Source organism: Pseudomonadales bacterium (assembly GCA_013215025.1).
In the GTDB taxonomy this organism is placed as follows: Bacteria; Pseudomonadota; Gammaproteobacteria; order Pseudomonadales; family DT-91; genus DT-91.
Genome location: JABSRR010000001.1, coordinates 1 through 81024 on the forward strand (window position 1 = coordinate 1; position 81024 = coordinate 81024).

An 81024-nucleotide genomic window follows, 5' to 3' on the forward strand; every position below is an offset into this window, starting at 1 on the left:
CTTGCACTATATTTAGCAAGCGTTTATCGAGATAAGTTCGGGTGTTGAGAGGCACTTTTTCAGCACCCATATATTCAGCTACCGCTTTTCCCCCAACTGATATTTGACGATATTTATAAAATGATCCGCTTGCTATGATTAACACAATTACAGTGCTGAGATAGAACACATTGCGCCAATTTATCAGGCTTAACCAATGACAATCAGGCGAGGCTTCACTGATGCAATGCGCAATAGTTGAGTAACCTCCAATCACAAAGCTGAGCTCAGGTACATTAATCGGCAACAGCAGCATGATCAAATTACTCAAAAATACTAAGCAAATCACGGCTAATATAAATAAATAGATCAAGCGCTTACTATTGCGCAGCGCTTGTTCTTGGTGTTGAAAAAAATTCATTACTGACGCATAGAAAGTTTAAAAACTAACTTTAGGCGCAGCTTTTATTTCAGCTTTATCCTCAAACTCTAATAGTTGTGCATCTTGGTTGTGACCAAAAAAAGAGGCTAGGAAATTTTGTGGAAAGGATTGTCGATAGGTATTGTAGCTCATAACTGAGTCATTATAAGCCTGGCGTGCAAAAGCCACTTTATTTTCAGTGCTGGATAACTCCTCTGTTAACTGCAGCATCTGCGTATCCGCTTTCAAGTCAGGGTATTGCTCTACTACCATGTTAAAGCGGCCTAGGGCAGCGGTTAACTTCGACTCAGCACGATTTAATTGGCCGATATCCGCTGCGCTGGTTGCCTCAGCCTGATTGAGCCCTGTGGCAGCAGCATTACGAGCAGCAATAACAGCTTCAAGAGTTTCTCGCTCGTGCTGCATATAAGCTTTTGCAGTTTCAACCAAATTGGGGATAAGGTCATAACGTCGCTTAAGCTGAACATCAATTTGTGAAAATGCATTAGCAAACTGATTTTTCAATGCCACCAAGCGGTTAAACATATTTATCAACATTACTGCGAAGATAATCAGTAAAATGAGTAAAACCCAACCCGTCGTGCTCATAAATTTCTCCTTTTTTAATCATCCTAACAAACCGAAAAATCTCTGACTAGAGACTTATCGCGTTCTTAGCTAAAATGCTTTCTCTTTGTTTACTCTATCTAAGGTTCACTCATGCCGACTATCACCAATAAACCCATTACCGAAATCGCCATTGGCGATACAGCAAGCTTTAGCAAAACCTGTACCGAGCAAGATGTGCAATTATTCGCCATCGTCTCTGGCGATGCCAATCCCGTTCATCTTGATGCAGATTTCGCGGCAAATACACAGTTTGGTCAGCAGATAGCTCACGGCATGTACACTGGTTCATTGGTATCGGCAGCACTTGCCATGGAATTACCAGGGCCAGGCACCATATATCTTGGACAAGAAATTAAATTTAAAGCGCCGGTATTTATTGGCGATACGATTACCGTCGAATTAACCGTTGAAGCTATTCGCGAAGACAAAGCGATTGTGACCTTGGCCTGTGACTGTAAAAATCAATCAGGCAAAACGGTTGCCAAAGGCACCGCAACAGTCATTGCACCGAACGAAAAAATAAGCTTAGAAGCCCCTAGCCTACCCAGCGTTAGTTTGACGTAAGTTACGCTTGACCGAGCACTCTTTATATCAGTGGCGTTTAACTCACCCCAAGCTTGACTGGCAATTGGGCGCTACGCCGATGGCTAGTGCCTATGATGACGTCTATTTTAGCCAGCAGAATGCACTGGCTGAAATAGACTATGTATTTATCGACGGCAATAATTTAAGCCAGCGATTTAAAACCGCACAACAACAAGGTGAGATATTTACCATTGCCGAGACCGGCTTCGGCACCGGGCTAAATTTTTTAAAAACCGCGCAACTTTGGCTCAACAGTCTGCAGACTTCGCAGTCAGCGCATCAATCACAGCTGCACTTTATCTCTGTAGAGGCGCACCCACTTAAACCAGAAGATCTGCAGCATGCGCTTAACTTTTGGCCCAGCCTTAATCCGCTCAGTCAGTCGCTAATCGACTTATATCCGATGCCTTTCAAAGGCTGGCATACGATCGACTTTGCGCCATTGGGTATTAATATTCAATTGAGTATCTTCTTTGGAGATGTAAAGGCGGCATTTAGCGAAATGCTGGTTAATCAGCACCCGTCAGTGCGTCGTCATGCCAAACAATCAGTTAATGCCTGGTATTTAGATGGCTTTGCACCTGCTAAAAATCCGGCCATGTGGTCAGACACGGTGTTTGAATTGATGGCCAAATTGAGTTCGCGCAACACCAGCTTTGCAACGTTTACAGCCGCAGGCTTTGTGAAGCGCGGGCTAAAAAAATACGGCTTTGAGGTGCGCAAGGCGCCTGGCTTTGGCAATAAACGCGAACGCTTAATCGGGCAGTTTTACGGCATACCAGAGATTTCCCCAGCATTAGCTGCATCCTCGCAGGCGAGTAAATTCGGTGACTTTTGGTCACACTACCAAACCGACGACGAAGCTATAATATCGCCAAAGCAAAGCAAGGTGGCGATTATAGGTGCCGGCATAGCAGGACTCAGCTGTGCTTTCCAGCTGGCTTGCTCAGGCTATCAAGTTACCGTCTACGAATCTAACGCAAAAGCCATGTCTGCTGCTTCTGGCAACCCTGAAGCGGTATTATTTCCAAAACTATCACCTCATCTAAGCGACTTTGCGCAGTTCAACCTCAACAGCTTGCAATATGCTATGCGCCATTACCAGCAACTTAATCAGTTGAGTCAGAAACATCACCACCAGCAACCAGCGCATTTTTGTGGCTTACTACAATGCATCGACGCAGACGATCAAAACCAGGCTAAGCACCTTGATCAGCTTTTTAACAAGCTCTGTCAATGGATACCAGCGGAGCAGGCGAGTAAAGTTGCTGGCACAACGCTGCATCATGATTGTTTGTATTACCCGAAGCTAGGCTATATTCGACCGGCCGAATTAGCAGCGCTTTACTTATCGCATGAGAATATTGTTTTACATACCAATACTACTGTGACCAAGCTCAGCGCATCTAACACGATTACAAAGCGTTGGCGGCTAACTTATACATCTGACAGCAGCGATCATACTGCCACCATAGCTAATGCTAATGCTTATAACAATGCAGATTCAGCTGTAAAGTTAGCGTTAGAGAAAGAGACAAAAAACGAGGCAGAAGCAGATATTGTGGTTATTTGTAACGCTGCAGCAGCGGTAGATCTATTGCCTGATCAAACACTAGACATCAAAACCATTCGCGGCCAGATTGACCAGTTAACTATTAATTCAGCTAGGCATCAGGCTCTACAAGCCGTGATCTGTCATCAGGGATATATCACCCCACCCCGTCAATCTACTGCTGTTACTCATCAATATCATTTTGGCGCCAGTTATGACTTAGCGAATGACTCAGCACAGATCTGCGAGCAGTCATCTAATTATAATATGGCAAAGCTGCGGCATTACTTACCCAGCTTTACAGCTGAAGCTATTGCAGAAAATAAACATCAGCTTGGGGAATCTGCGGCTCGTGTAGGCTTTCGCTGCACCAGCAAGGACTATATGCCAATCACTGGGCCAGTGCCCGATAGCTCATCGCTAGTTGAACAATTTGCGCTGTACCGCAAAAATGCAAAAGCGTTTATTCCAAATGCAATGAAAAACCAAACGGGTTTATTCATCAATATTGGCTTTGGCTCACGCGGATACACTAGTGCGCCATATTGTGCATGGATCATTGAACAATATATTCGTCAGTCTGTCATGCCGATTGAGCATAGGCTTCTGGCAAAACTACACCCTGCTCGGTTTGCAATTAAGCAACTAAAACGTAACCAGTGAAAGATATCCTGCCGCGACTAAACTATTATTTTGCTTTTTTGCATCTAGGCATAGCATATTCTTTTGCTCTACTGAGTTTTAGTAATCATGTTAGTGCTGACAATGCGTTTTCCAAGATATGGCATTTAACAGCTGATGATATTGTCGCTGAAATCAGTCTACCTAAACGTTGTTTTACTCAAGGATTTTTAATTCGGCATGACCAACTTTACCTATCTTGCGGCCGCTACGGTCAGTCAGCGGTATACCGATATGCTTTCCAGCAAGAAAAGCTTAGCCTAGAAGGCCGCTACACCCTGCCAGCCAAGTTATTTGCCGAGGGTATCGCCTTGCTGCAGCAGCAGCTAATGCTGTTAACATGGAAAAGTCAGTCAATCATTATGCTCGACAGCGATGTATTCAGCCCTACCGCAAATATCTTAACTGCACATGAAGAATTGTGGGGGTTAAGCGATGATGGTCGTAATGGTGTGCTGCTATCAGATGGTAGTCATCAAGTATTTCATTACCAACATGATCAACTTTATCCAATTTTATTGCCGGCTCAATCGTCTAAAAAAACGTTTGCAGCGTTTTCTTCAAAACCCTCAGCTGCACTCTCTGCTGCGACACGCGTTTATCAACTTTACTGGGATCGTAAACCCATTACAGCAGTCAATGAGCTGGAATATATTCACGATCAACTCTGGTTTAACCAGTGGCAAAGTCATTTTATTTATCGGGTAAGCTTAGATGCAAATAAGCAGCAACAGCAGGCAGAGAAAATTGACATCAGCGTATTAGTCGAGCGTCATCAAAAAGATGGTGTTGCTAACGGAATCGCTTTCGATCAGCGCAGTCAGCGGCTATGGCTGACTGGCAAAAACTGGGGTAAGGCGTATGCCATACCGATTGCGCGATTATCACGCTAAAGCAAATTAGTCGTTGGTTTTAATGCCGTAGCGAACAATCATCAGTGCTGGCGCAATTAAGAAATCTGCCAATAGGGCCATAAAAATACAGGCCGCTGTGAGCACACCGAACAAATCCATATTCTTCAGTTCTGATAATGTGAAGGTTAAAAAACCAAAGACTAATACAACCGTAGTTATCAACATCGCCTTGCCGGTAGAAAATAAAGTCTGCTCAATCGCAAGCAATGTATCGCCGTGTTTTTTATAAGCCGACTTAAAGCCATGCATAAAGTGCACAGTGTCATCCACACAAAGCCCCAGCGCAATCGATCCAATCAATACGGTGAAGACATCCAGCGGAATATCGACAATGGTCATAAAGCTCAATACCAGCAAAATAGGCAATAAATTCGGAATCATGCTGATTAAGCCGTCAATTGGGCTGCGCAATAAGGTTATCATCATGATACAGATTACGGCGAATGCGAAAAAATAGGATGTAGCAGCAGAGCTTATCATCGAGGTGAACATTTTTGAAAACACCGGAATTACACCTGTGATTTGAATCGGATAGTCGTCTAACATATCACCCATCGCATCAGCATAATGCTGTTCTAATTCCTTTTGCATTTGCGCAAATAAGATGGAGTCGCCCCAGGGCATAATAATGGTGACCCGAGTCTTACTGAATTCTTTATTAGTAAATTGAAATAAATCATCCGCTTGATCTAATTCAATCAACAGCAATTCTTGCGCGATTAATTCTCGATCATTGGGAACGCGATACTCATCCAGTGAATTATTATGCATCGCTTGGTGCGTTTCTTTAATCAAGGTTGTTAGGCCGCTTGCAGTAACAACGTCAACCCCATTTAATGTAGTCGTTTTTAAACTTTCAACCCAATCATCTAAACGTTGCAGAAAGGCTGGATCCAAAACACCTTGTTTTTCACCACTATCAATCATGATTTCAAACGGTAACGAGCCGGTAATCTCTCGCTCAATCGTTTGAACCGCCAGTTTAGTCGGAGTGTCGTCTGGGAACCATTCCAGTGCGTCTTGCGCAAAGCGAATTTGCGGCACGATGAGGCAGGCAGCGACCATAAGCGATACCGCAAAAGCGCTGATTTTCTTTGGGTGATTCGCCGCCAAAAATATACAGGCTTGGGTGAATTTATAAATCGGCGAATTTTGATTCATATGGGTAGGGTCAAAGTCTTCGGCACTTTGACCATCACCCAACTGCTTGTGCTTAATCGAAAATAATTTTAGCAATACCGGAATTAACAATATGGTTGTGGAAAAAGCCACCACCGAGCCTATGGCAGCAAATAAACCTAAACTAGCAACTGGACGAATTTCAGAGGTTGCAAAGGTTAACAAGCCCGCCGCTGTCGTTAAGGTGGTAAATAATACTGCCGTACCGGTATGCTCAAGCGCATGTAAAATTGCGCCTTCTTTACTGTCACCCGAGTCATACTGATGATAAAAAATCGACAGCAGATGCACCGAGTCACCTACACAGACAGCGAGCAAAAAGCTGGGTAAAATCGACGAGGTGATTTGCATCGGAAAGCCCATCCATACCATCAACGAGATACAGCTAACAATGCCAATAATCATCACCATAATCGGAATCAATACTCCGGAAACCCGTCTAAAAAGCGTCCAAAGAAACACCATCACCATCAGCAAGGCCACCGCCGTAAACTGACCAAAGTCTTTCTGCAACACGGTTCCCATATAGCTACCAATCGCTTGGGTACCGCCAACATGCAGACTATTTTCAGGAAACTGATCTTCCACTTCAGCGACAATCGCTAAAATATCATTGTAGGCCGCGTATATTTCCTCTTCAGAGAGATTCTCATAAACGGCCTCGCCATCTTCGAAGCCAGTTTGCACAAAGGGAATAAGCTTCACCATAACCGCCACGGCAGTTTCATCACGATTAATGAGTCGGTCATAATACACAGGCTTGGCTTGCACACGCTGCTTAATGATCGCGACTTCGGCAGCGTCAACCGGCATGGTTTCTAATAATTCTTCTGCAATCAGATCGTCACCTTCGCCATAAATACTGCGCACGTTCACCAATGACTCTACTTTCTGCAGCTTATCGAGCCGCTGCTCCAAGCGGCGATGTAACATTTCAAGCTTTTCTAAAAAAGCTAAACTAAACACGTCTACACCGGTGATGGCGACAACAAAAAATTCGTCACGGCCAAACTCTTGACGAAACGCATCATAACGAACAATTGGTTCAGCATTATCGTAGAGAAAACCCTCGGCACTGGTATCGACTGTCATGCGTGGCAAGGCTGACATTAAGATCAACATTTGTAGAATGATCAAGCTTAGGGCAGTTTTCGGGTAGCGTAGTAAGTATCGACCAAGATGAACAAACGGATTGGTTTGCGGCGACGATTGGGCAGCAGACATAGGAAAATCTTATTCTGAAAAAAGAAGGGAATGTATCAGCTTTTAACCCCAGCTAGGGTTAAGATTGATTAAGGTTGTCAAAAACGCATGCGCTTGATTGAGGCCCATAATGCATCATAAGCCAATGCCGCCGTCGAAGAGCCAGCAAATTCAGCCAATGGCTTTTGATGCTGCGCCATTTTTTCGGTACTTGATTGGTAGGGAATGCTGATCGGCAGCACAATCGTTTTCTTCTTCACGCAGAGCTGCTCATAAATCGACTTGTGCATCAGTTTCCTGCCATCCATCATAGTGAAAAATGCGCGCAACTTGGGTGTTTTCACAGCGTTTTTTGCGTGAATATCCTGCTTTACAAAATCATTCAGCTGTTCCAACATGCGAACCGACAACACAGTTGGAATCACAGGCACCAATACTAAGTCTGCTGCATGCATAAGTGATACGTTAGCTACAGTAAGCCCGGGCGCACAATCAACAAAGATATAGTCATAACTGGCTTGAAGCGGTTCGAGCATTTTCTTGATGACGCTATTGCTACCGCGTGCCTCCGCGGTTTTGACATCCAACAGCCGCATTGAAATATCCGAGGGTAATAGATCTAAGTGTTGATAATCAGTGGCTACAATTTTGGCACTTATTGACCGTTTGCTGACCGGCAGTGCAGCATCTTTCATCATGCCGTTAAGCCCACCTTTGAGCGCTGAATCATTGGCCAGAAAAAAACCCGCTGCGGCTTGATGATCCATATCCCAAAGTAAGGTTTTAAACCCCGCCTGCGCTGCTAAATAGGCCAGATTAACAGCAGAAGTCGTTTTCCCTACGCCGCCTTTGATATTGTATACCGCAATAACTTTCGCCATGAAACTAGTGCAAACCTTTGCTGTGTTGGTATTTTAGATTAGCCCAGCATAAGCGCTTTCAGCATGGCTTTCAAGCTTGGCTCAAGCCCAGCTATTAGCTTACGCGGTAAGCTACCACTCTTGTAAAAACTCGCGCTGCAAGGCAATAAATTGCTTCAGCGTCTGATTCAATTCTCTTATCTCAGGCGCATCAATCGAGCGATTAACGCTTAGCGCAATAAGCTGTGGGTTAGCCGCAGCTTTGCGCTGGCTCGGCGCCTGCTCGAACAGTTGCTGCTCTGCGTTAAGAAGTTGCTGCAGCCATGAGTCGGGCTGATCAATCAAGCTTTGAAGATTGGCAACGCAGGCATGTGAGCGTGACTCATGCTCGAGCGCCTGCACTAGCTCGGCCAACACCGTTGGCCTAATCTGAAGCTGACATGATTCAGCCAGCTCTTGAAGAAATCCCCGATAAGCTAAGAAACTCGCATATAAAGCTGCATTTAATAAGGCCTGATGTGACGCTCTAAAATCAAACGACTGCTGGTCAAGCTGATCAAGTTGCTTTAGTAGCAACTCACAGTGGTAGAGTTGCTGGTTAACCAGTGAGGCGATATTCGCACTCATACTTAAGCACTCTGTTTAGAGGCTGACTTTTTCTTCGCCGCAGGCTTCTTTTTTGCAGCAGGCTTCTTTTTTGCCGCCGCTTTTTTCTTTGGCTTTGGCAACTCTATTTGCCATTCACCTTGCTGATAAAAGGCGCGCCAGCCGGTTGGCTTGCCCTGCTTATCTTCACTCATCAGGTATTGCTCTTTGGTCTTGCGACTATAGCGCACCTGGGTAGCAATACCTTTATTGTCGACGGCGGGGCCATCGACTAAAAAGTGGTATTTAGGGTCAATCTCGTCGCGATGCGGCACTAATTCATGCACAAACGGGGCGCGCGTTTCTCGATTTTTGGGGAACTGGCTCGCCGCTAAAAACATACCTGAAGCACCGTCACGCAATATATAGCTGTCATCAACCTTCTGACAGGCTAGTTCTGGCATCGGCACTGGGTCCATTTTTGGCGGAGCTGCTTCGCCATTTTTAAGTAATTTTCGCGTGTTCTTACAACTTTCATTGGTGCAGCCAAAGTATTTACCAAAGCGTCCAGACTTAAGCTGCATATCACTGCCGCATTTATCACACTCTAGCACCGGGCCATCGTAGCCTTTAATCTTAAATTGGCCAGCCTCAACCTCAAAGCCGTCGCAGTCTGGGTTATTACCGCAGATATGCAACTTGCGGTGTTCATCGATTAGGTAGCTGTTCATGGATGCATTGCATTTAGGGCAGCGATGTTTTTTTAATAGCTGTAATGACTCCGCGTTTTCATCCGCATCTACATCAACTGCCTCATCACCAGGTATTAAATTAAGCGTACCTTTACAGCGCTCTTTGGGCGGCAGTGCATAACCCGAACAGCCCAAAAACACGCCTGTGCTGGCGGTTCTTACCTGCATTGGTCGACCGCATAAATGACATGCGATATCGGTCATCGTTGGATCATTCGGGCGCATGCCCTGCTCGTCTTCAGATTCGGCTTTTTGCAATAAACTCGAAAAGTTACGGTAAAAACTATCTAATTCTTGCTGCCAATCGCGATCACCTTCAGCAACCTCGTCGAGTGTGTCTTCCATTCTGGCGGTAAAGGCATAATCCATAAAGTCAGGGAAACTTTCAGACAGGCGCTCGGTGACGATCTCACCCATTTTCTCGGCATAAAAGCGACGGTTTTCTAAACGCACATAACCGCGATCTTGAATGGTTGAAATAATAGCGGCATAAGTTGACGGTCTACCAATGCCCTGTTTCTCTAGCTCTTTCACTAATGCAGCTTCAGAATACCGTGCCGTCGGTTTAGTAAAATGTTGGCTAGGATGTAATTGCGACAGCTGTAACACTTCACCTTGTCTTACATCAGGTAAGACTTGGTCATCGTCTTTTTTACTCGCCGGTGGCTGCACTCGGGTAAAGCCATCAAATTTCACAACACGCCCGCGCGTGCGCAATTCAAACTCACCTGCAGCCACCACGATCGAGGTCGAAAGGTATTGTGCATCGCTCATTTGACAGGCTAAGAACTGTCGCCAAATCAATTCGTATAAACGTTCAGCGTCGCGCTCCATGCCAGTAAGCTGGGTCGATTTAACCGAAACACTCGAGGGACGAATGGCTTCGTGAGCCTCTTGAGCATTCTCTTTCGCGCCGTAAACTCGTGGGCTGTCAGGCACATATTTAGCACCGAACTGCTGCCCAATATAATCGCGCGCATTTGCAACTGCTTCGGCAGACAAATTGGTTGAATCGGTCCGCATATAAGTGATGTAGCCAGCTTCGTATAAGCGTTGCGCCATCATCATGGTCTTCTTCACTGAGTAACCCAGACGTGTGCTGGCTGCCTGCTGTAAAGTGGATGTGATATAGGGGGCTGAAGGGCGAGATTTGGTTGGCTTATCTTCGCGTTTTACAATCGAGTAATCAGCGTTCTTTAAGCTTTCAAGCACCGTCTGCATCGCCGACTCATTGCCGGGCCGAAAGGCTTCACCTGCCTGTTTTTTTACTTCTAAGGCCAGCGGCTGCTGCTGTGCCGTTAGAGTGTCCGCTTTTAATTCCCAATATTCTTCGGGTATAAATGCGCGAATTTCTTTTTCTCGCTCTACCACGAGTTTTACCGCGACCGATTGTACTCGACCGGCAGAAAGACCGCGGGCAACTTTTGCCCATAAAAGTGGCGAGACCATAAAACCCACGACACGGTCTAAAAAGCGTCGCGCTTGCTGTGCGTTAACTAAGTCAATATCTAACTGGCCAGGTTGCTCAAAGGCACCCTGAATTGCTGACTTGGTGATTTCGTTAAATACTACTCGACGATAGCGCTGTTGATCACCGCCAATCGCCTCCTGCAAATGCCAGGCAATAGCCTCTCCTTCGCGATCTAAATCCGTTGCGAGATAAATGGTATCGGCATCTTTAGCCAGACGTTTTAGCTCAGCAACGACTTTCTCTTTACCGGGCAGGATTTGATAATTCGGCTTCCAGCCATGCTCTGGGTCAATACCCATTCGTTTAACCAGCTGCGCATGTGCTTTCTGGCGCTTGTATGCGGCTTTTTTCTCTGGCGCCATTTTACGGGTTTTAGCCGCCTCTGCCGCTCTGGCTTTGGCATCAACCGGGGCTTTTTGGCCGCCAGAAGTCGGCAAATCACGAATATGGCCAACGCTAGATTTGACCACGAAGTCGTTGCCTAAATATTTATTGATTGTTTTTGCTTTCGCAGGTGACTCGACAATAACCAGTGACTTACCCATAAAAACCTGTCTATAAAAAAATCAATGTGTCTGAGTTTTGCCCTTTTTTACGGTCAAAACCACGCTATCAGTTCTGTTTATTGGCTTTGAAATGCCTCAGGGCGTGAACTTATAGTGCTTAGTTTTTTTCAGGTCAAGCACTATTTTTTTTACTAGGCTTTGTAATCATGATGAAAACCGTCATTTTTTAACAGTAAAATCAACAACATAGAGCATTAAAAAATACACTCAAAAAAAATCAGGTTTTTTGTACTACAGCGATAAGTGTCAGAGCCGATTACAGTGAATGCTGAAAATATCGCCATTGCACGATCAGACAATCAGCGGCTTGACATCGAAGACACATATCCTATGTTTGAACGATTTGTCAAAACTGCCAAAGCACGGCAACATGGCCTCAGCCAAGACGCTTTTTAAGCGATGTTTTAAGCTATGTTTGAGGGTATAACTATGCAACATACATTTAAGCCTGAACAAACTAGTCATAGTGTAACAGCAGTTCTGCTGTTGTCCGTCTTGCTGAGCTTTTTAGCAGCCTGCGATACAACATCAAACAACAGCAGCCAAGTCGAACCGGGGTCTGCTTTAAAACCTGGCTTGGTTCTCTCAAATGAAGAGTTTGGTCTCCGCGATGACGGAAGCGGTGCTTTTAGAACGCATTGCCTAGAATCTCATAAAAGTTTTGATGACCCACTGCTATACCCTAATCAGCCAGGTGCCAGTCATTACCATGTGTTTTTTGGCAATCCGAGTGTTGATGCCTTCACTACTATCGATAATTTGCAGCAAATCGAAAGCAGTAGCTGCGATGGTATACGGCTAAACCGTTCAGCTTATTGGGTGCCAGCACTATATGATGCCTATGGCGAGCGCATACCTTATATAGAACCACTATTTTATTATAAAACTGGCTACCACCTTGCAGCCGAGACGATTCAAGCACCACCCGCTAATTTACGCATGATCGCTGGGCAAGCCATGCCGGATAGTTTGCAATCAACACAAGTCGTAAAATTTCGCTGTGCAAGCTGGACTTCAGAGCAAGTATGGTTTGATGCTGGCGACCCTTTAGACCATGTGGCTTATATCCCAGACTGCCCGCTTGATGATATAGTCGAAATGCGCATCGTCTTTCCACAATGCTGGGATGGCGAAAACCTAGACTCTGCAGACCACCAAGCGCATATGGCTTACCCAAGCGAAGCAACTGCGCCGCAAACGGGTACCGGCGAATGCCCAGATAGTCATCCCATTGCGATCCCGGAAATTTCATATAACTTCAGTATCTATGTCACTGAAGACACTGGAGCGTCCTCTGATTGGCGCTTATCGTCCGATATGAATCCTGCATTGCCGGGTGGACATAGTGCACACGCAGACTGGATAAATGGCTGGGACCAAGAAATTATGCAGGCAATTGTCGACAACTGCCTGCAAACCGCTTTTGAATGCGGCGTTGGCTTACTGGCTGATGGTACGCGCCTTAAGTCAGTCATTAGCGACTAAGTAAGCTGCTGACTGGCTTTGGCTACATGGCCTCTAGCTCATCCCAACGCTGATATAACGCCTCGAGTGCCTGCTGCTCAGAGCTTAACTGCGCAGTAATAGCACTGACTTGCTCATGTGCTTGCTCAAAAAAACCAGGCTCTGCCATTGTTGCCTCTAAAGTGGCAATTAATGCTTCTTTATCGGCAATCATATCAGGCATGGCATCCAGTTCGCGCTGCAGTTTATAGCTGAGTTTTTTTGTCGGCGAGGGATCGACACGCAAGGGCTCTGCCCTTGCTACATCTTGGCTAGAAGGCTCTGTTACTTGATTAGCAGCATGCTGCTCGGCATCAGCTAGGATCTCAGCTGGCTTTAGCCAGAGCTTACCATGCTGGCGCTGTAAGTCGTCAAAGCCACCAACGTAGTTAAAAAGCTCACCGGTGTCATCAATATATAAAGTTGAGGATACAATTTGATCAACAAACTCTCTGTCGTGAGAGGCTAGCAGCACCGTACCAGAGTATTCACACAGCAGCTCCTCAAGCAATTCAAGCGTTTCAATATCTAAATCATTGGTAGGCTCGTCAAGCACCAGCACATTCGCTTGCTTGGAAAATAATTTCGCCAGTAATAAACGATTTTTCTCACCGCCAGACAATGAGGATACTTTTGAACGAACCCGTTGAGGGGCAAATAAAAAGTCATTCAGATAGCTCATCACGTGCTTTTCTTTGCCATTAATCTCAACATAGTCACGGCCTTGGGCCAGGCTATCAAATACCGTATCGTCGTCATTAAGCTGTGCACGTAATTGGTCGAAGTATGCAACTTTTACATTACTGCCTTCGATAATAGTGCCTGTTGAGGGTTCAAGTTGAGCTAATATCAATTTAATCAAGGTTGATTTGCCGGCACCGTTTTTGCCGATTAAACCTATTCTGTCGCCGCGCTGAACCAATAAATTAAAAGGCTTGAGGATAGTTTTATCCTCATAAGCAAAGCTCACATCCGTCATTTCAACGATGCGCTTTCCGCTGCGCTCGCCGCTATCGATTTGCATGCTCACATTGCCTTTGACATCAATACGACTTTGGCGCTCTTGGCGCATTTTCTTTAACGCGCGCACTCTGCCTTCGTTGCGAGTTCTGCGCGCCTTAATACCCTGACGAATCCATTTCTCTTCGTCAGACAGGCGTTTATCAAACAGCGCATTTTGTTTAGCTTCGTCGGCTAAAAATTTTTCTTTGCCAAGTAAAAAGCTTTGGTAGTTACCGACAAAGGTCATAATTTTGCCGCGGTCTAACCACCATATCTGGTTAGCCATTTGATCTAAAAATCGTCGATCATGAGTAATTAACACCAAAGCACAGCTCTGCGCTAGCAGCTGCTTTTGCAGCCACTCAATGGCAGGAATATCTAAATGGTTGGTTGGCTCATCCAGCAACAATACATCTGGATTGTTTAACAAAGCACGAACAATTGAGACCCGTTTGCGCCAACCGCCGGATAAATCGGCCATCGCAGTATCGTGTTCGAGACCAAGATCAGCGACTGCACTAAAAATTCGACTTTGAATATCCCAGCCCTGCAGGCGATCAATTTCACTGCTGGCCTTATCTAAATCAGCCAGGCCTTGTGTATCTAGCTCGCCATGGGTCAGCTGTTCAAATCGTTGCAGCCACTCGCCTAATACGCCTAAGCCCTGAATCAAATAGTCGAATATGCTCAAGTTATTGGGCTCAGGCAGGGCCTGTTCTAAATACACCACCTGCACATCATTCTGAATCACAGCGGCACCTGCATCCAAGCTCTCGGTTCCGGCCAACACCCGCATTAAGGTAGATTTACCCATACCGTTCCGGCCAACCAGACCAATCCGCTGGCCTGCTTCAATGGCTAAATCTAAGTGGTCAAGTAGCGGGTTGTCGCCATAGGCGAGCTGCGCCTGGTCTAATCGGAGTAATGCCATAGGGGGGTATTCTTAAACTGCGCTGAATGTCGATTCAAAATCAAAAATAGGATGTGTTTTAGCCATAAAATAGCATGCATGGCAGACTAAATTAGCGTAATCTAGTTAATATAACATAGCTTGATAATAAGATATGTTCAGGGAGACACTTCTTATTCATTGATTTGAACAAAAGTGTTCATCAGCATGGTTTTTTTAGCCAAAGCGCTTGGTTTATTCAATGGAAATGAATAGAAATTTGCAGTTATCAGCGCGTGCATCGACCACACTTTTTAGGCCAAAATGTACGTCAAAACCTTCGCCAACAGCGATGCTATTATCTTGGTTATCGGTGGCTTGGTTATCGGTGGCTTTACTAGCACCGCTATTATCATTAACACCACTTTTATCTATCACTCTGCTGCTGAACGTAAGCAGCGCTTATGCAATCAGTACTGAAAACAACAGCAGCGCTGAATCGCGCGATAAACTATGGTACAGCTCGCGTTTTGCTAAGCAACGCGAGATTTATCAGTTAGCCAGCAAAGCCGTAAAGCAGGATCCGAATGTTGATTTAGCAACTTATTTATCGCAACTTGAAGGCTACCCGCTGCAGCCATATTTAGAATATCAATATTTGAGCCAGCGCTTCAGCACAGTTTCTGACCAAGCGATTCGCGATTTTTTACAGCGCTACCCTAAGCATTTGAGCAGTCAACGTCTGCGAGCAAATTGGCTGATGTATCTTGGCCGACAGTCACAGTGGCAGCGTTACCAAGCGTTTAAAACACCCGCCGATAATAGCTTAAGTCATCGCTGCTTTGAGATTCGCGCTAGTCTATCGGGCGCCAATGATGAACAGCGAGAGAGCATCCTCGCCAATCAAATTCGTCAACTCTGGTTACGTGGTGCCACACTCCCCTCTGCCTGTCGCCAGCTAGAGCAAACGTTCGAGAACAGCCGCTGGTTTAGCCAAGACATCATCTGGCAACGTTTCGAAATGGCATACCGGCAATATAATAATAGTCTGGCCAAGCGTTTACTTGAGTCATTATCAGCTGAGTCAAAAATGCTGGCAAATCGTTTGCTAGATGCGGAAAAATTTGTCGATTTCTGGCTTATCCAGCTTACTCAAGCAGATAATAATCGCGGCTCAAACCGCATCAGCAGTGCCAGCTATAAGCGGCTACTGAAAAAAATCGCCGCAGTTGACCATTTGTCTTTTGCCGGCCTGTTAGATCAAGACAGCGTGCCCTTACTAGCTAAAGATCGACAAGAGTTAAAAATATTAAGTGCTTGGTATTTCGCAAAGTTTGATGCTGCGACTGCACTGGATTGGATGGCCGAGCAAAAAGAATATAATAGCTTCGGCTTTCAAAAAAAGACCTTACGTTACACGCTTCAAGCGAAACGCTGGTTTGATTTTAAGCAGGCCTACGAGCGTGCTGATGCCAATCTGCGAAAAGAATCTGAATGGCGCTACTGGTATGCTAAGTCACTGTGGTGGCTCAGCCAAGATGAGGCAAAATATGGTTTATCCCAGCGTCAACAATGGCTGAACACCGCCGAACAGGAATTTTCAGCACTCTCTTACCGCCGCGGATTTTACGGCTTATTGGCCGCTCAATACGTGCATCGTGATCACAGCTTTAATCAATCGGTTGACTTAGCCAATTGGCCTATTGATGCAAATTTTGCCGACCGCTTCGCTGCGTCAATTGAGCTATTACTGCTGGATGACTATTCACAAGCCCTGCGTGAATGGGTCGCTGCCAGCAAAGGCCTCTCGCGTGATCAGTGGCGTCAAACTGCGGCCTTGGCCTACCAACTTGGCTGGCATGAGCGCATGTTGCGCGCGATCGTCAACGGAAGTTTTGGCGCAACCATTGCCGAACAATACCCCCTCGCCTTTATTGATAGCTTCAGTAAACAAGCAAGCACTACCGGTATCGATATCAGCTGGCTGCTCGCGATGTCTCGTCAAGAGAGTGGTTTTGCGCCGCTGATTCGTTCTAGCAAAGGCGCCACTGGCGTGATGCAGCTAATGCCAGCAACCGCGCAACAGCTATGTCGTGAGCTCGAGCTTGACTATGATTTTGCCAAGCTGAAAGATGCCGACTTCAATATTATGCTTGGTAGCTATTATGTTAAGCAGTTACTGGATCGTTATGAGCAAAACTATATTCTCGCTACAGCAGCCTATAATGCAGGTCCTCACCGAGTTGATGAATGGCTTTCGCTACGTGAAGTTGACGAAGATTGGGCGCATTGGGTAGCGACGATTCCTTATCGAGAAACGCGAAAGTATGTACAAAGCATCTTAGCTTTTAGTCATTACTATCAACAACGACTACCTGCATCGATGCAGCAAGACCTTAAGTTAACCTTGTTTTGGCATGAGCAAAAGCCTAGCAGCCCAGCGCTGTAAAAGTCTCGCGCCTAGCAAAGCGCGCTCACTCAGCAGGGCTAATGCATCACCTTTAGCTGATCCGCCAAATGTAAAACCTTGGCACCCGATTGCAGTGCATTCTGACCAAAAATCACCTCGCCATTAAGGCTATTCAAGCGCTTTAATGCCTGCCATACCGCTGCTTGTTTGCTACTGCTATTTGGCTCTATGGTCGGCATCACGCAGCGGCTGCAGGGCTTGACTAACTCTAATCTCAATTGCTCATTCGCTAATTGTTGCCAGTTATTTTCAGCGAATGCCTCAGGCTGATTCGCGCCCGCCGCCGCAACTACAATATTCGGTCGAAACCGCCGCATCGAAATCGGCAAGTCCAAGGCATGATTGAGCGCCTCTAAGGACGTTTGATAACACACAAGCGATGGAAAACCATCAGCAAAACCTAACGCTTGCGGCTTAGCTGTGTATCGCGAGTCAACATGCCGCGGAGTTAACACTTGGCTATATGAAATAAACAACAGCTTTACCCTGTGTTGCAGATAACGCGATAAATGATCAGCCAGAGGGTGCTGCTGCTGGTAAGCCTGAAAGGTGTCTGACCATACGCTAGTCTCTACAGCTGAAGATATATCGGTCTCTCCATGGGCCGCTAAAAAAATACTTTCACGGCTTGAAGAGCCAGGTGCCTCAGGTATGCTGACGTTAAATCCGGCACTCAAGTCAGACAGGTTGGTAGCAGAGACATGTACCTGACTTAAGATTGGGTATTGACGCTGAGTAATAAACTCTCCTGCCTCATTAACCAGCATATAGCGACGGTCATACATTGGCCCAAGATCATCAAACCGCATATGCGGCAGATCAATCCCGCCTAGTGATTTTACCGGATAAATACTCAATTGGCTGACGGTAACCTGCGCCAATTAGGCATCTCCCTGCTGCTCGGCGCGTTCAGCTTCAAGCATGAGCGCTTGAATAAACTGCAACACGGCCGCTTGGTCAAAAGGCCAAGCAAGCGTTAGCTGACTGAACGTTACCCCTAACACCGGAATTTGTTCACCAAACCTTGCAATCAACTGCTCTGCGGACTGATCTGACAGCTTATGATCAGGCGCCGCAATATCTAAGCGCTGCCAACTTAATTGAAAATCTGCCATAAGCGGCGTAATCAGCTGCTCAGCTTGATCGCACAGGTGACACCCGAGGGTCGAATATAATATAAACACTAAAACATGCCCTGATGTAAGGCCTCAACAAAGCCCTGACCGAGCTCATGCATCGCAGCAATGTCTGCAGCCGTTGGTTCAGCATGCAAGATCACGGCCGGCTGCACGGCCTTAGCTGATACACCGGTTAAAATTCTTTCTAACTGTTGCAGGCAAAAACTTCCATCATTTCCGCTATCGATCACAATTTGATAGGGCTTGGCTGCCTGAGGTTTAGCCATTGTTACTGATGATTGTGTTGACTCTATTGCCGCCAGCCATGGGTAAAAACAGCGGTCGAATAAGCTTTTCATGCCCCCAGCAACTGCGGCAAAATTTTCTGGGCAAAAAAGAATCAGCGCATCTGCCGCTAAAATATCTTGGCTTTCTGCCTCATCTGCAAGTAACAGACTAATCGAAAACTCGTCCGTAGCCAAAGCAAGCTGCTGTTCAGCGTACTGTTTAGCTGCGTTTAAACAATGCAGCGCTAAGCGCATATTGCGACCTGACTGCGAATGACAAATTAATAGTAACTGTTTCATATGCCTATCATAGGCTCAAGCAAGACTGATCGCTAGCGCTGTTAATCTGCAGCCATGATCAACAACATTGCTACTAGCAACTACATTGATTCTGCTCTTGACTTCAGTGCATGCGCAACGGCATCAAAGCCTTGTTGAATATCTAGCTGAAATAATCGATAAACCAGGGGCGACAGTAGGCCAGAAAAACTGTCTGTCGAATAATACTGACAGCTATGCGGCCCGGTACTGATAATAATCTGCTCACGCAGCGCTCTTAAAAGTAATGGGCTTAGCACACGCATGCCCCAGGCTAAATTGCTAGACTCTGCCTCTGCATGCTGCATAATTTCTAATTGTTCATATTGCACACGATCGCCACGCTTTGGCATTCTAACGTGTAAGCCTAAGGTTTCACCAAGCAGCAAGCGACCATCGATTTGTGGGGTAAAAGGGTTCCATTCTGCATAGCGAGCAGTGTCAGTAAGAATCTGCCAAACTTGCTCTCGCGAGGCTTGGATATCGACTGTTACCGATCTTACCTGTGTATTAAACATCTTGATCACCCATTCTTATCTGCGCTTGTTCTTATCTTTGTTCTTATTTTTTTAAATGTCTTTGTTAATGGCTTTGCGACTGTCTTTTGCTTTCAGCCGTGGCCTTGCAAAATAGTCGCTTCGCCATTCGGATGAGGCGAATCAGCCAAGGTCTGCGCTATCCAGTTTTCTGTGGTTAACCATAAACGATGCGCGACTGAATGATCCATGGCCTCGCTACTCGCCTCAGTTAATTCACATCGCTGGTAATAACCCCCACTTAGCAAATCAGACGCCGTTGCACATAATAATTGTGTTTGCGCACCCTCATCGGGACTGAGCAAAATCATCGCTTCTAAAGGGGCTAAATACTGGCGCATTTTCTGCACAAAGCCAGTGTCCGCTAAGCCTTTGTGTGAGATCTCGGTTGCTATCGAGCCTGGGTGAAGGCTATAAGCTTGAATATTATGCGATTTAGCGTAAAGCCTCTGTAGCTCAAAAGCATGGTGCAGTAAGGCCAGCTTTGACTGCCCATAGGCCTGCCAAGAATTATACGCTCGCTGAGGCGCAAAAAATTCAGCATTCAGGCCCTTACAGTGTAAATGCGAAGACACGTTTACTACTCTTGCCTCGCCAAACTCAAGCCCTGTATGTTTCAGACAAGGTAGTAGCAAATGCGTTAGCATCGCAGTGCCTAAATAATTAGTGCGCCAGTGGATCTCATGCCCATCGTCAGACAATGTAGGCTGTTGCCACTGTCCTAACAAATCCAGATGAATGCCAGCATTATTNATCAGTACATCAAGCTGATTGCCAAACCTTTGCTGATACCACTGACAAAATTTTTGCACTGAGCCNACATCGGTAAGATCAAGCGTATGCCCGACTACGTCACCACTGTCTAGCTGAGCGTCAAGCGATTGTCTAAGCGTATCTGCCGTTTGCTCTGTTTCTGAACGGCTTGTTATCACCACGGTTGCACCCCAAATCAACAGTTGTTTTGCCGTCGCATAACCAACTGAGTTTGGCGAGGCGCCAGTAACAATAATCACCTTACCCGACAAGTCACATGCTGCAGCACGCGGATGAGAGGTAAACATCAGCCGAAATAGGTGGCGAGTCATTTTTGTGAGTGCTGAAATATCCATACAGTGATCTTTAAATTAGCCAAACAAAGAGCTATAAAAATGGTTAATTGGCTAAAAACTCGCTCAGCAGAGCGGCGCTTTTATCCCACAATTGTTGACCGTTAGCAGGGTCAGCCGCCAATTCAGAACAGGGCTTTTCGCGCATCATGTGTAAGTACACACCGGTTTTATCGGCCATCGATTCTGCGCACGCTAACAGCATTATGGGTGCAGCGGCTGCTTCTGGGCTATTAAAAAACAGGCGCATAATAGGGCCAATAATTGGCCTTAAAAATCCCGGTGATTCGCGGGCAATATTGGAGGCAATAGGCCCAGGACATAAGGCATGCACGGCAATATTGACCTCTCCACTGCCGTTTTGGTAATCAGGGTTAAGCCTACGCGATAGCTCATTAGCAAAAGTCGTTAGATGCAACTTGCTCGTGCCGTAATGTTTTAAACCATCCTTTAGGCCATATTCGACATAGGCGCCAAATTGATCGAAATCGATAGGCGCGGAGGATTGATGCGCCTCTGAGGAGACAAAAATAACCCGCGCAGGCGGCTTATCAGGCTGCTGCGCAATCACACCATCGCTAACCATACGGCTGAGCATAAGTCGGTTGGCGAGAAAGTGTACCGCAAACATCAGCTCATAGCCTTGAGCAGAGTGTCTTGAATTTAGTGGCATTAGGCCAGCATTCATAACCGTAATATCTAACTGAATATTGCGAGCCTGAAGACTATCGCAAAATTCACTTACCGCTTGCATATCCGAGAGATCGACTTGCATCATCTCTACTTGGTCACTGCCTGATAAGCGCTTAACATCCTCACCAGCTTCAGGAATACCGCTACGACAGGCCATGATCACATGCCCACCGCGCTTTGCGAGGTCTATTGCTACCGCTTTGCCAAGTCCACTATTGGCACCGGTCACTAAACAGGTTTTGCCATCGATGCGTTGATCACCCAAGGGCGGTAGCTGTCCCTTATTGCTAAACATATCAAACAGTGCGGTGGTCACCGCCGAAAAAACACTGTTGTGACCAACTGCATTGGGGCCTTGTTTATTTGATGACATTTTTTATCCTTTTCACAATAAAACTCGGGGTTAAGCCTGACTATTCATGAGGAATAGCGTATCGCTGTCGATAAAACTGATACTCAGATTCAATCGACTCTTTGCTTAAACCGAAATCTGCAATATCGTAACGGTGTCGACCAAAGCGATGTTGCACATTTTTATTCTTGGTTGCGTTCAACTTCTCGCTCACGGTTTGGTCATACTCCAGCCCGGCAAATTCGTAAATGCGCCGCACCTCATGCTCTGGATCAGCCAATAAATCATAGTAAGAGACATCTAGAAATCTTGCCTCGCCACGGGCTTCTCGCACATTGATCGAGTCTTGCATTAATTTACCGACTTTTTTGACCCAGTGCTCGGCAACTTCTTTGGCGTCGACATCATCACTAAACACCCCGCGCCCGTGCGCTACCATAGAACAAAACGAGCCGGTTGTTTTTTGCGGATCACGATGCGTTTGCACCACTAAGGCTTCAGGAAACACGTCCATTAGGGTATCAAGATACTCCATATGGTGCGGCGTTTTTAATACCCAATGCGGCGCTGGGTTTTGCCATAGTAAAACTTTCAGCACTCGTCTCAGGTACTGGTATGCCCTGGTATGGTCCTGACGCTCTAGCCATGCAGCATAGCTTGGCACATGCAAAGTGGCTTCTGGCGCTTGACTCATAAAAGACAGGTCAAGTAACAAAATATCTTCCTCTGGCGCGTCATGCTCTACCGGGTGAATGGCAAAAAATTCCGGCGCCAGATAGGCTAAACCTTTTTCAGCCTGCAGCGCTTTTTTTATTCGCTGCTCTGGCTGACCAGGCGTTTCATCAGGTAAAGGCACGGGGTTAAGGGCCTCCCAAGACAGTAGCGATCTTATCTTAGGATCGGACGCCAATAAACGATGCAGAGTCGTGGTGCCGGTGCGTTGCAAACCAGCAATCACAATAATTTTACCAAAGTCGATATCATCAATCTCAGGATGATCTTTATACAATTGCTCAACCCGAAGGCGCACTACCAGGGCATCAATTAAGCGTTGGCGCTGAATCAGTTTACCCAAAGGGGTAAGATGAGCCTCACGATTAATCGCATCCACAAGTATTTGTAGGGGCTCTAAAAACCATTCGTCACCAAAATCACTTAGCCCTGCCTTCTTTTTGGCCCGCGCTAACAACTGCTCAAGCTGAATAGTATTCGACAGCCCCAGGTTTTCGGTCAGCCTGCCGAGCTGATTGAACAGCCGTATGGGCCATGGACGGTTGGGCTGGCTGTAATTATTACCGGTGACAATACTGCTCGATTTATTCATAGTGGATCCTGAGATATAAGCGTTCTAATGGCCTGTGCTTTGGCTTTAGCTTTGGCTTTGGCTTTGGCTTTGCAGACTGGCAAATTTAACAACCTTGGTTTGCGGCACCGGCGGTTCCTGACTGGGATCGGCCAGGCGTAACCAGCGAAAGCACATAGTGCCGCTTTGATGCTGACAGGTATTTATCCAATTTGGCAATCCTGGGTCTTGGTGGGCAACAATGATTCGAATCGACTGATCACTCTGATAAGTGGCTAAATGCTTATTGGTGTGGATTCGGTAATTGGCATAATCTAACGATTCCATCCAATAATTATTCAACTGAAAATTCCAATGCTCACAGTCAGGTGGCATGGCTTCAATCACTAATGCTTCATCCTCTGCTAAGGCCCAGTAGCTGTGGTAGTACACGATATTCGGGTCACCACCCGCATTATCTGATACAGCTTGATCAAAGCGCGGTAATGCATTGCCATGTTTCTGAAAGTCGCGCGCCCATTTTGCAAACAAGATAGAAGCGCCAGCGACCAAAGTGCTGGTGGAACGAAGACCAGCGTCTAAAATTTCAGGCGTCAGCGCTGAAGTCTCATTATGCACGGTGACATTTTGCTGTGAGTCGATGCTGACCCGTTCGATATGTAATTCAGCGGGCACTTCACTGGCACGATCAAGGTAGGTTTGCCTGACTACTAAGGTGCCGCTTTCTGGCACCATCGGCAGCCAGTTCTTGCCCGATTCGGTGCAGCTGATAATCAATTCAAAACTACCGTCGGCTTCAATCTGCATATCATTGGCATCAATAAAACCTGATGGCGGCATGCCGCCGCCCTGGCCATAATGACCAATTTGCGAACCAAAACTGAGGCCGTGCACCGTATTCCGTTGACCTCGAATCCGATAACTGTAGGCGCCACTGATCGCCGCCGTTTGATAATAATTATCTGGATTGTCCGCACCCATTTTCACCGTTTCATGAACGACGCGATGCAATACCGGCGCTTTAGCGTCGGCATGCTCTACAAAAGCCATGAGTCCTGCTCGGGTCAAACGCGTCAGATACCGATAACCCTCAGCCTGGTTAAAGGCATCTTGCGGCGTACCTGGAAAAGTCATGGCTGCACCAGCCGCTTTCAAGGTGTCACAAAATTCAGCCCAAGACTGCCCCGTTACTACGCGCTGTTCGGCAATATTTTGCTCAGTGATGCCGCGCCAGCGTCGAATCATCAGCGTGATGCGACGAAATATATCCAATAAACCTATCAGTATCTTTCTCATACTTTAGCCATCTTAAACGTCCGTTTAACCTATCAGTTATTAGGCAATAATCTTGCAATTTATCTTTTTACGCGATTTAAAGCAATTATTATCAACTTTATTACAAACATTAACTATCGTATATTAGGCATATCGCCTATATATCGTATCGAGTACGGTGGAAATATCATGAGCAAAGATTCAACCCAGCAAAAAATTGTCAATGCCGCTGAACAGCTGTTTGCAGAAAACAGTTATCAAGCCACTACGCTCAGACAAATTGCTGAAGCTGTTGGGATAAAAGAGCCAAGTATTTATGCACATTTCGCCAATAAAGAAGCCATTTACGAAGCGGTTATTGATCGCGCCTTACAGCCTTTTTACAGTGAAATTAACGATTGGAATCAACTGCAGCTATCACTGAAAACCCTGCAAGATATTCCGCGGCGCATGCTCGAACTGCACGCCAGACACCCCTACTCAGCTCAAATTCTGCACCGCGAGTACAGCTTGCCTGCGGATAAAATTAATCACAAAGTGATGCAGTGGCTAGAACAAATTGCCGAACAATCGCATTATTTGATAGCCAATCTTCGCGATGGTGACTGCAGTAAAGAAAAGTCCGTCGCACATATCATTGCTACCACCAATTTAACCCTGGGCGTATTTTCCAGCCTCGGTATTCAATCCTTATTGCTGGCTGATGCCTATGACCCAGATAAGATGTTTGAAGAACACGTGAAAATAGCCACACGCATGTTTAAAAGTGTATTGTTATAGTGATAAGACTAACAGCGATAAGACTAGCAGTGATGAGAACTCAGCGCTAAAACAACAGCAGCTCATGGTCTAAAGCTTAGCAAGAATCTGCTGTGAATTGAGCATACGACTGAGAATAAGGCATACATAATAAGGAAAAATAATAGGCAATAAGAATAAGGCCTAAAATAAGGCCTAAAAAATTAGCACAGCTGCAAAGCTATGAAGGCTATGAAAGCTTTATATATTCATCACACTTATATTTGCGCCATATAAGCCAGCCGCTTTTGCTCGCTTTCCACGAAGGCAAGCCATTGCTTGGCAGTTTTTTCCGTGCTATCAAACTTTTCAGCAACGCTGAAAGCCTGCTTCGATGGCTCAAAGCGTTTCATATTAAACAGCACCAAACCTTTTAGCACGTAAGCATTCGCCTCATCATTGAGCAGGTTGTCGGCACTATGCAATGACAGGGCTTTATCCACCGCTGCTAAAGCCTGCTTCCATGCCTGCCGCTCGGTATGAATTTGTGCCAGTTTAAAAAAATCTTTGGCCTTGTTTGAGGCTTTGGCCGCTTTTTGCATTACATCAATTGCCGCAGAATATTCTTTAGCAATCATTAAAGCATCGCCAAGCAAGGAAAGATTTTTGGCGGATTCATCTATTTGCCCAGCCTGCATACCCTTAATTAGCACTTGGGCTGATTTATACGGTATTTCTTGCGCCAGAAAAGCCTGAGCCAATGATATCAACTCGGATTGTTTGTTTAACAGACCTTGCTCATAGGCCGATTCAAGCACCGATAATTCTTTTGCTGGCTTACCTAACTCGTTATAAACCGCAGATAGCTGCACCCAATACTGCGGCTTAGGATAATAAGCAATCAGATCTTTTAAGCTGCGCTCAAGGCCACGATAGTCTTTATTTTGATAATAAACTGCACGCTCAATAAGTAACCAGTTCTCGCGAGGTTTTTGCCCTTTGGCTTCGACAATCTTGACCGCTTTTTTCACTTCAGGCAGTGCTTTACTGTATTGTTCAAGTTGGTAATAGATTTGAGCGCGCAAAATATAGGCTTCCGCACCTGGGTTTTCAACCAGATCAAACCATTGATTAAGCCGTGATAGCGAGGATGTGTATTTTTCTTCAACTAAGTATAGCTTAGTCAAAGAATACAGCGTGGTTTGCAATAAACTGTCTGGCACATTTTTTAGTGCCAAAATCTTCTCATAGGACTTGGCTGCATTCGCATACTGCTCTTGCTGAAACGCGACATAAGCATACAAATTAAAGGTTTGCGCTTGCTCGTAAGAATTTCGCTTAAGCTTGTCAATTGCCTGCAGCTTCGCAACTGCCTCAGCATACTGTTGTGCATCGGCTAACTCACGCACCTGCTCTAACTTTTTATAAATAATTGGCCGCATTGTCGCACTGCGTTTAACGCGGCGCTTGGGTTTTTCTTCCGCTTGATCAGTAGCCGCATGAGCGGGCAATGGGACGAATATGGCAGCCATTGGCGTTAGTATCAATGTAATGCTTAGCAACGTTGAAACAAAAAATGAAGCTTTCATAGATATGACCTGAATTAACGTTGGCTACTTTTATCTAACTCAAAGCGGATGATGTTTCGGACACCTTTCACTTCAACCGCTTTTCCATTGACCATCTTTGGTTTGTATTTGAATTTATTTGCCGCTGAGATTGCCGCGCGGTTAAAAATATTCGGAGGATCAGACTCGATCACCCGTGCATTCGCAACCGTACCCAGTGTCGTTACATCAAATTCCACCACCACATAGCCTTCAATGCCTCGTTGCGCTGCACGGCGAGGATACTGAGGTGCCACTTTTACAATCGGCAGGTATTCGCCATCACCCGTGCCGCCTGATAAACCGGCTTCAATATTCATATCAGTGCCAACATTTAGTGCAGCTATTGAGAGAGGAGTAACACTATCATTGCTGACTGAAGGTTTTGGCAAGTCAGGTTTTGGCGGTTCTTTAGGTGGTGCAGGTGGTTTTTTAGGTTTACGCTGCTTAGTCTGCAAGTCATCATCTTGTGACACATCAACAAATTCAATCAACTTGCCATAATCTTGTTCAGCAATAACAGACTTACCCGAGCTGATTAAGCCCTGCATCATCCAAAAGACTGCAAATGTCACTGTCGCCGCTGAAAAAATAGCGATCATGAATCGAACAAAACTAGCTTGTAAGCCCTGTGAAGAAACTGTGTTAGATACGTCGGTGCTCATAATCAACCCTGAATATTTAATTGGTGCAAATACACAATTATTTTTTATCAGTCGCTAAAGACACATCACGAACGCCCGCCTCGCGTGCAGCATCCATCACGGCTACCAGCACACGCGTTTTGGCTTCTTCATCTGCTTGCACAACAACGCTGCCCTGAGGATTTTCTGCATGCAAGCGTTCAATGTTTGCGCGCACTTGACCTTCTTCAACCTTACGTTTATTGATCCAAATTTCACCCAACTCGTTGATTGCAACTAAAATGCTTGCCCGTGGCTTAGCTTGAGCGGTAGAGGCTTCTGGGCGGTTAACTTCAATACCCGATTCTTTCACAAACGATGCGGTTACAATAAAGAAGATGAGCATGATGAAAACCACATCAAGCATCGGTGTAATATCAATATCGCTTTCATCAGCATCGGCTGCAAAATTCGAAAAATTACGTCTCATAATTTAATACCTTTAACATTCAACCGTTTTCACGCAGATGGCTAGTGATCAAATGTCATTAAATCTTCAATATGTGATTTCTCACGTTTTATATAGCGCTCAAGTAAGGACTGACCAAACACCCCTGTGAGTGCGCCGACCATACCCGCCATCGTCGGTATCGTAGCTTTGGAGATACCTGCAGCCATCGCCTTTGGGCTTCCGCTACCCAGAAAAGCCATGACATCGAAAACGCCAATCATACCTGTGACAGTACCTAAAAGACCGAATAANGGACAAAGGCCGACTAACATTTTTATCGTTGACATATTGCTCTCTANCTGCATACGTAAGCCAGCTACTAAGTCTTCGCGAATACGGTGTGCCTGCCATGAATTCCGCTCATCACGAGACTCCCAGGCTTGCACTGCGCGCTGAACCGAGCTTTTGTGCGAAAGATTAAAATAAGCAATACGCTCTAAAATAAACAGCCACAATAAAAATATGACAATCGAGATGGCGTACAATACGTCGCCACCACGCTCCATAAACAAGTAGACGGGTTCTGATACGGACTCAATCATAATTAATCCGTGCTATGCAGCAACTGGAGCCGCTTTAAGGCCTTCTGACATTTCTGACTTACGTGCCAAAATGCCAGTTGCACGCTCATCAAGAATAACAATTAAGGCGCGTGAACGATTATTTGCCATGGTATGAAGAAATACACAAGGGATCGCTGCAACCAATCCAAGTACGGTAGTGATTAAGGCTTGAGAAATACCGCCAGCCATTAATTTAGGATCACCTGTGCCGAATAAAGACATTGTCTCAAACACGTCGATCATACCGGTTACCGTTCCCAAAAGACCAAGCAGTGGTGCTACTACTGAAATAATCTTAATCCAGTTTATACCTTTAGTTAACTTAGGTACTTCAGCTGAGACAGCTTCAGCTAAATGCAGCTCTAGGGTTTCTACATCGGCCTGTTGATGTTTTTGGTAAACCGCCATTAAACGACCCAATGCATTATTACTGTTAGCGGTGTCAGCAGACATTTGTTTAGTAATGCGGCCTGATTCGGCAGCTAAAACAAACATACGATAGATGGCTAAGGCGATACCAAATGTTGCTAGCGCTAAAATAATATAACCAACAATACCACCTTGATCGATACGCTCCATTAAGGTGGCAGACTGTCCCTTAATTTTTAATAGCTGGCCGCGTGATGGATCTATCCAAAAGCCAGTTAAACCATCAACAGCAGACTCTAAATCAGCCGCTGGACCGTTATAACGAGAACCCGGTTGCGACGCTAACTCAACCAGTTTTTTCGCCTCAAAATCATACACTAAGTACTGGCCATCACTGATCGCATTAAAACTACCTACACGAACAACGGGCTTATTCACTGTATCGCCAGAAGGCAAAACCACATCAGCATTATATTGCGAGATTTTGCCGGCAAAGGTCATCTCGCGTTGCATTTCAAACCATAATTTTTCAAGCTCTGTCATCGAAGGGAGTTCTGACGACGAACCAGCCTTGCTAATTAAGCTCTTCAAGAAAGCTTCTCGACCAGGTATCTGAGATGAAATAATTGAGCCCTCAAAAATGCCTTGGGTATCACCCGCCACCTGTTGCAACACACCAAATAATTCTTTTAAAGAACCCAAACGTTCGTTTAGACGCGCTTGCTCATCAGCCAACTTAATTTCATTGGCAGCAAACATTTGCTCTTTTTGAGAGCTTAAGTTTTCAAGGCGCGTACGCTCAGCTTTTTCACTACTCAACAGACTTTGCTGCTGTTTTTTGTCCGCTAAAAAACGCTGCATACGCGCGTTATATTCTTTATTGTCCTGCGCCTGCCCTTTTTGTACCAGATTTAAAAGCTGGTCAAGATCGAGAGCCTGAGACTGAACCACCGATACTGACATCGATAGCGCAAGCAAGCTTGAGCTTGCTAAAATAGAAAAAAGTTTTCTCATCTTCATGTTAACCGCCTTTTATTAGTTCACTGCTACAGGAGCTGCAACAGGCACTTTAATTAAGTCAGGAGCTGCTTGCTCACGCGCAATTCGCAATGCCGTAGTTAATTTTGACTTATATTCAGAAGCCAGCGGCTCAAACTGTCTTGAGGTGTTGTTCCAGATGCCTATCGTTTGTCCATCTAGGGTTTGATACATCAATGCAACGCGACCAACGCGCAAGAAATCAACTTCTCGCTCAGCGCCATCTAAGGACATCGATGCACGATAGGTTTTGATCGTTCTACCATAATCCATTTCCTTTTGATAAGCGTCCATCACCTTACGGTACTTTTCAGCAACGCTGACATCGCTACGTCCCATAATCTCTTGCAAGGTCACGATGCGACCCTGACGAAGCTCAGCTTGGAACGGTATATCGTTCTGCACGAATGTTTCTAACGCGGCTATCATATTTAGCATCAACGGGGTAATTTGCCGCTCAATCAGAGTAACCTGTTTAATGCTCTGGTCGATCTGAGTCAATTCCGCCTGTTGGGCATTAAGCTGTTTATTGAGTTGTTGAAGATATACATCAAGCCCCTCAACCTCTTTTACCACTGCACGGTACTCTTGCTCGAGCGTTTTAGTTTGGCCGTCAACGTTGTCAATTTTACGCTGCTGCGTCTGGGCGTTTTTAGCACGATTTTCGCCAGATTTGATAGCGTTATCCATGGTCGCTGCCGACACCTGAACGGCCAACATAAGTGCCGCTGTGCAGACTATTGACTTTTGCCATGCTTGTTTCAACTGATTCATGCAGTTTCCTCGTTTAAACGGTTGAGATAATTTTCAACTCGACATTAGTATTTTAAGAATGCGCAAAGCATAAAATTTCTATATGACAGGAATATGACAAATATCTAATTCGCATACTTTTTTGACAGTTTTTTGAAAGTTTTTTGACAAACCGTCAATAACAACTTCAACGATGCCATCAAGCATTGAACATCGCATCCAAAGCTTAAATTAAGCCATTGAGTAAGTATTCGATAGTGCCAAATGACAAGCTTGCTATAGTCCAAAACCAAAAAAGCGGCCCTAGGGCCGCTTAGTAACTTTCACAGGATAAGTTATGGAACTTGGACCGTTCCTGGCAATGTCCAACTAGACCACCAATCACGGTCAGCAACTGCCGTGTTCGGGTTTACTGCACCAGCGTAATTGGTTGATTCAAATGTAAAACCTGAACCATTCGCGACAGCTGTTGGAACTACGTCAACAGACAATTGCGCAGCAGCATCTGTCGCAGCGAAAGCAGCGTCAAAAGCTAAGGCAGCGTTACCTGCTTTCTGACTCACCGTATCTTGCCCTGCAGGATTTGGAAGAGCACCAGTACCAGATGCATCTTTAGTTGCTTTAAAAGCAAAGAAATCGCCGTCTGTACCACAGTCGCCGACAAACACATTATTGAATGTTACATCTGTTGCTTCATCTTGGCCGTTATCAACGCGCAAGCAATCACCGTTATAGTTTGAGATTACCGTGTTATGTAACTGCACCGTCAAATCTCCACGCAAACGCACTGCAGGCTCAGCTTTATCGCCTGAAGTAATATCAGAACCAACAATAGTGATATTTGACAATACAGCTTCAGTTGCCTTAACGGCTTCATCGTCAGAAGAGTTGGCTTCGATACCACGCGGATCATTTGAACCTTGAGGCTCGGTTGCTGATGGGTTCTTTTGGATGATCGCGAATTGAATGTTGCCTTTATAGCCTTCATCAAAATCAATATCGTCGTCATCATTGCCGGTTAATACTAAATATTTTGCGTTGGCCGTGCCACCAAACCATTCAACACCATCATCTAGGTTATTGTGAACTTGAATATATTCAAGCACAGTTTTATGGCCAACGCCTTGAAGCGTTAAACCATTCACTTCATTATCAGCAACAGCCACTTTACCAGCTTCAGCAATTCGTACGTATTTGATCACACCAGAGTCATCAGCTGGATTATCACCGCCAAAAAACTTAACTGTTTCATCACCGCCCTCACCCTGAACATTACAGAAGCCTGAGTCAGCACATAAAGCGTTAGAGCCTGGTGCATAATGTGGCGCAAAACCTTGCACTATAATACCGCCCCATTCACCTAAGCCATCAAAGTCATCATCGAGCTGCGAGCTGAATGTGATTGGCGCATCAGCCGTTCCTTCAGCATTGATTTTTGATCCACGGTTTATGATTAGTGTACCATCGCTGTCAGCAACAATATTTGTGCCAGGCTCAATGGTCAAAGTCACATTGTTAGCATTTGTTATATCAGCAAGATTTTCTATTCGGTTAGAACCATCGCCTACATTCACAACACCCTGCAAGATCCATGTGCGATCGCTAGTGAGTGTTTTATTTTCAAGAATATTCCCAGATATAACCTCAGTTTCTGGTACTACTGGAGTAACTGGCTCTGGAGAAGAACTGCTACCGCCACCACCACCGCCGCCACACGCTGTAAGTAACGCTGCTGAACACGCCATAGACAAAGTCAACATTTTATATTTCATATTCAAATTCTCTTAATTCAAACTCTTGTTAAAGGATGTTCTTAAATCTGCAAGTGAAACTCAGGCAAAAAAAAGACTCATCTGGCAGAAGCACAGATGAGTCTAGTTTCGCATTACAATGTGACAGAATTTTTACAATAAAATGATGCTTTTATGAAAGTTTAAAACTTCCAGCTAACATCTGCTTTGAAGCGTGCTCCATTTCTATAAGACTCAATAACATTACCATCGCGTGAATATGAAACTTTTTCATCAGTTAAATTTTCAATCTTTGCACCAAATGATAAATCTTCAGTGAAATCCCACTTATATAGTAGATCGAGCGTTAATCGTCCATCTTCTATACGATCATCGCCATTGCGTTCAATTTTATAGATTCGGTCATCAAAATAATTAGCCACCAAAGTAAACGACTGCATATGCTCAAACTCATCAAAGCCAAACTGAATATTTGCTAGCACATCCGATTGACCTTGAAGTTCTCGCTTAGATTGACCTTCGCCAAATTCCGATTCTTGGCTTAATGTCACCTCAGAATCAATCAAAGCTATATTACCGCCGACAAAGCCTGCCCAATTATCATTAATATCGTAGCCAAGCTTACCATCAATTTCTAAACCCAAGATGGTTGCAGACTCTTGATTGCGAAATGTATAGCCATCACAGCTTCTGCCAGAGCAAGAAGGAAGAACTGTTTTCTCAACAGGGCTATCAATATCTTTGTAGAAGAAACCTGCTGATATACTATCTTCATCATTGAGATAGTATTCCAAGCGTAGATCAAAGTTATCAATGAATGATGCCTCTAAAGAAGGTGAGCCAGAAACTTCTTCGTCAGTATCGGGATCAAAGAAAATGGTATCCGAACGCTCAACCAACTCTGGTCTAGATAGTGTTTGTGACCAACCGGCTCGCAATTGAAGTTCATCGCCTAACATTCGGTAAGTTGCCGCTATCATCGGCAACAACTCATCAGTTTCAAAGCTTGCGTCGTCAGCAGACGAATAGATATATTTGATCTCCTGCGTAGTAGACTCATTTCTAGCACCAAAGATAATGTCTAAATTTTCCTTATATGTGCTTAACACTGAAAAATAAACGGCATTGGTATCATCTACACCATCATAGGAGTCTGTCGGCGAGGTATTGACATCTAGCACCCATACACCGGCATCAAAATTTTCAGGTACAAAAGCTTGCTCAAACGTAATACCCGTAGTGCTGAATGTTTGATCATTTTTTCTAAAACCAAAACGCGCCACTCTCACTTCACGGTCTTTTGCAGAAAAATAAACGCCTATATTGAACGTTGATCGTAAATCATCATGCCATTGATAATCCTGAAAGCTATAGTCAAGCCTTGCGTCTAAGGAGTTCTGCTCCATCTCAGAAAATTTTCGCTCTAACGGGCCATTTACTGCGACACCGTTGATATAGTCATAGCTTCTTCTATCAGGTTGATCGCGCGTTGATTGTGCATAGGCAATATGCCAATCCAACGCTTGATTACCATCACCAAGTGCATGCTTGCCACCAAAGCGCTGCTGAATAAACTGGCGCTCAGTCCATTGTAAAATAGCAGTCTCCAGAGATTTACCATCTGCCGACTCAACCCCTTTTTCAAGCTTAGTTAAATCTTCAGATTTGCGTAAAATCGTCGTTTTTGAAGACCAATCGTTATTACCATCGCTGAAGTCAACCGCGAGATAGCCGGTCAAGTCAATTTTTTGCTTCGAACGCTGGTAAGTAAAATTACCCTCTCGCGGGTCATTAATTTCGGCATCTTGACGACTTTCCCACTGATTTTTATACGCGAAAGCTGAATAAACGCCTAATTCACCCTGATCTAACTCCCACAGCGATGCATTAGCAACAGAAAATTCTATATCAGGACCTGCAGTCTTTTCGTCAACATCATAAATATTCTTAAACTTTTTACCTAGCTGGCTCGCTTCTTCAGGTGAAACACTTCCGGGTGAACAGAATGAACCACTGCAAACACTAAAAACATCAGGGCGACCAAAATCAGTCGCTGCATCAACTGCACTGGGCAGTTCGCGCGTACCATCGTCGAAGCCAAGGCTATTGTCGCCGCCATCATAGGTGGCAATATCATCACCGGTCACACCTGCTACATAAGCCATGCCAAACTTTAACTGGGTATACTCTTCATCCGGCATACCACGAGTAACCAAGTTAATTGAACCACCGGTGCTATCGCCAGGCAATTCGGGAGAAAAACCTTTTTTAATCTCAATCGTTTTTAGTACTGATGCGGGGAAAATATCCAATGACACCTCACGTTTTATGGGGTCAGTTGAAGGGATAAGACCGTTGTTCATAGTGGTAGAGTTGTAACGACCTTGTAAGCCCCTAACTACAGCAAATTCTCCATCAGAGATGGATACACCTGAAACGCGTTTTAATGCTGATGCAGCTGATGAATCACCAAAGCGTGCAAATTGCTCTGCACCTATCGCATCTAATACGGTGGAGGCATCTCGTTCAGAGGTCGTCGCAGACTGCGGCACATAAGAACCTACTGCAACCACCTCTTCAATCAGCTCGTCACCCGACAAACTCATGGTTAAATCAACACGTGTAGCTGCACCTGAGAGCACATGTAAATTATTCAAACTACGATTACCGTAGTTTGGGTGTGCAACGGTTAAATCGTATTGACCACGCGGAATCTCTAGAACGAAGGCACCGTCTTCATTGGTAGTAGTGGCTATATCAGTACCGTTAACAGATATACGCGCATCACTGACTGGCCCGGCCGTTTCTTCTGATGTCAAAATACCGGCAAATTGGCCTACCGCAGCTGCTTCTTCACTGCCCGGCATATAGGTTGCGACATCAAACATTGCCTCGCCGCCAATGATCTCGACATTGATTTCGGCATTTTGCTGATCATTGTCTAGCGTGAAATTAAAATCGCCCAGCCACTCACCATACTCTGAAATTTCTACGGTCTGCTGGCCTTCTGCAAGGTCAAAGACAATAAAGCCGTTTTGCTTCAACAGTTTTTTTTCACCGTTTACGGTAATCGCCATATTGGATACAGCCGCACCATCTTCGGTGACATAGAATACGGCTTCGCCTGCTGAAGCCCAGTAAGATGAGGCTAACAACATTGATGCCATCAGTGGCTTTAACTTCATTTTTTACACCTATAGTCAGTTTGCATTGCAGGAGCCGCAGCATTACGCTGTGGTCATCGGATTAATGTAAGCAGCAAACTTACTACAGTTTTGTGACAATAAAATGACAGCGTCGGTGCTTATTAAGACAATTGATACGCTGACTGTTAATCAATCAGCGTCAAAGAGATAGCTTAAAGGGTTTTATTCACCATACAGGTCAGCATTCACAGCATCCCAATCATAAACCGTTTTATATCCACTGCTTGTTTTCACAGCAAGCTTATAGACCTCAAACATTTCTTGATTCGACACACCATGAACCCGAACACTTGCGCCAGTATGTAGCATATCGGCATCGAAGCTAATAACATCTAACTTTATACTTTTGTTACTGGTGTTAACAAAATATGCACCCTCAGCGCGAACAAATTCGCCTTCATGTATTTGCTGATTGGCATGTGCTGTGATGCTTAGTAAAGTGAGCAAACACAAGCTTAGATATCTAACGCGCATAAAATACTCCTAATATGTTTTAATACAGAAGAAAACTATAAACGCTTAAGATGAAAATTTGATGGCAGTTTTGTGACAAATAAGATTTTTATTTAGTTATTAAAAAGTATTTATATTTCAGATTAACATTATGCTTTATAACGGTGAGCAAGATGTTGCTGAATAATTGCAGCGTAGGCATTTAAAACTTGATCATAATCTGACAAATTTAAATGCACTTTGACCCCTTCTTTATGGATATGCTTAATCTTATCTAACATTTCATCCATGTCATTGTATAAACATTCCTCACTATAAAGTTCAGGATAAACTTGGTCACGAGGCAATAGCGGCAAACAAGCAGCCATAGCTGCCTCAGCCGCGGCAATTCCAAAAAACTCGTGCCGACTGGTTGAAATAAAAATATCTGCCTGCTGCAAATAGCGCACATAATCAGAGCGCGACTCAGCAAATCCAGCAAAGCTTATTTGTTCTGCAAACTCTGTTAATAACCTCTGCATCACTTCGGGTATGTTGCGAAATGATTGTCCGAGAATACATATACTGAAACTAATACGCTGTTGCTGTAGCCTCTGCAATAATTGATACAGGCGGTCAATGCCCTTATCAAACTCCCATCGAGCCACCCAAATCAATTTCAAGTGACGCTGTGCAGGAATATGGATTGATACCTTAGATGATGAGCCTGTTGCAAAACTGGATGAATCAACCGGTATAGCTAAAACCGATGTTTTAGAAAAATACGCATCAATATCGATACAATAGTCTGGTAATTTTTTTAATAGCGCTTTAGCACCCTGAAAAAAACTCTGGCGGTTATATTCACTATTAAACAGCGCGCTATCGGCACAAATCAGATTGTAAATACTGGTTAGCTGCGCAGATAATCGCGTATGCTGCTGTTGCTGTTGGCTGCTGATATCCAGCGCCGGATTTTCGGGATAAGCGAATTGATTTTCGTGGAAGTAAATAATATTCGGTATGGCCGCAAGTTTAGGGCACAGTCCTCGCAAATTTGCCAAGTCAGTCATTGATGTGGCGATCAATAGCGCAAAATCTTGCTCCAATACCGATTGGTATGCCTGCCAAAAGCCCATTGCATTACCGCGACTGCGCCAGGCATAGTGTCGGCCGGGTAAGCTTAATAATTGCCAATCAAAGGCCTGCAAGCTAAGCAGCTGCTCTGCCCAATAGTGGTGACTTTGCGCATGATAGGCTGACAGTAATAAAATCTTCGGTTTGCTCATCCCCAAAGTATGCCTTGCAGTCAGTCAAATTTGAATCCCGCATCGTTACTGGATTCGATTGCCAATCATTGGCCATACCACTAAAATGCTGCCCTTTGTGCACACTCATCCATAAAGGCCACATGCTATGAACTTTGACACGCTTGAGTTTTCTATTGATACACATGTTGCGATTATTCGCCTCAATCGCCCTGACGCTGCTAATGGTATCAATATGCAAATGGCACATGAGCTTATGCAGTTGGCCATTGAATGTCAGGAAAACCCTGAGATTCGGGCGGTGCTTCTAACCGGCAATGGCAAAATGTTTTCAGCTGGCGGTGATTTAAAAAGTTTCGCGGCATACGGTGAGCAAACGACAGCCAAGCTGCATCAGCTTATGAGCTATATGCATGCAGCTATTACGCGCTTCGCGAATGGACAAGCGCCTTTTTTAGTTGCGGTTAATGGCGTCGCCGCGGGTGCCGGTTTTTCCTTTGCCTGTGCGGCAGATATCGCCTTTGCTGCCAACACTGCAAAATTCACTATGGCCTACACCGCTGCAGGCTTATCGCCTGATGGCGGCGCTAGTTTTTATCTGCCACGCTTAGTAGGCATGCGCCGCGCACAAGAACTGATGCTCACTAACCGATTATTATCAGCTGACGAAGCAAAAGATTGGGGCATTATTAACGATGTTATCGAAGCCGATGATTTATTTGAGCATGCATTGACACAGGCCAAGGCCTTGGCTCAGGGGCCGACACAGGCTTATGCTAGTGTGAAACAGTTATTGGTGAACAGCTATCAAAGCAGCCTCGAAGCGCAGCTGGAATTAGAGGCCAACGGCATGGCAGCCATGAGCCGCACGAGCGATGGTAAAGAAGGTATTGAGGCATTTTGCCAAAAACGTAAGCCACAATTTAGCGGCAAATAAGTTACCGTGCTTATGGCTAGTTTTAGTTAGACTTAGCTAGCCTTGATCTAAAATATCCGCCAGCTGTTGCCGCTCAAGATCGGATAATGGCTGAGGCTGACCCTGCTGGTTATGCCGGATACGCAGCACAAGAATCATCAGCAATGCCAAAATAAATAGGATCAGCGGCGCCATCCATAGGAGAAAGGTATTGTTATCCATGGGCGGTTCGTACAGCACAAAATTTCCGTATCGCTGAACCATAAAACGCTTGATCGCTTGATCATCTTCGCCTGACTGCACCATGCGAAATAACTCACGCCGCAAGTCTTGCGCAATTGGCGAATTTGAGCCGGATAGGTTTTGATTTTGGCATTTGGGGCAGCGAAGCTCATCTATAAACTGGCGATAACGCTGTTCTTGATCACTGCTGTCAAATTGATGCACATCGATCGCGTTAGCGTGCGACAACACTGCGGAAGACAGCAGATAAATCATTAAAGCTCGCAACAAAAATTTCATTAGCTTGGCCCTTGTGCTATTGATTCAGTGCTGTGTATAAAGGTTCTAAGGTGTTTCGCCAAAGCTTTTCATCTACTACTCCAACATGCTTGTAATGAATAGTGCCATGCTTATCAACCAAAAAGGTTTCGGGTGCGCCATATACCCCTAAATCTAAGCCCATACTGCCCTGCTCGTCAAAAATAACTTGGCTGTAGGGGTTGTGCAGATCTTTTAACCATTTAAGTGCTTTGGCTTTATCATCTTTATAATCCACGCCAACAATGACAACACCTTGCTGCTTTAGAGAGTTTAAGAAAGGGTGTTCAACACGACAAGAAATACACCAGGTCGCCCAGACATTTAATAAATAGGCTTGCTGAGGCAGATCCTGTTCGGTCATAACGGTGTCAGTCAGAAGTTCAGGTAGACTAAACTGTGGCACTTGTTTACCCAACAGGGCTGACGGTAAATCTTGTGGGTTATAATCTTTTGCTAACATGCTGTAAAAAATTACTGCCAGGATTGCAAAAACAATTAATGGCAAAAATAACTTCAGTCGAGCATACATAAAGATAACCTAAACTAATTTGCGATAACGCTTATCAGCAATCGCCAATATACTGCCTAACACCATGAGTATGGCGCCAAGCCAAATCCAACGAATTAGCGGTTTATATTGAATGCGAACAGCCCAGGCGCCATCGCTCAGCGGCTCACCTAATGCAACAAAGAGGTCACGCGAAAGGTTTGCATTGATATCCGCCTCAGTCATGACATTCGACATCTGAGAGTGATAATAGCGTTTCTCTGGCAATAAGCGCGCAATCTGCTGCTGCTGCTCGAATACTGAGATTTTGCCCTGCTCAGCCACATAATTTGGACCGGCTACTCTCTCAGTGCCGTGAAATACAAATTGGTATTGATGAATTTGCAAGCTGTCGCCAGCCAGCATTTTAACGTCTTTTTCGATGCCATAGTGACTGACAATGGCTATACCGATAGCAGTAACGGCTAAGCCGATATGGCCTAACTGCATACCATAAAATGACAGCGTGAGTCGCTGCAGACCTGATCGAAGTGACGTTGCATGGCGCAGCTTAGCAAGCAGTTCAAGCAGGCAAGACGCCAATACCCATGCGGCTAAAAACATTGCCACAATCGCTTGCACGGACCAATCACTGATGTATAAGACCATTAAAAAGGCTGCGACGACAATCGTGACTGGCAACATTTTTAACAACAATGCTTTGATTGATACAAGACGTGTCTGTTTCCACTGCAATGAGGCACCAATGCCCAAGCAGAACATCAATGCAAGCGTTAAAGGCACGAACAATTTATTAAAATACGGGGGGCCGACCGAGTATTTACCCAGCTCTAAATAATCAGCAATCAGTGGAAACAGCGTACCCACTAATACCGTGAGCGTAGCAACAACTAGCAGAATATTATTGAACAATAAAAACATTTCGCGAGAGAAAAAGCTGAATTGACCAGCTTTAGACACGGTTGGTGCACGAAGCGCAAACAGCATCAATGAGCCACCAACCACGATCGCCAAAAAGGCTAAAATAAACACCCCACGTTCGGGGTCAGCAGCAAAGGCATGCACTGAGGTCAATACCCCAGATCGAACCAAGAAAGTGCCGAGCAAACTCAAGGAAAACGCGAAAATGGCTAACAGCAAAGTCCAGCTGCGAAATAAATCACGTTGCTCAGAGACCGCTAAACTATGCATAAGCGCAGTGCCTACCAACCACGGCATAAAGGATGCGTTTTCAACTGGATCCCAGAACCACCAGCCTCCCCAGCCTAATTCGTAATATGCCCACCAGCTGCCCAAGGCGATACCGGCGGTTAAAAAGCCCCATGCAGCAGTCGTCCAAGGTCTAACCCAGCGAACCCAAAGGGCATTTACCTCACCACTCAACAGCGCAGCAATAGCAAAAGCAAAGGCAACTGAGAAGCCAACATAGCCAAAATATAGCATCGGTGGGTGAATAATCATGCCAGGGTCTTGCAGCAAGGGATTAAGGTCATTGCCGTCGGCAGGAATATTAGGCAAGTTGCGCGCAAAGGGATTAGACGTTAGTAAGGCAAATAAGACAAAACCAATATAAATCATTGCCATAATGGCTAGCACACGGGCGCGTATATCAATTGGCACAGCTTGTGACAATAATGCCACCGCCATTAACCAGCTGCTGAGAATAAACATCCACAGCAGTAAAGAGCCTTCATGGCCACCCCACAGTGCGGTAATCTTATAAATCATCGGCAACGAGAGATTAGAGTGCTGTGCTACCACTTTGATGGAAAAATCATTGCTGGCAAACCCTAACATCAATAATAATAGCGAGGCCAAACAAGCCAAGAACAAGCCGGCGCTTAGCCACTGCGAAGACTGCATCAAAGCCCAATGATTTTTACTTGCACCGTACAGCGGGACCACCGCCAGCAAAAGTGCAAAACAGAGTGATAAAATTAAGCTAAGGTGTCCAAGTTCTGCAATCATTATCAGTCTCGCCTAAGGTTCAGAGCTGTAGCCTGACGATTGTTGATTAGCCGACTGTTTCAAAGCATCACTGACTTCTGGCGGCATATAATTTTCATCATGCTTGGCCAGCACCTCATCGGCAATCAATACTCCTTGCTGATTCAGTTTACCTGCAACGACAACGCCATCATCTTCTTTAAATAAGTCTGGCAGGATACCGGTGTATTCAACCGCCACATCGGCACTGTAGTCAGTCACTAAGAAGCGCACCGTAAGGCCATCAGCTTGCCGCTCAACCGAACCAGGGCGAACCATACCGCCAGCTCGAATACGCTGCCCTATCGGCGCCTTGCCCTCGGCTATTGCCGTTGGTGGGTAAAAAAGATTCAAGTTATCACTCAGCGCATAGACTAATAGCCCTATCGCCGCTGATGCAGCTATCACAATACCCAGCACGATATATAATCGCTGTTTACGCTTTGGGTGCATAGTCTTGCTCCATCATAGCGACCAAACGCAGCGCCTTTTGTAAACGGCGGCGCTTTAACACTGGGTGAAGTACTAAAGCCAAGATCACCGCAAAGCTTACACCATAGGCCAGCCAAACATAGCGTCCATGTCCGGCCATATCGATAAATGCTGCAAGGCTTTCAAACTGCATGGTAAATCTCGGCGTTAATCTAGTAGGGTTTCACGCAACCACTGTTTTCGTTGTTCTATACGTAAGATGTCGGCGCGCGCATGCATTAATAATAATAAAACATACAGGCAATAGGTTCCTGCAATCATCAGCAGCAAGGGGAACAGCATGCTGGAGTCGATCGCTGATTTTTCGGTGAGCTTCAGGGTAGAACCTTGGTGCAGTGCAAACCACCAATCAACCGACCAATACACAATAGGAATATTAACCGTACCAACGAGCGCCAGTACCGATGCGGCTTTAGCGCCTAACTCCTCTCGCTCAAAGGCCTTTGCTAAGGCGTAAATACCCATATAGATAAAAAATAGTACAAACATTGAGGTCACTCTGGCGTCCCAAATCCACCAAGTTCCCCACGTTGGCTTACCCCAGACCGCGCCAGTTACCAGCGAAATAAACGTCATACTGGCGCCAATGACTGCAAAACAGCGCAGCATCACTTCAGCCATTTTAGTGCGCCAAATTAAGAAAATTGCGGCCATTAAGGCCATGGCATAATAACCGGTCAGAGCGACAAAGGAAGCCGGCACATGAATGTATATAATTCGATAGCTATTGCCCTGCACGCGATCTGCCGGAGCGTAGAGTAAGCCCTGAATTAAGCCATAGCTTAATAAGACCAGAGCACAAACAGCAAAAAATGGTACCCAATAGCGACTTATTTGGTAAAACCACTGCGGAGAGCCCAGTCGAAACAAGAATTGCACTATTGCTGACATCAATCAATACCTGAAAAAACTTCGTCATTATAGCGAAAACGGCTACAAAAGTCGCTACTGGCGCGATTAGGCATCAAGGTTAATTCTCAAACCAGCCGTGATAGCCAGTGGCGCCAGCAGCATTACAAAAATGGCTAACGCCGCCATTAACGCCAAATAAGGTAGATACGGCAGCGCCAAAGCGGCGCTTTGCACAGTGGCAACGCCTAATATCAGAATCGGCACATACAGCGGTAGTATAATCACGGTTATCAACACCCCACTCTGGCGCAAGCCGACCGTCAAAGCTGATCCAATTGCGGCGACATAAACCAAACTCAGCGAGCCAACCAATAAAGACACAACTAAGCCTGGCAAAATATGCAGCGGCAAATGCAGCAAAATAGCCAATAAGGGTGAAAGCAGTAACAAACTCAGTCCGTTGCCGAACCAGTGAACTAGCACTTTGACAGAAACCAACAAATAGCTCGATTGCGGGCTGAGCATATACAGGCTCAGTGAACCATCAATGAAGTCTTGCTTAAACAGTTTATCTGCTGACAGCATGCTCGCAAGCAGAACAATCACCCAGATTAAGCCCGGCGCGAGCTGACTCAGGGTTTGCGGCGATGAGCCAAGACCAATTGGAAACATCAGCGCGACCAGAAGCGAGAACATCAAAGGATTTATCAAATCCATCGGAGAGCGCATGAGCAAGCTTAACTCGAGGCTAAAGAATCGTCCCAATGACATCAGCTTTGCGACTCCTGCGGGCTATATTGTTGCGGCTTACTTAGGTGTAACTCCCGAATTTCCGACTGCAGCGAAAGCGAATGATGTGCCGTCATCACTACGCTTCCACCAGTCACTAAAAACTCATCAATCAGCTGCTCAAACACGCGTATACCTGACTGATCAATAGCGGTAAATGGCTCATCAAGAATCCACAGCTTTGCCTCACTGAGCATCAGTCTGGCAAGCGCCAAACGTTGCTTTTGCCCAGCCGACAAATCGCAGGCACGAACATGCGCGAATGCAGCTAAGCCTAAACGGCTAAGCACCTGCTGCAATTTATCCGGCTGATTCGTACAGCTGGGGTAAAGTGCAGCATACCATTGCAAATTTTCAATCACGCTTAGGTTTGCTTTAACACCTTTCTCATGCCCAAGATAACTAATCTGCCATGGCATGTCTTCGTTAAAGGCCTTGCGCGAGCGGCCAGCATATAAAATACGACCTTCATAATCGGTGGACAAACCAGATAAAACTCTGATCAGGGTTGTTTTACCCGCACCGTTTTCGCCGCATATGCGCAATAGCTGGCCGGCATAGAGGCTAACATTTAGATCTTCAAACAGAGTTCGGAAACCACGCTGACAACTGACATGCTGAATGTCTAAAATGGCATCTAGAGACATAAATTCGCGAATAGGAAAAATTTCAACCAGTATAGCGATTTTATACCTGCAGTAAAACGTTGCCAGCGCGGGCAATCGCTTAACAAGCTAGGCTGCGATTGAAAAAACCTGCTTAAAGACAAAAAACAAAGCAATAGACAATAAACCACCGGCGGGCAGCGTAATCAGCCATGAAGTAAAAATTGTAGCAACCACACGTAGATCAATTGCACCGATGCCGCGCGCTAAACCCACGCCAAGCACCGCGCCAACCAAGGTGTGGGTGGTAGAAACGGGAATACCCGTTGCCGACGCAAGCACCACCGTTGATGCGGCAGCAAGTTCGGCAGCAAAGCCACGCGAGGGGGTGAGCTCGGTAATTTTACCACCTATTGTGGCAATAACTTTGTAGCCCAAGGTCATTAAGCCAAACACGATGCCAGAGGCACCTAACAACAAGACCCATAGCGGCAAGGCAGACGTGGCTGCAATCTCGCCGCCAGATTCAATCACGCTGACAATGGCAGCAAGTGGGCCGATGGCGTTAGCGACATCATTCGAGCCGTGAGCAAAAGCCATCGCACAGGCAGTAAAAATCATTAGAATGGCAAACAGGCGTTCAACCGATTGAGCACGATGCTCACGATTTTGCGCCGGCTGGACGCGATTTAACAGCAGCTTACCAAGCACTGCGACCAAGACAGCAACAACTACAGCCAACATCGCCGACTGCAAATAACCGAGGTCTAAGCCAACATGCTTCAGACCTTTGACAAAGGTGACCATTGAAATCGCGAAGCCAGTTAAGAACATATAAGCTGGCACATAACGCTGTGCAGCCATAAAGGGATCGTCGGCGGCCAAGATTAGCTTCTGTACTGAGCGAAAAATAACAAATGCGATACTGCCAGCCAGCAGCGGTGAGGCAACCCAACTCACAGCGATGGTGCCGATTTTAGCCCATTTAACCGCATCAACCCCGATGCCTACAGCAGCAAAGCCGACAATAGCACCGACAATAGAATGGGTTGTCGACACCGGCCAGCCGAATTGTGTAGCCACCATCAGCCAGATAGCTGCTGCCAACAGGGCTGAAAGCATGCCATAAATTAACAGCTCTGGCTGGCCTTGAATCGCTGTCATATCAACCATACCTTTACGTATCGTTGAAGTGACTTCACCGCCCGCTAAAAATGCGCCAGCAAACTCAAAAACCACAGCAATCATGATTGCCTGCTTGATCGTCAGCGCTTTCGATCCGACTGAGGTACCCATGGCATTTGCAACATCATTTGCACCTACTCCCCAAGCCATAAAAAAACCAAATAGGCAGGCCAAGCTTAAGAATATGATGCTGTACTGTGTCAAAAAATCCATGAGATCGTCCTAAACTCAGATAAAGCGATGCCAGCTTACCGCGCTACGATAATATGCACATGATCGCCCACTTTTTGTGCGCGGTCGGCCAAGTTACCAACTAACTCAATCAGCTTGTACATAAACATCACGTCAATAGGGGGTAATTGTGCCTCTAACAACATCAGCTCATTGCGCAGCGCAACTTCTAAACCATCAGCTTCACTCTCCAACTGATCTAAACCATGAATCAACTTCTCTACTACAGACAGTTCTGAGCCCGAAAAACCGCTAATCATTAACTGGTCGAGTTCATCGATGATCACTCTAGCCTCAAACACGACCGCCACGGCGGCTTGCACAAACATCAGCATACTTTGCTGCATCGCCTCAGGAAACACCAGTTTGCGACCAAACAACAGGCCGGCAATATCTTTAGCGCAATTGGCCACCCGATCCTGCAAACTTAACATCGTTAATAAGTCATTTCTGGCAATCGGCATAAACAGACTGCGTGGCAAGTGCATGCGAATATCTTTCTTTTCATTGTCGGCCTTATTCTCAAAGCCGCTGATATTCAAATAGCTCTCTTCGACTGCAGGCCAATCTGCATTGAAGCTAGCTTTAAATAATACAGTCAAACCCTGTGCAGCATTTAGGCAGGAGCTCATATGCTCTTGCAGGGGGCGAATAGGTGATTGACCAAAAAGTTGTGCAATTGTTGATGCGACCATAATGTGACCTGTTCAGGGCTCAGTCCGTTGTTAACTGTCTATTTTTTGATAATCAAAAATTGTATTAAACCCAAATCAATATAGCAGGAATTTATGACAAATTTATGGCATCAAGCAAAACAATCACAGACTGTTCACCAGCCTTTTAACTCAGCAAGGCGGCCAACATTGTTTTAGAAAAACTGGGAGAGAGTGTCGAAAGACATCGAAGAGCCAATAGCAACTCATCAGGTATTGGAATGTTTCGGGCTAAAATGCATACTGGGTAAATCAAAGATTGAGCTCAAAAATTCAACTTAAAGATTGAGCTAGATGTAGCTAGATAGGAATAACCGTCTTCATCAGCCGCAGATCAAGGCCTCGTTATTCTGCCAAGCTAACTTGGGGGGTTACTTAGATAAACTCAGATTAACTCAGGGATCGATACATGCACAGCTTGAATGCCTTGTCAGCTCAGGCTCAAGATAGGCTCAGATCCAGACTTAGCCTCAAGCCTGGGCTTAGTATAAGGCTCAAGCAGCCATTAGTTTATGCTGGCGGCCATTTCTTTTAAGCTATGATGACGAACGTCTTTACCCTTGACTAAATAGACCACGTGCTCGGCAATGTTTCTTGCATGATCACCAATACGCTCTAGTGAGCGTAGCGCCCAAATAACGTTTAAGATACGTTTAATAGAGCGTGGATCTTCCATCATTACGCTCATCATTTCACGTAAAGCTGAACCGTATTCAAGGTCAACCTCTTTATCTTCAAAGGCAACCTGAACTGCTTGGTCGACATCTAAACGAGCAAACGCATCTAAGGCATCATGCACCATTTTACCCACGTGTGCGCCCAAGTGACGGATTTCAACAAAACCTTGTGTTTCGTCGCCGCTCTCGGCAAGATTTTCTGCCTGCAGCGCGATCTTACTGGCTTCATCACCAATACGCTCTAAATCGGTGGTTACTTTAGAAATCGCTAGAACTAAGCGAAGGTCAGAGGCCGCTGGTTGACGTCGAGCAAGTATTCTTGCCACTTCTTCATCAATGGATACTTCCATTTGATTGATATTCTCATCGCTACTGCGAACCAGCTGTGCTTTATCAACATCTAAAAGGATTAGGCTTTGCACAGCCTCACTGACTTGATGCTCAACCTGTCCGCCCATCTCCAAGGTGTGGGTGCGAACTTCGTCCAACTCTTCGTTAAACTGACGTGAAATATGATCGTTATATAATTCTTTATCCATAGCTTTCTCTCTTGCCAAACACATCTTGCTGATAAATGATTGCTAAAAGTTGTGTTAGCGTTATTGCTTGAACATCCTTAAATCAAGCAGGTTAATACTATTACAAGCCCTATTGTAAATATAGTACTTTTAAGCCTTAGCCGTAGCGTCCGGTAATATAGTCTTCGGTTTGCTTCTTCTCAGGGTTGGTAAATAAGGTATCCGTATCGCCAAACTCTATCAAATCGCCCATGTACATAAACGCGGTATAATCCGAAACTCGCGCCGCCTGCTGCATATTATGGGTCACAATTACGATGGTAAAACGGTCTTTCAGCTCGTAAATCAGCTCTTCAATTTTAAGGGTTGAGATTGGATCCAGTGCTGAGGCAGGCTCATCTAATAACAACACCTCAGGCTCAACGGCAATAGTGCGCGCGATGACCAGACGTTGCTGCTGACCACCTGACATGCCCAAAGCTGAGTCATTTAAACGATCTTTCACCTCATCCCATAAGGCTGCACCACGCAGNGATTTTTCAACAATTTCATCCAGCGTGCGTTTATTGTTGATGCCCTGAATCCTGAGACCATAGGCAACATTTTCATAAATCGACTTAGGAAAAGGGTTGGGTTTTTGAAACACCATGCCAACTTTACGACGCAATGCAGCAACATCGACGTTGCGTTGGTAAATATTTTGATCTTCAAGGCGGATTTCACCATTAATCTGACAGCCGTCAACTAAGTCGTTCATGCGATTAAAACAACGCAGTAATGTCGACTTACCACAGCCTGATGGCCCAATAAAAGCGGTNACGCGCTTTTCTGGAATTTTCAGATCAATATTTTTAAGCGCCTGCTTTTCACCATAAAACAAGTTTAGCTTATCGACCTCTAGGCAAATCTTTTCTTCGGCCATATTTTTCTTTTCGCCCACACGACCCATTGCGGCAAGGTCGACTGCATGTGTTTTGGTTTCGCTCGTCATAATTTGGTCTCGGTTATGCGCGCCAGCATTAATGCTCTAACGCCTTATATTTTTCACGAAGGTGGTTACGAATCGCTACCGCAGAGAAATTAAGCAGCGCAATTACTACAACTAACAAAAACGCTGTGGCATATACTAACGGCCTAGCGGCTTCAACATTTGGACTTTGAAAACCCACATCGTAGATATGAAATCCCAAATGCATAAATTTTTGATCCAGATGCAAAAACGGATAATTGCCATCTAAAGGCAATGACGGGGCCAACTTCACTACGCCTACCAGCATCAGCGGTGCGACCTCACCTGCAGCGCGAGCAACCGCTAAAATTAAACCTGTCATCATAGCTGGGCTAGCCATCGGCAACACAACTTTGGTAATCGTTTCAAATTTTGTTGCACCCAACGCCAATGAACCTTCTTTGACGCTGCGAGGTATCCGCGCTAAGCCTTCCTCGGTAGCGACAATCACCACCGGTAAGGTAAGTAACGCCAGTGTCAACGAAGCCCACAATAAACCAGGGGTACCGAAAGTTGGTGAAGGCAGAGCTTCAGGGAACATCGCATGATCAATATGCTCACCGATAAAATAGATAAAAAAGCCAAGTCCAAATACACCGTAAACAATGGATGGCACGCCAGCAAGATTATTCACCGCTATGCGGATGGTGCGTGTAATCACGCCCTGAGAGGCATACTCTCTAAGATAAACCGCGGCAATCACACCAAAAGGGGTTACCATAACCGACATCAGCAAGACCATCATTACGGTACCAAAAATTGCCGGATAAATACCGCCCTCGGTATTAGCTTCGCGCGGATCTTCGGTTAAAAACGCCCACAGCTTAACCATATAAGCCTGCATTTTATCCAGCATACTCATGTGGTTTGGTCGCAGCGCTGCAACAATATGTGCCAGTTTGATCTCACGAATTTGTCCATCTTGCACACTGGCGCGAATACTGTCGCGACCAATTTCTCGGTACAGTTGCTCAAGTTGTTCTTGCAATGCGGCATACTCACTATTGAGCAGCGCGCGACTGGCATCGATATCGCTGACAGCTTGGGCTAAAGCTTGACCACTTAAACCGTCTAATTCAAATTTACGCTGTTTTAAGCGCAGACGCTCCATTTCATAATTAATCGCACCAATATCGTGTTTCTCAATCGAATGTATTTGTTCATGAATCGCCTCGGCACGCGCTAGACGTTGTAAAAAACTTTGCCAAACTGATTCGTAGCTGGCTTCATAAGCGTTCGCGTCGACCACAGCAACTGAATCTCCTGACTCCAGTACCTCAACCAAACGGCCATAAAAATTACCCCACTCACGACGCTCAAGCACCATCAAATCTTCAGGGTAACTCAGTGCTGAAAAGCCAATATCAACAAACCAGCCAAAATCTGCGCCGGTAACATCACGATTACCCAGCTTTAATAAAGAACGTTGATACTCAGCTTGGCTAGGATCAACCGCAATTCCTGCAGAAACAAGCTGCTCAGAAGACACATCCACAGTATCAACAATCTCACCAATAATGGTCACCGACTGCTCACGCCCAGGTATTTGATATTCTGCCTGAATAATATTGCTGGGCCAAAAGTGGCTTAGACCGTTGACTGCCAGCACAAATAACAAACCGATAACGGCAATGATACTGACTGACACCGCCGCAGCGTTCATCCATACCCAGGGCGAGCCGCCTTTAAACCAAGATGCCAGCGTAGGTTTTTGCGTTTGCATGCAACTATTCTCCGAGCCTAAAATTACAGTGAGCCATATTTTTTACGCAGGCTTTGCCGCACGACTTCAGCTGCAGTATTGACCATGAAGGTAAATAAAAATAATACAAAAGCCGCTAAAAATAAGACGCGGTAGTGCGTGCTGTCAACTTCTGCCTCTGGGATCTCTACCGCTAAGTTTGCAGACAGCGTGCGCATACCCTCGAAGATATTGGCATCCATAATTGGGGTATTACCGGTAGCCATTAATACAATCATGGTCTCACCTACTGCACGCCCCAAACCGATCATCATAGCAGAGAAAATCCCTGGACTAGCGGTTGGTAAGACAACCCCAACAAGCGTCTGCCAAGGCGTAGCGCCAAGCGCTAAAGAGCCGTAACTTAAGTGTTTGGGTACAGAAAAAATGGCATCTTCGGCAATCGAAAAAATCGTCGGTATTACCGCAAAACCCATCGCAATCCCGACCACTAAGGCATTACGTTGATCAAATGGGATGCCTGCCTCATTGGTTAACCAGCTGCGCATATCGCCGCCAAACAGCCCTTGTTCAATATTGCCACTGACGGCAAATGACAATAAGCCGATCGCGATGACAACCGGAATCAAAATAAAACCATGCCAGCCGTCGTCTATCACATTTTGTATCGCCACCGGCAAACGACTCATGACAAAGGCAAACAGCAAAATACCTATCGGCATAAAGATCAAAATGGTGAAAATACCGGCAAGATGTTTTTCCATAAACGGCGCCAGCCAGAGACCCGCTAAAAAGCCTAAAATCACCGTTGGCAATGCTTCCATAAGCTCAATCAATGGTTTGATTTTTCGTCGCATGACTGGTGTCATAAAATACGCTGTATAAATGGCACCACAAATCGCTAATGGCGCGCCCAATAACATCGCATAAAAAGCCGCTTTTAAAGTGCCAAATGACAGCGGTGTAAGCGATAGCTTAGGCTCAAAATCATTCGATGATGAGGATGACTGCCAGGTATATTCTGGTTGGTCATAACTTTCATACCAGACCGCTTCCCACAATGAATAGGCTGAAGTCTCGGGATGATTATTACTGATGGTAAATACATATACCTTAGCGGCATCGTTGACCACCACTAAACGGTTTGCCCTAGGCGATAATGCAACAAACTGCGCCGAACCATCAAACAGCTGTTGCTGGAAAACAGTCTGATGGGCAGTTGAATGATACAGCGTGATAAATCCTTGCTCATCTGCGGTTGCAAAGCCTTTTCGGCGTTGCTCAAGCGCCAGTAGATTGTGCTTAGCATTAATATCAGTGGTGAAATCACGAATTTTTTTCAATCGACGCTGCGAGTTTTCAACAACCTGAAACCATTGTTCAATGCTGCCGTCATCGTAGGCTAATAGCAGCGAGATGCCACCCAGCAACATGCGCATATCAGCGACGGGTTTAGCTAGCGCAGTGTTAACCGTCTCACCTGATTGCAGGTTGATCTGCAAAAGCTGCTGCTGATCAATCAGTACATAAAGCCAGCGTTGCGCAATATCAATTTGCATGGCCGAAACCAGCCCATTAAGCTCAGGCATATCCAGTGACTCTGGCTCAAGCACCAGCTCATCACTGAACATATCTTCTTCTTTCACGAATACTGTGCTGAATAACGATTGCTCACTCACCGCAGAGATCACCAACGCTTCTTCTTCATTACGAATGGCCAGTAAATCAATAGGGCCAATCACACCCTCTACATCCAAGGGCTGCTGCCCAAAGGGATACTCAATTAACGGCGAAATAAGACGCTGATCGTTTGGGTAAGTGACGCGATACTGGTGCTTCGCCAATATTACTTGGCCATTGCTTAAGCCAAAAGCCATTAAGCGCGAAGCATCTGAGTCAAGCGCAAAACTGCTTACGCTAACGCCTGCTGGCAGCGGCAGTAAAAATCGACTGTTCTCACTGCCGTCATCCAAATTAAAGAAGATAAATTCACCCTGATCTGTCACCTGAAGCGCAATTTCATTTTGCTCTTCGGTGGCAATATACAAGGTTTGATGTTGGCTATTCGGTAAATCAAAGGCTGCCAACGGTTCGACATCGGCGGTTTCGAATAAGGGGATCACTTCGTAAAGCAGATAGGCAAAAATCAATAAAATCGCCGCAATAACGCCCATGCCGCCCCACGCAATGCTAATACTTGCAAACTGATCCTTGAATTTGCGTCGCTGATTGTAGCGTTTGATTTGCGGCGAATCGAAGTCGATTTTCGTCGCGTCAACAGAGTCTGAGGCTTGCGTGCTCATGAAAAAAACCTAGGCAAATTTTTGCGAGCGATTATACGCGTTTCTGATGAAATTACAGTGCTTTAATCTAAATTCCATAAAAAAAGTCGATGAGCTCTCGCCCAACGACTTTAGCTGTTTACCCTAGAGAAAAGTAGGTAAATTCAACGCATTTAGACTAAGTAGTCTGTTATTAGTACTTACTGAGCAATTTTAGATAATACTTTGGCAACAACTGACTCTGGCAGAGGAATATAGCCATCTTTTACGACAACTTCTTGACCTTGCTGAGACAATACTAGTCGCAAGAACTCTAAGGTAATTGGATCAAGCGGCTTATTCGGCGCCTTGTTCACATAAACATATAGGAAACGCGACAGTGGGTAAGTACCAGCGACTGCATTTGCAGGTGTTGCATCGACAAATTCACCACCGACTTTTTTGCTCAGCGGAACTGAACGCACTGAAGAGGTTTTGTAACCAATACCTGAGTAACCAATACCGTTGATTGAAGTCGAAACTGACTGCACGACAGAAGCAGAACCCGGTTGCTCATTCACATTATTTTTAAAATCACCTTTACATAGGCCTTTCTTTTTAAAATAGCCATAAGTACCGGAAACTGAGTTACGACCAAACATTTGGATGGTACGCTTATCCCAAGCATCGGCCAAACCTAGCTGACCCCAAGTCTCAATATTTGCGGTTGCACCACATTTGCGGGTTGATGAGAATACGGCATCGACGTCGGCAATACTCATACCCTGAATAGGATTATCTTTGTGTACATACACAGCAAGCGCGTCGATAGCGACAGGAATTGGCGTTGGCTTGTAGCCAAATTTTTTCTCAAACGCTTCGATTTCTTTGTCCTTCATTTTGCGACTCATAGGACCAAGGTTTGAAGTGCCCTCGGTTAAGGCTGGAGGCGCAGTTGATGAACCCGCTGCTTGAATTTGAATATTGACATTCGGGTAGTTACGCTTGAATTCTTCAGCCCAAAGCGTCATCAAATTGGCCAAGGTATCTGAACCAACTGATGATAGGTTACCTGATACACCACTGGCTTTTTGATAAGCAGGAATACCGGCATCAACTTTTGCTTCAGCAAATGCAAAACCCGAGGCTAGCACACTAGCAGCTACCGCGCTGCGGGCAATAAACTGTTTAAATTTCATAATTTTCAATCCTAATTAATAACTGTGATCAACAATGATCAAATTACTACACTTTTATGACATCTATATGACAGTCAGTGACAAACGCCACTGACTGATAACTAAAAAGCCTTAAAACTTGTGTTCTAGACCTAAGCCAAATGTCGACTGCTCATCCTTAACGCCAGCGGTATCCGTTTGCTCATCCGCGGCAAAATAACCATATACTTTGGTTGCTTTTGCTAATTTGTAATCCGCACCTAATACTAGGCTAGTTTTTTCAGCATCGTCATCGGCATCTTTATCGATATCAGCTGCAGCATACTGCGCTTTCAGCTTCCAGCTATCAATTTTCCAGGCAACAGACAAGGCATAGCCAGATTCATCAGCAACACCGTTCTCATCTTCATCATTAATTTCAGATGTCTGATATAGCGCACCCAAGGTTACCGCATCGGTGACTGCAACATTACCAGCTAAACGTAATAAATCACGCTTATCAACGTCACTGTCATAGCCTAAACCGACACTGAAAATATCGGCTGAATAATCGGCAACTACAGAAAAACCATCAACACTGTCACGATCTTCACCATCAGTAACGCCATCTTCTTCACCCAGAACGCCCATCGCATATACGGTAAAACCAGACATAGTCGGCGACGCATATTGAATCATATTGCTTACACGATTCTCACCTTCTAGGGCGTTTTTGATATCGCCAAGAAAGTAGTCATTAAAGACTTCAACTTTTTTACCCAACGTTTTAACAGGCGTATCAGCACGGCCAGCAATCACCTGACCCCAGCTATCACCCTCAACACCAACATACACATTGCGTGCCTTGAAAACATTTTCAGTATTCTCGCCAAACAGGTCACCATCTGCGGCTACTTCATATTCAACCTTTGCTAATGCTTTCAGGCTCTCAGTAATCGCAGTGTCTCCTTTAAAGCCCAAACGAGATGCATGTGAAACCAGCTGTAAATTATCTTCAACGGTTTCCTTGTCGGCTTTTTCTTCAACTTGGTTTACCGAAAGATTAACCTTACCGTAAACTTTCGCATCAGCAATCGCTACATTAGCGGCCATTACCGAGGCTGCAGCTAGAGTGAGGGTTATTTTTTTCATAATGACGTTCCTATAAAGGCGTTAAAATTAAATACTGCATTGAACGAGGGGCATTATGTGAAACTTTTGTTACAGTTTTATGACAATTAATAATTTTTTCACAATAGATAAGAAATTTTTAAAAAATGAATATTTTTCAATAGCTTATAAAAACTCCACCTAGAAGCTTTGCACTAAAAATGGCATATTATGCTGGCTATTAAGGCGTTTATGACAGCAATTATGACAAGCTATGATTATGAGTAGCAGCTACGGCGCCGCGGTGTTTATTAATAGCAGGAGATGGCAATCAAGATGACCAGTAAAAAACCGGCGTATTGGTGAACCAGTGGATGAACTGGTGGCGAACTGGTAGCGAACCGGTGAAAGCCCAGGCCAAATAAAGCTTTATTGCTGAAGCTGGCGAGAAAGCTGATCAATATTCACAGCTTGCGTGATTCGGTGCGCAGGAATAACAAAGCTAAAGCGGCTGCCTTTGCCCAGCTGACTACTCACCACAAGCTCGGCATCGTGGTGAGATAAAACTCGCTTTACCAAAGCCAAACCAAGGCCTGTGCCACCACGATCGTTAGCTCGACTAGGGTCAACCCGATAAAATCGCTCGGTTAAGCGCGGTATATGGAGAAGATCAATGCCTACGCCATGATCTAGCACAGAAAACTCAAGCCCAGTATCTAACTGAAGCAATGCCACTTCGACTATCGTATCGGCAGGCGAGTATTTTAACGCATTGATAATCAAATTCAGCATGGCTATGTGCAACTCACTTTGCTTGCCGAATATGATCAGCTCTTCAGGCGCCGTCATTACAATCTGGCGCCCTGCCCCAACACTGGACAATCTCGCTTCATCACAAACCATCTGCACAAGCCGAGGCATAGATACTACGGTGTTATGCATTTCGTGTGGCAAGGTATCTAAGCGAGATAACTCTAATAAATCGCGTAACAAACTTTCCATACGTAAGGCATGCTGAGACATCTGCTGCAGCGGAGCTGCCATTCGCGGCAGCTCCGCGCTAAACTGCTCGAAATTCTCGATATAACCCATTAACACCGTAAGGGGCGTGCGCAATTCATGCGAGACATTGGAGACAAAATCCAGCCGCATTTGCTCTAAGCGCTGAATCTCTGTGATATCACGCGCAAATATTAAACGATTGCCGTCGCCAAAATGTGAAATCTGCACCGCCAACATGCGATCATTATCCACTGGCGCAGCGATTTGCACCTGCTCATTATCTTTGCCTTCAGACTCATAAAAGGCAATAAAACTTGGGTCACGCAGAAAGTTAAGAATTGACTGCCCTTCATCACTGGGAAATCTTAAACCGAGGTTGCGCTGCGCAGAAGCATTACACCAGGCAATCAAACCTTGCTCATCAACTAATACAACTGCCTCTGATAGTGATGAAAGTGAATTTTGGAATTGGTCTAGCTCGTGACGCAGCTGTGCTTTGGCGCGCTGATGCTTGCGCTGAAAGTAAAATAATCGGTCACAGACTATACCCCAAAAGCCGATAGTTTCTGGCGGGTGTGAGTCATCATTGCGCCTAAGCCAATCATCGATGCGCTTTAGCTGCCATAGACTCCAGCCAATATAGGCGCCAGCAAAAAGAAACAAGCTTAACCATAAATAGCCTGAAACTAAGCCGATCAAGCCACCTATCGCCAATAAAATCAGGATGCGGCTCAGCTCTTTGGTCCAATGTCTTTGCTTCATAGTCTGTGTCTTGAATTAGGCAAGTGATTCTACCTTGCAACAAAACTGAGCGCCACGAATAACAGCGTATACAGCTAGCAAATAGCAGAAAAAATGAACGCTGTCTTGAGTTTAGAAATAGTTCTTAGATCAGCGATTCGGGAGTGATAAACAGCGACTAGAGCGTCATGAGGGTTAATGCGCAACGGCTGAAAATCGATAACCGGCGCCTCGCACGGTTTGCACTAAATTACCATAATCGCGATCCACCGCCACTGACTGCAGGGCCTTCCGTAAGCGTCTGATATGCACATCAACCGTGCGCTCTTCCACATACACACTATTACCCCAGACATGATCAAGTAGCTGGCCACGAGAGTAAACACGGTTTTGATGGGTCATGAAAAAATTGAGCAGCTTATATTCGGTTGGACCCATATTGATGTCTTGACCATCGACGGTTACACGATGACTACCGTGATCCAGTTTAAGGCCGTCGACTTCGATAAAGTCGCTATTTTGTAGCTTACCTGAGCGGCGCATCACCGCTTTTAAGCGCGAGATCAACTCACGTGGCGAAAACGGCTTGGTGATATAGTCGTCGGCACCAACATCGAGACCTTGAATCTTATTATCTTCAGAGGTTTTTGCAGTTAGCATAATAACTGGAATTTGCGCAGTCAGCTCGTCTTTGCGAATTCGTCGCAAAAGTTCTAAGCCACTGCCGCCTGGCAGCATCCAGTCTAACAAGATCACATCAGGTGCACAGTCATGAACCTGCGCATAAGCTTGATGTATATCTGCGGCCTCAAAGCAGTCAAACTCTGCCATCTCAAGACCCATTCTTACCATATCGCGGATTGCTGACTCATCATCAACAATCAAAACCTTAACACCCTGCATGGCTAATTGATTACCTTTAATCTGTCATAGTACAACGCGAATTCGTTAATACCTTATAACACTCAGTAAACTACACTTATATGACAAATATATGACAACAATCCCGCTTTTTATGAGTTTCTTGTCATATTCTACCTAGCTGTTGGCTGACGCGATTAATCTAGGATAACAGTTTTATTACCACTGATAATTACACGATCTTCAATATGTAAGCGAACACCACGAGCTAATACATCACTCTCAACATCTTTGCCCAGTCTGACCATATCTTGCTTGCTGTGGCGGTGAGACACCCTTACCACATCTTGCTCAATAATCGGCCCCTCATCTAACTGGCCAGTAACATAATGACAAGTCGCACCAATCAATTTTACCCCGCGCTCATACGCTTTTTGATAAGGGTTAGCACCAATAAAGGAAGGCAGGAAGCTATGATGAATATTTATCATTTGTCCCGCATAGGCTTCACACAGCGTATTTGGCATAATCTGCATAAAACGCGCAAGCACGGTAAAGTCTGCTTGATAGTGATCGATATAGCTTGCTACCTCCGCAAACGCCGCAGCTTTATCGGCTTTTGGAAATGGCACATAATGGAACGGAATATCATGCCATTCTACCATCTCGCGAAGATTTTCATGATTTGAAACCACTGCTGGTATATCACAGGCAAGATCACCTGAATGCCATCGATGAAGTAAATCAGCCAAGCAGTGCGAGGCATGGCTGGCAAGTATCAACATTTTTTTCGCTTGCTGCGACTCAGTTAAACGCCACTGCATATCAAAACGCTGCGCCAGTGCCGCAAACTGCTGCCTAAATTCCGACAAAGTCAGATCCAGCGAATCCACTTTAATCTCATTTCGCATATAAAAGCGACCGGTCTCTTGATCGCTATGGTAGCTGGCTTCGAGCAGCCAGCCATGATGTTGCGCAATAAACGCCGAAACCTCGGCAACAATGCCCACTCGATCAGGGCAATCAATAATCAGACGATAACTGGGTGACATAAATTTGCTCAAAAGTTTCCAGAGGCTTAATTATGGCATAGCATTTGCTCAACTTAAATCAAAGCCTTGCTTATGAGCTTAGCTGGGCATTTTCTCCACCCTAAAACTGACATAGACGAGGTTCTTTATGTCTGATAAAAATTGGATGCTAAACCCGACTGCGATTTCGCATGCGCGTGTATGTATTGCTGTCATTCAAGAGGAGCTTGGGGTTAAGTTAAAACTGTCTCATCCGCAGTTTTTAGAAATGATTAAAGAATATATCGAATTAACCGACTCTGTTGAATTAGCCAGCGCTTACAACGTGCTTGCGAGCATGGCCGGCAGCCAACTCGATGCAGTCGCCACTGCGCCGCAAAAGGTAGTTAATCTTAACCCGCCCAATGCAAAACCCGTTGAAACTCCAGTAGTTGCAGCAACACAAGTGGCACCAGCGCCAGTCAACACAAATTCACAGCAGGAAATGATTGAGTATAAAGGTAAGCTATACCCGCGTTTTAGCGACGAGGGTGAGTTTAAGGGTTTATACCGCGGCCAGCCGCGCTATGCCTAAGACGTGATCTGAGCTTCGATCTCGATTTGGCAGTTTTTCCCTTATCGCTTGCTAATTATGATCCGTCTTGCTAGCACTTTTTACTACCCAGTTTTCTAGTCTAAGCTGCACACCTAGCTTTTGCTTCGCCAACAGGGCCAGTGGCAGCGAGTATACATCTCCTATTAACCAAGCTTTAGCACCATTATGGTGCTTTTTTTATTATGTAGCACCAAATTATCCCATTTTGCCATTATCGGCCTGCTCTTATACTTCAGCTACAATTATTGCTATAGTTCAGCTCGACAAACTTTCCTGCATAGCTTTGATAATTTCTACTAATACTTCACCATGTCAATAATCCATGCCGACCAATCATCACAGCTCGATCATCGCTTTTGTGTTGCCCCGATGATCGATTGGACCGACCGTCACTGCCGCTATTTTCATCGCTTGCTGAGTAAATCCGCTCGACTTTATACTGAGATGGTGACTACTGGTGCTATCTTGCATGGTGATGCTGAACGCTATCTTGAGACATCTAGCAACCAGCAGCCAGTGGCATTGCAGCTCGGCGGTTCTGACCCTCAAGCTTTAGCCGAGTCGATTCAGCTCGCCAATGCATTCGCATACGACGAATACAATTTGAATGTTGGCTGCCCTTCCGATCGTGTGCAATCCGGTCGTTTCGGCGCCTGTCTGATGGCAGAACCCAAGTTGGTGGCAGACTGCTTTCAAGCCATGCAGGAAAATAGCCATCAACGGCTTATAAGCATCAAGTGTCGCACCGGAATTGACCACAATGACTCTTTCGAGTTTTTGCTGCACTTTATTGAGACATTATATGCATCAGGCTGCCGCGTGTTTATTGTGCATGCCAGAAAAGCTTGGCTCAGTGGTTTGAGCCCGAAACAAAATCGCGAAATTCCACCGCTTGATTATACCCGCGTTCACAGACTTTGTGAGTATTTCCCCGATGCGCAATTTATTGTCAATGGCGGTATTGTTGATTTACAGCAAGCTGGTGAGCAGTTATCTGCCTGCCATGGCGTCATGATTGGCCGAGCTGCCTATCAACATCCTTGGTTATTACAGCAGGTTGACCATCAGCTATTTCAGCAGCATAAGCCATCTATTTCGCGTCATGATGTCATCCATGCCATGTTGCCGTATATCGAGCAGGAGCTGCAACGCGGCACACGTCTGCATCATATCACCCGACATATGCTGGGCTTATTTAATGGCATGAAAGGTGCTAAACAATATAGGCGCTTTCTCAGTGAAAACGCCAATCAGCCTGGTGCCAATGCGCAAACCTTGCTTGCTGCCAGCCATTTTGTCGATCATGAAAGCGGATTAATGCCTCAATCATGACCGAGCAATAATGTTTTGATACAACAATAAGGAAATATGGAAGTCTTATGACGGCGAATAGTTTAGAACAGTTACAACAATATACGACTATCGTCGCAGATACCGGTGATATTGAAGCGATTCATCAGTTTAAACCGATGGATGCCACCACCAACCCCTCTCTAATGCTCAAAGCCAGTGAACTTGAGGGTTATGATAAATATCTAGCAGAGGCAAAAAGCTTTGCCGATGGCGACCCCAGCCTTGCCTGTGATAAATTTGCCACCCTGATTGGCCGAGATATTCTCAGCAAAATTAGCGGTGTGGTATCAACCGAGATTGATGCTCGCTTAAGCTTTAACCAACAGGCAACCATTGAGCGCGGACGACGCATCATTGCGCTTTACAAGCAGCTGGGCATTGACTCGAGTCGAATTTTATTAAAAATCGCTGCCACCTGGGAAGGCATCCAAGCGGCCAAGGTATTGGAGCAAGAGGGACTGGCCTGCAATATCACTTTATTATTCTCGATGGCGCAGGCCCGCGCCGCGGCCGATGTGCAAGCTACTTTAATCTCACCTTTTGTCGGCCGCATTACCGATTGGTATAAAGCACAGCAAGGTGTTGAGCACTTTGCTGCAGATCAGGACCCTGGGGTGAAATCTGTGCGTGAAATCTATCAGTACTATAAAGGTGCTGGTTTTGACACGATCGTGATGGGTGCAAGCTTTCGGAATATTGAGCAAGTTAAGGCATTAGCAGGCTGTGATAAATTAACCATCAGCCCCTCCTTACTTGAGCAACTGAAACAAAGCGACGTCTATGTGCCCGAAAAACTGGGCAAGAATATTGCTTTCTGCGCTCAAGAGCCGATCAGTGAAGCTGAATTTCGTTTTGCCTTAGCAAATGACAATATGGCTAATGAAAAGCTCGCGCAAGGCATCCAAGCATTTGTAAAAGACCAACAGACACTGGAAGAAAAATTCAGTCGCTAAGCCGCGACTTGAAGCAGCAGCTGTTGCGCTTGATCAAAATTCATCATCGAGCCAGTTGTCATCATCAAGATCATCGCCAAAGCTATCTTCTATGAGTCCATCGCTAATCAGAAAATCGCGGTTTTGCAAAAACGCATCGCGGAGAAAAATATATCTGTCGCCGGTAATGAGCGTTTCAGCTGCAATCACATCCGCGCGTGAATCAATAAAATATAGCCCGATACGGCCATAGTTAACTAAAGAGTCATTATTCAAATTCACCAGTGGGTTAACATATAGATTGGGTATCAACCCGGCAGCATCTCTAACCGTTGAAGGCCCAAACAACGGTAGCACCAGATAGGGGCCGGCATCGACACCCCAAACCGCGAAAGTTTGACCAAAGTCTTCCTCATCGGCATAGATACCTAACTCAGAAGCCACATCAAACAGGCCAAAGAAACCCAGCGTAGAATTGATCGCGAAACGCGCAAAACTCAGCGATAGATTTTTAGGCTTGGCTTGCAGACCAGAATTCAGCATGGTGTTAACTTCGAAGGTATTGGCAAAGGCATTGCTTAAGCCATTATTAAGCGGTGTTGGCAATAACCAGTTATAGCCAACTGCCACCGGCCTTAATAAATATTGATCAGCCGCTTCATTAAACGCAAACACCGAGCGATTAAAGCCTTGCCAGGGATCTGGCTCAGAATTTTTGCTATCGCTGCACACCTGTGGGCTAAGCCCTAATAGAATAAACCACAGGATTAATTGAAAATTCAGATTCACGATTTATTTCCCAATACGGGCTTTGATGAACAAGGTTTTAATCAACACAGTTATAGATGCGCAGCAATCTTAGCCGCAGCCGCTGCCAAGTCATCCGACTCAGCAAACGCCAAATTTTGAAAACTGATATCCTCAAGACGGTTTATCGGAATTAAATGAATATGGGTATGCGGCACTTCTAAACCAGCAATCACAAGACTGACCCGCAAACAAGGATAGGCCTGCTTTATCGCCTTTGTCACGCGCTGCGATAGCTGCATAAGGTGAGCCGCCACATCGCCAGGCAAATCATCAAAATGATCAATTTCTTGGCGCGGAATCACCAGCACATGACCTGGCTGCACCGGTTGAATTGTCATAATCGCAATAGCTATCTCATCTTGATAGACAAAATGCCCTGGCAACTGACCCTGCATAATTTGACTAAATACTGATGACATCTGTTGATTCCTTATCGTTTATGGGCTGTTGTAAAAACAGCGCCAATCGAGGTGCTAACCATTTACGGCAGAGTGCCTGAAATGTCTTAAATCCGTCGACCTGAAGCTGTGCATAATAGTCGCTGGCCGCATGATTACCAATAAATATTTGCTGCAGAATCTGCTCCAGTTGAAGATTAGCTAACGGTGCATTGCTGAGCTCGCCTGAGGGCTGCGCGACTGATGGAGGTAATGGGTGCCGGCACCAACTGAGTAATGCACTCGTGAAGGCAGCCCGCACCTGAAACAACGTGGCTTGTTGCTGCAAAAACCGCTGCAGCTGATGAATCTCGGCTTTGCATAAATCAAAGCCCTCGGCTGCTGTAAACTCAAGTTGCTGACCTAGCTGGGCGAATACCGCAGGCGTTAAATCAGATTGATAACGCATTCGCAGCCAAAGTGCTTTGCGTAAAGCTTGACGGTGTTGCTGCCATAATGCAGCTAGGTTTGCTTGCTGCAAACTATCAGTTGCTACTACTAACACAGTGAATGCACCGCTATTAGACTCTTTTTTACTGCCTAATTGGCAGACCTGATAACCGCAAGATTGCCAAAACTGCAATACTGCAGGATCATAGGCAAAGCTAGCACCGAGCACGCCCTGTGGCGTTAGATTGGCTTTTAAAAAGCCCAGCATTGCCTGACCAAGCCCTTGCCGTCGATAAGCTGATAATGTGGCAATACGCATCACCCGCCAAAAGCGCAGTGATAACCATTGATAATCGCTGAACATTGCTAGTTGCTGCGGCAGCAAATGCCCACGAAATCGGCGCGGCTGTGCAACAAAACTGTCTATTGCATGCTGAGGAAAACACCCTTCGGCCATCACTACGGCTGCCGCAACAATCGTTTCGGCCTGCAGACAATCATGGTAGGCAACAAAAATTTTAAGCTGGCTATCGTCAAGCATCAGCCGCACATCATCAGCCGAGGTTTGATAGTGGGCTTCGAGTAAAACGGCAAACACGGCCGCAAACAGACTCTCATCCTGAGACAGCTGTGATTGCGATAACTGGATAAACTTTGGCTGCTGGCACTGTTGCAGTCGCGGCAGGGTCTCAGGCAGCTTTAACAAGCAAAGTTGGTTGATCCAACGCTCCAGCGCATCATCCGCGCGATATCGAAACGCATATGACATATTCAGCTTGAGCAGACGATTAGCATAGCGCTGTGCGAGCTGCTGCTCGAATTTAATCGCAAAGCCGCGACCATGCCCCTCATAACCTGCGACAGTGGTAGCAAAAATAATGTGTTTTGCAGCATTGCTTAATAAGTCTAAACACTGCAGTGCGATGCTGGCTGCCTCATCAATAATCAGGAAGTCAAAGCCCGCTTGTGACCCTTGATCAAGCGCCATAATGCATTGATCAATGGGTAAAAAAGCCTGCTCACAAATGTTTATATGCTGAGAATCGCAGTGCCTAAACACGCTCTGTAAGGCACTCTGATGTTGCGCCGTGATGATAATTTTAGCGCCGGGATGTTGCCTATGCAGCGCACTAAACAGCATACCCAGTAATGCCGACTTACCACGTCCCCTGTCACCTAGTATCACACTGGCAGAGGCTATTGTGGCGTCATCAAGGTGCTCTAACAGTGCATCTAAGCTGGCTGCTTGCTGTGTCGAAGCTGCAGCAGTATCAAGCGATGTTGCGAAGCTGCCGCAAAAGTCCACAGGCACATCGCTAAGATGCGAGAGATAAAAATACTGATCCAGCAAAGCTGCAAAACTTTCAATAATACGCTGGGTGAAGCGCGGTACCGAAATTGCTGTCGATAAATCAAAGCCCGATGTTAGTTTGTAGGTATCAGGGTCGGGAAATTGCGGCCAACTGCTGTCGTCTGGCGTCAGTATGACTAATAGACCGCCTTGCTGAACCGTGCCAGTCAGCATGGCCAGTATATTAGGGTTCAAACCCTGAAACGCATTGAATAGCACGACACGAGCGTCTTGACCAAGGAAGCGCCGCGACTGATTGATCGTATGTGCCGGTACAGCAGTAAACAAACTATCGCTGTAACTAAGTCCCTGTAGTAGCAAGCCGCCAGGCTGTTTATCGGGTTTTAAGGCGTAAAACTGCTGTAGCGTCGGCCATAGGGATTGCCATAGCGCAATCGCTGCAGATTCGCTCGCCGCAGCAATGCGCAAAATGCCTCGCTGCTGCTGCTGAGATAATCTAGCTAAGCTATCGGGTTTTAAGTTGGCCATAAATCCTTGCGTATTAAATTATAAACGAATGCGCCAGCGCGCAGCTCCCGCTAAACTGTTGGCATAGCTATCTGCGCTGCGTCGATTACGCTATGATAAGTGAATCGATTCAGAACCTCAGCGAAAACCTATGAACTTTCAACGCATATCTGTTACCCAAGCCCAGGCTATCATTGCCGATGGCCCATGCACCATAGCTGACATTCGTGACGCACAGTCATACGCGAATGGGCATATGCCAAATGCTATTGCATTAAATAACGATAACCTAGCCGAGTTTGTCGCACAGCAAGAGAAGCAAATACCGCTTATTGTCTGTTGCTATCACGGTAATTCTAGCCAACAAGCGGCTGGGTATTTGGCTGAACAAGGCTTTGCCGATTGTTATAGCCTCGACGGTGGTTATGAAGCTTGGCAGCTAGCGTTTGAAAAATAGCTGGCGTTTTCGATTTTAACATAGCCGGCATCAGGCATAAAAAAACCGGCACTGAAACCAGTGCCGGCGAAAAAATACGCGTTTATCCTAACGCGCGGAATATACTAGGGGAGTATATTCCTTACCACTATCAATAGGTAAGAGTGGTATGCGCGCAAATAGTTCAATCAACACTTCAAATTTTTTAGCGTTGTTTATTTTAAGCATTATCGACCAATAGCATCTCAGCACATTTTTCGCCAATCATCATCGACGGAGCATTGGTGTTGCCCGACACTACCGATGGGATAATCGAGGCATCAGCAACACGAAGATTTTTCAGCCCGCGCACGCGCAAGCGCTCGTCCACTACCGCCATCTCATCCTGACCCATCTTACAGGTGCCCACAGGGTGATAAACTGTTTCCGTATTGTTCGCAATCGCAGCAAGAATCTCTGCATCGGTTTGCACATGTTTGCCCGGCGCAACCTCTTCGTCAATCATACCGCCCCAAGCACTTGAAGCTGCAATACGGCGCAGTGCTTTAAATGCATCTATCATCACTTGCTGATCACGCTCGTCGCTCATAAAGCCAAAATCGACTTCTGGGTTAGAACTTGGGTCATTGTCCACCGCTTTCACCGTGCCATGCGAGTATGGGCGCAGATTACAGGCGTGCATAGTAACTCCATGCTCGGGCGGTAAAGGCTCGGTTAATCCGGTCATATTACAGGGGACAAAGTGCAACTGAATATCGGGATGCTCAACCTCTGGCTGCGATTTAATAAAACCACCCGCTTCAATATTGTTGCAGGCAGCGATACCGCGTTTGTGTACAAAATAATCCCAAGCCACTTTTAAATTGTGTGGGAATTTGTCTTGACCGTTCATACTTAACGGCTGTTTGATGGTATAGCGAAAAATCCAATCCAAATGATCTTGTAAGTTTTTACCCACGCCTGGTAAATTATGACTGCTCTTTATGCCTGCTGCTGCAAGTTCTTGACTATCGCCAATGCCTGACAACTGCAAAATATGCGGCGATTTGATCGCGCCAGCACTGATCACAATTTCTTTGGTTGCGCGAACCGTTAATCGTTTATTTTTACGGCGATACTCAACTGCTACCGCAGTATCGTCATCCATCACCACTTTAGTCACCAAGGCATCGCAAATAACGGTTAAGTTCTCACGCTGCATGGCTGGGCGTAAAAATGCTGACGCACTGCTCCAGCGCTTGCCGTCTTTGATTGTGCAGTGAAAACGACCAATGCCCTCTTGTTGCGCACCATTAAAGTCGTCATTCGCAGGATAACCTGCCTCAACGCCGGCATTCACAAATAAATCAAATAATGGATTATCACTAGGCGCTTCACTTACATACAGCTCGCCTCCGGCACCGTGAAATTCATTTGCGCCGCGATTGAAGTCTTCAGCACGCTTAAATAATGGCAAAACTTCTTGATAAGACCAGCCTGAATTACCCGCCTCACTCCAGCGATCATAGTCGCGAGCATGGCCGCGAATGTATACCATACCGTTAGATGAACTTGAACCACCCAAGGTTTTACCTCTGGGAATCTCGTAACGTGCATTACCCGCTTGTTTTTGAGCAGTAGAGACGAACTTCCAATTGAGCTTGTCAGACTTAAGCACTTCGGCACAGCCACCCGGCATATGAATCATGGGGTTGCTGTCTTTAGGGCCAGCCTCAAGCAACAAAACTTGGTGTTTAGGGTCTTTTGAAAGACGATTAGCGAGGACACAGCCTGCACTACCACCACCGACAATAATGTAATCGTACATGATTAAACTCTTAAGATTATTATTGAGATAAGGTGCGATATTAAAGCACAGCCTCTAGCAATTGATAAGCCTAAAGCCCTGATTCTAAACGCTCGGTAATCACAAAAAAACGGAACGATGCTTGCATGAAAAAACTTGACAAGCTATGCCCAGATCGATAACTTCAAATCAACCGTTTGGAGTCGGTTTAGCATAATAATAATCACAAAACTGTCACAGACAGTGAATAAACTGTTTACAGTTTTTTTGTTAACAGCAGAAGGAATTGAAATTTATGTCGCATTCAGCCCACAGCAGCCATACTCACTCAATTGATGATCGCAAAAAAGACCGCGACGATATTGCCAGTAAAATTGAAGAGTTTTTAAACAATGGTGGCGAAATCACCAAATGCACGTCCGCATTTGATGCGCAGCAAGATCCCAAATGCCGACTGGGTCACGAAATGAGCTTTTTTGTCTAATTAATCTTAGCGATGCCAGCCAATATCCAAATAGACGATCGCAACAACGTCTTTTTGGATAAGCCTGCAAGAACTCGCATGTAGTAATAACTAGATAGCAAAACCCAAGCTGAGATATTTATAAAGTTACAGTTATTGGGATAGCTAGATAGGTTGGCGAAAAGTCATATAACTCAAGGCGCGATGAGACACTCATATTGCGCCTCAACTCAACTGCGCTTTAAATCAACTGCGCATTAAATCAATTGCGCATTAAATCAACAATGCTTCAAACATAAGACGCTTCAAAACTGTCGACGCAGCATTACAGTATGTTTTACTTGCTATAAGCCCAAGCTTAGTTAGAGCTTGGGCATTGCTGAGCTTTTTGCTAGCGTGAATATTCGTACAGTGATGATACATACAGTTGAGCAGTAGGCTGTCAGCTGACTTGCCAAAAATTATCTGTACTTGGCCGTATTTTGATTCTTATACCTAGGCATCTCAATCTTTGTGGTATCTAGCTTTGTATGACGATATCTGAAAGATCTACTTTTTTCATGACCTTGCCTGTCTCAAAGCTTTTTTCAGGCTCTACTCCCGCAAAAGTGATATGCTCAATAGTCATCTAGCCAGGTCTGAACTTACGCCAACCGCAATGACGCCGTAGACTCTTTTTTCTCAACTGTGTTTTTCTCAACTATGTTTTTCTCAACTATGCTAAGCAAACGTTTTTCAACACTCTCTTACAACGGCTATGTACTTCTTAGCCTATTACTGATGGCATACATCTTGTCATTCATCGATCGCAATATTATGGCTATTCTGGTCGGTCCTATTCGTGAAGAATTTCAAATCAACGATTTTCAGTATGGCGTGCTTAATGGTGTCGCCTTTTCTCTGCTCTATACTTTTTTAGGCATTCCCATTGGCATCTTAGCCGACCGCAGTAATCGTAAAAATATTATTGCAGTAGGCACAGCTTTTTGGTCCATCATGACTTTTGTTTGTGGCTTAGCGAGTGGCTTTTTCTCCTTATTTGCAGCCCGCATGGGGGTTGGCGTCGGTGAGGCCGCTCTATCACCGCCGGCGCACTCCTTGTTAAGCGACTATTTCAGCCCGCAAAAACTGCCAACTATTATGTCTATTTTTACACTCGGCATACCGGTGGGCATTGGTATTTCTTACTCACTCGGTGGCTGGGTGTATAGTTGGCTGGTCGAGCTAGACCAGCTCTCTTTGCCGTTTATTGGTGCACTGGCACCCTGGCAAGCCACGTTTATGATTGTTGGCTTACCGGGTTTGCTGCTGGCAGCGGCTATTTATGCGATGCAAGAGCCTAAACGACAGGGCTTAGCCAAGCCATTGTCAACTGAACCATCAGATCACATGCAAACCATGCAGCTAGGACAAATGCTTGCTTATCTCGGTCAGCACCGGCGTGTATACCTGAACATTTTTATAACAATTGGCCTGCTAGCAATCGTCGGCTATGGTTTTATGATGTGGTTTGTTGAACATATGAGCCGCCGTTTTTCAGTACCGGCATACGAATTAGCTAAACCTTTTGGCATGCTGTATTTGCTGGCTGGCTCATGTGGCACTCTGTTTGGTGCATTTTTTGCGTCTTGGTTAGTCAAGCGTGGTTATCAAGATGCTAGCCTGCGAGTGCTGTGGATAGTAAGCATCGCCTGGGTTCTGCCTGCTGGTTTTGCGCCTCTCGCTGATCAGCTATGGTTAGCACAGCTATTGGCTATTCCCTGCGTATTTTTGTTAAACGCCTACTTTGGTGTGTCGATTGCCGCACTTCACATTATCAGCCCCAACCAAATGCGTGCCCAAGTTTCAGCGGTGTTATTGTTTATGGGCAATGTGTTTGGCTTGGTCTTTGGCCCAATGCTGATTGGTTGGCTTGCTGATTATGTATTTTCAGCTTACGCCGCGTCAGCGCTTGGCTTAGCGCTAGCGGCCTGCGGCTTTGTATGCTGTTCACTGGCGGCTGTATTATCGGGCTTTAGCTTACGACCTTATGCAGCATTGGCGGCAAGTTTGAACCCCCAGCATGAACCGCCTATACATGCAGAGAAGGCTTAGACCGCTGGATGTTTATTATTCAGTTTGCTCTAGTTTTCTGGCTCTATATTGGCTGACTCGATGCCTGTTGGCGACATTTCAGCTTGTTCGATACGCGCCAGTAAGCTAGCTTTGTCTTGTGGGCCTCGTAAGATGTCAATCACATTCAGCTCAGGGTCAATAATCAGCGTGGTTGGTAATGCCACAGGTTTGTCATACTGAAAATATTCAGCAAAACTTACCGCCGACTCCGCCGCAACAATATTCTGAAATGCAATATTTAAATCCCTTGCCTGCTGCAATAATAATGCTCGCTCAGGTTGATCGTAGTTAATGCCAAGCACCACAATATCGTCTCTGCTCGCATCTAAGGCGTTCAACTCGGGTATTTCCTTGATACAGGGCTTGCACCATTCCGCCCAATAGTTGACGACTGTCCACTGCCCCTTGAGCTGATCAAAGCGGCCGCTGCTGCCGTCTAAATAATTAAATTGAGCCGGCTGACCGCAGGCTACTAATAGACTGAATAATATACTGAGTTGCAAAACCTGCAGCAGATGTTTCATATACGATCTCTCACCAAGTAAACTAGCTTAGCCGANGCAAGCTGATATAATAGCGNGTTTAGTATATATCTTACGCATCATTGCATCGACTTAATTGCATCGACTTAGGTTTTTTTATGTCCGCTATACAAATTTTACACAATCCTCGCTGTTCAAAATCTCGTCAAACGCTTGCACTGTTAGAAGCACAGGGAATTCAGCCCGAGATACAGTTGTATTTAGAACAAACGCCAAGCGTTGCTGAGCTGCAAGCGATTATTGCAAAGCTTGGCATAAGCGTTAGTGAATTAGTACGCAGCGGTGAGGCCGATTATAAGGATAATCAGCTAAAGAACGCTGACGATAAGGCCTTGCTAGAAGCCATGGTAAAATTTCCAAAATTGATTCAACGCCCCATCGTGATAAATGGTGATAAAGCTGCCATTGGTCGTCCCCCGGAATCAGTATTAGATATTTTATAAATCACCCTTGATGGCTTTCGTAAAAGGATCTTAGCGCATGGCCCCCTATGTATTAATTCTGTATTACTCGCGCCATGGCTCTTGTGCCGCCATGGCAGCCGAAATCGCGCTTGGCGTCGAGACCNTATCTGGCATTGACTGTAAGATACGAACCGTACCCGCGGTTTCAAGCAACACCGAGGCGAGCGCGGCCAGCATACCTGAGAGTGGCGACCTATACTGCAGCCAAGCTGAGCTCAGTCAATGTGCTGGCTTGATTGTTGGAAGTCCAACACGGTTTGGCAATATGGCCGCCCCACTCAAATACTTTATCGATCAAGCCAGCGACATATGGTTATCAGGCGATTTAATTAATAAACCCGCCGGCTGTTTTACCTCAACCAGCAGCTTGCATGGCGGTCAAGAAACCACGCTAATGAGCATGATGTTGCCCTTGTTGCACCAAGGCATGATCATCAGTGGTTTGCCTTATAGTGAAAAGGCCCTCCATCACACTCAAAGTGGTGGCACACCCTACGGCGCTAGCCATGTTGCTATGGGCAATGACACAAATTTAAGCAACGATGAGAAGCAGCTTTGCCAGGCCTTAGGCGCGCGCATTGCCAGTTTAGCTCTGAAACTGCATAACTAACGTATAAGTTGTATGAAATCACCTACGGTTAACCCTGCCTATGCCGTTAAAGCAGACATCAGTTATGTACTCACTATTATCAGTGTGGCCGTCGAACTCCTGTTGCTCTACCTTGTGACACACACGTTTTTGCCCGAGGGTAAAAACGCGAACACGGTGATCTTTTGGGTGAATGCGATACCGTTGTTAGTTTTCTTACCCTTACTGTTGATTCGCAACATCAAAGCCTTCGCCTGGCTCAGCTTTCTGATTATGTTGTATTTCATTATCGCCGTCATGAACGCATTTGACCCACGTTACGGAGTTGTGTCGCAATTGGAACTCGCCACTGTCTGTTTGATTTTTATTTTTAGCATGCTGTTCACCCGCTATGAACAACGCCGCTTAGGCATTACCATCACCCCAAAAGACGGCAAGCCCTAAACGCAAATCAAGCAGACTGCGTTCAGCTTTCAATAAACCCTCCACCTATCCGTCAACTGTCAGTTGAATCTCAGTCGCGTCTTAATCGTGTATTAATCTCTTGTTTATAGGCTTACTGTCGAATGCATATTTGCCAGTGAGCGTTTTCATTGCCAGCAAAAGCTTATACGCAACTAATGGCACCAATCGCAATGACTGTGGTCATAATGCGCATGGGCGTTTATAATCTCGCCTTTTTACGACATATCACAGCACCAGTTTTACGTTCTGGTTAGCGAGGATAGCATGGCATTAAATAATATTGGCGGGGCGATAGTCGTCTGCGCGCTTTATCGTTTCGTACGTCTTGAAAATTATCTCGAGATGCGCGAACCACTTTTACACACCCTATTAAAACATCAGATCAAAGGCACCTTATTGCTTGGAGAAGAAGGCATTAACGGCACCGTCGCCGGCAGCCGCGAAAGCATTGATCAATTGCTTACGTTTCTTAATCAAGACTCCAGACTAGCAGGCTTCAGCTATAAAGAATCCTATGATGATGAGATGCCTTTTTATCGCACTAAGGTGAAGTTAAAAAAGGAAATTGTCACCATGGGCGTCGAAGGTATCGACCCAAATCACACGGTTGGCAGCTATGTGAAGCCAAAGGATTGGAATGCCCTGATTTCTGATCCAGATGTTGTGCTTATAGATACGCGCAATGATTATGAAGTTGGGATTGGTACTTTTCAGGGCGCGCTAGACCCAAATACGAAAACTTTTCGCGAATTCCCCGATTACGTAAACAACAACTTAGACCCTGAGCAGCATAAAAAAGTGGCGATGTTTTGTACCGGCGGCATTCGTTGCGAAAAATCTACTGCCTATTTAAAACAGCAAGGTTTTGACGAGGTCTACCATTTGGAAGGTGGCATTTTAAAATACCTTGAAGAGGTCGACCCGCAAGAATCTTTGTGGCAAGGGGAATGCTTCGTCTTTGACAATCGCGTCTCGGTCACTCACCAACTTGAAAAAGGTGCTTATGATCAATGCCATGCCTGCCGTCGCCCGATCACCGAAGAAGACAAGCTCAAATCAGAATACGTTGCTGGCGTCAGCTGTCATCAGTGTATCGATGAATACAGCGAGGAACAAAGAGCCAGGTTTAAAGAGCGTGAAAAGCAAATCCAGTTGGCTAAGCAACGCGGTGAAAGTCACATTGGTAGTGATGCATTAGCTACGCTGGAGGCTCGCAAAGCTGAAAAACGTGCCAACAAAAACTTAATGCGTGAGCAACAACAATCTATCAGTCACAAGCGCTAATTTAACTGCTTTTCTTTGCAACAGATATCGCGGTCAGTCATGATAAGTAAATGACGATGGATGAGTTATATTGTTTCCAATATAGCGGCACTACATAGCAGCGCTCATTACCCTGCGAAAACTGCTGATTAACACTGCCAGAAACCACTTTAGGCGTTGAAATTAGAAACTCTGAACCAAAATGCTTGCGTAAATTGCCCGAGATAGTATTCGCGACCTCGCCCACCATATCTTCCATATTAACGATAGAAGTGTCAGACTCGCCCATGCTGAGCAATAAATGTTTAATCATGATACGCGGTGCACTATAACGCAACCAGCCATTTTTATTTCCCGATATTGCAATCATACCTGATAAAAACTCGGCATCTTCAGCTTGATCGGCATTCAATAAGTATGGCGTACCAACGCTAACATCATCATTACGTGTGACATTAAAATAATTTACCACACTCTCAACTAAAGCTTTAAGTTGATTCTCTTCCACTTTTTACTCCATGATAACTTTTTCAAGTGCTGATTTAAGTTCGTCATCAGCAAAGGGCTTGCATAAAAATCCACGTGCACCCAACTCAAGTGCCTCTATCGCAGTTTCTTTATCAGATAGTGCCGAAACAATGAGAATACGAATATAAGGATCTTTTTCTAACAAGGCTTTTGTCGCCTGCAAACCATCCATCTCTGGCATAGTTATATCCATGGTTACTACATCAGGCTTATGCTCATGCCAAGCCGCAACTGCTTGTTCACCATTAGCCGCACTGGCAACAACTTTAAATAACGAATTGCCATGTAAGCGCTCAATTTGTTTACGAATAATGTTTGAGTCATCAACTATCATTAATCTCAACATGTATTGCTGTTCCCTCTAAACTGAATTTTCAGTGTTAACTATTGCTTTTTTATCAACAGTAATCGGCAATAGTAAGATGAACTTACAAAACTCACCTTGCTCATTTTTAACCGAAATTTTACCGCCAAGCTTGTGTACCATCTGACGAACTGCCAACATACCCAAGCCACGACCGGCATCTTCATTGACCTCACTGGCGGTCGAGAAGCCGGGTTCGAAAATCATTTTTAGCAACTGTGCTGAAGACCATGAAACAACCTCTGTGTAAGATGCTTTTTGCATCTCAACCACGCGGGCACGTATCTTATCTAAGTCGATACCGTTACCATCATCCCTTACCGTCATGGTCAGCTGTTTCGCATCAGCAATTAGCTGAATAGACAGTTCACCTTCAGCTGGCTTTTCTCCGCGCATTGAGATGGGCTCAATACCATGGGTAACCGAATTTCTAACCAGTTGCACTAGAATATCTTTAACCGGTCTAAGCATTGATTCAGGCAAATAGTCTTTACCACGCTGCTTCAACTTGAGATTCACTTTTTTGTTGTGTTTACTAGCGATACCGTCAATTAAGCTCAGAAGGGCAGACTTTGATACGATACCGTTAGCTTTATCCTCTTCTTGCGAATATTTTTCTACAAGATTTTGCAACTGTTCGGCAACTTTCACATAACCCTCTAGCTCTTCGAGCAAACCTCTCAGCATCACCGCAAGTGGTAAAAAGTCATCACCTTCAACATCATCTTTTTTTCGTAAAGCAATTACAGACTCTTCCATTGTATGTGTGTCTTTAGCAATAGAATGCATATTCATCATGCTAGATTCACCTTTAAGCTTATGAAGCTCTGTGGCGATGTGATCAATTTGCTGTCTAAATTGATCACTGCGACGACTAGGCTGCTGCAAAATTGCATTGATTTTATGCAATCGCGCCAATGAATCGTTGACGAAGTTCACGAAGTCTTTAGGGCTATGATCTAACACACGACTTAAAACCGACATGTGGTTACCTTGACTACTCTGCAACTTGTCTAACTTAGCTTTCAAATCAACTTGAATACTGATATCTTGCGCAGTAACTAAAATTTGCTTGACCTGATCTCCTTCATAGGCGCGTTTAAATGAAAACGAGACATATTTATTTTCAAATTGACCTTTTTCATTTGCAATTAATAATCGAATATTTTTTAAGGGGTTTAAGTCATCTAACAATGATTCATCCACCTGCCCGTCCAGCAAAACTTGCAAATATTTTCTTATCATTGCTAAGTCATCATTGCTGACTTTATTATTAAATAATTCTTCAAAACGCTTATTAGCTATATCACTATCATCAAATAATTTTGTTGCAAAGAGAGAATGTTCAGTTGAAATACGCAAATCTCGATCTAACAAAAATAGTCCTTCATTAACGGTATCTAATATCTTTCGAGTTTCACCTCTAACAGAATGAATTTGATCATCTGTTTCTCGCAACTGACCAATAAAGTGATAAATAATAATAATAAAATTTATGATCGCTAAACTGATACCAATAGTTTGCACCATGCGTAAACGGTCAGCTTTACTGCTAGCCAATACCTCCATATAGTTAGCAAGATCCGATGAGATTTCTAATAATGTAATATTATTTGACGCAACATACATTTCAGCTTCTGCTAGATTATCTAAAAACCAAGCCTGTTTAACCGGTGCTGGTAGATTGATTACAGGGTTGATCAAATTTTTAAACGGCTGCCAGACTTGATCTATTTTATTGATAAATGCTTCGCCTTGCGCTGTCTCAACAGCCTTTAAAAACACGATCTCACCGGTCGGTGAATACGTATTACCGCCCTGCCTAAACGCTGCCAAAGTTTCATCAAAGTTTTGATACGTGTTCTTAAGCTCTTTAAAGGGCTTATTAACGTCGCCATTATCGCGCAAAGAAACTTCTAGCTCATATAAGGACTTCATTAGACGCTGGCTCATCATCTGTAATTGACCAGCTTGAGATACAGCGATTGCGTCGCCTTTCAGGGCAAAGGCAATATAAAAATTCATTGCAAGAATAGATGCATCGAGCACAATAAAGAGTGCAATTGCAATAACAATATTTCGATATTTACCCGTCAATAGTGAAAACATACACCAACCTATGCGTTAAGAAGATGGAAACTGTGTCCAACCATCTAACCAAGTAATTGCAGTACCCGGGCGAATTGCACCAATATAATTAGCCCCCTCATCCCAAAATTCACCTTGAGGAATACGCGCCAGACTATCACGCGCAGGCGAATGCCCTAGGGGAGTAAACTCTGGGTTATAAGCATTATATATAGCTGCGGGTAATCGCGGATCGATACCAAATTTAAAATTCAATCGAGCATCAGAAAAATAATCAGCTTCAATAAATCCATTATCATCATCAGCTTCCGCCTGCTCAGCTGCGAAATACTGACCATCATTTATTTGGTCTAAAATCAAATCAGAAAAATTTAAGGTTTCTAAGCGAGTCAACCGCTCAATCGCTTCACCGCGCAGATCGATAGATTCTCGACTGAAACCCACCATTAGAATATTGCCGAATTCACCGCCAGAGCCGCGGCGCAATGTCATACCTCGCTGTGAGGTTTGGGTTGAATTACCGCCAATCAAAGTGACGTTATAAAACACCGGCGCTGAACGTGGTAAGGCATCTGGGTTCTGCTTAAAATTATCACCCTCAAAAGCATTATCGCCATCATCATTGTGCATTTGCACAACAAGAAATTGTACTCGGCCAGTCCAGCCCATATCCCAATCAAATGCATCATCGCCGGCGCCGGTAACGAGAATATTTTTAAGGTCTACAGTGCCGCCAAATACTTCAATGCCATCGTCTAGAGACTTATGCACCTGAACATTACGAACAACCGTTTCCTTACCGCATGCGCCCAAAGTGAGGCCATTAAGTTCGTTATCAATAAATGTTTCAAAACCCGCAAACTCAACTCTAACATATTCTAAATTTCCGCAATTAGAGCTAGGGTCGCTTCCGCCAAATTCACCGCGCGGATCATTTGCATCGATGCCTTCTAATTGCCCCTGGCGATTCACCGGTGCATTTCCTAACAACACTAGCCCACCCCAATCGCCGCGATTTCTTTGCCCCTCTGGTTTATTGGAGGTGAATACAATAGGCGCGTCTTTTCGCCCTTTAGCAATCAATTGGGCATCACGCGTAACAATTAATGCTGAGCCTGGCTCACCAAAAATCGTAGCACCCGCCTCAATCGTCAATTTCGTTTTACCCTCTACAAATACAGGCTCTTGTAAAATGTAAGTATTGTTGGATTTAAACACTGTATCCGTTTGAATTGACCCACTGAGTAGAATTTCCTTCTCGCCAGTCATAGATTGAATATAGGGCTGTATATTTAGGCTAATGCTAAGCACTAACAGAATGCTTATAAATGACGACGCCCATTTCCAAACGCTGATGCGTTTGGAAAATTGCTGCTGTAAGATAGCTTGGCTTTGTTGCACTGCTTGTTCAATTTTCTCATTCAATACGGCCTGACTAATGCCTCCCATACCATTATCAGCTCGGTTATGCCCTAACATTCGAGCCTTAACATCATCGATATGCACGCTACCTTGTAAGTCCATTTTTGCTAATCGCAGCGCAATACTGGCAATATCAGCGTTTTTAACTTTAGACAGTTTATCGATTACTTGATTACGGTATTTTGCTTGACGTAAAAGCGCATCAAAATTGAGTGGTTTAGCGTCAGCTGCTTTATGTTGTTCATAGCCTTTTTTTAAATCCCAAAGATCTCGAATGGCTAGCTCTACTACTTCAATCTCATGTTGCTGTTCGGCAGTAAATGGTGCTTGTTCGGCTTGTTCGGCTGAAGAATCATCTGTCATAATGCCTCCTTGACAGTGATAGTGTAAGTCAGGTTCATATTAGGAAAAATAAGAGGCTAGTTTGCTGCACTTTTGTTTCGTCCTTGTGTCAGTTTTGTGACAATTCGATGACAAAAAACCAAACTGCATAAAACTTTTTTAAATATTGCTGCGTAATAATAGGTTTTCTTCTTGCTGGCATTAGCTTGCTATTCACTATCAGGCATTAGCTTGCCTTGTAAGCCATCAGACACTATCTATAAATTTAGGAACAAGTATGAGCGAAAATAAATTCGACTATGTTAAAACACGTCGAGAAGACGTTGATGAGATCCCGGCCAAATGGGTGCCGCTGGTCCGTAAAGTAATGCGTCGCTATACCCAATTTAATGTATGGGTGTATAAGAAAAGCAATGGCCGCTTGATGAAGCACTTCCCAGGTGGCTACCCCATATGTATTGTCGGCATGACCGGTCGCAAGTCTGGCGAACGCCGTGAGGTCGCGCTTATTCACTTGCCATGGCAAGACCAAGGCGTAGATAAAAAACTGATCGTTGCCTCACAAGGCGGTATGGATAAACATCCGGTGTGGTATCACAATATTAAAGCCAATCCAGACATTGATATTATGGTCACCGGGCTAAAGCACGATTACACCGCGCGACAAATTTCAGAAGATGAAAAGCGCGCACTATGGCCACATTTGCTAAGTCTTTACCCTGATTTTGACGAATATCAAGCTCGCACCGACCGCGCAATCCCTGTATTTGTCTGCGAGCCCAAATGATTAGCTTCAGTCATTTCTGCAATTTTCTGTCTTTTGAGATCTATTGCCCCATATCACCAAGCGTTTCCAAGAAGTGGGGCAATCTCAACAATCAGCAGCTAGTTTGAATATCCTTACCTTAGGATTTTGTACATCAAACTCCCAGATCAACTTCCTATATTATCTTTCTGCATTTATAAGGATAAAACGCTTTACTAAAACAAAACTAACATCCAGTAAGAAACTATGCATTTACTGCGTATTTCAGTATTGCTTATATTATGAGGTATTTTTTATCTATAATTCTAATCATTATGATACTTTGATGAGACTGAGGCATGGCTTGTAACTTGCGATGCAAGTTTTCAATTAAACACGCTATTCACCTAGGGTAGTTTATCTCATAGCTTAAATGAACTTTCTTTAGCTAGGTTTGTCTTATTAGATTATCATTTATTATGCTGAAGTTTATTTCTAGGAGCCTATTATGTTTCAGATGGTTAGCCGTATTAAATGTATATTTATCTGTGTGTGCATTATCTTTTTATCACACCCCTCGCTAGCATCATCCAATATTGCTAAGCCATTACCCGCCAAAGTCGGCCCAGCATCGACGCAGCCACTTATTCCAAACAAGCCTAATAAACCTGTTAAGCCAGTTAAACCTATCAAGCCAGACAATTGGCACCACAACAATGGCGTAACTATTATTGAACCGCAAACACCGGATATCTGTCATGATGTAGAATACAGCGGACGCTGGCGCAAAGAGCAACTTTGCATGACTGAGTCTGAGTGGTCTACATTCAAAAGTGAAAAACATTGTCATAGCCAAAATGGCATTGTGCACTGTAAAAAATAAATGCGCGGCAAAAAAACATATTTACTATGGGTTATATTTAGTAGGGTTTACTTTAATTTTTGTTAAGCCCGTTAACTATTATTAACAGCGTTTTCAACCACCTCAAAGACAAATAATAGGCTACTAAAAGATATATGGAATATTTACACAGCATGGTTCGCGTCAGTGATTTAGACGCGTCACTGGATTTTTACTGTAACGCGCTTGGGCTTCAGGTGCATCGTCGTAGCGACTATGAGGAAGGGCGTTTTTCACTGATTTTTTTAGTCGCATCCGGCGATCAGAGCAAATTACTCGACAGTCCTTCGCCATTAATTGAACTCACCTATAATTGGCCAGATGCAGACGGCAACCGCAAACAATACAGCCAAGGTGATAGTTTTGGGCATCTGGCATTTCGCGTCGACAATATTTATGCCCTATGCGAAAGACTGCAACAGGCAGGCGTAAGTATTCTAAGGCCGCCACGCGATGGTCGTATGGCATTTATCAAATCGCCCGATGGCATTTCAATAGAGCTGTTACAGCGCGGTGATGCCTTAGCGCCACAAGAACCCTGGGCAAGCATGGCGAATAATGGCAGTTGGTAGTCGAGGTCTTTAGCTACGTTTATTCTGCTTAAGCACAGGCTTTAAACAGTGCCTTCGCCTGTTCGGCCGCCGTTTTATGATTCACCATTGGTGATGGGTATCCAGCCGGCTGCTCGTCACTGAGTTCAAGCGCATGAATCGCTTTAGCACTCAACTCTCGCAGCTCAGGCAGCCAGCGCTTAATATAGGCGCAGTCAGGGTCGAAGCGTTGCTGCTGACGCCAAGGGTTGAAAATACGAAAATACGGCTGTGCATCACAGCCGGTTGAGGCTGCCCATTGCCAATTACCATTATTGACCGCACTGTCGTAATCGATTAACAAGTTTTTGAAATGTGCCTCACCTAGTCGCCAGTCAAGGTGTAAGTCTTTCACCAAAAAAGAGGCCACAATCATACGCACCCGGTTGTGCATAAACCCTGTCTGCCGAAGCTGGCGCATGCCGGCATCTACAATCGGAAAGCCAGTTAAGCCATCTTGCCACCGTTGTAATGCCTCGTTATCGTACTGCCAGGCGATAGCATCATATTGTGGTTTAAATGCCTTTTGCATCGCATGTGGAAAATGCCAAATGATATGGTAATAAAAATCGCGCCAGTAAAGCTGTCGCAACAGTGGTGATTGTTGTCCCAAGCTTGCGGCAATCAACTGATAGCATTGGCGAATAGATATCACCCCAAGTTTTAACAGTGGCGATAATCCGGAGGTAGACTCTAAGGCAGGAATATCTCGCACCTCATCATAGTCATGTAATTCGGCCAGTTTTTCCATAATTGAGGTATGCATATCAGCAACCGAAAGTGCGTTATCGGGCTGCTGATCAAGCTGCCAATAGTCACGTAAGGCGTCCGCATTAAATTGCAATGACGAAGGCGCTGGGAGAAACTCACCAGCCACAGTCGACGCTGATGATTCTACTGGATATTGCAGGGCGCGTTTAAAAAATGGCGTAAATACGGTATACGGTGCGCCGTCGGCTTTGGCGATAAAACCGGGCGGAAACAATAGGCTATCGTGCTCTAGCTGCAGAGCAATATTATGCTGCTGACAATAATCACTGAGCTGTTGATCTCTCTGGCGCCCCTGAGGCGTGTACTCGAGATTTGCAAATACGCTGTCAACGGCAACAAATTCAGAAAGCTGTGCTAGCGCTTCTTCAGGGCTACCGTAGGCAAGCCAGAGATTAGCCTGATGCTTGTGTAACTGTTGCTCGAGGTGCGCTAGAGCATCCACTAATAAGGATTTTGCAAACTGGCGTCCTACAGCGGCAAAGCGCGGATCAACCACAAATAGGCAAATCACCTGCTCTGCTTGCGCGCAGGCAGCTTGTAGGGCTTTATGATCTTCAAGCCGAAGATCACGGCGAAAAATACATACAGCTTGGCGATATTCAGTCATGGCTGTTATACGCCAGCACTTGGGCTTTAAGATCGACCAGCGCTGATTTTTTTCATATAGCCCTGAGCCTTCGCCTCAGAAAGTGGGTAACCAGAAGACAAAAAAGTCAAACTTATTATACAATTTTGCGTTTTTTTATAATTGATGTTCTGATTATCATTACTAAAATAGTGCAACATTACAGCGTCTTGGCAGCACTAACTTATCTGATTTATTAAGTTCTATCTCG

At 45.1% G+C, this 81024-nt stretch carries 74 protein-coding genes; 20 read left to right on the forward strand and 54 right to left on the reverse strand.

The features are described 5' to 3' along the window. Together HRU21_00005 and HRU21_00010 are read right to left on the reverse strand one after the other, a co-directional pair. On the reverse strand, positions 1-400 hold a 400-nt coding region (locus HRU21_00005; GenBank protein NRA40663.1), incomplete at its 3' end, for a hypothetical protein. Positions 401-418: 18 nt separating this feature from the next. After that, complete coding sequence (locus HRU21_00010; protein ID NRA40664.1) at positions 419-1009, reverse strand: LemA family protein; 591 nt, start codon at positions 1007-1009, stop codon at positions 419-421. A 111-nt stretch (positions 1010-1120) separates the two neighbouring features. Between HRU21_00010 and HRU21_00015 the strand changes: the two genes are divergently transcribed. From HRU21_00015 to HRU21_00025, 3 genes are read left to right on the forward strand one after another with little or no spacing between them, the layout of a single operon-like run. Next, a complete protein-coding gene (locus HRU21_00015) occupies positions 1121-1594 on the forward strand; it encodes a MaoC family dehydratase (GenBank protein NRA40665.1) in 474 nt (157 codons plus the stop codon). A 7-nt stretch (positions 1595-1601) separates the two neighbouring features. After that, complete coding sequence (gene mnmC / locus HRU21_00020; protein ID NRA40666.1) at positions 1602-3830, forward strand: FAD-dependent 5-carboxymethylaminomethyl-2-thiouridine(34) oxidoreductase MnmC; 2229 nt, start codon at positions 1602-1604, stop codon at positions 3828-3830. Next, a complete protein-coding gene (locus HRU21_00025) occupies positions 3827-4741 on the forward strand; it encodes a glutaminyl-peptide cyclotransferase (GenBank protein NRA40667.1) in 915 nt (304 codons plus the stop codon). Before mnmC ends, HRU21_00025 begins: the two co-directional genes overlap by 4 nt. A gap of 6 nt (positions 4742-4747) precedes the next feature. Here the strand turns inward: HRU21_00025 and HRU21_00030 are convergent, their stop codons facing one another. The 4 genes from HRU21_00030 to topA all read right to left on the reverse strand — a co-directional run bounded on the left by HRU21_00030 (position 4748) and on the right by topA (position 11357). Further along, positions 4748-7165, reverse strand: coding sequence for an MMPL family transporter (locus HRU21_00030; GenBank protein NRA40668.1), 2418 nt, complete (start codon positions 7163-7165; stop codon positions 4748-4750). Positions 7166-7242: 77 nt separating this feature from the next. Further along, positions 7243-8025 (reverse strand): AAA family ATPase, encoded by a 783-nt coding sequence (locus tag HRU21_00035; GenBank protein NRA40669.1) that lies wholly within the window; start codon positions 8023-8025, stop codon positions 7243-7245. A 111-nt stretch (positions 8026-8136) separates the two neighbouring features. Continuing rightward, positions 8137-8631: a hypothetical protein gene (locus HRU21_00040; protein ID NRA40670.1), complete on the reverse strand. Its 495-nt coding sequence runs from the start codon at positions 8629-8631 to the stop codon at positions 8137-8139. 2 nt (positions 8632-8633) lie between these two features. After that, positions 8634-11357, reverse strand: a complete 2724-nt coding sequence (gene topA, locus HRU21_00045; protein NRA40671.1) for a type I DNA topoisomerase — start codon at positions 11355-11357, stop codon at positions 8634-8636. 450 nt (positions 11358-11807) lie between these two features. Between topA and HRU21_00050 the strand changes: the two genes are divergently transcribed. Next, on the forward strand, positions 11808-12863 hold the full coding sequence (locus tag HRU21_00050; GenBank protein NRA40672.1) for a DUF1996 domain-containing protein: 1056 nt from the start codon (positions 11808-11810) through the stop codon (positions 12861-12863). 22 nt (positions 12864-12885) lie between these two features. Here the strand turns inward: HRU21_00050 and HRU21_00055 are convergent, their stop codons facing one another. Next, positions 12886-14814 (reverse strand): ATP-binding cassette domain-containing protein, encoded by a 1929-nt coding sequence (locus tag HRU21_00055; GenBank protein ID NRA40673.1) that lies wholly within the window; start codon positions 14812-14814, stop codon positions 12886-12888. 220 nt (positions 14815-15034) lie between these two features. Here HRU21_00055 and HRU21_00060 point away from each other — a divergent pair, with 220 nt between their 5' ends. Next, positions 15035-17221: a lytic transglycosylase domain-containing protein gene (locus HRU21_00060; GenBank protein NRA40674.1), complete on the forward strand. Its 2187-nt coding sequence runs from the start codon at positions 15035-15037 to the stop codon at positions 17219-17221. A 38-nt stretch (positions 17222-17259) separates the two neighbouring features. Here HRU21_00060 and HRU21_00065 read toward each other — a convergent pair whose 3' ends face one another. The 8 genes from HRU21_00065 to HRU21_00100 form a co-directional block, all read right to left on the reverse strand. Continuing rightward, positions 17260-18123, reverse strand: coding sequence for an MOSC N-terminal beta barrel domain-containing protein (locus tag HRU21_00065; GenBank protein ID NRA40675.1), 864 nt, complete (start codon positions 18121-18123; stop codon positions 17260-17262). Then, positions 18124-18426 (reverse strand): glutaredoxin family protein, encoded by a 303-nt coding sequence (locus HRU21_00070; GenBank protein ID NRA40676.1) that lies wholly within the window; start codon positions 18424-18426, stop codon positions 18124-18126. Next, positions 18426-18947, reverse strand: a complete 522-nt coding sequence (locus HRU21_00075) for an NAD(P)H-dependent oxidoreductase (GenBank protein NRA40677.1) — start codon at positions 18945-18947, stop codon at positions 18426-18428. The genes HRU21_00070 and HRU21_00075 overlap by 1 nt, the downstream gene beginning before the upstream one ends. Positions 18948-19027: 80 nt before the next feature. Continuing rightward, a complete protein-coding gene (locus tag HRU21_00080) occupies positions 19028-19483 on the reverse strand; it encodes an SRPBCC domain-containing protein (protein ID NRA40678.1) in 456 nt (151 codons plus the stop codon). 92 nt (positions 19484-19575) lie between these two features. Further along, positions 19576-20610: an SDR family NAD(P)-dependent oxidoreductase gene (locus HRU21_00085; protein ID NRA40679.1), complete on the reverse strand. Its 1035-nt coding sequence runs from the start codon at positions 20608-20610 to the stop codon at positions 19576-19578. Positions 20611-20653: 43 nt separating this feature from the next. Continuing rightward, positions 20654-21673, reverse strand: a complete 1020-nt coding sequence (locus HRU21_00090) for an SDR family NAD(P)-dependent oxidoreductase (protein NRA40680.1) — start codon at positions 21671-21673, stop codon at positions 20654-20656. 40 nt (positions 21674-21713) lie between these two features. Next, entirely contained in the window at positions 21714-22976 is a 1263-nt protein-coding gene (locus HRU21_00095; GenBank protein NRA40681.1) for a sulfotransferase, read from the reverse strand. A 45-nt stretch (positions 22977-23021) separates the two neighbouring features. Next, on the reverse strand, positions 23022-24200 hold the full coding sequence (locus HRU21_00100) for a DUF1214 domain-containing protein (protein ID NRA40682.1): 1179 nt from the start codon (positions 24198-24200) through the stop codon (positions 23022-23024). 219 nt (positions 24201-24419) lie between these two features. Between HRU21_00100 and HRU21_00105 the strand changes: the two genes are divergently transcribed. After that, positions 24420-25010 carry a TetR/AcrR family transcriptional regulator gene (locus HRU21_00105; protein ID NRA40683.1) on the forward strand — a complete coding sequence of 197 codons (591 nt, stop codon included), beginning with the start codon at positions 24420-24422 and terminating at the stop codon, positions 25008-25010. 236 nt (positions 25011-25246) lie between these two features. On the opposite strand, the gene HRU21_00110 is transcribed toward HRU21_00105, so the two are convergent. From HRU21_00110 to HRU21_00155, 10 genes are all read right to left on the reverse strand, one after another. Then, a complete protein-coding gene (locus tag HRU21_00110) occupies positions 25247-26557 on the reverse strand; it encodes a tetratricopeptide repeat protein (protein NRA40684.1) in 1311 nt (436 codons plus the stop codon). Between the two features lie 14 nt (positions 26558-26571). Continuing rightward, the gene (locus HRU21_00115) at positions 26572-27240 is read right to left on the reverse strand and encodes an energy transducer TonB (protein ID NRA40685.1); all 669 of its coding nucleotides are present in this window, start codon (positions 27238-27240) and stop codon (positions 26572-26574) included. A 37-nt stretch (positions 27241-27277) separates the two neighbouring features. Then, entirely contained in the window at positions 27278-27688 is a 411-nt protein-coding gene (locus HRU21_00120; GenBank protein ID NRA40686.1) for a biopolymer transporter ExbD, read from the reverse strand. A gap of 41 nt (positions 27689-27729) precedes the next feature. Beyond that, the gene (locus tag HRU21_00125) at positions 27730-28251 is read right to left on the reverse strand and encodes a MotA/TolQ/ExbB proton channel family protein (GenBank protein NRA40687.1); all 522 of its coding nucleotides are present in this window, start codon (positions 28249-28251) and stop codon (positions 27730-27732) included. Between the two features lie 12 nt (positions 28252-28263). Continuing rightward, positions 28264-29661 (reverse strand): MotA/TolQ/ExbB proton channel family protein, encoded by a 1398-nt coding sequence (locus tag HRU21_00130; protein NRA40688.1) that lies wholly within the window; start codon positions 29659-29661, stop codon positions 28264-28266. A 15-nt stretch (positions 29662-29676) separates the two neighbouring features. Continuing rightward, positions 29677-30453, reverse strand: coding sequence for a DUF3450 domain-containing protein (locus HRU21_00135; protein NRA40689.1), 777 nt, complete (start codon positions 30451-30453; stop codon positions 29677-29679). Positions 30454-30767: 314 nt separating this feature from the next. After that, complete coding sequence (locus tag HRU21_00140; protein NRA40690.1) at positions 30768-32204, reverse strand: hypothetical protein; 1437 nt, start codon at positions 32202-32204, stop codon at positions 30768-30770. Between the two features lie 161 nt (positions 32205-32365). Further along, complete coding sequence (locus HRU21_00145; protein NRA40691.1) at positions 32366-35368, reverse strand: TonB-dependent receptor; 3003 nt, start codon at positions 35366-35368, stop codon at positions 32366-32368. Between the two features lie 183 nt (positions 35369-35551). Beyond that, positions 35552-35863, reverse strand: a complete 312-nt coding sequence (locus HRU21_00150) for a hypothetical protein (protein ID NRA40692.1) — start codon at positions 35861-35863, stop codon at positions 35552-35554. A 128-nt stretch (positions 35864-35991) separates the two neighbouring features. After that, positions 35992-37110, reverse strand: coding sequence for a DUF3524 domain-containing protein (locus tag HRU21_00155; protein ID NRA40693.1), 1119 nt, complete (start codon positions 37108-37110; stop codon positions 35992-35994). Between the two features lie 127 nt (positions 37111-37237). Between HRU21_00155 and HRU21_00160 the strand changes: the two genes are divergently transcribed. Next, positions 37238-38026: an enoyl-CoA hydratase/isomerase family protein gene (locus HRU21_00160; protein NRA40694.1), complete on the forward strand. Its 789-nt coding sequence runs from the start codon at positions 37238-37240 to the stop codon at positions 38024-38026. A gap of 36 nt (positions 38027-38062) precedes the next feature. Here HRU21_00160 and HRU21_00165 read toward each other — a convergent pair whose 3' ends face one another. The 19 genes from HRU21_00165 to purU form a co-directional block, all read right to left on the reverse strand. Further along, positions 38063-38527, reverse strand: coding sequence for a cytochrome c-type biogenesis protein CcmH (locus HRU21_00165; GenBank protein ID NRA40695.1), 465 nt, complete (start codon positions 38525-38527; stop codon positions 38063-38065). A gap of 16 nt (positions 38528-38543) precedes the next feature. Next, entirely contained in the window at positions 38544-39077 is a 534-nt protein-coding gene (locus HRU21_00170; GenBank protein ID NRA40696.1) for a DsbE family thiol:disulfide interchange protein, read from the reverse strand. A 9-nt stretch (positions 39078-39086) separates the two neighbouring features. Then, complete coding sequence (locus HRU21_00175; GenBank protein ID NRA40697.1) at positions 39087-41024, reverse strand: heme lyase CcmF/NrfE family subunit; 1938 nt, start codon at positions 41022-41024, stop codon at positions 39087-39089. A gap of 12 nt (positions 41025-41036) precedes the next feature. Further along, a complete protein-coding gene (ccmE, locus tag HRU21_00180; protein ID NRA40698.1) occupies positions 41037-41495 on the reverse strand; it encodes a cytochrome c maturation protein CcmE in 459 nt (152 codons plus the stop codon). After that, complete coding sequence (ccmD, locus tag HRU21_00185; protein ID NRA40699.1) at positions 41479-41667, reverse strand: heme exporter protein CcmD; 189 nt, start codon at positions 41665-41667, stop codon at positions 41479-41481. Before ccmD ends, ccmE begins: the two co-directional genes overlap by 17 nt. 14 nt (positions 41668-41681) lie before the next feature. Continuing rightward, on the reverse strand, positions 41682-42425 hold the full coding sequence (gene ccsA, locus HRU21_00190; GenBank protein ID NRA40700.1) for a cytochrome c biogenesis protein CcsA: 744 nt from the start codon (positions 42423-42425) through the stop codon (positions 41682-41684). A 66-nt stretch (positions 42426-42491) separates the two neighbouring features. Then, on the reverse strand, positions 42492-43157 hold the full coding sequence (ccmB, locus tag HRU21_00195; protein ID NRA40701.1) for a heme exporter protein CcmB: 666 nt from the start codon (positions 43155-43157) through the stop codon (positions 42492-42494). Further along, positions 43157-43822 carry a cytochrome c biogenesis heme-transporting ATPase CcmA gene (gene ccmA, locus HRU21_00200; GenBank protein NRA40702.1) on the reverse strand — a complete coding sequence of 222 codons (666 nt, stop codon included), beginning with the start codon at positions 43820-43822 and terminating at the stop codon, positions 43157-43159. The genes ccmB and ccmA overlap by 1 nt, the downstream gene beginning before the upstream one ends. A gap of 87 nt (positions 43823-43909) precedes the next feature. Next, complete coding sequence (locus tag HRU21_00205) at positions 43910-45178, reverse strand: inorganic phosphate transporter (protein ID NRA40703.1); 1269 nt, start codon at positions 45176-45178, stop codon at positions 43910-43912. A 35-nt stretch (positions 45179-45213) separates the two neighbouring features. Next, positions 45214-45894 (reverse strand): TIGR00153 family protein, encoded by a 681-nt coding sequence (locus tag HRU21_00210; protein NRA40704.1) that lies wholly within the window; start codon positions 45892-45894, stop codon positions 45214-45216. A gap of 520 nt (positions 45895-46414) precedes the next feature. Then, on the reverse strand, positions 46415-47125 hold the full coding sequence (phoU, locus tag HRU21_00215) for a phosphate signaling complex protein PhoU (protein NRA40705.1): 711 nt from the start codon (positions 47123-47125) through the stop codon (positions 46415-46417). Between the two features lie 136 nt (positions 47126-47261). Further along, positions 47262-48095 (reverse strand): phosphate ABC transporter ATP-binding protein, encoded by an 834-nt coding sequence (locus HRU21_00220; GenBank protein NRA40706.1) that lies wholly within the window; start codon positions 48093-48095, stop codon positions 47262-47264. 28 nt (positions 48096-48123) lie between these two features. Further along, a complete protein-coding gene (pstA, locus tag HRU21_00225; protein NRA40707.1) occupies positions 48124-49836 on the reverse strand; it encodes a phosphate ABC transporter permease PstA in 1713 nt (570 codons plus the stop codon). Positions 49837-49859: 23 nt separating this feature from the next. After that, positions 49860-52118, reverse strand: coding sequence for an ABC transporter permease subunit (locus HRU21_00230; protein NRA40708.1), 2259 nt, complete (start codon positions 52116-52118; stop codon positions 49860-49862). A 179-nt stretch (positions 52119-52297) separates the two neighbouring features. Beyond that, entirely contained in the window at positions 52298-53275 is a 978-nt protein-coding gene (gene pstS / locus HRU21_00235) for a phosphate ABC transporter substrate-binding protein PstS family protein (GenBank protein NRA40709.1), read from the reverse strand. Positions 53276-53386: 111 nt separating this feature from the next. Beyond that, positions 53387-54385 carry a porin gene (locus HRU21_00240; protein ID NRA40710.1) on the reverse strand — a complete coding sequence of 333 codons (999 nt, stop codon included), beginning with the start codon at positions 54383-54385 and terminating at the stop codon, positions 53387-53389. 387 nt (positions 54386-54772) lie between these two features. After that, positions 54773-56107 (reverse strand): phosphate regulon sensor histidine kinase PhoR, encoded by a 1335-nt coding sequence (phoR, locus tag HRU21_00245; GenBank protein NRA40711.1) that lies wholly within the window; start codon positions 56105-56107, stop codon positions 54773-54775. Positions 56108-56281: 174 nt separating this feature from the next. Beyond that, positions 56282-56989 carry a phosphate regulon transcriptional regulator PhoB gene (gene phoB, locus HRU21_00250; protein NRA40712.1) on the reverse strand — a complete coding sequence of 236 codons (708 nt, stop codon included), beginning with the start codon at positions 56987-56989 and terminating at the stop codon, positions 56282-56284. 155 nt (positions 56990-57144) lie between these two features. Beyond that, positions 57145-57999, reverse strand: coding sequence for a formyltetrahydrofolate deformylase (gene purU, locus HRU21_00255; protein ID NRA40713.1), 855 nt, complete (start codon positions 57997-57999; stop codon positions 57145-57147). 127 nt (positions 58000-58126) lie between these two features. On the opposite strand from purU, the gene HRU21_00260 reads away from it, so the two are divergent. From HRU21_00260 to tal, 3 genes are all read left to right on the forward strand, one after another. Next, a complete protein-coding gene (locus HRU21_00260; GenBank protein NRA40714.1) occupies positions 58127-58552 on the forward strand; it encodes a hypothetical protein in 426 nt (141 codons plus the stop codon). A gap of 330 nt (positions 58553-58882) precedes the next feature. Next, positions 58883-59905, forward strand: coding sequence for a tRNA dihydrouridine(20/20a) synthase DusA (gene dusA / locus HRU21_00265; protein NRA40715.1), 1023 nt, complete (start codon positions 58883-58885; stop codon positions 59903-59905). A 47-nt stretch (positions 59906-59952) separates the two neighbouring features. Beyond that, entirely contained in the window at positions 59953-60879 is a 927-nt protein-coding gene (tal, locus tag HRU21_00270; GenBank protein NRA40716.1) for a transaldolase, read from the forward strand. Positions 60880-60912: 33 nt separating this feature from the next. Here the strand turns inward: tal and HRU21_00275 are convergent, their stop codons facing one another. The 3 genes from HRU21_00275 to HRU21_00285 are packed head-to-tail and all read right to left on the reverse strand — an operon-like array spanning position 60913 to position 64335. Then, positions 60913-61647 carry a VacJ family lipoprotein gene (locus HRU21_00275; protein NRA40717.1) on the reverse strand — a complete coding sequence of 245 codons (735 nt, stop codon included), beginning with the start codon at positions 61645-61647 and terminating at the stop codon, positions 60913-60915. A 50-nt stretch (positions 61648-61697) separates the two neighbouring features. Further along, positions 61698-62087, reverse strand: coding sequence for an HIT family protein (locus tag HRU21_00280; protein ID NRA40718.1), 390 nt, complete (start codon positions 62085-62087; stop codon positions 61698-61700). Then, positions 62071-64335 (reverse strand): tRNA(Met) cytidine acetyltransferase, encoded by a 2265-nt coding sequence (locus HRU21_00285; GenBank protein NRA40719.1) that lies wholly within the window; start codon positions 64333-64335, stop codon positions 62071-62073. The genes HRU21_00280 and HRU21_00285 overlap by 17 nt, the downstream gene beginning before the upstream one ends. Positions 64336-64465: 130 nt before the next feature. On the opposite strand from HRU21_00285, the gene glpE reads away from it, so the two are divergent. Further along, the gene (gene glpE, locus HRU21_00290) at positions 64466-64771 is read left to right on the forward strand and encodes a thiosulfate sulfurtransferase GlpE (GenBank protein ID NRA40720.1); all 306 of its coding nucleotides are present in this window, start codon (positions 64466-64468) and stop codon (positions 64769-64771) included. Between the two features lie 199 nt (positions 64772-64970). Here the strand turns inward: glpE and HRU21_00295 are convergent, their stop codons facing one another. Next, positions 64971-66557: a choline dehydrogenase gene (locus tag HRU21_00295; protein ID NRA40721.1), complete on the reverse strand. Its 1587-nt coding sequence runs from the start codon at positions 66555-66557 to the stop codon at positions 64971-64973. 274 nt (positions 66558-66831) lie between these two features. Between HRU21_00295 and HRU21_00300 the strand changes: the two genes are divergently transcribed. Together HRU21_00300 and HRU21_00305 are read left to right on the forward strand one after the other, a co-directional pair. Then, positions 66832-67020, forward strand: coding sequence for a hypothetical protein (locus HRU21_00300; GenBank protein ID NRA40722.1), 189 nt, complete (start codon positions 66832-66834; stop codon positions 67018-67020). Positions 67021-67791: 771 nt separating this feature from the next. Then, a complete protein-coding gene (locus tag HRU21_00305; protein NRA40723.1) occupies positions 67792-69093 on the forward strand; it encodes an MFS transporter in 1302 nt (433 codons plus the stop codon). Between the two features lie 29 nt (positions 69094-69122). Here HRU21_00305 and HRU21_00310 read toward each other — a convergent pair whose 3' ends face one another. Then, positions 69123-69638 (reverse strand): TlpA family protein disulfide reductase, encoded by a 516-nt coding sequence (locus HRU21_00310; GenBank protein NRA40724.1) that lies wholly within the window; start codon positions 69636-69638, stop codon positions 69123-69125. A 116-nt stretch (positions 69639-69754) separates the two neighbouring features. Here HRU21_00310 and arsC point away from each other — a divergent pair, with 116 nt between their 5' ends. From arsC to HRU21_00330, 4 genes are all read left to right on the forward strand, one after another. Beyond that, positions 69755-70099 (forward strand): arsenate reductase (glutaredoxin), encoded by a 345-nt coding sequence (gene arsC, locus HRU21_00315; GenBank protein ID NRA40725.1) that lies wholly within the window; start codon positions 69755-69757, stop codon positions 70097-70099. 37 nt (positions 70100-70136) lie between these two features. Continuing rightward, positions 70137-70730, forward strand: a complete 594-nt coding sequence (gene wrbA / locus HRU21_00320) for an NAD(P)H:quinone oxidoreductase (GenBank protein ID NRA40726.1) — start codon at positions 70137-70139, stop codon at positions 70728-70730. A gap of 12 nt (positions 70731-70742) precedes the next feature. Continuing rightward, entirely contained in the window at positions 70743-71153 is a 411-nt protein-coding gene (locus tag HRU21_00325) for a DUF2069 domain-containing protein (protein ID NRA40727.1), read from the forward strand. 285 nt (positions 71154-71438) lie between these two features. Then, on the forward strand, positions 71439-72458 hold the full coding sequence (locus tag HRU21_00330; GenBank protein NRA40728.1) for a rhodanese-related sulfurtransferase: 1020 nt from the start codon (positions 71439-71441) through the stop codon (positions 72456-72458). A 37-nt stretch (positions 72459-72495) separates the two neighbouring features. Here HRU21_00330 and HRU21_00335 read toward each other — a convergent pair whose 3' ends face one another. The 4 genes from HRU21_00335 to HRU21_00350 are packed head-to-tail and all read right to left on the reverse strand — an operon-like array spanning position 72496 to position 77202. Continuing rightward, positions 72496-72945, reverse strand: coding sequence for a chemotaxis protein CheX (locus tag HRU21_00335; protein NRA40729.1), 450 nt, complete (start codon positions 72943-72945; stop codon positions 72496-72498). 3 nt (positions 72946-72948) lie between these two features. Then, complete coding sequence (locus HRU21_00340) at positions 72949-73311, reverse strand: response regulator (GenBank protein NRA40730.1); 363 nt, start codon at positions 73309-73311, stop codon at positions 72949-72951. 15 nt (positions 73312-73326) lie between these two features. Then, the gene (locus HRU21_00345; protein NRA40731.1) at positions 73327-75438 is read right to left on the reverse strand and encodes a type IV pili methyl-accepting chemotaxis transducer N-terminal domain-containing protein; all 2112 of its coding nucleotides are present in this window, start codon (positions 75436-75438) and stop codon (positions 73327-73329) included. A 15-nt stretch (positions 75439-75453) separates the two neighbouring features. Further along, positions 75454-77202, reverse strand: a complete 1749-nt coding sequence (locus HRU21_00350; protein ID NRA40732.1) for a hypothetical protein — start codon at positions 77200-77202, stop codon at positions 75454-75456. Positions 77203-77458: 256 nt separating this feature from the next. Here HRU21_00350 and HRU21_00355 point away from each other — a divergent pair, with 256 nt between their 5' ends. From HRU21_00355 to HRU21_00365, 3 genes are all read left to right on the forward strand, one after another. After that, the gene (locus HRU21_00355; protein ID NRA40733.1) at positions 77459-77968 is read left to right on the forward strand and encodes a nitroreductase family deazaflavin-dependent oxidoreductase; all 510 of its coding nucleotides are present in this window, start codon (positions 77459-77461) and stop codon (positions 77966-77968) included. A 466-nt stretch (positions 77969-78434) separates the two neighbouring features. After that, the gene (locus HRU21_00360; GenBank protein ID NRA40734.1) at positions 78435-78809 is read left to right on the forward strand and encodes a hypothetical protein; all 375 of its coding nucleotides are present in this window, start codon (positions 78435-78437) and stop codon (positions 78807-78809) included. Between the two features lie 134 nt (positions 78810-78943). Beyond that, complete coding sequence (locus HRU21_00365; GenBank protein ID NRA40735.1) at positions 78944-79399, forward strand: lactoylglutathione lyase; 456 nt, start codon at positions 78944-78946, stop codon at positions 79397-79399. A 28-nt stretch (positions 79400-79427) separates the two neighbouring features. On the opposite strand, the gene HRU21_00370 is transcribed toward HRU21_00365, so the two are convergent. Beyond that, positions 79428-80795, reverse strand: a complete 1368-nt coding sequence (locus HRU21_00370) for a deoxyribodipyrimidine photo-lyase (protein NRA40736.1) — start codon at positions 80793-80795, stop codon at positions 79428-79430. Between the last annotated feature and the right edge of the window lie 229 nt (positions 80796-81024).

Excerpts from the sequence above, each read along its gene's own strand:
- HRU21_00130 (NRA40688.1), bottom strand. The coding sequence starts at position 29,661 with ATGAAGATGAGAAAACTTTTTTCTATTTTAGCAAGCTCAAGCTTGCTT.
- HRU21_00370 (NRA40736.1), bottom strand. The coding sequence starts at position 80,795 with ATGACTGAATATCGCCAAGCTGTATGTATTTTTCGCCGTGATCTTCGG.
- HRU21_00160 (NRA40694.1), top strand. The coding sequence starts at position 37,238 with ATGAACTTTGACACGCTTGAGTTTTCTATTGATACACATGTTGCGATT.
- HRU21_00295 (NRA40721.1), bottom strand. The coding sequence starts at position 66,557 with ATGTACGATTACATTATTGTCGGTGGTGGTAGTGCAGGCTGTGTCCTC.
- HRU21_00145 (NRA40691.1), bottom strand. The coding sequence starts at position 35,368 with ATGAAGTTAAAGCCACTGATGGCATCAATGTTGTTAGCCTCATCTTAC.
- HRU21_00090 (NRA40680.1), bottom strand. The coding sequence starts at position 21,673 with ATGTCATCAAATAAACAAGGCCCCAATGCAGTTGGTCACAACAGTGTT.
- purU (NRA40713.1), bottom strand. The coding sequence starts at position 57,999 with ATGTCACCCAGTTATCGTCTGATTATTGATTGCCCTGATCGAGTGGGC.
- ccmD (NRA40699.1), bottom strand. The coding sequence starts at position 41,667 with ATGCAGTTTGAAAGCCTTGCAGCATTTATCGATATGGCCGGACATGGA.
- HRU21_00170 (NRA40696.1), bottom strand. The coding sequence starts at position 39,077 with ATGTATGCTCGACTGAAGTTATTTTTGCCATTAATTGTTTTTGCAATC.
- HRU21_00165 (NRA40695.1), bottom strand. The coding sequence starts at position 38,527 with ATGAAATTTTTGTTGCGAGCTTTAATGATTTATCTGCTGTCTTCCGCA.
- HRU21_00055 (NRA40673.1), bottom strand. The coding sequence starts at position 14,814 with ATGGCATTACTCCGATTAGACCAGGCGCAGCTCGCCTATGGCGACAAC.
- phoB (NRA40712.1), bottom strand. The coding sequence starts at position 56,989 with ATGCAGGGTGTTAAGGTTTTGATTGTTGATGATGAGTCAGCAATCCGC.
- HRU21_00345 (NRA40731.1), bottom strand. The coding sequence starts at position 75,438 with ATGTTTTCACTATTGACGGGTAAATATCGAAATATTGTTATTGCAATT.
- HRU21_00230 (NRA40708.1), bottom strand. The coding sequence starts at position 52,118 with ATGAGCACGCAAGCCTCAGACTCTGTTGACGCGACGAAAATCGACTTC.
- HRU21_00075 (NRA40677.1), bottom strand. The coding sequence starts at position 18,947 with ATGAAACAGTTACTATTAATTTGTCATTCGCAGTCAGGTCGCAATATG.
- phoU (NRA40705.1), bottom strand. The coding sequence starts at position 47,125 with ATGGATAAAGAATTATATAACGATCATATTTCACGTCAGTTTAACGAA.
- HRU21_00140 (NRA40690.1), bottom strand. The coding sequence starts at position 32,204 with ATGAAATATAAAATGTTGACTTTGTCTATGGCGTGTTCAGCAGCGTTA.
- phoR (NRA40711.1), bottom strand. The coding sequence starts at position 56,107 with ATGAAGCAAAGACATTGGACCAAAGAGCTGAGCCGCATCCTGATTTTA.
- HRU21_00150 (NRA40692.1), bottom strand. The coding sequence starts at position 35,863 with ATGCGCGTTAGATATCTAAGCTTGTGTTTGCTCACTTTACTAAGCATC.
- HRU21_00155 (NRA40693.1), bottom strand. The coding sequence starts at position 37,110 with ATGAGCAAACCGAAGATTTTATTACTGTCAGCCTATCATGCGCAAAGT.
- HRU21_00325 (NRA40727.1), top strand. The coding sequence starts at position 70,743 with ATGAAATCACCTACGGTTAACCCTGCCTATGCCGTTAAAGCAGACATC.
- HRU21_00015 (NRA40665.1), top strand. The coding sequence starts at position 1,121 with ATGCCGACTATCACCAATAAACCCATTACCGAAATCGCCATTGGCGAT.
- ccmA (NRA40702.1), bottom strand. The coding sequence starts at position 43,822 with ATGTCTCTAGATGCCATTTTAGACATTCAGCATGTCAGTTGTCAGCGT.
- HRU21_00120 (NRA40686.1), bottom strand. The coding sequence starts at position 27,688 with ATGAGACGTAATTTTTCGAATTTTGCAGCCGATGCTGATGAAAGCGAT.
- HRU21_00205 (NRA40703.1), bottom strand. The coding sequence starts at position 45,178 with ATGGATTTTTTGACACAGTACAGCATCATATTCTTAAGCTTGGCCTGC.
- HRU21_00350 (NRA40732.1), bottom strand. The coding sequence starts at position 77,202 with ATGACAGATGATTCTTCAGCCGAACAAGCCGAACAAGCACCATTTACT.
- HRU21_00355 (NRA40733.1), top strand. The coding sequence starts at position 77,459 with ATGAGCGAAAATAAATTCGACTATGTTAAAACACGTCGAGAAGACGTT.
- HRU21_00285 (NRA40719.1), bottom strand. The coding sequence starts at position 64,335 with ATGGCCAACTTAAAACCCGATAGCTTAGCTAGATTATCTCAGCAGCAG.
- ccmE (NRA40698.1), bottom strand. The coding sequence starts at position 41,495 with ATGCACCCAAAGCGTAAACAGCGATTATATATCGTGCTGGGTATTGTG.
- HRU21_00060 (NRA40674.1), top strand. The coding sequence starts at position 15,035 with ATGGAAATGAATAGAAATTTGCAGTTATCAGCGCGTGCATCGACCACA.
- HRU21_00240 (NRA40710.1), bottom strand. The coding sequence starts at position 54,385 with ATGAAAAAAATAACCCTCACTCTAGCTGCAGCCTCGGTAATGGCCGCT.
- HRU21_00310 (NRA40724.1), bottom strand. The coding sequence starts at position 69,638 with ATGAAACATCTGCTGCAGGTTTTGCAACTCAGTATATTATTCAGTCTA.
- HRU21_00080 (NRA40678.1), bottom strand. The coding sequence starts at position 19,483 with ATGTTTAATACACAGGTAAGATCGGTAACAGTCGATATCCAAGCCTCG.
- HRU21_00030 (NRA40668.1), bottom strand. The coding sequence starts at position 7,165 with ATGTCTGCTGCCCAATCGTCGCCGCAAACCAATCCGTTTGTTCATCTT.
- HRU21_00365 (NRA40735.1), top strand. The coding sequence starts at position 78,944 with ATGGAATATTTACACAGCATGGTTCGCGTCAGTGATTTAGACGCGTCA.
- HRU21_00035 (NRA40669.1), bottom strand. The coding sequence starts at position 8,025 with ATGGCGAAAGTTATTGCGGTATACAATATCAAAGGCGGCGTAGGGAAA.
- pstS (NRA40709.1), bottom strand. The coding sequence starts at position 53,275 with ATGAAATTTAAACAGTTTATTGCCCGCAGCGCGGTAGCTGCTAGTGTG.
- HRU21_00175 (NRA40697.1), bottom strand. The coding sequence starts at position 41,024 with ATGATTGCAGAACTTGGACACCTTAGCTTAATTTTATCACTCTGTTTT.
- tal (NRA40716.1), top strand. The coding sequence starts at position 59,953 with ATGACGGCGAATAGTTTAGAACAGTTACAACAATATACGACTATCGTC.
- HRU21_00050 (NRA40672.1), top strand. The coding sequence starts at position 11,808 with ATGCAACATACATTTAAGCCTGAACAAACTAGTCATAGTGTAACAGCA.
- HRU21_00110 (NRA40684.1), bottom strand. The coding sequence starts at position 26,557 with ATGAAAGCTTCATTTTTTGTTTCAACGTTGCTAAGCATTACATTGATA.
- topA (NRA40671.1), bottom strand. The coding sequence starts at position 11,357 with ATGGGTAAGTCACTGGTTATTGTCGAGTCACCTGCGAAAGCAAAAACA.
- HRU21_00340 (NRA40730.1), bottom strand. The coding sequence starts at position 73,311 with ATGTTGAGATTAATGATAGTTGATGACTCAAACATTATTCGTAAACAA.
- glpE (NRA40720.1), top strand. The coding sequence starts at position 64,466 with ATGAACTTTCAACGCATATCTGTTACCCAAGCCCAGGCTATCATTGCC.
- HRU21_00010 (NRA40664.1), bottom strand. The coding sequence starts at position 1,009 with ATGAGCACGACGGGTTGGGTTTTACTCATTTTACTGATTATCTTCGCA.
- ccmB (NRA40701.1), bottom strand. The coding sequence starts at position 43,157 with ATGTCATTGGGACGATTCTTTAGCCTCGAGTTAAGCTTGCTCATGCGC.
- dusA (NRA40715.1), top strand. The coding sequence starts at position 58,883 with ATGTCAATAATCCATGCCGACCAATCATCACAGCTCGATCATCGCTTT.
- HRU21_00260 (NRA40714.1), top strand. The coding sequence starts at position 58,127 with ATGTCTGATAAAAATTGGATGCTAAACCCGACTGCGATTTCGCATGCG.
- HRU21_00105 (NRA40683.1), top strand. The coding sequence starts at position 24,420 with ATGAGCAAAGATTCAACCCAGCAAAAAATTGTCAATGCCGCTGAACAG.
- HRU21_00135 (NRA40689.1), bottom strand. The coding sequence starts at position 30,453 with ATGAATCAGTTGAAACAAGCATGGCAAAAGTCAATAGTCTGCACAGCG.
- HRU21_00300 (NRA40722.1), top strand. The coding sequence starts at position 66,832 with ATGTCGCATTCAGCCCACAGCAGCCATACTCACTCAATTGATGATCGC.
- arsC (NRA40725.1), top strand. The coding sequence starts at position 69,755 with ATGTCCGCTATACAAATTTTACACAATCCTCGCTGTTCAAAATCTCGT.
- ccsA (NRA40700.1), bottom strand. The coding sequence starts at position 42,425 with ATGTCAGCAATAGTGCAATTCTTGTTTCGACTGGGCTCTCCGCAGTGG.
- pstA (NRA40707.1), bottom strand. The coding sequence starts at position 49,836 with ATGCAAACGCAAAAACCTACGCTGGCATCTTGGTTTAAAGGCGGCTCG.
- HRU21_00040 (NRA40670.1), bottom strand. The coding sequence starts at position 8,631 with ATGAGTGCGAATATCGCCTCACTGGTTAACCAGCAACTCTACCACTGT.
- HRU21_00095 (NRA40681.1), bottom strand. The coding sequence starts at position 22,976 with ATGAATAAATCGAGCAGTATTGTCACCGGTAATAATTACAGCCAGCCC.
- HRU21_00280 (NRA40718.1), bottom strand. The coding sequence starts at position 62,087 with ATGTCATCAGTATTTAGTCAAATTATGCAGGGTCAGTTGCCAGGGCAT.
- HRU21_00100 (NRA40682.1), bottom strand. The coding sequence starts at position 24,200 with ATGATTCGACGCTGGCGCGGCATCACTGAGCAAAATATTGCCGAACAG.
- HRU21_00330 (NRA40728.1), top strand. The coding sequence starts at position 71,439 with ATGGCATTAAATAATATTGGCGGGGCGATAGTCGTCTGCGCGCTTTAT.
- HRU21_00360 (NRA40734.1), top strand. The coding sequence starts at position 78,435 with ATGTTTCAGATGGTTAGCCGTATTAAATGTATATTTATCTGTGTGTGC.
- HRU21_00115 (NRA40685.1), bottom strand. The coding sequence starts at position 27,240 with ATGAGCACCGACGTATCTAACACAGTTTCTTCACAGGGCTTACAAGCT.